Annotated in this window: 103 protein-coding genes, 11 pseudogenes, 4 riboswitches and 1 other annotated feature (1 of these 119 running past the window's edge); of the genes and pseudogenes, 87 read left to right on the top strand and 27 right to left on the bottom strand. The window is 41.8% G+C overall.

Annotated elements, in window-relative coordinates; genetic code table 11:
• The 15 genes and pseudogenes from ACYQ3Q_RS23280 to ACYQ3Q_RS23210 all read left to right on the top strand — a co-directional run.
• On the top strand, window positions 1–521 hold the 3' portion of the coding sequence (locus ACYQ3Q_RS23280; protein WP_459930837.1) for a class I SAM-dependent methyltransferase. Its footprint begins 307 nt before the window's first position; only the last 521 of its 828 coding nucleotides appear in the window; its start codon lies off the left edge, out of view; it ends in the stop codon at window positions 519–521.
• A gap of 62 nt (window positions 522–583) precedes the next feature.
• The gene (locus ACYQ3Q_RS23275; RefSeq protein WP_459930836.1) at window positions 584–2,176 is read left to right on the top strand and encodes an ABC transporter substrate-binding protein; all 1,593 of its coding nucleotides are present in this window, start codon (window positions 584–586) and stop codon (window positions 2,174–2,176) included.
• 3 nt (window positions 2,177–2,179) lie between these two features.
• Window positions 2,180–3,124 carry an ABC transporter permease gene (locus ACYQ3Q_RS23270; RefSeq protein ID WP_459930835.1) on the top strand — a complete coding sequence of 315 codons (945 nt, stop codon included), beginning with the start codon at window positions 2,180–2,182 and terminating at the stop codon, window positions 3,122–3,124.
• On the top strand, window positions 3,121–3,948 hold the full coding sequence (locus ACYQ3Q_RS23265) for an ABC transporter permease (protein WP_459930834.1): 828 nt from the start codon (window positions 3,121–3,123) through the stop codon (window positions 3,946–3,948). Before ACYQ3Q_RS23270 ends, ACYQ3Q_RS23265 begins: the two co-directional genes overlap by 4 nt.
• Window positions 3,942–4,886, top strand: a complete 945-nt coding sequence (locus ACYQ3Q_RS23260) for an ABC transporter ATP-binding protein (RefSeq protein WP_459930833.1) — start codon at window positions 3,942–3,944, stop codon at window positions 4,884–4,886. The genes ACYQ3Q_RS23265 and ACYQ3Q_RS23260 overlap by 7 nt, the downstream gene beginning before the upstream one ends.
• Entirely contained in the window at window positions 4,879–5,556 is a 678-nt protein-coding gene (locus ACYQ3Q_RS23255; protein ID WP_459930832.1) for an ABC transporter ATP-binding protein, read from the top strand. Before ACYQ3Q_RS23260 ends, ACYQ3Q_RS23255 begins: the two co-directional genes overlap by 8 nt.
• A gap of 618 nt (window positions 5,557–6,174) precedes the next feature.
• A complete protein-coding gene (locus ACYQ3Q_RS23250; protein WP_459930831.1) occupies window positions 6,175–6,927 on the top strand; it encodes a class I SAM-dependent methyltransferase in 753 nt (250 codons plus the stop codon).
• A 20-nt stretch (window positions 6,928–6,947) separates the two neighbouring features.
• Window positions 6,948–8,501, top strand: a complete 1,554-nt coding sequence (locus ACYQ3Q_RS23245) for an ABC transporter substrate-binding protein (protein WP_459930830.1) — start codon at window positions 6,948–6,950, stop codon at window positions 8,499–8,501.
• A 6-nt stretch (window positions 8,502–8,507) separates the two neighbouring features.
• Entirely contained in the window at window positions 8,508–9,458 is a 951-nt protein-coding gene (locus tag ACYQ3Q_RS23240; RefSeq protein ID WP_459930829.1) for an ABC transporter permease, read from the top strand.
• Window positions 9,459–10,334, top strand: coding sequence for a nickel transporter permease (gene nikC / locus ACYQ3Q_RS23235; protein ID WP_459930828.1), 876 nt, complete (start codon window positions 9,459–9,461; stop codon window positions 10,332–10,334). It abuts the gene before it with no gap.
• 26 nt (window positions 10,335–10,360) lie between these two features.
• On the top strand, window positions 10,361–11,329 hold the full coding sequence (locus ACYQ3Q_RS23230; protein WP_459930827.1) for an ABC transporter ATP-binding protein: 969 nt from the start codon (window positions 10,361–10,363) through the stop codon (window positions 11,327–11,329).
• Window positions 11,313–12,092: an ATP-binding cassette domain-containing protein gene (locus ACYQ3Q_RS23225; RefSeq protein ID WP_459930826.1), complete on the top strand. Its 780-nt coding sequence runs from the start codon at window positions 11,313–11,315 to the stop codon at window positions 12,090–12,092. Before ACYQ3Q_RS23230 ends, ACYQ3Q_RS23225 begins: the two co-directional genes overlap by 17 nt.
• A gap of 142 nt (window positions 12,093–12,234) precedes the next feature.
• Window positions 12,235–12,591 carry a hypothetical protein gene (locus tag ACYQ3Q_RS23220; protein WP_459930825.1) on the top strand — a complete coding sequence of 119 codons (357 nt, stop codon included), beginning with the start codon at window positions 12,235–12,237 and terminating at the stop codon, window positions 12,589–12,591.
• Window positions 12,510–13,349 (top strand): annotated as a pseudogene (locus ACYQ3Q_RS23215) (FecCD family ABC transporter permease); the annotation flags it as partial. The gene ACYQ3Q_RS23220 and the pseudogene ACYQ3Q_RS23215, both read left to right, overlap by 82 nt.
• Complete coding sequence (locus ACYQ3Q_RS23210; protein WP_459930824.1) at window positions 13,346–13,825, top strand: ABC transporter ATP-binding protein; 480 nt, start codon at window positions 13,346–13,348, stop codon at window positions 13,823–13,825. The pseudogene ACYQ3Q_RS23215 and the gene ACYQ3Q_RS23210, both read left to right, overlap by 4 nt.
• Window positions 13,826–13,932: 107 nt before the next feature.
• On the opposite strand, the gene ACYQ3Q_RS23205 is transcribed toward ACYQ3Q_RS23210, so the two are convergent.
• The 5 genes from ACYQ3Q_RS23205 to ACYQ3Q_RS23185 all read right to left on the bottom strand — a co-directional run bounded on the left by ACYQ3Q_RS23205 (window position 13,933) and on the right by ACYQ3Q_RS23185 (window position 17,484).
• Complete coding sequence (locus ACYQ3Q_RS23205) at window positions 13,933–15,078, bottom strand: aminotransferase class V-fold PLP-dependent enzyme (RefSeq protein ID WP_459930823.1); 1,146 nt, start codon at window positions 15,076–15,078, stop codon at window positions 13,933–13,935.
• Between the two features lie 58 nt (window positions 15,079–15,136).
• The gene (locus ACYQ3Q_RS23200) at window positions 15,137–15,376 is read right to left on the bottom strand and encodes a putative Se/S carrier protein (RefSeq protein ID WP_045575710.1); all 240 of its coding nucleotides are present in this window, start codon (window positions 15,374–15,376) and stop codon (window positions 15,137–15,139) included.
• A gap of 4 nt (window positions 15,377–15,380) precedes the next feature.
• Entirely contained in the window at window positions 15,381–15,605 is a 225-nt protein-coding gene (locus tag ACYQ3Q_RS23195; protein WP_348983067.1) for a sulfurtransferase TusA family protein, read from the bottom strand.
• Entirely contained in the window at window positions 15,583–16,671 is a 1,089-nt protein-coding gene (yedE, locus tag ACYQ3Q_RS23190) for a YedE family putative selenium transporter (RefSeq protein WP_459930822.1), read from the bottom strand. The genes ACYQ3Q_RS23195 and yedE overlap by 23 nt, the downstream gene beginning before the upstream one ends.
• A gap of 624 nt (window positions 16,672–17,295) precedes the next feature.
• Entirely contained in the window at window positions 17,296–17,484 is a 189-nt protein-coding gene (locus ACYQ3Q_RS23185) for a CooT family nickel-binding protein (RefSeq protein ID WP_459930821.1), read from the bottom strand.
• A 180-nt stretch (window positions 17,485–17,664) separates the two neighbouring features.
• Between ACYQ3Q_RS23185 and ACYQ3Q_RS23180 the strand changes: the two are divergent.
• From ACYQ3Q_RS23180 to ACYQ3Q_RS23150, 7 genes and pseudogenes are all read left to right on the top strand, one after another.
• Window positions 17,665–17,757: pseudogene (locus ACYQ3Q_RS23180) on the top strand (hypothetical protein); the annotation flags it as partial.
• Window positions 17,758–18,049: 292 nt separating this feature from the next.
• A riboswitch (cobalamin riboswitch) is annotated at window positions 18,050–18,236 on the top strand.
• A gap of 136 nt (window positions 18,237–18,372) precedes the next feature.
• A complete protein-coding gene (locus ACYQ3Q_RS23175) occupies window positions 18,373–20,460 on the top strand; it encodes a ribonucleoside triphosphate reductase (protein WP_459930820.1) in 2,088 nt (695 codons plus the stop codon).
• Complete coding sequence (locus tag ACYQ3Q_RS23170) at window positions 20,457–21,143, top strand: anaerobic ribonucleoside-triphosphate reductase activating protein (RefSeq protein ID WP_459930819.1); 687 nt, start codon at window positions 20,457–20,459, stop codon at window positions 21,141–21,143. The genes ACYQ3Q_RS23175 and ACYQ3Q_RS23170 overlap by 4 nt, the downstream gene beginning before the upstream one ends.
• 91 nt (window positions 21,144–21,234) lie before the next feature.
• Window positions 21,235–21,765: pseudogene (locus ACYQ3Q_RS23165) on the top strand (cob(I)yrinic acid a,c-diamide adenosyltransferase).
• 33 nt (window positions 21,766–21,798) lie between these two features.
• A riboswitch (cobalamin riboswitch) is annotated at window positions 21,799–21,982 on the top strand.
• Between the two features lie 330 nt (window positions 21,983–22,312).
• Window positions 22,313–23,098, top strand: coding sequence for an energy-coupling factor ABC transporter permease (locus tag ACYQ3Q_RS23160; RefSeq protein ID WP_242860285.1), 786 nt, complete (start codon window positions 22,313–22,315; stop codon window positions 23,096–23,098).
• A complete protein-coding gene (locus ACYQ3Q_RS23155; RefSeq protein WP_459930818.1) occupies window positions 23,095–23,400 on the top strand; it encodes an energy-coupling factor ABC transporter substrate-binding protein in 306 nt (101 codons plus the stop codon). The genes ACYQ3Q_RS23160 and ACYQ3Q_RS23155 overlap by 4 nt, the downstream gene beginning before the upstream one ends.
• Before the next feature lie 152 nt (window positions 23,401–23,552).
• Window positions 23,553–24,284, top strand: a complete 732-nt coding sequence (locus tag ACYQ3Q_RS23150) for a precorrin-6A/cobalt-precorrin-6A reductase (RefSeq protein WP_459930817.1) — start codon at window positions 23,553–23,555, stop codon at window positions 24,282–24,284.
• Between the two features lie 39 nt (window positions 24,285–24,323).
• Here ACYQ3Q_RS23150 and ACYQ3Q_RS23145 read toward each other — a convergent pair whose 3' ends face one another.
• Window positions 24,324–25,115: a lipid II flippase Amj family protein gene (locus tag ACYQ3Q_RS23145; RefSeq protein ID WP_459930816.1), complete on the bottom strand. Its 792-nt coding sequence runs from the start codon at window positions 25,113–25,115 to the stop codon at window positions 24,324–24,326.
• Between the two features lie 153 nt (window positions 25,116–25,268).
• Window positions 25,269–25,456, top strand: a riboswitch (cobalamin riboswitch).
• A 337-nt stretch (window positions 25,457–25,793) separates the two neighbouring features.
• Window positions 25,794–25,978: riboswitch (cobalamin riboswitch) on the top strand.
• Window positions 25,979–26,137: 159 nt separating this feature from the next.
• On the opposite strand from ACYQ3Q_RS23145, the gene ACYQ3Q_RS23140 reads away from it, so the two are divergent.
• The 7 genes from ACYQ3Q_RS23140 to ACYQ3Q_RS23110 all read left to right on the top strand — a co-directional run bounded on the left by ACYQ3Q_RS23140 (window position 26,138) and on the right by ACYQ3Q_RS23110 (window position 35,602).
• Window positions 26,138–30,442: a X2-like carbohydrate binding domain-containing protein gene (locus ACYQ3Q_RS23140; RefSeq protein ID WP_459930815.1), complete on the top strand. Its 4,305-nt coding sequence runs from the start codon at window positions 26,138–26,140 to the stop codon at window positions 30,440–30,442.
• Between the two features lie 267 nt (window positions 30,443–30,709).
• Complete coding sequence (locus ACYQ3Q_RS23135) at window positions 30,710–31,453, top strand: DUF4430 domain-containing protein (protein ID WP_459930814.1); 744 nt, start codon at window positions 30,710–30,712, stop codon at window positions 31,451–31,453.
• A gap of 16 nt (window positions 31,454–31,469) precedes the next feature.
• Window positions 31,470–32,348, top strand: a complete 879-nt coding sequence (locus ACYQ3Q_RS23130; RefSeq protein ID WP_459930813.1) for an energy-coupling factor transporter transmembrane component T — start codon at window positions 31,470–31,472, stop codon at window positions 32,346–32,348.
• Window positions 32,330–34,009 (top strand): ABC transporter ATP-binding protein, encoded by a 1,680-nt coding sequence (locus tag ACYQ3Q_RS23125; protein WP_459930812.1) that lies wholly within the window; start codon window positions 32,330–32,332, stop codon window positions 34,007–34,009. Before ACYQ3Q_RS23130 ends, ACYQ3Q_RS23125 begins: the two co-directional genes overlap by 19 nt.
• 26 nt (window positions 34,010–34,035) lie before the next feature.
• Window positions 34,036–34,692, top strand: a complete 657-nt coding sequence (locus ACYQ3Q_RS23120) for an ECF transporter S component (protein WP_459930811.1) — start codon at window positions 34,036–34,038, stop codon at window positions 34,690–34,692.
• 103 nt (window positions 34,693–34,795) lie between these two features.
• Complete coding sequence (locus tag ACYQ3Q_RS23115; protein WP_459930810.1) at window positions 34,796–34,963, top strand: hypothetical protein; 168 nt, start codon at window positions 34,796–34,798, stop codon at window positions 34,961–34,963.
• A gap of 51 nt (window positions 34,964–35,014) precedes the next feature.
• Window positions 35,015–35,602 carry a DNA-3-methyladenine glycosylase gene (locus ACYQ3Q_RS23110; RefSeq protein ID WP_459930809.1) on the top strand — a complete coding sequence of 196 codons (588 nt, stop codon included), beginning with the start codon at window positions 35,015–35,017 and terminating at the stop codon, window positions 35,600–35,602.
• Between the two features lie 357 nt (window positions 35,603–35,959).
• On the opposite strand, the gene ACYQ3Q_RS23105 is transcribed toward ACYQ3Q_RS23110, so the two are convergent.
• The gene (locus tag ACYQ3Q_RS23105) at window positions 35,960–36,607 is read right to left on the bottom strand and encodes an ATP-binding protein (protein ID WP_459930808.1); all 648 of its coding nucleotides are present in this window, start codon (window positions 36,605–36,607) and stop codon (window positions 35,960–35,962) included.
• Between the two features lie 81 nt (window positions 36,608–36,688).
• Entirely contained in the window at window positions 36,689–36,994 is a 306-nt protein-coding gene (locus ACYQ3Q_RS23100) for a hypothetical protein (protein WP_459930807.1), read from the bottom strand.
• A gap of 349 nt (window positions 36,995–37,343) precedes the next feature.
• On the opposite strand from ACYQ3Q_RS23100, the gene ACYQ3Q_RS23095 reads away from it, so the two are divergent.
• The gene (locus ACYQ3Q_RS23095) at window positions 37,344–37,502 is read left to right on the top strand and encodes a hypothetical protein (protein WP_459930806.1); all 159 of its coding nucleotides are present in this window, start codon (window positions 37,344–37,346) and stop codon (window positions 37,500–37,502) included.
• A 62-nt stretch (window positions 37,503–37,564) separates the two neighbouring features.
• Here ACYQ3Q_RS23095 and hepT read toward each other — a convergent pair whose 3' ends face one another.
• The 4 genes and pseudogenes from hepT to ACYQ3Q_RS23075 all read right to left on the bottom strand — a co-directional run bounded on the left by hepT (window position 37,565) and on the right by ACYQ3Q_RS23075 (window position 39,929).
• Window positions 37,565–37,996: a type VII toxin-antitoxin system HepT family RNase toxin gene (hepT, locus tag ACYQ3Q_RS23090; RefSeq protein WP_459930805.1), complete on the bottom strand. Its 432-nt coding sequence runs from the start codon at window positions 37,994–37,996 to the stop codon at window positions 37,565–37,567.
• A gap of 8 nt (window positions 37,997–38,004) precedes the next feature.
• Window positions 38,005–38,454, bottom strand: coding sequence for a type VII toxin-antitoxin system MntA family adenylyltransferase antitoxin (gene mntA / locus ACYQ3Q_RS23085; RefSeq protein WP_459930804.1), 450 nt, complete (start codon window positions 38,452–38,454; stop codon window positions 38,005–38,007).
• A 189-nt stretch (window positions 38,455–38,643) separates the two neighbouring features.
• A pseudogene (locus tag ACYQ3Q_RS23080) lies at window positions 38,644–39,633 on the bottom strand (APC family permease); the annotation flags it as partial.
• An 11-nt stretch (window positions 39,634–39,644) separates the two neighbouring features.
• The gene (locus tag ACYQ3Q_RS23075) at window positions 39,645–39,929 is read right to left on the bottom strand and encodes a sensor histidine kinase (RefSeq protein WP_459930803.1); all 285 of its coding nucleotides are present in this window, start codon (window positions 39,927–39,929) and stop codon (window positions 39,645–39,647) included.
• Here ACYQ3Q_RS23075 and ACYQ3Q_RS23070 point away from each other — a divergent pair.
• The 6 genes from ACYQ3Q_RS23070 to ACYQ3Q_RS23045 all read left to right on the top strand — a co-directional run bounded on the left by ACYQ3Q_RS23070 (window position 39,915) and on the right by ACYQ3Q_RS23045 (window position 44,571).
• The gene (locus ACYQ3Q_RS23070) at window positions 39,915–40,718 is read left to right on the top strand and encodes a Crp/Fnr family transcriptional regulator (protein ID WP_459930802.1); all 804 of its coding nucleotides are present in this window, start codon (window positions 39,915–39,917) and stop codon (window positions 40,716–40,718) included. The two genes, ACYQ3Q_RS23075 and ACYQ3Q_RS23070, sit on opposite strands and share 15 nt — an antisense overlap.
• Window positions 40,719–40,853: 135 nt before the next feature.
• Window positions 40,854–42,803 (top strand): anaerobic carbon-monoxide dehydrogenase catalytic subunit, encoded by a 1,950-nt coding sequence (gene cooS, locus ACYQ3Q_RS23065; protein ID WP_459930801.1) that lies wholly within the window; start codon window positions 40,854–40,856, stop codon window positions 42,801–42,803.
• A gap of 54 nt (window positions 42,804–42,857) precedes the next feature.
• A complete protein-coding gene (locus ACYQ3Q_RS23060; protein WP_459930800.1) occupies window positions 42,858–43,652 on the top strand; it encodes an ATP-binding protein in 795 nt (264 codons plus the stop codon).
• 136 nt (window positions 43,653–43,788) lie between these two features.
• Entirely contained in the window at window positions 43,789–43,995 is a 207-nt protein-coding gene (locus ACYQ3Q_RS23055) for a hypothetical protein (protein WP_459930799.1), read from the top strand.
• An 85-nt stretch (window positions 43,996–44,080) separates the two neighbouring features.
• Window positions 44,081–44,296, top strand: coding sequence for a hypothetical protein (locus ACYQ3Q_RS23050; protein WP_459930798.1), 216 nt, complete (start codon window positions 44,081–44,083; stop codon window positions 44,294–44,296).
• A gap of 2 nt (window positions 44,297–44,298) precedes the next feature.
• Window positions 44,299–44,571: a hypothetical protein gene (locus ACYQ3Q_RS23045; RefSeq protein ID WP_459930797.1), complete on the top strand. Its 273-nt coding sequence runs from the start codon at window positions 44,299–44,301 to the stop codon at window positions 44,569–44,571.
• Window positions 44,572–45,101: 530 nt separating this feature from the next.
• Here ACYQ3Q_RS23045 and ilvN read toward each other — a convergent pair.
• A complete protein-coding gene (ilvN, locus tag ACYQ3Q_RS23040; protein ID WP_459930857.1) occupies window positions 45,102–45,599 on the bottom strand; it encodes an acetolactate synthase small subunit in 498 nt (165 codons plus the stop codon).
• Between the two features lie 303 nt (window positions 45,600–45,902).
• Between ilvN and ACYQ3Q_RS23035 the strand changes: the two genes are divergently transcribed.
• A complete protein-coding gene (locus ACYQ3Q_RS23035) occupies window positions 45,903–47,147 on the top strand; it encodes an IS110 family RNA-guided transposase (RefSeq protein WP_459928991.1) in 1,245 nt (414 codons plus the stop codon).
• A gap of 104 nt (window positions 47,148–47,251) precedes the next feature.
• Here the strand turns inward: ACYQ3Q_RS23035 and ilvB are convergent, their stop codons facing one another.
• A complete protein-coding gene (ilvB, locus tag ACYQ3Q_RS23030; RefSeq protein WP_459930796.1) occupies window positions 47,252–48,979 on the bottom strand; it encodes a biosynthetic-type acetolactate synthase large subunit in 1,728 nt (575 codons plus the stop codon).
• Window positions 48,980–49,045: 66 nt separating this feature from the next.
• Window positions 49,046–49,331, bottom strand: a binding site (T-box leader).
• On the bottom strand, window positions 49,319–49,507 hold the full coding sequence (locus ACYQ3Q_RS23025; protein WP_459930795.1) for a hypothetical protein: 189 nt from the start codon (window positions 49,505–49,507) through the stop codon (window positions 49,319–49,321). (Overlaps the previous feature by 13 nt.)
• 314 nt (window positions 49,508–49,821) lie before the next feature.
• On the opposite strand from ACYQ3Q_RS23025, the gene ACYQ3Q_RS23020 reads away from it, so the two are divergent.
• Genes ACYQ3Q_RS23020 through ACYQ3Q_RS23005 form a run of 4 tightly spaced genes read left to right on the top strand, consistent with a single transcriptional unit; the run spans window position 49,822 to window position 57,653 of the window.
• A complete protein-coding gene (locus ACYQ3Q_RS23020; RefSeq protein WP_459930794.1) occupies window positions 49,822–50,922 on the top strand; it encodes a hypothetical protein in 1,101 nt (366 codons plus the stop codon).
• 20 nt (window positions 50,923–50,942) lie between these two features.
• A complete protein-coding gene (locus ACYQ3Q_RS23015; RefSeq protein ID WP_459930793.1) occupies window positions 50,943–52,553 on the top strand; it encodes a hypothetical protein in 1,611 nt (536 codons plus the stop codon).
• Window positions 52,550–53,257 carry a DUF6063 family protein gene (locus ACYQ3Q_RS23010; protein ID WP_459930792.1) on the top strand — a complete coding sequence of 236 codons (708 nt, stop codon included), beginning with the start codon at window positions 52,550–52,552 and terminating at the stop codon, window positions 53,255–53,257. The genes ACYQ3Q_RS23015 and ACYQ3Q_RS23010 overlap by 4 nt, the downstream gene beginning before the upstream one ends.
• Window positions 53,244–57,653 (top strand): coiled-coil domain-containing protein, encoded by a 4,410-nt coding sequence (locus ACYQ3Q_RS23005; protein ID WP_459930791.1) that lies wholly within the window; start codon window positions 53,244–53,246, stop codon window positions 57,651–57,653. Before ACYQ3Q_RS23010 ends, ACYQ3Q_RS23005 begins: the two co-directional genes overlap by 14 nt.
• Before the next feature lie 282 nt (window positions 57,654–57,935).
• On the opposite strand, the pseudogene ACYQ3Q_RS23000 reads toward ACYQ3Q_RS23005, so the two are convergent.
• Window positions 57,936–58,049 (bottom strand): annotated as a pseudogene (locus tag ACYQ3Q_RS23000) (glutaredoxin family protein); the annotation flags it as partial.
• Window positions 58,050–58,238: 189 nt separating this feature from the next.
• Between ACYQ3Q_RS23000 and ACYQ3Q_RS22995 the strand changes: the two are divergent.
• From ACYQ3Q_RS22995 to ACYQ3Q_RS22980, 4 genes and pseudogenes are all read left to right on the top strand, one after another.
• Entirely contained in the window at window positions 58,239–58,892 is a 654-nt protein-coding gene (locus ACYQ3Q_RS22995) for a DUF429 domain-containing protein (RefSeq protein ID WP_459930790.1), read from the top strand.
• Between the two features lie 70 nt (window positions 58,893–58,962).
• A complete protein-coding gene (locus ACYQ3Q_RS22990) occupies window positions 58,963–59,424 on the top strand; it encodes a nucleoside triphosphate pyrophosphohydrolase (RefSeq protein WP_459930789.1) in 462 nt (153 codons plus the stop codon).
• A 15-nt stretch (window positions 59,425–59,439) separates the two neighbouring features.
• A pseudogene (locus tag ACYQ3Q_RS22985) lies at window positions 59,440–61,208 on the top strand (DEAD/DEAH box helicase); the annotation flags it as partial.
• Window positions 61,209–61,534: 326 nt separating this feature from the next.
• Entirely contained in the window at window positions 61,535–61,822 is a 288-nt protein-coding gene (locus ACYQ3Q_RS22980; RefSeq protein WP_459930788.1) for a hypothetical protein, read from the top strand.
• Window positions 61,823–62,029: 207 nt separating this feature from the next.
• Here the strand turns inward: ACYQ3Q_RS22980 and ACYQ3Q_RS22975 are convergent, their stop codons facing one another.
• Both ACYQ3Q_RS22975 and ACYQ3Q_RS22970 read right to left on the bottom strand, forming a co-directional pair.
• On the bottom strand, window positions 62,030–62,905 hold the full coding sequence (locus tag ACYQ3Q_RS22975; protein WP_459927236.1) for an IS3 family transposase: 876 nt from the start codon (window positions 62,903–62,905) through the stop codon (window positions 62,030–62,032).
• Window positions 62,906–62,928: 23 nt separating this feature from the next.
• A complete protein-coding gene (locus ACYQ3Q_RS22970; protein ID WP_459927235.1) occupies window positions 62,929–63,216 on the bottom strand; it encodes a transposase in 288 nt (95 codons plus the stop codon).
• Window positions 63,217–63,454: 238 nt separating this feature from the next.
• On the opposite strand from ACYQ3Q_RS22970, the gene ACYQ3Q_RS22965 reads away from it, so the two are divergent.
• From ACYQ3Q_RS22965 to ACYQ3Q_RS22940, 6 genes are all read left to right on the top strand, one after another.
• Entirely contained in the window at window positions 63,455–66,238 is a 2,784-nt protein-coding gene (locus tag ACYQ3Q_RS22965) for a DNA-directed RNA polymerase subunit alpha C-terminal domain-containing protein (RefSeq protein ID WP_459930787.1), read from the top strand.
• 704 nt (window positions 66,239–66,942) lie between these two features.
• The gene (locus ACYQ3Q_RS22960; protein ID WP_459930786.1) at window positions 66,943–69,273 is read left to right on the top strand and encodes a phosphoadenosine phosphosulfate reductase domain-containing protein; all 2,331 of its coding nucleotides are present in this window, start codon (window positions 66,943–66,945) and stop codon (window positions 69,271–69,273) included.
• A gap of 12 nt (window positions 69,274–69,285) precedes the next feature.
• Window positions 69,286–73,497, top strand: coding sequence for a hypothetical protein (locus tag ACYQ3Q_RS22955; protein ID WP_459930785.1), 4,212 nt, complete (start codon window positions 69,286–69,288; stop codon window positions 73,495–73,497).
• Window positions 73,481–75,757: a BREX-4 system phosphatase PglZ gene (gene pglZ, locus ACYQ3Q_RS22950; protein WP_459930784.1), complete on the top strand. Its 2,277-nt coding sequence runs from the start codon at window positions 73,481–73,483 to the stop codon at window positions 75,755–75,757. Before ACYQ3Q_RS22955 ends, pglZ begins: the two co-directional genes overlap by 17 nt.
• A gap of 11 nt (window positions 75,758–75,768) precedes the next feature.
• A complete protein-coding gene (gene brxL / locus ACYQ3Q_RS22945) occupies window positions 75,769–77,232 on the top strand; it encodes a BREX system Lon protease-like protein BrxL (RefSeq protein ID WP_459930783.1) in 1,464 nt (487 codons plus the stop codon).
• Window positions 77,233–77,825: 593 nt separating this feature from the next.
• On the top strand, window positions 77,826–81,056 hold the full coding sequence (locus ACYQ3Q_RS22940; RefSeq protein ID WP_459930782.1) for a DEAD/DEAH box helicase: 3,231 nt from the start codon (window positions 77,826–77,828) through the stop codon (window positions 81,054–81,056).
• Window positions 81,057–81,336: 280 nt separating this feature from the next.
• Here the strand turns inward: ACYQ3Q_RS22940 and ACYQ3Q_RS22935 are convergent, their stop codons facing one another.
• Window positions 81,337–81,579, bottom strand: a complete 243-nt coding sequence (locus ACYQ3Q_RS22935) for a helix-turn-helix transcriptional regulator (RefSeq protein ID WP_459930781.1) — start codon at window positions 81,577–81,579, stop codon at window positions 81,337–81,339.
• Between the two features lie 135 nt (window positions 81,580–81,714).
• Between ACYQ3Q_RS22935 and ACYQ3Q_RS22930 the strand changes: the two genes are divergently transcribed.
• The 15 genes and pseudogenes from ACYQ3Q_RS22930 (at window position 81,715) to ACYQ3Q_RS22860 (ending at window position 92,639) form a co-directional block, all read left to right on the top strand.
• Window positions 81,715–81,885: a hypothetical protein gene (locus ACYQ3Q_RS22930; RefSeq protein ID WP_459930780.1), complete on the top strand. Its 171-nt coding sequence runs from the start codon at window positions 81,715–81,717 to the stop codon at window positions 81,883–81,885.
• Between the two features lie 88 nt (window positions 81,886–81,973).
• Window positions 81,974–82,084, top strand: coding sequence for a hypothetical protein (locus ACYQ3Q_RS22925; protein ID WP_459930779.1), 111 nt, complete (start codon window positions 81,974–81,976; stop codon window positions 82,082–82,084).
• Window positions 82,081–83,379 carry an AAA family ATPase gene (locus tag ACYQ3Q_RS22920; RefSeq protein WP_459930778.1) on the top strand — a complete coding sequence of 433 codons (1,299 nt, stop codon included), beginning with the start codon at window positions 82,081–82,083 and terminating at the stop codon, window positions 83,377–83,379. The genes ACYQ3Q_RS22925 and ACYQ3Q_RS22920 overlap by 4 nt, the downstream gene beginning before the upstream one ends.
• A complete protein-coding gene (locus ACYQ3Q_RS22915; RefSeq protein ID WP_459930777.1) occupies window positions 83,357–83,623 on the top strand; it encodes an McrC family protein in 267 nt (88 codons plus the stop codon). The genes ACYQ3Q_RS22920 and ACYQ3Q_RS22915 overlap by 23 nt, the downstream gene beginning before the upstream one ends.
• Before the next feature lie 12 nt (window positions 83,624–83,635).
• Window positions 83,636–83,842, top strand: a pseudogene (locus ACYQ3Q_RS22910) (hypothetical protein); the annotation flags it as partial.
• Window positions 83,843–83,868: 26 nt separating this feature from the next.
• Complete coding sequence (locus ACYQ3Q_RS22905) at window positions 83,869–84,024, top strand: hypothetical protein (protein WP_459930776.1); 156 nt, start codon at window positions 83,869–83,871, stop codon at window positions 84,022–84,024.
• Between the two features lie 643 nt (window positions 84,025–84,667).
• Complete coding sequence (locus tag ACYQ3Q_RS22900; protein ID WP_459930775.1) at window positions 84,668–86,320, top strand: FAD-dependent oxidoreductase; 1,653 nt, start codon at window positions 84,668–84,670, stop codon at window positions 86,318–86,320.
• Window positions 86,321–87,045: 725 nt separating this feature from the next.
• Window positions 87,046–87,579 (top strand): DUF6431 domain-containing protein, encoded by a 534-nt coding sequence (locus tag ACYQ3Q_RS22895; protein WP_459928140.1) that lies wholly within the window; start codon window positions 87,046–87,048, stop codon window positions 87,577–87,579.
• Between the two features lie 40 nt (window positions 87,580–87,619).
• Window positions 87,620–88,972, top strand: coding sequence for a DDE-type integrase/transposase/recombinase (locus tag ACYQ3Q_RS22890; protein ID WP_459928141.1), 1,353 nt, complete (start codon window positions 87,620–87,622; stop codon window positions 88,970–88,972).
• Window positions 88,965–89,765 (top strand): ExeA family protein, encoded by an 801-nt coding sequence (locus ACYQ3Q_RS22885; protein WP_459928142.1) that lies wholly within the window; start codon window positions 88,965–88,967, stop codon window positions 89,763–89,765. The genes ACYQ3Q_RS22890 and ACYQ3Q_RS22885 overlap by 8 nt, the downstream gene beginning before the upstream one ends.
• Entirely contained in the window at window positions 89,762–90,037 is a 276-nt protein-coding gene (locus tag ACYQ3Q_RS22880) for a hypothetical protein (RefSeq protein ID WP_459928143.1), read from the top strand. The genes ACYQ3Q_RS22885 and ACYQ3Q_RS22880 overlap by 4 nt, the downstream gene beginning before the upstream one ends.
• 110 nt (window positions 90,038–90,147) lie before the next feature.
• A complete protein-coding gene (locus tag ACYQ3Q_RS22875) occupies window positions 90,148–90,333 on the top strand; it encodes a hypothetical protein (protein WP_459928144.1) in 186 nt (61 codons plus the stop codon).
• Between the two features lie 292 nt (window positions 90,334–90,625).
• Window positions 90,626–91,750: pseudogene (locus ACYQ3Q_RS22870) on the top strand (radical SAM protein).
• 409 nt (window positions 91,751–92,159) lie between these two features.
• On the top strand, window positions 92,160–92,354 hold the full coding sequence (locus ACYQ3Q_RS22865) for a shikimate kinase (RefSeq protein WP_045577246.1): 195 nt from the start codon (window positions 92,160–92,162) through the stop codon (window positions 92,352–92,354).
• Between the two features lie 57 nt (window positions 92,355–92,411).
• Window positions 92,412–92,639 carry a hypothetical protein gene (locus tag ACYQ3Q_RS22860; RefSeq protein WP_156146617.1) on the top strand — a complete coding sequence of 76 codons (228 nt, stop codon included), beginning with the start codon at window positions 92,412–92,414 and terminating at the stop codon, window positions 92,637–92,639.
• A gap of 153 nt (window positions 92,640–92,792) precedes the next feature.
• Here ACYQ3Q_RS22860 and ACYQ3Q_RS22855 read toward each other — a convergent pair whose 3' ends face one another.
• Both ACYQ3Q_RS22855 and ACYQ3Q_RS22850 read right to left on the bottom strand, forming a co-directional pair.
• Complete coding sequence (locus ACYQ3Q_RS22855; protein ID WP_459930774.1) at window positions 92,793–93,143, bottom strand: hypothetical protein; 351 nt, start codon at window positions 93,141–93,143, stop codon at window positions 92,793–92,795.
• Between the two features lie 4 nt (window positions 93,144–93,147).
• A complete protein-coding gene (locus tag ACYQ3Q_RS22850; protein WP_045577244.1) occupies window positions 93,148–93,363 on the bottom strand; it encodes a hypothetical protein in 216 nt (71 codons plus the stop codon).
• Window positions 93,364–93,538: 175 nt separating this feature from the next.
• Here ACYQ3Q_RS22850 and ACYQ3Q_RS22845 point away from each other — a divergent pair, with 175 nt between their 5' ends.
• Window positions 93,539–93,751: a KTSC domain-containing protein gene (locus ACYQ3Q_RS22845; RefSeq protein ID WP_045577243.1), complete on the top strand. Its 213-nt coding sequence runs from the start codon at window positions 93,539–93,541 to the stop codon at window positions 93,749–93,751.
• On the opposite strand, the gene ACYQ3Q_RS22840 is transcribed toward ACYQ3Q_RS22845, so the two are convergent.
• Window positions 93,748–93,894, bottom strand: coding sequence for a BC1881 family protein (locus ACYQ3Q_RS22840; protein WP_156146618.1), 147 nt, complete (start codon window positions 93,892–93,894; stop codon window positions 93,748–93,750). The two genes, ACYQ3Q_RS22845 and ACYQ3Q_RS22840, sit on opposite strands and share 4 nt — an antisense overlap.
• 132 nt (window positions 93,895–94,026) lie before the next feature.
• On the opposite strand from ACYQ3Q_RS22840, the pseudogene ACYQ3Q_RS22835 reads away from it, so the two are divergent.
• From ACYQ3Q_RS22835 to ACYQ3Q_RS22760, 16 genes and pseudogenes are all read left to right on the top strand, one after another.
• A pseudogene (locus ACYQ3Q_RS22835) lies at window positions 94,027–94,454 on the top strand (DUF3102 domain-containing protein); the annotation flags it as partial.
• A 212-nt stretch (window positions 94,455–94,666) separates the two neighbouring features.
• Window positions 94,667–95,569, top strand: a complete 903-nt coding sequence (locus tag ACYQ3Q_RS22830; RefSeq protein WP_459930773.1) for a Druantia anti-phage system protein DruA — start codon at window positions 94,667–94,669, stop codon at window positions 95,567–95,569.
• Window positions 95,562–96,368: a transposase family protein gene (locus tag ACYQ3Q_RS22825; RefSeq protein ID WP_459930772.1), complete on the top strand. Its 807-nt coding sequence runs from the start codon at window positions 95,562–95,564 to the stop codon at window positions 96,366–96,368. Before ACYQ3Q_RS22830 ends, ACYQ3Q_RS22825 begins: the two co-directional genes overlap by 8 nt.
• A gap of 328 nt (window positions 96,369–96,696) precedes the next feature.
• Window positions 96,697–97,455, top strand: a complete 759-nt coding sequence (locus ACYQ3Q_RS22820) for a transposase (protein ID WP_459930771.1) — start codon at window positions 96,697–96,699, stop codon at window positions 97,453–97,455.
• A 198-nt stretch (window positions 97,456–97,653) separates the two neighbouring features.
• Complete coding sequence (locus ACYQ3Q_RS22815; RefSeq protein ID WP_459927235.1) at window positions 97,654–97,941, top strand: transposase; 288 nt, start codon at window positions 97,654–97,656, stop codon at window positions 97,939–97,941.
• A gap of 23 nt (window positions 97,942–97,964) precedes the next feature.
• Window positions 97,965–98,840: an IS3 family transposase gene (locus ACYQ3Q_RS22810; RefSeq protein ID WP_459927236.1), complete on the top strand. Its 876-nt coding sequence runs from the start codon at window positions 97,965–97,967 to the stop codon at window positions 98,838–98,840.
• Window positions 98,841–99,145: 305 nt separating this feature from the next.
• On the top strand, window positions 99,146–99,433 hold the full coding sequence (locus ACYQ3Q_RS22805; protein ID WP_459927235.1) for a transposase: 288 nt from the start codon (window positions 99,146–99,148) through the stop codon (window positions 99,431–99,433).
• A gap of 23 nt (window positions 99,434–99,456) precedes the next feature.
• Window positions 99,457–100,332 carry an IS3 family transposase gene (locus ACYQ3Q_RS22800; RefSeq protein ID WP_459927236.1) on the top strand — a complete coding sequence of 292 codons (876 nt, stop codon included), beginning with the start codon at window positions 99,457–99,459 and terminating at the stop codon, window positions 100,330–100,332.
• Window positions 100,333–100,672: 340 nt separating this feature from the next.
• Window positions 100,673–101,994 (top strand): annotated as a pseudogene (locus tag ACYQ3Q_RS22795) (DUF3427 domain-containing protein); the annotation flags it as partial.
• A gap of 201 nt (window positions 101,995–102,195) precedes the next feature.
• Entirely contained in the window at window positions 102,196–102,354 is a 159-nt protein-coding gene (locus tag ACYQ3Q_RS22790) for a hypothetical protein (protein ID WP_156146535.1), read from the top strand.
• A gap of 5 nt (window positions 102,355–102,359) precedes the next feature.
• The gene (locus ACYQ3Q_RS22785) at window positions 102,360–103,376 is read left to right on the top strand and encodes a virulence RhuM family protein (protein WP_459930770.1); all 1,017 of its coding nucleotides are present in this window, start codon (window positions 102,360–102,362) and stop codon (window positions 103,374–103,376) included.
• A 661-nt stretch (window positions 103,377–104,037) separates the two neighbouring features.
• Entirely contained in the window at window positions 104,038–104,289 is a 252-nt protein-coding gene (locus tag ACYQ3Q_RS22780; RefSeq protein WP_052693478.1) for a hypothetical protein, read from the top strand.
• A 24-nt stretch (window positions 104,290–104,313) separates the two neighbouring features.
• Window positions 104,314–104,994, top strand: a complete 681-nt coding sequence (gene yidC, locus ACYQ3Q_RS22775) for a membrane protein insertase YidC (RefSeq protein ID WP_459930769.1) — start codon at window positions 104,314–104,316, stop codon at window positions 104,992–104,994.
• A gap of 141 nt (window positions 104,995–105,135) precedes the next feature.
• Window positions 105,136–106,491: a hypothetical protein gene (locus ACYQ3Q_RS22770; RefSeq protein WP_459930768.1), complete on the top strand. Its 1,356-nt coding sequence runs from the start codon at window positions 105,136–105,138 to the stop codon at window positions 106,489–106,491.
• Window positions 106,492–106,654: 163 nt separating this feature from the next.
• On the top strand, window positions 106,655–107,524 hold the full coding sequence (locus tag ACYQ3Q_RS22765) for a DUF7713 domain-containing protein (RefSeq protein ID WP_459930767.1): 870 nt from the start codon (window positions 106,655–106,657) through the stop codon (window positions 107,522–107,524).
• A 539-nt stretch (window positions 107,525–108,063) separates the two neighbouring features.
• Window positions 108,064–109,059 (top strand): annotated as a pseudogene (locus tag ACYQ3Q_RS22760) (DEAD/DEAH box helicase family protein); the annotation flags it as partial.
• A gap of 257 nt (window positions 109,060–109,316) precedes the next feature.
• Here the strand turns inward: ACYQ3Q_RS22760 and ACYQ3Q_RS22755 are convergent.
• From ACYQ3Q_RS22755 to ACYQ3Q_RS22745, 3 genes are all read right to left on the bottom strand, one after another.
• Window positions 109,317–109,946, bottom strand: a complete 630-nt coding sequence (locus tag ACYQ3Q_RS22755; RefSeq protein WP_459930766.1) for a Fic/DOC family protein — start codon at window positions 109,944–109,946, stop codon at window positions 109,317–109,319.
• Window positions 109,936–110,133, bottom strand: a complete 198-nt coding sequence (locus tag ACYQ3Q_RS22750; protein ID WP_459930765.1) for an antitoxin VbhA family protein — start codon at window positions 110,131–110,133, stop codon at window positions 109,936–109,938. Before ACYQ3Q_RS22750 ends, ACYQ3Q_RS22755 begins: the two co-directional genes overlap by 11 nt.
• Before the next feature lie 211 nt (window positions 110,134–110,344).
• On the bottom strand, window positions 110,345–110,743 hold the full coding sequence (locus tag ACYQ3Q_RS22745; RefSeq protein ID WP_459930764.1) for a LytR/AlgR family response regulator transcription factor: 399 nt from the start codon (window positions 110,741–110,743) through the stop codon (window positions 110,345–110,347).
• A gap of 150 nt (window positions 110,744–110,893) precedes the next feature.
• On the opposite strand from ACYQ3Q_RS22745, the gene ACYQ3Q_RS22740 reads away from it, so the two are divergent.
• The 4 genes from ACYQ3Q_RS22740 to ACYQ3Q_RS22725 all read left to right on the top strand — a co-directional run bounded on the left by ACYQ3Q_RS22740 (window position 110,894) and on the right by ACYQ3Q_RS22725 (window position 113,316).
• Window positions 110,894–111,145 carry a helix-turn-helix domain-containing protein gene (locus tag ACYQ3Q_RS22740; RefSeq protein ID WP_459930763.1) on the top strand — a complete coding sequence of 84 codons (252 nt, stop codon included), beginning with the start codon at window positions 110,894–110,896 and terminating at the stop codon, window positions 111,143–111,145.
• 370 nt (window positions 111,146–111,515) lie between these two features.
• Window positions 111,516–111,896, top strand: coding sequence for a hypothetical protein (locus tag ACYQ3Q_RS22735; RefSeq protein WP_459930762.1), 381 nt, complete (start codon window positions 111,516–111,518; stop codon window positions 111,894–111,896).
• A complete protein-coding gene (locus ACYQ3Q_RS22730; protein WP_459930761.1) occupies window positions 111,835–112,197 on the top strand; it encodes a hypothetical protein in 363 nt (120 codons plus the stop codon). Before ACYQ3Q_RS22735 ends, ACYQ3Q_RS22730 begins: the two co-directional genes overlap by 62 nt.
• A gap of 198 nt (window positions 112,198–112,395) precedes the next feature.
• Window positions 112,396–113,316 carry a ParB/RepB/Spo0J family partition protein gene (locus ACYQ3Q_RS22725; protein WP_459930760.1) on the top strand — a complete coding sequence of 307 codons (921 nt, stop codon included), beginning with the start codon at window positions 112,396–112,398 and terminating at the stop codon, window positions 113,314–113,316.
• Window positions 113,317–113,481: 165 nt separating this feature from the next.
• Here the strand turns inward: ACYQ3Q_RS22725 and ACYQ3Q_RS22720 are convergent, their stop codons facing one another.
• Both ACYQ3Q_RS22720 and ACYQ3Q_RS22715 read right to left on the bottom strand, forming a co-directional pair.
• The gene (locus ACYQ3Q_RS22720; protein ID WP_459930759.1) at window positions 113,482–113,985 is read right to left on the bottom strand and encodes a hypothetical protein; all 504 of its coding nucleotides are present in this window, start codon (window positions 113,983–113,985) and stop codon (window positions 113,482–113,484) included.
• Window positions 113,986–113,988: 3 nt separating this feature from the next.
• Complete coding sequence (locus tag ACYQ3Q_RS22715) at window positions 113,989–115,137, bottom strand: ImmA/IrrE family metallo-endopeptidase (RefSeq protein WP_459930758.1); 1,149 nt, start codon at window positions 115,135–115,137, stop codon at window positions 113,989–113,991.
• Window positions 115,138–115,343 lie beyond the last annotated feature (206 nt).

Genomic DNA, 115,343 nt, shown 5'->3' with positions numbered 1-115,343 from the left:
TACTAGAATATGTACAAAGGATAGCGTCGGAGAAAAATGTGCAAAACATTACAACACTTTATGGCAAATGGGAGGATTGTACACCTCCGCAATGTGACGTGGTTTTTGCTTATAACTGTTTTTATCGAATGGCCGAAATTGAGCATTGCCTTGGCAAGATTAATGAAAGTGCTGACAGGCTTTGCATCATCGGAGTGAACGAAAGTCCGGAACAGCCGTATCTCCCCGATTTTGAACAGGAACTGCGGCTTCCCGTGCGCTACACACGGATGGATTGTCGAGACTTAGAAAAAGTACTTCACGGACTTGGAATTTGTGCTGAATGCATCAGTATTTCCAATGAGCGCGAATATGCTTATGACACCTTTCATGAGATACTGAATCGTGCGGTTTCTTACATTGCTGCGCGCTATGATGAAAAGGCGGTAATGGAGATTTTGCAGCGCTATTACCACTTTGAAAATGGAAAATACCGTTGTCGTCACAAATTTCGCTCGGAGTTGCTTTACTGGTACAAATAACTGCTTTCAAAGTTTTCAGTACACATAGTGAAGACTTTAGAAATATCAAGAGGAGGATATCTATGAACTTTTTTTTCAAAACCAACTTGAAACGGGTGTTGGCACTTTGCTTGTCCGTCCTAATGGCGTTATCCATTGCAGGCTGTAGCAAATCCAACCCTACGGGCACTGCAGCCGATTCGTCCAAGTCGCCTTCAGTTGTGGACAGGGACGCTGAAATTGTCCTTGGAGGTTACCGCAACCTTGCCCCCGGTGAAAAAGATGGTTACTATTGCAGCACCATTCTCTATGTCTGGGAACCGCTCGTCAAGCAGGACGACAAGGCATCCCCTGTGCCTGGTCTTGCCAAAAGCTGGGAAATGTCCAAGGATGGTAAGGAATGGACCTTCCATCTACGCAAGGGCGTCCAGTTTCACGACGGCGAAGGGTTCAATGCGGATGCGGTCGTCGCAAACTTTGACCGTATGAAGTTGGGCGTTAAGAAGTCCTCTTTCTACCCGCTGGATATCAATTCCAACTATCCTGGGTTGAAAGAATACTCCAAGGTGGACGATTATACCTTTAAACTCACCTTTAAGAATCCTTCACCCACTCAGATCTACAATATGGTGAACTTCGGGAGTGCCATGTACAGCCCTAAATGCTTTGATAAGGAAGGGAATTTTAACGGTATTGCCCAAGGTACTGGCCCTTTTAAAATTGTTGAGAACGTGAAGGACCAATATGTTCTGCTGGAGCGTAATGATAATTACTATGGCGAAAAGGCCAAAGCAAAATCCATTCGGGTTAAAGTCATTCCTGATGCGGATACTCGCTTTTCTGCCTTAAAATCCGGTGAGATTATGGGCGTACTAGATCTAAACGCAATTCCTGCTTCGCTCGCCGTAGAGCTTAAAAACGACTCTGACTTTGCATTGACGACGAATAAATCCACGATGATTCGTTTTCTGGGAGTTAATGGAACCAAGTTCCCGTTCAATGATCTGCGTATGCGTCAGGCTGTCAGCCTTGCTCTCAACCGCCAGTCCATCGTAACTGACCTATACTGCGGGTTTGGTTCTCCTACTACCAATATCCTTAATTATAGCACTCCATTTTATAAGGGAATTCCTGTAGAGGAGAATCTGGAAAAAGCCAAAGCGCTTGCCAAAGAGGTACTGGGTGATAAACGTTGTGAAATTGTCTATATGATAAACGGCAGCGAGTCTACCCAGAAAGCAGAGGCGGAGCTGATTGCAGCTTGGCTTTCGGATATCGGGCTGGATGTTAAGATTCAACCCTTGGAGTATGCTACCATGAAAGAGGAAATGAAATCAGGCAACTACAATCTTGCCCGTCTACAGCAGGGACTCTCCAACAGCGAGCCCTTCACCATCTTCAACCGCTTTATGCTTACCAGCGGTGACCAGAATAAGAATTACAGTCTCGGTTACAAAAACCCTGAGGTTGAGAAACTGATGAAAGAGGCGGCAGTCACTCTCGATATGGAAAAGCGCAAAGAAATCTATAATCAGCTCCAGCAGATTTCCGCCGCGGAGCTTCCGGTCATTCCTCTGTTTAACGATGTGACCTTGATGGCTTACAGTAGCAAACTGACTGGTTATGAGGCGAAATCTTACGGTTTGGAACTGCCGAATGTTGCCTGGGCTGAATAGGCAATGAGCAGGTATATCTTGCAAAAAATTGCATCGCTGGTTCCAGTTCTACTGGGTATTTCTCTGATTGCCTTTACGCTGGGGGTTATTTCCCCCGGCGATCCGGCGGAAATTGCGCTGAGTCAGGGCGGCATGTCCGAGGCGAGGCCGGAACAGATTGCCGTGATGCGGGAAGAGATGGGACTTAACGATCCGCTGCCCGTACAGTATATTCGCTGGGTAAAAAACGCACTGCACGGTGACCTCGGCAACTCATACGCCACTAGCGAACCAGTGAGTGAAGAGCTTGCTCGGCGCTTGCCGGTAACCCTAAAGCTGGCAGGATATGCCATGCTGCTAACCTGTGTAGGTGGAATCCTAATAGGCATGTTGTCTGCGGCATATAAAGACAGCCCGCTTGACCATTGCATCAAAGGACTAACCAATATAATGCTTTCCATTCCGGGTTTTTGGCTTGCCATTTTGATGGTGCTTCTGTTCGCTGAGTTCCTTGGCTGGCTACCCACCAGCGGTACAGGCGGAGCTAAATATATGTTAATGCCGGCAATAGTGCTTTCCTGCGCCACTACCGCAACAGCTGCGCGCCTGACGCGTTCTGCACTTCTGGGTGAATTTGGGAAACAATATTTTCTTGCCGCTAACGCCAAAGGAATCAGTAAATATCGTGTTATTGTGCGAAACGCCCTGCCAAACGCCATTGTGCCTGTCATTACGCTGTTGGGCAATTATTTTGGTGGAATCCTGGGCGGCTCGGTTGTTGTAGAAACTATCTTTGCGCTTCCAGGCGTGGGGAGCTATGCCATCGACGCTATATACATGCGTAATTATCCAGCCCTTCAAGGTTATGTTTTACTGACTGGATTCCTTTTTGTAGCTGTCACACTGGCGGTAGATTTAATCAGCTTGGTGCTGAATCCGAAAATCAGGCTGGGAGGGAGCAGCTATTGAAGAACAAGGGAAAAGCGCAAGGCATCATTGCCGTGCTGCTTCTGTCTGTGATCATCCTTTCCAGCGTCTTAGCACCGTTGATCGCGCCCTATTCGCCGAATACCACGGAGATGTCAGTACGTCTGGAGGGACCGTCCTTAGAACATCCTCTGGGAACCGACGCGCTGGGGCGGGATATGCTAAGCCGCGTTCTGTACGGGGGTAGAATTTCTATGCTGCTTGCGCTGATGGCGACGGTTCTCTCCATGTTCCTCGGTATGATCTTGGGAATGATTGCGGGTTACTATGGAGGTGCGGCGGACTGGTGCCTCACAGCACTTACCAATATTTTTCAGGGTTTGCCCGGAACCTGCCTGATGATCGCTATTGCAGGTGTGATGGGCCCGAGCATCCAGAGTCTTCTGCTGGCTTTGATACTCACCTCGTGGGCAGGATTTTCCCGAATTGTGCGCACCGAGGTATTGCGCTTGCGAGAGGAGCCCTATATAGAGGCAATGCGCTGTCTAGGAAGTAGTAATAGGCGTTTGATCTTTCGTCATATCCTTCCTAATATGATCAATAATACTATTATTCTTTTTACAATCCGGGTGGGACGCAGTGTGTTGTCTATCGCCTCGCTGAGCTTTTTAGGTTTAGGCGTTCAACCGCCCACACCTGACTGGAGTGTTATGATTAATGATGCGCGTCTTCATTACCGCAGTTCTCCTCATCTAATTCTTGTGCCGGGGCTGTGTATTTTTTTACTACTGCTTGCTATCAATATGCTGGGCGACGTTCTGCGCGATCATTTTGACATAAAAAATGAAGAGGTGCGCGAATGCTAGAAGCCAATTCCAATGACATTGTTATTCAGGATGCCACCGTACATTTTGCGGTTTCTTCTGGTTCGGTTAAAGCAGTTGACCATGTTTTCGCTACCTTTCGCAGTGGACAAATTACCGGACTCATCGGAGAGAGCGGCTGCGGAAAATCGGTCCTCGGACTTGCAGTCCTCGGCTTGCTGCCTTCCTATGCACTGGTGGGCGGCGACATCTTTTATTGCGGGATTAACATTGCAAAAGCTTCGCTCCGACAGCTGCGTACCCTGCGTGGAAAGAAAATCGGTCTAATCCCGCAGAATCCAAGCGATTCGCTCAATCCTGTGAGGCGGATTGGCGCTCAACTTGACGAAGCACTGATGATAGTAGATAAAAACGCAAAAAGCCGCAGGCTAAAGGCGGAAAGTCTGCTGCGCAGCTTCGGCTTTGATGATCCGGGGCGTATTTTGCGTTCCTATCCGTTTGAACTGAGCGGCGGTATGCAGCAACGCGTACTGTGTGCCATCGGTACTTCTTGTTCACCACGCTGGGTACTGGCGGATGAACCGACCAAGGGCCTTGACTGGGATCTCCGCGAGCAGGTCTATGAAACGCTTGTTTCGATGAAACTGCACGGCGTGGACGGAATGATTGTCATTACCCATGACCTTGTGTTGGCTGAAAAGCTGTGCGACTGTGTGGCAGTGATGTACAGCGGAGAAATTCTGGAAATGGGGCAGGATGTTCTGAAAACTCCGCTGCATCCCTATACGCAGGCGTTTCTTGCCTCACTTCCTCAAAATGGGATGAAGCCCATGTTAGGCATGCCCCCGGCACCCGGAGAAAGCTTTAATGGTTGCAAATTTGCGCCTCGCTGTATACATCGTACTGTGCGCTGTACGGTGGAAAAGCCAAATTCTTATGAACACGGCGGCAGGATTGTGAGGTGCTTTTTGTATGCTTGAAGCCCGCGAAATTTGTAAGACTTTTCGCAGGGGTTGGGGACGCAAGTCCTTTTTGGCACTCGACAATGTCAGCTTGCAAATTGATAGGGGGGAAACCCTTGGTCTGATAGGACCTAGCGGTTGTGGCAAAAGCACTTTAGCTCGTATTCTGTTACGGTTGATTCCAAGCGATGGCGGCGGAGTGGTCTACAAGGGTGAGAATATAACGCTGCTAAAAGGTAAAGCGTTGCTTCCCTTCCGCGGCGAGGTTCAACTTATTTCCCAGCGCCCGGAATCCTTTTTTAATCCAGTCATAAAACTAAGAGACAGCGTACTCGAACCGCTTAAAATCTTTCGCCTTTATGAAAAAGTATCCGCCCACGAAAAGCTCTCCCAGGTTCTTGAGCAGGTAAAGCTGAACGATTCCCTGTTAGAACGCTATCCACATCAGGTGAGCGGCGGCGAAATCCAGCGTCTCTCCATCTGTCGCGCGCTGATGTTACAACCGCGGGTACTTGTTCTGGATGAAGCTACCTCTATGTTGGATGTTTCGGTACAGGCACAAATCTTGCACATTTTGAAAGACCTGCAAAAAACGCGGCAACTTTCCTATCTTTTCATTTCTCACGATAGAGAGGTTGTGGACTGGATGTCCGATCGGGTGGTAGAGATGAGGCAGGGAAGAATTTGAAGAATAGAGAAGTTAAATTACTCCCATAACAGGAAGGTTCTGCTTTCATGTAAACGTGTATTCATGAATAATACATTTTTAACTATTGACTAACAAGGATGAAATATGATACATATACTATTAAGGGAAGTCATGAAGGCTTTTGTCGGAATTTTACTTAAGTGTTTTTATTTTTGGGATGGACCCAAAGAAGTTGCTCTAGAAGCGCTTTTTTGGGTTTTATTTTATTTAGGGGTAATATTTTGAGTATACTAGACTCCATATTTAACTTGTAGTGCGCATGAGGATGGCAACAGCGGGTGTTGCAGTTATTGGATTAAAAGCTTTTATAATTACATAAATTGTGTGGCCATGGAGGTCTTGACCTGACAGTAGTCTGGTCAGACTTTTCATGGCCTTTTTCATTATACCTTCTCATATCTATCTTACTTTGTCACCGATGTCTCACATGGGTGCCGTGGTGACACTTTTTTATTACGGTATTCGAAATCGAGTCTATATAGGCACGATTTTAACAGAGGGGTGATATTCAAAAATATAATGACTAAAAGGATCAGTCTATCTTTTGTCAGTCAATGCTCTTGCAAGAGCCCAAATAGCTAGGGAGGAGATGAAAAGTTGAGCAGGCAGGTGAACGAAGTTAAAGAGAAAATCCGACAGAGGTGGAACGACACAGCAGAGAAGTTTGACCAATGCCCGGGGCATGGTATCCATTCCGAACGAGAAAAAAAAGCATGGCAGAACATTTTGGTCAAGGCTGTGGGGGAAAAACAAATAAAAATACTGGATGTAGGCACTGGGACGGGGTTTATTGCTCTATTGCTGGCCGAATATGGGCATAGTGTGACCGGAGTAGATGTTGCTGAGGAAATGCTCGCGCATGCTAGAGAGAAAGCGGACCGTCAAAAGCTAGATGTAAAATTCCAATATGGCGATGCTGACGAACTTCCCTTTGAGAATAATGTATTTGATGCGGTGATAAACCGTCATGTGTTTTGGACAATGTCGGACCCTGAAAAAGCTGCTGCCGAATGGGCGAGGGTACTAAAGCCCGGTGGAAAGTTGGTGATCATTGATGGCGACTGGAATCATTTCAGTCCATGGAAAATGATCTGGAAAGTAGTGGCAAATATTACCGTGCGCTTAACTGAAGGTGCAAACTCCTCAAGTAAATCCCACGGGCTACGTGATTTTGAGAAGAACCTTCCCATGCGCGGTCAAAAACGCCCAGAGGCAGACTTAAGGATTCTAAGAGCACTAGGAATGAAAGAAGCAGAAACTGTGAGTTTTAAAGACCCTCGTGCTCATGGCCTGCTGGATAATCTGAAATATGGCTACTATCAGAGATTTGTTGTAACAACTGTTAAATGAACGAGGAGGAAAGAGAAAGTATGAAAAAAAGAAGTCTATCCATTGTACTTTGTATTCTAGTGGTGTTATTGACCCTGAGTACATCCGGCTGTGGGACTAAGGCGGTTAGTTCTGGAAATCAAACATTGGTGGTTGGCGAAATGTGGAAAATTAACAACATTGATCCTGCGACTAATGGCACATTAACCATGGAAAAAGCGTTGATTACAGAATCACTGGTGGGAACAAAACCAAATTTTGAGTTGGAACCTAATCTTGCTACAGAATGGAAGAGAATTGCCCCTAATACATGGAAGTTCACTTTGCGTAAAGAAGTTAAGTTTCATGATGGCACTCCTCTGAATGCGGAAGCAGTAAAGTGGTCGCTCATGAGAGCGATCACCATAAATCCTCAGATTCTAAGTTTCACCAAGATTAAAACAGTGGAAGCTGAGAATGATACGACCGTTGTAATTACAACGACAACCCCTAACAGTGACTTACCCGCTTCACTGCATTATGCAGGCACTTCTATTATTGCTTCAAGCTCAGTCGATAAAGATGGGAAGCTGATAAAACCCATTGGTACAGGATCGTTCAAGTTGGATCAATTTGACCCATCAACTGGGGACATGAAGATGTCCAAGAATACACAATATTGGGGGACTGTTTCCAAGCTGGACAAACTTGAAATTCGTGCGTTACCCGATCCTAATACGCGGGCGCTTGCTTTGGAAAAGGGTGAAATCGATTTTACCTGTGATCCGCCCTATAATGAACTGGAGAGGCTGGGAAAGGTGAATGGGCTCAAGGTGCAGCTGGATAAAACGGCTAGGACGTATATTATCGAAATGAATCTAAATGAAGCACCTTTTAACGATGTCAATGTAAGGAAAGCTATGAGTTATGCGGTCGATAGGGAAAGTATAGTGAAAAACGTACTTTTCGGATGCGGTGCTGCTGCCAAGGGGCCCTATATGCCTGGAATGGCTTGGACAAATGAGACTCTAAAAGGGTATCCTTATGATCCTGAAAAAGCCAAACAGCTTCTTACTGAAGCAGGTTGGAAAGATTCGGATGGAGACGGTATTGTCGATAAAAACGGAAAGCCGATGAAAATTACACTTATGACTTATCCTCAAAGGCCGGGACTTCCTCCGATGGCCGAAGCGGTGCAGGCCCAGTTTAAAAAAGTTGGTATTGATCTAAAAACTGAGATTATGGATAGTACAGCGATGACTGAAATTGCCTCCAAGGGAAAATGGGATATGAAAATGAGTGCCTTCGCAACAGCGATGATTCCTTCTCCATCCTATCATCTGAATATTTTATATCATTCAAAAAATAATAAAGTTATCGGTTATAACAATGCAGAGATTGATAAATTAATTGATCAATGTATGGTTGTGGATGATCAAAAAGAAAAATATGATCTATCCAAGCGGGTGCAGCAAATTCTGGAAGATGAAGAGCCCGTACTACCGATTGCCTATTATGGTGTCGCTACAGCAATGAAGAGCAAAGTTAATAATTTTGTCTTTAATCCCACAGCTCATGATTATATGCTGACGAATGAAGTTAATATCAAGGAGTAGAATAGAATGTGGAGATTCATTCTCAAACGTTTGGCGGCAACAATCCTTGTGGTTGTTGCTGCTTCCATTCTTACCTTTGGCATATTGCATTTGACGCCGGGTTCTACACCTGTGACTATATTGAAGTATGCTTTCATTGGTCTAGAAGAGATTCCAACCGATGCGGAAATCACTGAGATCACAGCACGGTATAAGCTGAGTGATCCCTTGTATAAACAGTATTATCGCTGGATAAAACAAGCAGTTCAAGGGAATTTGGGAGATTCCTACGTTTACAGAGTTCCGGTAGCAGAGCTCATCAGGCTGAGGTTCCCGGCGACAGCGTTGCTGGCAGCCTTGAGCGTTGCGCTCTCGCTCTTGATTGCTATTCCTCTTGGAATTCTTTGTGCAGTTAAGAGGAACTCTTTTTTTGACCACCTTGGCCGAATCAGTGCTCTTTTTGCCGTGTCTATGCCCAGTTTCTGGCTGGCCTATTTGCTGATTATTATTTTTTCCCTCGGTTTTGACCTGTTCCCGGTGGCCGGATTTAGGAGTGTATCCTCCCTGGTATTGCCCTGTGTGACACTTGCGGCAGGTATGGGGGCAGTGACCATGCGGATTATGCGCTCGAGCATGTTAGACGTGATGAGTCAGGATTATATCCTGACGGCTAGGGCCAAAGGCTTGTATGAAACGGGCGTAGTTTCCAAGCATGCCTTGAAAAATGCCTTTCTACCGGTGGTCACTGTGGTGGGGCTTCAATTTGGTCACATGCTGGGAGGATCGGTGATTGTAGAAACCGTCTTTGCCTGGCCGGGGATAGGAAAGCTGTTGATAGATTCCATCTTTGCCAAAGATATTCCTATGGTTCAAGGATGTATCTTGCTGATCGCCACGACCTACGCTCTCGTGAATTTACTAGTAGATCTATCCTATGCGTTGATGGACCCGAGGATACGCTATGGGAGGGAGAGTTAAATGGATACCACTATTGCTGTAGATAAAAGTTATAAAAAGGGTGTTGTTAGATTTGTGAAGCAAGACAAACTGCTGGTTTATAGTGCTGCAGTTGTCCTCATAATCATTTTGATTGCGTTAATGGCACCGCTGATCATGCCTCATGATCCTACCGCTGTAAGCTTGACTGAGAAGGTGAAACCACCGTCCTTCCAGTACCCTTGCGGTACAGATCCCTTAGGAAGGTGTGTGTTGAGCAGAATCATTCAAGGAACAAGAACCTCTTTGGTTGCTGCGGCGATCATTGTTGCCATCAGTGGAATAGGAGGAGTGCTACTCGGGCTTATATCCGGCTATAAGGGTGGCCTTGTGGATAGCTTAATTATGCGCCTTGTAGATGTTTTACTAGCCTTTCCCAGTATTATTTTGGCCATGGCCCTGGTCGTATCCATGGGTCCGGGATTGGGGAGCGTCATAATTGCACTGACATTGGTACACTGGACGGGATATGCCAGACTAGTGAGGGCGGAGGTATTGACCTTGAAACAGTCCGAGTTTGTCGAAGCTGCCAGGGCGATGGGCAACAGTTCCGTCAGAATACTCTTTAAGTACATTTTACCGAACGTCATTGCCCCTGTGATCGTCATGGCCTCGTTGGATATTGCCCAGATCGTGTTGTCTATGGCCAGCTTGAGTTTTCTGGGTCTGGGTGCCCAACCGCCGGACGCAGAATGGGGAGCAATGATTAACCAAGGTAGAGAGTTTATCAGGACCGCGCCGCATGTTACCCTGTTTCCGGGTCTAGCGCTCATGGTTACCATTTTAGCCTTCAGTTTACTAGGGGACAGCTTGAGGGATTATTTTGACCCTCGGCTGCGGGAAGGGTACATTGAATAGGTTTAAGCATAGAAGGGAGGGTTTCCATGGTAACTATGCAGGCGTCATCACCGTTACTTTCCATCCGCGCCCTTAGTACCTATTTTCAAGTGAAAGAGACTGTCGTTAAAGCAGTTGACGATGTCTCCCTTGATATCTATCCTCAGGAAGTTCTGGCGTTGATAGGAGAAACTGGCTGCGGAAAATCTGTCCTGGCCCTTTCCATTCTTCGCCTCTTACCAAAGAATTCTCAGAGCGAAGGAAGTATCCGCTACAAAGGGTTAGAAATCCTGGAAGCAAGTGAAGAGGAATTGCGAAAACTACGAGGGCAGGAAATCGGTATGATTCCCCAAAGTCAGGCGACCTCTCTTAATCCACTGCTCAAAGTTGGTTGGCAAGTCATGGAAGTCCTACAGCTTCACAAAAAAGTTGGAAAATTGGAAGCACAAGAGAGCGTAGTAAACCTGTTTAGCCGTTTGCAGCTCCCTGATCCGGCCAAAAGGATGAACTACTATCCTCATCAACTGAGTGGTGGGATGCGGCAGAGGGTGTTGGTGTCAATGGGGGTAGCTTGTAAGCCGAATCTTATCCTAGTGGACGAGCCTACGAAAGGCCTTGATGCGGTTTTAAGGAAGGAAGTCGTGAATCTGCTGGGGGAACAAGCCGCTGAGAATAGCTCCTCAATGATGCTGATCACCCACGATTTTTCGGTTGCCGCTGTACTGGCAGATCGGATTGCCGTGATGTATGCTGGAGAAATCGTGGAAATGGGTTCATCTTCCGGTATATTGAGAAAGCCCAGGCACCCTTACACTCAATCCCTCATCGATTCTTTGCCAGGAAGAGGCTTTAAGCCTATTTCTGGTTTCAGTCCCAGCCTTTCCTTGCTTCCCCCAGGATGCAGGTTTCAACCCAGATGCCGAGTGGCCTGTCCTAAATGTGCTTCGCTTCATCCGGAAATAACAGAAACTGGAGTAAACCATTATGTGAGGTGCTTTTATGCTGATCGAAGTTAAAGACCTTGTCAAAGAGTATAGTGTCGGAATCTTTAATAAAAGCGGGGTCAAGGCCGTCGACGAGGTCAACTTCTGCGTCCAACAGGGAGAAACGCTGGGGCTTGTGGGAGAAAGCGGGTGTGGAAAATCTACGGTAGCTAGGCTCCTGCTGATGCTTATCCAGCCGACATCCGGAAGTGTGCGCTTTGAAGGCCAGGAATTAACAGGAATGTCACAAGCAGCGCTCTTGAAATTCAGAAGAGAGATGCAGATTGTGTTCCAGCAGCCTCAGCAATCCTTACATCCTCGTATGAAAATAGCGGAATCTCTGGCAGAACCGCTGCAACTGTATAAGCTAGTAAAAAGCAAGGCAGAGGAAAAGGTAAGGGTAAGGCAATTGCTGGACGAGGTGGGTCTTTCAGAGGAACACTTGGAGCGTTACCCACACGAACTCAGCGGAGGACAGGCTCAGCGTGTCGCTATAGCCAGAGTGCTGACCCTTAAGCCTAAATTTATTGTCGCAGATGAACCCACTTCCATGCTGGATGTTTCCGTGCAGGCCCAGATCTTGAGCTTGATAAAAAAACTCCAGCAGGAGCATACAATAGGCATGCTTTTTATCTCCCATGATTTAGAGGTAGTTCAAGCGGTAAGCGACCGAGTTGCGGTGATGTATCAGGGAAAGCTGGTAGAAACAGGGAGCAAGCAACAGATTTTCATGGAACCACGGCATTCGTATACAAAATACCTTACCAGTACTATCTTAGGTATGCCAACAAAATAATAAGAGATGCTTAAAACTGATTGGAGCATATGGGGGAGTATTTCCGGAACTAATGATTTTGGTCTCCTAATGAGCCTGAAAAAATGTTAGGGCAACCCCAGCTGAGTCGGAGAAATTTTACTAGGTGCATGGAGAGATTTCCATGCACCTAGTAAAAGCTCCGCCAGAAGAGCATTTTGTCTGGCGAGAAATCACATATGACCTGCCCCATGGCCCTAAACTTAATCCATCGGTGCAATGTGCATTCTGCGGGGAGGGTGTAATGGAACAGCGTGCAAGTGTTCGTGATGGGCGCATCGCCTGTCCGGAGTGTGTGGAACAATACGACAAAGAGAAACTCATCAGCTGGGATCCGGATATCTTGTTCCTTGATGAAGGCGGGTATGCGTTAGTTACGGAGGACTATAAGAAAAACCCGGCAATGTACCGGGGCATTCTCAGATCATCATTTGGTCAATCCGCTTGCCCAGGGTGTTGGCAGCGATGGTCGCTGGGATAGGTTTGGCGGTGGCGGGTGCGGTCATGCAAAATATCCTTCGAAATCCCTTAGCATCTCCGAGTACCCTCGGTATTGCTCAAGGCGCAGCCTTTGGGGCGGCGTTAGCCATCATCGGCTGGGGAGCAGGTAGTACTCCAAGTACAGGCGGAGGAGCGTTGCTGATTAATAACCCATATATTGTCACTATTACAGCCTTCGTAGCGGCAATGCTTACGACCATGATCATTCTCTTTCTGGCTCAATATAAGGGGGTGTCACCGGAGTCTATGGTGTTAGCTGGGGTCGCTTTAGGATCTCTCTTTTCGGCAGCTACTATGCTTTTGCAGTATTTCACCAATGATGTTAATGTAGCTGCCGTCGTCTTTTGGACGTTCGGCGACATTGGGCGGGCATCTTGGAGTTACAATGCCCTGGACAGTGGGGCTGAAACGGCCAAGGGCCTAGGTGTCAACGTGGAAAGAACAAGACAGTGGGGGATGTTTTTTGCCTCTTTGATTACAGCCACCGTCGTTTCCTTCTTGGGAATCATCGCCTTCATTGGTCTAGTGGCTCCACACCTCGTGAAGCGCTTGATTGGTGGGGACAATCGCTTCCTTATTCCAGCTTCTGGGGTGATGGGTGCCTTGCTCCTTCTGGCTGCGGATACCCTGTCTAGGCGGATTATTGCGCCCGTGGTTTTGCCTGTTGGGGCAGTCACTTCCTTTCTCGGGGCCCCACTATTTCTCTATCTTCTGGTGAGGGGGTCTAAGTTACGATGATCTTATCAGTGAATGGGATCGAATTTAGATATGGTAGCCGAACAATATTAGAGAATGTAGGCTTTACTGTACTGAGGGGGGAATTCCTATCAATCCTCGGGAACAATGGCGCTGGAAAATCGACGCTGCTCAAGACCTTGAACAAGATTTTATTACCGAAAAAGGGAAGTATCTTATTGGAGGGGCAGGAAGTGTCTAAGCTTAGTCGCTTGGCAATAGCCCTTAAAATGGCGTATGTCGCGCAAAACTACGAGAGCAACCGTCAGACCGTCTTTGACGCTGTGCTCTTGGGTCGCAAACCCTACATCAAGTGGGAGGCGACAGCGTCGGATTTGGCGTTGGTGCAAGGAATATTAACAAAAACAGGTCTGGGGGAATTTGCTCTTCGCTACTTAGATGAACTGAGCGGAGGGGAACTGCAGAAAGTCGTCATTGCTAGGGCCTTGGCCCAGGAACCCGAGGTTCTGTTAAGATAGTAATTCAACCGGATTATTCAACTAAACCGAGTTCAGCATCTCTGGAAATAAAAAAAATAATCTGCATCAGGGCTCTTGCCTGGGGCAGATTATTTGTCGATAAAATACTAAAAGTTCTTTCTTAATGAATTAATCACACAGTCCACATCCTGAATTGAATTAAAATGACTGAAACTAAAGCGTATCGTTCCATGCGGAAACGTACCAAGCGTGTGATGGGCTGCTGGAGCACAATGAAGGCCGCAACGGGTCATGATCCCAAAGTCCTTAAATAATTGATAGCTAACTTCTGCATTATCGTGATTCAAAAAGTTAAGAGAAGCAATCCCTGTTCGGTCTTGTTTTTGGTCGGGGCCAATGAGCTGAATACCAGGAATAGTTTGCACATTTTGTATAAACCTGTGAACAAGATTAAGCTCTTTTTCTCTAATAGTAGTAATGCCTTCCGCGCTTAAGTATTTAAGTGAGGCATTAAGCCCGTAAATACCTGGCAAGTTTAATGTGCCCGCTTCAAAATGATCGGGCATATAATTTGGTTGAAGAACACTCTCTGATGCGCTCCCTGTTCCCCCTTCGATCAAGGGTTCAACCAGAGAGGCTAATTTATCGTTAAGGTAAAAGCCGCCTATTCCTTGGGGTCCTAAGAGACCTTTATGGCCTGTAAAAGCTAACGCATCGGCCTTTAGTCTAATAAAGTCTATGGTTAAGAAACCAGCTGTCTGTGCGCAATCAATGATAAAAAACAGATTATGCTCCTGGCATAGTTTGCCGACTTCTTCTAAAGGTAATATCGTTCCACTGACATTGGAAGCATGCGTCATAATAACCGCTTTTGTATTAGACCTAATATGGAGGCATAAGTCACTGGTGCGAAGTTCCCCTTTGGTATTACAGAGAACCGTTGATAGTTCAACCCCTTTTTCAGCCAATGAAGCTAGGGGACGCATAACTGCGTTATGTTCCATGGAAGAAACAATCACATGATCTCCCGGTTTCAATAACCCTTTGAGGATAACATTAAGACTTTCTGTAATATTTTTAGTAAAAATCACGTTTTCTGGTTTAGGAAAATTAAACAGGCTACACAGAAGTTCCCGTGTTTCATAGACAATGTTGGCAGCTTCAAATGATGCCGTGTAAAGCCCTCGGTTAATATTACAGCCACTATTGGTTAGAAATCCAGCTACGGCATCAGCCACACCAGGAGCCTTAGGGAAAGAAGTGGCTGCATTATCTAAGTATAATCCGTCCATGACACCATTCCTTTTATAAGAGCTTCGTCGCTTAACGAAGCTCTTACAATTATTGAGTTCACTCCTCAGCACGATAAACTAATTTGTACTGATTCCCTTCAACAGCATAAATCTTCTCGATTTCGTCAGAAATAATCGCGGAAAGATCGCTGGTAAAGTGAAATTTTACACCCATACCACAACTGGAAGTCAACTTGCGGGGTAAAGGGATTAATTCTCCTATATAGTTGGATTTTTTTATAAATTTTGCAAATTTTATAGCAGAAGAATTTGTGTAGAATAACACAATATAGTTCATAATACTATTTCTTCGCGGATATTTCAAAGGTATTAGTGTCGCCATCGAGTTCGACAGTATTAATAGTGTAGCCTGTTAAGTTCAAGTATCTTTCCACATTTAGTTTTGCTGTTTTGCTGTCAACTAGAACAGTTACTTCAGTCGAACATACTTCCAGCGCCTTCTTGGTCATAAGTACTGGTTGGGGACAGGACATTCCTCTTGTATCAATTTGCGCCAATCTTAACACCTCCTTGTACAGTTGCTTTCACATCTTTTTCTAGGTTGAAATAAGCAATTATAAGTAAGAGAGCAAAACCAATGAGTACCGCGATTTTTCCGTTAGGGGAAGGACCTTGAGCACTTGCGGCAAGGGAAAAGTTATGAGCAAAGGCAGCTCCAGCAGACATCCCTAAAACAGTTATGACAGAATCAACATTTCCTTCAGCGGCTAGAATAAGTTGTCTTAAGGGGCACCCTCCCAGAAGCACAGAACCCCATCCTGCGAGTGCCATGCCTAGAAAATTCCATAACCCATCAACATGTGCAACGGATTGGCCAGTAAAACCGAGTTTATAAAAACCAAAGTATAAATTTCCCAAGCTTGCAAAAACAATGATTGAGATAAATCCTAAAATTAAATAAGTATCTTTAAAAAGAATAGCATCTCGAATACCACCTACCATGCATAACCTTGTTCGTTGTACTAAGACCCCGACGATCAATCCTGCAGCAAGAGCAATCCACACTGGCGCATGCCCAGCTCCTGGACCTTTGGTACTAAAGAAGATAAAGGCAGGTGCTACAAGGAGAAGGACAAAAAGCCCGACATTAATCATTGGAAAAAGGTAACCTTCTAGTTTGGACAGTTTATAAGTTCTCTTAAGACTAAACCCACTTTTTAAGAAAACAATGCCAACGATAATCCCAGCTGCAAAACCAGCTAGGCCAAACAGGACATTAAGGTCACCGCCCCCAAGCCTTAAGACCATGCGGAGGGGACAACCTAAAAACATTAAAGCACCAATCATAACTACAAAACCAAGAATAAATCGAATGAAAGGGGATGAGCCTCCTCGAACATCAAACTCTTTTTTAGCAAATGTCATCAGAAAGGCTCCCAGGACAATCCCGATAATTTCCGGACGTATGTACTGAACAACGTCTGCGCGATGTAATCCCAAGGCTCCCGTTGTGTCCCGAATAAAGCACGCGATACAAATTCCCATGTTCACAGGATTACCAAAGCGAACTAGGATGACAGCAAGAATCCCAATGACTGCTCCCGTAAAAATAATGCCTTTTTTACTATCCATTTTACTTCCTCCTTTTTATAGAATCAGAGTTCGGAATATTAAAAGTTTAAATCTGTTTTATCCCTCCTTCTTATCATAACGCTATAGTAATACAGTGATATAATATTATTATAATGTTAATAATGCAACAACTATTCCAATTTATTTAAAATTTGAATATTAAGAAGCCCCAGGCTTTTCGCAGCATTGGTTTTCAGAAGATAGAAAGTAATACTCCTTGAAGGAAAATATTGTGCTGCTTTCAAGGAATAAAGTTAGCATCCTTTCCTCATACTACGATTAATGTAGAAAGGGTTGGCGAAATTTTATGAGTTGTTCAAGTATAAAACATCGCTATGAACAAATGAAGGGCCAGGGGGGTATTCACTTCATAGATGCTTTGACTCTTTATAGTGACCTCAAGGGGTCACTGGATGCCCATAATTTAGAAATAAAAGAGTTGCAAAAAAGTAATGATCAAACTAGCATTTAGCATTTACAAAACCATATTACAGAGGGGAACCAATTGTTATCAGAGTTCGAGACCATGACTCTGCACTAAACAATAGTAAACTGAAAAAGCAGTACATAACTATATAATACGAACCAACACCCTAGGCTACAAAAAGTTGCCTAGGGTGTTGGTTAAATCTTTTCTAAGATAATACGGTGGTTGAGAAGGGTCATGTCTTTTATTCTGGCTTTAATAAACATTTGTTTTCCAAAGATATCTACGAGTTTAAGACCATCTTCAAAGGGCTCGATGGTATCAACGGACTTCATGAGCATCACTTCGTTTTCTCCATCTTTGAGAAAAGCATTCGATTCACACATCACAGTTCGCTCCTTCTTTTATGAATTATAAAAGCCTATACCAGAACAAGTTCATAAGCAGTTGCCTAGGACAGGATCATTTTCTGTTAGGGTCAGACCCAATGATATCTTGACGGTCAGATCAGAATATCTTTAGGTCTGAAGTTGTTAGTATTCCGTAAGGATCCAAACTTTCCTTATGGATTATGAGTTGACATTTTCGCACGTAAGATGCAGGAAGATTTTGAAGGCGTTTTGGAACGTCGAATTCATTACTTTACAAACTATGGGAAGACAGCTGGCATGGGCTCATATGCCAATAATCACCTCCTTTGAAAAATGAAAAAGACCATGGAAATAATGACCAGACTTAATGCCAGGTCAAGACCTCCATGGTCTCTTTTTTCATAATGAATAGTTGCCTATGTTAATAGTATTCTACATAAAAGTGTTAATCCCTTCTGCGTTTTTTATTTTTTTATGAGTTTTTAATAGTTATCCCCATGGAAAACGTGTTTGCTCCTAAAGTCGTTATTAAACTTCATGGTTGACACATTAGGTTAATATACGATAACATGATAACAATTGAATATTGGAAAATAAAGGTGCAAGTACTAAGAGTACAGCTTAAAAGGGAAGCAGGTTAAAGGCCTGCACGGTCCCGCCACTGTAATGGGGAGATGTTTCATACTATTGGCCACTGGTACATACCGGGAAGGCGTGAAGCATTAATGAACCTAAGTCAGAAGACCTGCCTTTGTTAATGAACCAATGACTCTACGAGCGATAGGGGGGTTCCATAAGTAACTGTTGTATTCAGGGAAATACATAGCCTCTTGGCGCTCATCGTCAAGGGGCTTTTCTAATTGGAAAATTAGTAATTTGAAAAAATTGGAGGTTATTCAACCGATGTTAACAGGAATTATTAAACGTAATGGGAGAATTGAGGCTTTTAAGCAAGAGAAAATCATGAATGCAATTTTTAAAGCCGCTACAGCTTGTGGAGGATCGGACTATGAGCGTGCTGAGGAAATAGGCAGACAGGTTGTCGATGTCTTAAATAGAGATTATTGGGACAAGCAACCGGATGTAGAATCGATCCAAGATCTCGTCGAAAAAGTCCTCATAGAAAACGGACATGCCAAAACAGCCAAAGCATTCATACTTTATCGTCAGAAAAGGAAAAGCACCCGTGAGATGGATGCTCTTATTGGAGCGACCATTGGAATGTTTTCCGACTACTTAGGAGATAAGGACTGGCAAATTAGTGAGAATGCGAACACACAAAAAAGTGTTAATGGTTTAAACAATTACATACGAGAAGTCTTTACCAAAAAGTATTGGCTTTATGAAATCTATCCTCAGGAAGTTCGAGAGGCGCATGAAAGCGGAGACTGCCACATCCATGACCTGGGCTTTTTTGGACCCTATTGTGCAGGATGGGATTTGAGACAGCTCCTTCTTGACGGATTCGGAGGAGTACCTGGCAAGGTAGAAAGCGGCCCAGCCAAACATTTACGGTCTTTCCTTGGGCAAATCGTCAATTCTACCTTTACGACACAAGGAGAAACTGCCGGAGCACAGGCTTGGTCAAGTTTTGACACCTATTGTGCGCCGTTTATACGGAATGATCAATTGACCTTTACCCAAGTCAAACAGTGCTTGCAAGAATTTGTTTTTAACATCAATGTTCCCACGAGGGTCGGATTTCAGTGCCCCTTCTCCAACCTTACCTTTGATATAAAGGTACCTGCTACCTTGAGAGATGAGCAGGTCATGATTGGCGGAACCTATACTAAGGATAAATATGGAGATTTTCAGGACGAGCTGGATATGTTCAACTTAGCGTTCTGTGAAGTGATGCTGGAAGGAGATTCCAAGGGAAGAGTGTTTACGTTCCCAATTCCAACCCTTAACATTACCAAAGACTTTGATTGGGAGAGTCCTGTAGCGGATGCCTTTATGAGAATTACTTGTAAGTATGGAATTCCTTATTTCGCTAATTATGTCAACTCAGAGCTGTCTCCCGAAGATGCCGTATCCATGTGCTGCCGGTTAAGGCTTGATACCGGTGAACTTAGAAAAAGAGGTGGGGGTTTGTTCGGAAGCAATCCTCTCACAGGATCAATCGGTGTATTTACAATTAACCTGCCCAGATTAGCGTATCTATCCAAGACAAAACAGGAATTTATGGAACGTCTGAAACAAATGGCGGAAATCGGGCGCACGGCCTTGGAAATCAAGCGGAAAATTATTGAGCAGCAGTCAGAAAGGGGACTGTATCCCTATTCATGCTATTATTTGAGACATTCAAAGGAGCGGACTGGGCATTATTGGCACAATCATTTCAGTACGATCGGTATCGTCGGCATGAATGAGGCGTTACTGAATTTCATGGGAAAAGGAATTGAAACTGAAGAAGGGCGGGAGTTTTCGGTTAGTGTCATGAACTATTTGAGAGAGCTGCTGGTTAAATTTCAACATGAGACCGGAAACGTCTACAATTTAGAGGCGACGCCAGCAGAGGGAACATCATACCGTCTGGCTATGTTGGATACTAAAAGGTATGACTCAATTATTACTGCTGGTGATAAAGTCCCTTATTATTCAAACTCAACCCAACTTCCGGTAGGCTATACGGATGATATTTTTGAGGTTTTGGAGCTACAGGACGAATTGCAGTCTCTTTACACAGGGGGAACGGTTCAGCACCTTTATCTTGGAGAAGCGGTTGAGGATATTAAGGTTTGTAAGCAACTTATTCAAAAGATATTTACCAAACACAAAATCCCCTACATCTCCATCACCCCAACCTTCAGTATCTGCAAATCTCACGGATACATCAGCGGAGAACATTTCACTTGCCCTGAATGTGGTGCCGAAGCCGAAGTATGGTCCAGAGTGACAGGTTATCTTAGACCGGTCAAGAACTATAATCTTGGAAAGAAAGAAGAGTACGACCAGAGGAAAAAATTCGTAATGCCAGAGGTGGTATGATGAATATTGCCGGATTCGTGAAGACCTCCTTTGTGGATTATCCGGGTAAGATAGCGTCTGTGGTTTTTACTCAGGGCTGTAATTTAAGATGTGGTTATTGTCACAATTTCAGTCTTATAGATGAAAATGACACCTCAAACGGTATTCTGCCTGAAGAAATTTTTGAATGGCTTTCAAAAAGAAAAGGAATGATCGATGCAGTGGTTATAAGCGGCGGAGAGCCGACGTTGCAAAAGTATCTTCACGTTTTTATCGAAGAATTGAAAGCAATGAGTTTACTCGTAAAGCTTGACACAAACGGAACAAATTCAGGTATCTTGAGAGCGTTGATTGATGACCATCTGCTGGATTTTATCGCTATGGACTTAAAGGCTCCGCTCAACAAATATGAAAGAATTACAGGGACAAGCCAGTTGGAGTTATCGTCAATTCGAGAAAGTGTGGAAGTTATTAAAAATAGCGGACTTGTTCATGAGTTCAGGACAACACTTTGCCCTGAACTCGAAGCAGATGATATACCAAGCATTATGTTAGATTTCGAAATTGCTTCAAATTACGTGGTGCAGAGCTGCAGAAGCACGGATTTTAAAATAATATCCAGGAACAAGCCGGATTTGAAGAGATTGACTTGGTGGTCTGAAAAGAATTTGTCCTTCTCTTTTCGAGGATTTGAAGTCGGCTAAGTAATGATGTACTGGGTGATGTAGTGCCTTTGTCCTAACCGCCTCGGCGAGTGCCGTGAGGCAATAATTTTAAGCGGGAGGAGAAATAAGCATGCAACTAGGGCTTATCCATATTTATACTGGTGCAGGGAAAGGGAAGACGACAGCAGCAGTCGGATTGGGGATCAGGGCGTATGGACAGGGACTTAAGGTCCTCATGGTTCAATTTTTAAAAGGATGGACTACGGGAGAAATGAAGGTCATCGCCAGCTTAGGACCGTGCTTTCAACTCCTTTAATACAAAGAGAATGACAAATTCACTTGGGGAATGACAGATGAAGAAATGGGAGGAATAAAAGGAGAAATGCGAATTGGTCTGAACTATACTATTGAGGCCGTCATGAGCGGAGAATGGGATTTGATCATCATGGACGAGATTATGGCCGCTGTGAATGGCGGGTTTCTGCCTCTAGAGGAAGTAGTCGAGCTTGTTAAGACCAAGCCACTAAAATTGGAACTCGTTCTGACAGGGCGGGATGCCCCATCAAAGCTGATCGAGTTAGCTGATTATGTCTCGGAAATAACTGCCTGCAAACATCCCATGAAAAAGGGCATCATGGCGCGAGAGGGAATAGAGTATTGACCATGGATTGCTTTTGTGATACATTTAATTAACAAATTTAATAGATGAGCAAGCGATTTTTCTTAGCCGAGAAATCATAACAGGGAAGCCGGTTTAAATCCGGCGCGGTCCCGCCACTGTAAAGGGGAGTTTGTGCCACATCCACTGAGGAAACTTGGGAAGGAGGCACTAAACGAGGAACCTGAGCCAGGAGACCTGATTGCTCATATGCTTTACTCACGATGGATGGGTGGAGGGACTTGGTTAGTTAGGTCCTTCATATTTTGGAGGGCTTTTATATATTGTTAAGTGTACATAATAGGTTTCTCGAGGGAAACCGACCTGCAGGGTAAACGTCTTGTTCAAGCGGGATCTGCTTTCAAAAATGCGAATGCGACTTGAAAGTGGAGGAGAACGCGCCGTCCGAGACAACCGATACATTGCTGTCTTTATGATGAGTGATGTGAGGTTGTCTCTTTATTTTTTATAGGAGTGGAGGGAAAATGTAAGAGCGGAGTTTCAGTGAAGGCTAGGTTTGACAATAGATTGAAAGGGGTCGATGATTATTATGAATCAACGTATGATTAAGCGGATCAGTTTATTAATAGCCTACGTTTTGGCTATCTACATCGTCTTTCCCGATAATGCCTATGGTATGCATATTATGGAAGGTTTCTTGCCTTTCAACTGGGCTGCCTTTTGGTGGATCGCTATGATTCCTTTTGTTATTGCGGGGGTACGTTCCATTAAAAAAACGGTGACACTCTACCCTAATTTAAAGATGCTGCTCGGTATGGCAGGAGCCTTTGCTTTTGTTTTGTCTGCTCTGAAAATTCCGTCAGTAACTGGTAGTTGCTCTCACCCGACAGGCGTGGGTTTAGGTACCATTCTGTTTGGACCTGCGGCGATGACCGTTTTAGGAATGATTGTCTTGATATTCCAAGCACTTTTACTGGCTCATGGAGGAATAACGACCTTAGGCGCAAACACGTTTTCTATGGGGATCGTTGGCCCTTTTGTCTCTTACGGTATCTACAGAGGCTTAAAAAAGCTGGGCGCTCCCCAATGGCTCTCGATTTTCATGGCGGCAACGTTAGGGGATCTAATGACCTACGTTACAACCTCCATTCAGTTGGGGCTAGCTTTTCCCGCGGCATCAGGCGGAGTAATGGCTTCTGTACTCAAATTCATGAGCATTTTTGCGTTCACTCAGATTCCTTTAGCCATTAGTGAAGGTCTACTTACGGTAATGGTATTTAATATCCTCACTGCTTATAGTCAAAAAGAGTTGCAGGTTTTAACTGCCTTTACAGGCAAAGCGTTATCCTCCATTAAGCGGGGGGTGAAAGCATGAAACTCTTTACTAAAAACATTATAATCCTAGTATTTGTTGCTATATTGGCCTTTTTCCCACTTTATATAGCGCGTGATGCCGAATTCGCTGGTGCTGATGCTCAGGCATCCGATGCGATAAGTGAGTTCAACGCCGATTACACACCTTGGTTTGAGTCCTTTTGGGAACCTCCGAGCGGAGAAGTTGAATCGTTTTTGTTTGCCTTGCAGGCTGCGCTTGGAAGCGGATTCGTCTTTTATTACTTAGGTTATTCGAAGGGTAGACACAAAGCTGATCATCAATCTCTCCAGTCAAGAGATTGATCAGATGAACGCCAACGTAGTGATACCAATATCAATTTCAAACCCATAGGGCGGGTGGCCATTTCCGGCTTCCCCGCCCGAGTTTTATCCCATACACATTAGGATTTATAGAATTACACTTGTTTTTATAACGGCTTTGGAGGCTAACAAAAATGATCATGTTATTGGGAGAAACGGCGGCAGCGCGTGAAATCAGTGAGTGTCTTCAACATAGGGGGATTGAGTTTAAACGAATACTTACTTGGAAGGGCAAGGTATTTTTGCAGACTCCTTCCTTAATTCTTGATGCCAGCCATCCTTCCAGCAGTGTAAAGTTGGCCTCTTTACGCCAATGGTCTGAGCAACAGGGCATTCCTTATCTTAGGTTAGAAAGACCAGAGACTGTCATTCCAGACAGCTTATTAATATATCCAGTTTGTACGTGGGAGGAAGCTCTGCTTCAGTTAGAATTGCGAGCCGGTGCAATTCATGAAGCAAAAAAACGAATAGTAACGATTTTCGTGACGACGGGCAGCCACCAACTGGAAAGCATTGTGCAAAGCACCTTTGCTCGCTCTGCTCGTTTAGTTGTTAGGGTACTTCCAGAAGGGCGCTTAGTCCAAAAATGCCAAATGATGGGCATTTCGCCTAGGGATATCGTAGCTATGCAAGGGCAATTTTCTAAAGAGATCAACAAGGCGCTATTTAAATTCTATGGAGCAGATATTTTATTAACCAGAGATAGTGGGTCTGCCGGTGGGACAGATACGAAGATCTCAGCAGCCTTAGAATTGGGGATAGAGACAGTCCTCGTGAAAAGAACCAAGACGAATAATGGTTTAATTGTAAATAATGTCCAGGAATTACTGGATTGGGTGGATACGAATAGTACAAAATGTAGATGACATTAATCCGTCTGTATCAAGGCTTTCAGTCGCACACTATCACTTATAAATATTTGCAATGACATGGGCCACTGGGATAAGGAACAATTGTCCCATTAGGGTTCCTATTAGCTTGGCGCTCATCAACATAACGACAAGCGCTTTGACATCTTCATAGGGACGATTCCCCTTTAAAGCCTGATCAGTAATGATAGAAGATTTAGGGTCAACAAAGAGCATAAATATAATATTTGCTGCACTGTTAATTACTCCTGCCGAAGCTGAAGCCGCTAAGCGATGCTGAGCATCAACAAGTAAAGCAGCATAATAAGCTGACATCACCCCTATGGTGTAGATTCCGGTGACAAGAGAATTGAGAGCTATTAATTGAATAGGTATTCTCTTAAACGGCAGATTATTTACCATCTTTTTTGAAGGTAAAGTAACATTCTCAATAAATCTACGGATACTGCGAAATTTCAAAGCGTCCATTACAACAAATGGTACAGACCCAGACCGTTCAAGATTTTTTACAGCTCCGGAAAAAAAATTTAAAAAAGTGGGAGTTAATACTATGCCAAAAAAAGTTCCTACCGTCGCTACCCAAATGATCTTGCGTATGGCAGGAAGAGGGTCGATAGTTTGATTAATGGAACTATCCATCAAACCTCCAAACAAAGGAGCTTGCAATGTATGTGCTGTAAGAGAGATTAGATAGAATAAGTTAAAGAGGGTATTTGATAAGGCGAATTGCCGACTTTTAACAGAATTAAGCCGCACAGAGTAGGCAAACGTATCGATTATATGAATTATAAATGTTGAAACAAATAATTGGTAAATATTGAACTGCACCAACCCACCCCCATCCTTGATATGACTATGTCAGATAGGGGATAGAAATACCCAGTGAATACATCAGTTAGTTTGACAATCAGTGCTAATAATTGTAAATTTATGTACTGACAGGGTTTACAAGAATTTAGAATTAAGGTTATAATGAGGACAATTAAATATTAGGTAATGAGTGATTTTTTCTAAGGAAAAGAATTTAAAAGGGAAGTCAGTTAAAATCTGACGCGGTCTCGCCACTGTAATAGGGAGTTGCCTCACAAAGTGTCACTGGATTTTATCTGGGAAGACGTGGGGTAATGATGAACTAAAGCCAGGAAACCTGCTCATTGCGGATCAACACAGGAACCTACGGAAGATAGGGGAGGTGTCGTTTATGTCGGGAAGTCAGCGTATATTATCCGGCTAGCGGAGTCACTATATCCCTTTACAGGTATTCTGTAGAGGCTTTTTTTGTTTCCTTGAAGGAGGCCTGACTGGTGAGATATCGAGAGAAGAATCAGGAGATGGAAGAGCACAGGCAAGCGTTGCTTGATGCGCGAGGAGAAATCTTGGGGAAGTATAATTTGGAAAAAGAGAAGAGGATTCAGTGGCTTGTGAAGTTTATAGATATTGAAGACGAACTCGAAGAATTATCCCGACGGAAAACCAATGGACTAGCTCATAGGAGATTAAGTAAATTAATTTATGAAAAATTCAGGTATCGGAGCATGAGTGCTTCGGATAAAAAGGAAGCAGGTGCAATTCCTGCACGATCCCGCCGCTGTGATGGGGAAATGTTTCGTGAAGGCCACTGGCATAGTCTGGGAAGGCGCGAAACATTGATGATCCAGAGTCAGAAGACCTGCCTGTATTTTAGACACCAACTACTCTACGAGCGATAGGGGGAGGTGTTAAAAATGCTGGCATCAATAGATGATTATCAGTATTTTTAGCCTCTTGACCGATCGGTTGAGAGGCTTCTTAATTTCTAAAGCAACGAGGAGATATTTTAGCTATAGGCATGTAGAGGGGGATAAATAGAGATGAAAAGAGATTTTCGAAAATTATATTCATGGCTGTTGATAGTTGTAATGATGCTTTCCATGTTGGTTATGCAAATTCCTTTGGCTAAACCGGCTTATGCGGCATTAGATCAGAACAGCACTATAACGCCTGTGACAGCTGTTTTTGACAAGAATTCTGCTCATCAAACCGATGTGCAAATAACGACGACTCTTAACGGAAATAATTTAAACAGTATAACCAATGGTGGAACTCCGCTGACGGTAGGGAACGACTATACAGTAACGACCGGCAGCAGTATTACCATTGGTAAAGGATACTTGGCCCAACAGGCGATAGGAACAACAACACTGAATTTTATCTTCAGTGCCGGCAATCCTCAGGCTTTGCAGATAACTGTTTCTGACTCTACACCGGCTTATTCAACCAGTTTAACAAAAATACTTACCTATTATCAAAGCAATTCAAGTAAAGCCACTTCCTGGTGGGATACGGTAGGACTCTGGGGTGCCGAGGAAAGTATAGGAACTATTTGGGACAGCAGCAAAGAAACTAGTCTTGCCGGAAATATTCTGGGAACACTGGCCAAGGGAGAGGATCCGAGCAATACTCTAAACGGTAACCTCTTGTCAAAACTGAAGGCGACACAGAACAGCAGCACAGGTGCATTCCCAGGTTCCTTCGGTCTAACTTCAAGCGACCAAATCTGGGCTATGGTTGCTCTGGATGCTGCGAAAACACAGTATGATCAAGACAAAGCGGTATCAAATTTATTGACATATCAAAATTCGGACGGAGCTTTTTTTTACTCAACAGACTACAACACTAGTGATCCTGATCAAACAGGGATGGCCTTGCTGGCTCTGGCTAACCATCAAACGGTAGCTGGTGTTCAAACTGCAATCAATAACGCCAAAGCTTATTTGAAGAGTATACAGCAGGATACAGGTGGATTTGCTTCCTGGGGAACAGATAATCCCAACAGTGTAGCTACGGTAATTTCAGGGTTGGTGGCTGTCGGTGAAGATCCTTTATCGGATGGCTGGAAAAAGAACGGGAAAACCATGCTGGATGACCTGCTCAGTTTTCAGTTAGGCGACGGGTCGTTTTACTCTCCTTATAATCCAGGAAAAACCGATGCTATGGCAACTTATCAGTCCCTGATTGCATTGGGGGATCTATTTGCCCAAAAATCAGTCTGGCAGAGGCTGCAAGAAAGCAGTCCCCAGGGAAACAATAACAGTACCATAACGCCTGTGACGGCTGTTTTTGACAAAAATACTGCTAAGCAAGTCGATGTGCCAATAACAATGACGCTTAACGGACATACTTTAACCAGTATAACCAATGGTGGGACTGCGCTGACGGCAGGGAGCGATTATACGGTAGCGACCGACAGTAGTACTGTAACCATTGCTAAAGGCTACTTAGCCCAACAGGCAACAGGAACAACCACTCTGAATTTTCTCTTCAGTGTTGGTAATCCTCAGACTTTACAGATCACGGTTTCCGATTCTACGCAGTCAGGCAGCGGAACTTCTTCGCAGCCGACTGTCCAAAGTAGTATTACTTTGACCGTTGCCGGAAAGAACGGACAAAGTATTCTCTCGTCGACAACAGTGCCATTGGAAAATGGTGATACGGCTTATTCCGTTCTGATAAGGAAGCTCGGCCAGGCGGCTGTTACTGGGTCAGGTGCTTATGTCAGCGGGATTAATGGGATTAACGCAGGTACTGATGGTCCTTCCAGCGGTTGGATGTATTCAGTAAATGGTGCTTATCCGAGTGTAAGTGCAGCGGCAATTACTTTAACAAACGGTGACGTAGTGGTTTGGCGGTATACAACCAATATGGGCAAAGACATAGGTGCTACGGATAACAGCGGTGCAGGAACGGCTACCAGCGTTAGCCCAATTCCATCACAACCAGCGGTCACTAATCCGGTTGGCTCAACTGGATCAAACGGCCAAACTAATCAGGACGCATTGGCAGTCTTAACTAATGTCACGGCCCAGCAACAGGCCGGGGCTAGACTCCCAGACAACACTCCCACTGTAAGTCCGACAGCTACCGAGCAGGTGGTTCTGAAGGCAACAGACGGAATTCAGCTGACTGTGCCGCCAGGAGCGTTAAATAATCAGAGCACTCCGGTTAAATTTACCGTCGAGATAGGTAAGGTGACGACTCCACCTAAGGCCGACACAGGTGCCACAGTACTCAATCCTCTTAAATACCAGCGTCAGTTTGGCCTTGAAAGTTCCAAAGGTGCGGTCCAGGAAGAGCCTGTTCAGTTTAATGCGCCCGTTGAAATTAGTTTCCCGATCGCTGCAGGAGATCTTCCCACCGGGGTCACTACCCAACAACTGGCCATCTATTGGTGGAATACGGCCAAAAACGATTGGGTTAAATTGGGCGGCGTTTTTGACCCGATCACCAAGACCCTATCCGTGCCTACTTATCACTTTTCCACGTATGCTGTCATGGCAGATGTTTCGAGCGTACCTCAGCGCCTAGCCGGCCTCGACCGCTTCCAAACAGCCAATGTGGTAGCGACACAGGGCTGGAAAGCTGGAGCAGACAATGTGGTTTTGGTTAATGCCTATGCGTTTTCCGATGCCCTGGCTGCCGTTCCCTTAGCTTTTAAGCTTAATGCTCCCATCCTGTTAACGGAGGCAGACACTCTTACTCCGTCAACACTGGAAGAAATACAAAAAATGGCACCGAAAAAAATTACCTTAATCGGAGGGACAACTGTCATTTCCCAGGCTATCCAAGCTGAAATGGAAAAAGTCTACGGAGCGGACAATGTGTTGCGCTACGGTGGGCTGGACCGTTATAGCACGGCAGCTCTGCTTGCCACTGCCTTGGGTACAACAGGGAAGGCCATCATTGCTAATGGTGGTGAAAATAGTTATGCGGATGCTCTCGCTGTATCCAGTTATGCTGCCAACAAGGGAATCCCGATTCTCTTCACGGAACGAACGGTTCTCCCAGATCCCACAGTTCAAGCACTGACTGCGCAAAAAGTTAGTTCCACCATTGTGGTGGGAGGAAGTTACGTCATCCCGGAAACTATCACTCAGCGTTTACCGGGAGTGGTACGCTACGCTGGAAGTGATCGTTATGCGACTGCAACGGCCATAGCCCAGGGGTTAAGTCTTAATACGGACCGGGTTTATGTAGTGACAGGTCTAAATTTTGCCGATGCCTTAACCGCGGGGAATTTGGCTGCGCATTCTTTCTCACCGGTTATTATGGTTGATAATACCATACCAGAAGCCGCTTCAAGTTTCCTAACCGCCCACAAAGGAACAACCTCCGATCTGATCATTGTGGGAGGAACAGGGATTATCAGCGCAGATCAAGAAAACAAATTGCGTACGCTAGTTCCTAATTTAGTTCAGCCTCAGGAAGGAGCTACAACCCGCCAGCAGGTGAATGAAACTATCAGTGGTTTGGCAGTCTGGGAAAAGGCTTATATCCAAGCGGCCTTTACACAAGCTGTTTCAGGTGAAATTATTGATCCCACGGTCTATAATTGGCCCACTGTCGGACTGGGTCGGCTGGACCTCTACGACGGCTTGTCCTCTTATCTGGCGGAAAACGAGAAGTACATTGGCCAAGATTGGAACTCCGTCAAACGGAAAGTGACCAACCTGGCCAGAATATGCCTGGCAGTAGAAGCAGCCAAAGGAGATCCCCGCAATTTCGGTGGCAAGGACTTGATTGCTGAGATCGCCAATTATCCTGATATTGAAGCTCAGGGTATCAATGGGCCGATTTTTGCCCTGCTTGCTCTGAACAGCGGTGCTTATAATTTACCTTCGACTGCTCAATGGACGCCAGAAAAATTATTAAAAATCATTCTGAACAAGCAATTGCCTGATGGAGGATTTTCTCTGGACGGAACGGGTGATAGTGATCCGGATATTACGGCGATGGCTCTTCAGGCTTTAGCCCCTTACTATTCAGACAGCCATCCGGAAGTGCAGGCTGTGGTGAATAAGGCGTTAGCTTGTTTAAGCGCACTGCAGGATTCGGAGGGAGGATTTAAATCTGGGGGCACCGCCAGTAGTGAAAGCGTTAGTCAAACAATGATTGCTTTGTCGTCGCTAGGGATCAATATGGATACCAACTCAATGTTCATTAAAAATAGAAACACACTATTGAGTGCCTTGCTTCAATTTAGATCCGCGGACGGTGGTTTTAAACATCTATTAACGGGGAATTCGGATAACACTGCTTCCGAGCAAGCCCTGCTGGCCTTAGCCTCTTATGTTAGATTAAAGGATGGAAAGACGTCCTTATATGATTTTCGTCCCTAGAAAACTCTGGCGGTTTCGGCTTCTTTTGATAATACCGGAGAATAGAATCATGCTCATTTGAACGCTAGGAGCTTAGAAGAATGCATCAGTGACTCTGAATGTTATATCATTTGCTGGAAGCTAAACCTGCTGTGGTAGGGGTAACGATTTAGGACAGGAGTAATAGAGTGCGTAATATATGAGGGTCCGTTAACGATTAGATAAGCTATGATCATGATCCATATGGACCCTCATATATAAGAAGATGTGTGAGGGAAGGATTATAATTTGAAAAAGCTAGCATCGTTTCTTGCCATGTTTCTGTTAGTAGTGGCTCTTCTTTTAACGGGGTGTGGCGTAGATAAGCAAGCTGCATCAGGGTTGCCTAAGGACAGCGTGAATAAGGTATCAAGCAATACTTCTCTTGGGTCAGAAAACAAAAATGATTCATCAGGTAGCAGTAAATCCCAAGTTGAACAACCCATTAAAGCAGAGCTGCCTAAAACAATAGATAGCGCCCAAACTCAAGAAAATACCCCCAAAACCACTGTGGAACCCACGACGACTATTAAAGCTAATCCTTCTGCGCAAACGCCGACCATTCAAGTGCCGATTCCAATACAACCTGAAAATACAGACAAGCCAGCAGTAACTATTGTCATCAACTGTTCTACTGCAGCTGCTAAAGGTCTCGACAAGCAGGAAAACTTTAAAGATGTCGTTCCTGCTAATGGAGTTATTTTGCCTCCCACAAAAGTAGAGCTTAAAGAGGGAGAAACTGTGTTTGATGTATTGAAGATTGTTGTTCGCGAAAATAATATTCAGATGCAGTATGAAGGTTCCAATGGAACAGCTTATATTAAAGGGATTAATAATCTTTATGAGCTTGACGGCGGACCTTTAAGCGGATGGATGTATTGTGTCAACAAATTATATGCGAACTATGGGTGTAACCAAACTAAGCTTAAAAATGGGGACACCATTGAATGGAATTATACCTGTAATATGGGCAAAGATTTAGGACAGAAGTGATCGGGAGAGTGAAACATTGAACAGAGCATTCTCAGCGTTTCATCCAGCAGTAAGCTTTGTATTTTTTGCAGTAATGGTAGCATTTACGATGCTTTTTATGCACCCGGTTTTTTTGGGGGTAACCTTCATTTCAGCCCTTATTTTTTCTTTTATTTTGAATGGGGGAAGGGGCGTGAAGTTAAGTTTCTTAGTTTACCTCCCCATGTTCTTATTAATCGCAGTTAGCAATCCTTTATTTAATCATCGAGGAAGAACAACGTTGTTTTTCTTCATGGACAATCCCATTACCTTAGAAGCTATGCTGTATGGAATATGTTCAGCGTCGTCGTTGATCGCCATTCTGGCCTGGTTCTCTTGTTACAGTAAAGTCATTACATCGGATAAATTTTTATATTTGTTTGCCAAGCTGACTCCGGCGGTAGCCCTGCTGATTACAATGACCCTTCGCATGATTTCCAAGTTGAAATATCAACTGAAAACTATATCTAATGCTCAACATACAATAGGGTTGGATCAAAGGACAGGAAGTCTAAGCGAGAGAGTAAAAAAAGGAATGAGAGTCATATCCATACTGCTGAGCTGGTCAATGGAGGATGCGATTGAAACGGCAGATTCAATGAAGGCTAGAGGGTATGGACTAAAAAATAGAACGACATTTTCACTCTTCAAATTTGATAAGCGGGATGGCTTGGTATTAGGCTTGATTAGCGTACTAGCGGGCATATGCTTTGCGGGGTATTTTTCAGGATATGGGACAATGCAATTTTATCCGTCAATCAGGCCTTTGAATTTATCACCCCAGGCTATTGTCCTATATATAGTATTTGCTGTATTAGCGTTTTTACCGATTATTATCGAAGTAAGGGAGAGCTGCAAATGGCGTGCTTACAAATAGAAAACTTGAGCTTTTCCTATCCTAATACCCAGGAAAAAGCCCTGGAAAGTGTAACTTTAGAGATTAAGGAAGGCGAGCTTATTTTAGTATGTGGCGAGTCAGGCTGTGGTAAGAGCACCCTTTTGCGGCATATGAAGCGTGAGATCACACCGCATGGCAGTAAGACAGGGACGGTATATTATAGAGGGGTAGATATTGAGAAATTAGATCAAAGAAGGGCAGCCTCTGAAATTGGATTTGTGATGCAGAATCCCGAAACTCAGCTGGTGACAGATACCGTTTGGCATGAATTGGCGTTTGGTCTTGAAAATTTAGGGCTAAGTACGTCCGAAATTCGTCGTAAGGTGGCAGAAATGGCCAGCTTCTTTGGCATCGATGGCTGGTTTAGAAAATCCGTTGATGAATTGTCCGGCGGACAAAAACAACTCTTGAATTTAGCCTCGGTGATGGCCATGCAACCAAAGCTGTTAATCTTGGACGAACCAACGGCTCAGCTCGATCCCATTGCGGCTCAAGATTTTTTAGCAACGATCGCCAAAATAAATAGAGAATTAGCAGTTACCGTCATTTTAACAGAACATAGACTTGAAGAAGTATTCCTTATGGCCGATAGAATTGTAGTCATGGAAAAAGGAGTAATCGTTTGTTTTGATACACCAGAGCAAACAGCCAAACTATTAGCCAATAGTCATCATAAACAGACTATGTTTAAAGGATTGCCGTCTGCAATTCGGATTTATAGCGAGATAAGGTTGGGCAATCATTGTCCTTTAAGCGTGCGGGACGGGAGAAAATGGCTCGCTGAATATATGATTCCGGTTGAGAAAGTCTTTGATGATCAAGTGAATGATCGAGCTCAAAAGCAAAAGCAAAAGCCTGTCATAGCAGCTGAAGAAATATGGTTTAAGTATTCAAAGGCAGGGAATGACATTTTGCGGGGATTTTCGCTTAAGGCCTACTCGGGGGAAATACTCTGTGTGTTAGGTGGCAACGGAACCGGTAAAACGACAATGCTAGGCGTGATTTCAGGATTACTAAAACAGTATAGAGGAAAGGTTGTCATTAATGGTAAAAAAATAGAGGCTTTCCAAGCTAAAGAACTTTATCGAAACAATCTTGCTCTCTTACCTCAAAATCCAACGGCTTTATTTGTTTGCGATACCGTCTTAGGGGATCTGGAAGAGGCGGCAACGATGCTTAGACTGGATAAGGAGACTCTAAGCACTGAAATTGACAGGATTGCCATAGAATTGAGAATCACTAAATTTTTTGAACGGCATCCGTATGATTTAAGTGGTGGAGAGCAGCAAAAAGTGGCACTCGCCAAGTTATTACTATTAGATCCCAAAATAGTGTTATTAGATGAGCCGACAAAGGGGCTTGATGCAGAGTCTAAGGAAGAATTAGGTGAAATCTTGAAAAAGTTAGGTAGCCAAGATGTTGCGATAGTTATTGTAACTCATGATATCGAATTTGCGGCGGAGTATGCTGATCAATGTGCCATGATGTTTGACGGGGAGATTGTATCAGAAGGAAAAGCGAAGGAGTTTTTTGCAGGAAACAATTTTTATACGACCGCTGCCAACCGGATGGCCAGAGGAATATTCCCCAAGGCAGTGACTTGTGAGGACGTGATTGCACTATGCAAGATAAGCGTATAAGCAAATACATAAAAGTAGTAAAAATAATGTTAATCATTTTATTACCGTTATTGTTGGTGCTATCTACGTTAAGTGGGGATAAGAACTACGGTTTATTAAGTGTGATATTTATGATCGTAGCGATGGTTCCCTTTTTCTTAAGGTTTGAAAGACGTAGGCCGGAAGCCAGAGAATTGGTTGTTATTGCTGTCATGGCTGCGCTTGCGGCCTTAGGACGGGTTGCTTTTGCCCCAATTCCCAATTTTAAGCCGACATCAGCAATTATAATAATAACAGCTATGGCGTTCGGACCTGAGGCGGGATTTTTGACAGGTGCTACAGCTGCGGTAGCCTCGAATATATTTTTTGGACAAGGTCCATGGACCCCGTGGCAAATGTTCTGTTGGGGGATGATCGGTTTTGTCGCAGGAGTATTGAAAAATGCAGGTTTTTTCAAAGGAAAATTAAGCTTATCCACCTATGGACTATTATCAGGGTTTGCCTTTGGATGGGTCATGAATCTCTGGTTTATTATCGGATTTATCAATCCTATTACCTGGCAAGCTATAGTAGCAGCTTACATATCAAGTTTTTGGTTTGATTTTACTCATGCAGTATCAACCCTAATCTTTCTTTTTGTGTTGGCAAAACCTTGGCTAAAAAAGCTAGACCGGATAAAAACTAAATTTGGCTTGATGGAATGAGCATATGCTTAGGAAGCTGTGAGAGTGCTTCACTTGAGAAGTGTATTTCTAATTATAAAGCGTACATATGTGTAAATAACATAGTGGATGGGAGCGATATGTCATGATTACAGCCACTGTTCATAGTTTAGAAGGTGTTATATGCAGACTCGGGTTAGACCCACTCACAGTTAAACGCTTTATGGAAGAGTGGTTACAAACTGCACACGAGGTTTCTTTTAGCCCAAATGGTTCTTTTAAAGAACAACCCTATGAATATTATGGGAAGTAGCGGGCAAAAATGGTATATTGATGACTGTAATTAAATAGTGGGGTAACGACTATGGCATTTCAACCGATAAACTATTCTTTTTTCCAACAACCCACGATTAGTTTAGCTCGTGCTATGTTGGGGAAATTGCTTGTGAAGGAAACTGAGTTAGGTATAGCTTCGGGATGGATTGTAGAAACCGAAGCCTACATTGGACCAGAAGATCGTGCGGCCCATAGTTTCGAAAACCGAAGGACTATAAGGACTGAAGTAATGTTTGGACCACCCGGGTATATCTATACTTATGTTATGCATACCCATTGCCTTATTAATGTGGTGAGTGGGGAGATTGGGCACCCAGAGGCGGTATTAATTAGAGCTCTAGAACCATGTTGCGGAATTGACCTGATGTATCAACGTCGCGAAAAAGGGAAAAAGGAACTAGAGCTAACAAATGGACCAGGAAAATTAACGAAGTCCCTTGGTATAGTAAAGGAAGATTACGGGAGAGCGATGTTTGAGTATCCACTTTTTCTCGCAGAAGGAAAAGAAATTGAATCCATTGCGGTTGGTCCAAGAATAGGGATTAATAACAGTAGGGAAGCTATACACTATCCATGGCGTTTTTGGGTACAGGGTAATCGCTTTGTATCCAAATAATAGGTGTTAGCAACTGACTCTAATTAAGTGTCATATGAGGTGCCTTAACAAACCCGCGCAGCATTCGGAGAATTAAAAAGATGAGAGGCAATAAACCGCCTCTCATCATATCGTACATAATATTATTTGCAATTATTAAAAAGCATGCCGAATGTTACAACAAAATTCTCACGTACCCCTGGGGAGATCAGACATACGGGTGCAGAGTCAGAAACGCCAATCAAATTTCATAGGTAAGTGTAACCGAAAGCCGGTTCTCCTGAAGGAAAATCGGCTTTTCGTACGGGTGCGCTTTCTGTCAGCCATTGAAAAATCTTCGCTAGCCTTTACGATGGATGAACGAGAAGTTCAGTGGGCTTAGCATATCTCAAACTTAATATAGAAGGTAGTACCTGTTGGAGCAGAGTTAAAACTAATTATGGCCTTATGCCTAGCAACAATGCTATAACATGTTGCTAGACCTAAGCCAGTTCCATTATCTTTGGTCGTAAAAAAAGGAGTGCCAACTTTGCTAACGTCCCTGTCATTAATCCCATTACCTTGATCCTGGACAACTAAAACGACCCGATTATTCTCCATGTATGTTCTAATAATTAGTTTCCCGCCAGGAGTCATCGCCTCAAAGCCATTACGGACAAGGTTAAAGATGAGTTGCCGAATTTCCTTGTCGTCTAGTAACAGGTCTACGATCCTGCTTAATTCAAGTTCCACACTTATATCGGCAACCATAGCATCTGCTTGAATCAACGGATTCAGGCTTTCTAAAATTTGATTGAGGTTTTGCCTCTTTAGGTCGACAGGTTTGGTTTTGACAAGGGAAAGGAAATCTGTAATTATCGAATTTGCCCTATCCAGTTCACTAACCATAAGACTAAAATAGTTTGCATTGTGTTCGTATTCTTTTTTACCGCTCAGCAGCTGTAGGAATCCTTTTACTGTGGTCATCGGATTCCTGATTTCATGGGCGATGCCTGCAGCCATTTGACCAATCAGGTTTAATCTCACCAGACGGAATAACACTCGAGGCCGCTTTTAACCTTCATCGCTATGTGTAGGAGGTCTCCCGAACCGTCAAAAGCATAAGGGCTAGATAAAAGCACGATCAACACACATGGTAGAACCAATAATTTCAGTCATGGTTTGCAAGATATTATAGGTATCATCTTTGTTAATAATAGTTTCTGCAATACGATTTAAAGCACTGGCGAAAGAAAGTTGCTCTAGTAACTGACTGCGATCTTTCCTTAATGCCACTTCAGCCCGCTTTCGTTCAGTAATATCCTTCTGAAGTTGCTCGTTGGAAACTCTCAATTCATTAGTGCCTTCCAGAAGCAATTCTTCTAGATGAAACCGATATTTTCTTAATACTTCGTCTGTTTTCTCATCCCTCATAAAAATCACCGCCCTTGAAGATCACCTCACACCATAAAATTCTTTAGCAATATCCAAATATCCTTCATTTTTATTAATAAAATAGGAATATTATTGAAAAACTGACTGAGTTCTCCTGAATGATCGGCGACTATGTTAACATGATTGAAAATGGACGGCCGGGAACATTTTTGAGAAATTGCGATAGAGGTATCACGCTGGATTCGTTTCATCCAGACGAAGAGGGACGTATCGAAACTTTTCGACACGTCCCCGTTTTTATGTCTGTGTTTAGGATAAATTGATTAAGCCAAGTAACGTGTTGACAAACGAGGTCCTAAAACATGGGGGTGAGGAGGCGCTTTCCTATATGCTTTCGCAGTTTGAGCAGGGTAATGCGAACGGATTGCGTGGTCAACTTATGATGGGCCTTTGCAAAGAGCTTTTGGGGGAGAGAAATAATGTTAGCGATGAAGCATTATCTCCCAATGGTTGGTTCAGTCAGCTTGAATCATTTGAACGTGAATAATCAACACGGTGTGTGGCTTTTCCAGCACGATTCCTACAGATCTGTGTTTTGAATAATCTCTTCTAGAGATTATTCTCTGTTACATAGAGGGCAATTTGCTTGAGATACTGGTTAACGTCTTCGAGATTGTCATGAATAATATTATAGACTACCTCAGGAGATATATCCCAATAGACATGGACTAACCGGTTGCGAAATTTAGTAATTTCGATCATAGCAGGTTCTAAGTCCTCAGTTATTCGATGTTTTTCTAATTGTCGGAAAACATCGGCATAAGTTTTGGGAGCCTCGAATTGCTGATCCACTTGAAGCATGGAAATAAGACGATTCCCAACATTGATACAGGATTCGATACATAACTGCAGATAACGCTCAGTTGCACTTTGTAGTATAGAATTATTCATATAATCTTCGCGGGATGTTTGAGCGACTTCCTTCAATCGTCCGTGATACTTGGAGATTTGACGCATTTGGAAAGCAAGTTTTTCATCCATAAACTGTGTTACCTCCCTGAAAGAGTTTCAAGTAATGTATCGTTGCATTCATCGAGTAATGGTTTGAAATCCAGATAATACTTTACCGTTTGTTCCCAATAATCGATGTATTCTTCTCGGTTGTTAAGTAAAAGTATTTTCGATTGTTTTATTGCTCCATACTGTATGGTTAGAGGAGCGATGTTTAAGTTAATCACATCAATATCATCCGATTGAAGTAAGTCAGTTATTATTCCCATGACGTGGATATGGAGCTTGTTGAGTTCATTTAGACTAAGATTTTTATGATACAGAATAGCCAGATCAACATCGCTTAAGGGGGTTTCTTTGTTCGTAGCTAATGAGCCAAAGAGTAGCACAGCACTGATTTGTTGCTCTAAGCCTACTAATGACTGAGGTAAATCCTTCAGCCTTTCGCGAATGAACTTGAAATCGAAGGGTTTACTATCAAAAATCATATTAATCACCATCCCAAGATTATTATACCAGTAATTTCCTTTGCGTAACAGTTGTCCTTTGAAAATCATTTCCTATCATCGCTCTTGGAAGAGTTTATGAGAATAATGTTGATCACTAACAAACAAGGCTAGAGGGATCAGTAATCCTCTAGCCTTGTTGTTCGTATTAATGGGTAATTTATAAGCAGTTTATCTAAAAGCAGGTGGTTTTTCTTTAAAGAACTTAGTTTTATAGGCAGTGTACACGAAGCCTATGGCGAGCCAACTGAAGCCGACAACCTTGGCTTGGCTCTGTAGACTCATGCAGACATAGAAGATGATAATGAAGCCTATGACTGGCAGGAGGAGGTATTTGAACAAGGAGGCTAAATCTGTTTTCTTGCCTCTGATCACGTAGTGGATTACGACGGAAGCATGCAGGAACATGAAACCGGTTAGAGCTCCGAAGTTAACCATGGAGGTCAGGAGATCCATGCTAAGAAGTGCACCGATGGCAATCGCGATAAAGGCCACAAAGAGAGTGCTCATATAAGGAGTTTGGTATTTGGGATGAACCTTACTTAGGAAAGCGGGCATCATCTTGTCACGGGACATGCTGTAGAGCAGACGGGAGATTGCCGCCTGAGCCACGAGTCCATCCCCGATACCCCAAGCCACGGCCGTTCCCAGAGCGACCAGAATCCTGAGCCAGTTTCCTCCGGCGACTTGAGCGACTGAGTAGAAGGCAGTGTCAGGGTTTTGGAAGGTGGTGTGATCTGGCCAGAGCAATCCAGCCAAGTAAGTTTGGAGCACGAAGAGTCCGCCAACGAGAATTAAGGCCGTCACGGTGGCTCTACCCACGATCTTCTGGGGTTCTTTGGCTTCTTCTGACAGGGTACTGATCGCGTCAAAGCCCAGAAAACTTAAGACTGCCAGGGAGGTAGCCGCCATGACCATATCCATGTTGAAGCCTTCTGGTTTCCAAATGGGGTCCAGGGTGAAACCCTGCCCGGCCCCTTTTAAAACGGCCACAAAGGCCATCACCACAAAGGCAACCAGGACGAACAGTTCGAAAATCAGTAGTCCGATATTGGTTTTGGCGATAAGTTCAATCCCGCGAAAGTTTACTACGGTGTTAATAATGACAAAGAGGGCAATCCAGCCCCAAAAAGGCAAGATGGGCAGGATTTCCTGCAGAGCATAACCGGCGACTAGGGAGGAAGTAGAGTATCTCTGGCCTTGGAGTCAATTTCAATCACGGCTTGGAGTTTTTCCCCAAAACGAGTCTTTTGGATACAAAGATAGTTTTCCGTATGCTGCAACTCTTTTTCAAAGGTCACCAGCGGTTCTTTTTCCATATAGTTGTATCTTAGAAAAAGAGACAGATTTTCCACGGCTTTGACCGAGTCCTCTAGGCGTCCTAATCGTCCCAGACTGGTAATGGCATTTAACGTATTAAACAAAAAATGAGGCTGGATCTGTTGGTTGAGTTGCATGAATTGGCTTTGCTGCAAGTCATGAGGGTGAGCGTCGTTGACAATCCTTGTGCAATATCATATGCTCTAGCTGATAAAATAAAAGGTATGAAAAAGGGGATAACAATGAAACCTAAGCTGTCTCAAATTGACATTGATGAATTGCTTAAAATCCCCCTGCTTAAGGCATTGAGCGAACAACATATACTAACCCTCAATCAATCTGCCCATGAACGTTCATTTCGAAAAAAAGAATCTATTTTTTCCCCGGAGAAGCAAGCGGATTTTATTTTAATTCTCCTTAAAGGTAAAGTTAGAATATATCTCAGTTATCCAGACGGAAAAGAGTTTACGATCGCCTTCTTAGAACCTGGAGATGTCTATAGTAGCCATTCGGGCACTTTTGCCGAAGCAATGGAAGAAACGATTGTCTGGACCATCGACATTAAAGTCTTTCGCGGCTTTATGCTAAAAGATCCGGTGATTTTGATTAGCATGGTCAAAGTCTTAGGAGAAAGCTTGGGAAACACTCTTGGAATCATAGAAAACCTTGTTTTTCGCGATGTCGGTAAACGGTTAGCGAACTTTTTGATACAAGTGGCTAGGGAAAAAGGACAGCCTACTGAACAAGGTACCCTAGTGAACTTAGGTTTAACACTCGAAGAGATAGCTTCTGCAGTAGGAACATCCCGGCAAACTGCCTCTACATTCCTTAACCGTTGGCAAAAAGCAGATATCTTAACTCTAAACCGCAAATCGTTTGTCATTAGAGATATTCAAGCTTTGCAAGACAGTATGGAAGAAAACTAAAACTAAAGAATTGTATGTGAAATAAGAAAACCATCAGCATCCTGACGGTTTTCTTATTTTTTATCTTCTATAATCAGAATAGTTGAACTGTTGAGTTCGGTTATGAAAGCAATCATTTAATTTTAGGAGGAAATTATGATCAAAACCTTTTTAGCAACAGATCTGACAATTGATACCGGGGTACAGGAACTTCTCTTGAAAGCAAAGGATGAAGGGATAGAGACAGCCTTTGATCGAGCAAAGCAACAAGAACCTCACTGTAAGTTTGGCTTAGCTGGGGTTTGTTGCCGACGCTGCATGATGGGACCTTGCCGTGTAAGTTTTGGTGAAAAAGGGGTGAAACGAGGGGTCTGTGGTGCAACGGCTGATCAAATTGTTGCTCGCAACCTGCTGACACTGATCGTCGATGGTGCGACACCCCATGTCGAACATGCCCGTGAAGTGACACTCACTCTTTTAGAAGCTGCAGAAGGCATAGCGCCTTACGAAATTAAAGGGAAAGATAAGTTATGGAAAATCGCGCTTGACTTGGGCCTAACTCCTGAAGGCAAGAGTACAAACGAAGTGGCAAAGGAAGTTGCGTTAATAGCCTTGCAAGATTTTCAGAAACAGACTGGGGTAGCCACCTGGCTGGGTTTACGTGCCCATGCCAAGTCCGTTGAAACTTGGGAGAAATTAAATATTTTACCTCGCAATGCTCACTTGGAGATTGCCAATGCCATCAATAAGGCTGCCATGGGCTGTGACAGTGATCCACTCAACCTCCTCCTTGGAGTTATGACGATGGCTCTTGTTGAAGGGTATGACGGATTACACCTCTCAACCGATCTTTCGGACGTTCTTTTCGGCACCCCAAAGTTAGTCAAGGCCCAATATAATATGGGAGTCATAAAAGAGGATTATGTTAATATTGCGGTTCATGGACATATTCCAATGGTTTCAGAAAAAGTGGTGGAATGGAGCCGAAAACTAAACGGAGAGGCAAAATCTTTAGGAGCCCAAGGTATTAATGTCATCGGGATATGCTGCAGTGCCAATGAATTATTAATGAGGCAAGGGGTTTCCGTGGCAACCAACTTTGCTAGCCAAGAGTTGGCAATTGTGACAGGGGCTTTAGAAGCGATGGTTGTCGATGCCCAATGTATCATGCCAGGCTTGCAAAAAGTTGCCGAATGTTATCACACGGAATTAATTTCCACCCTGCCCAACATTAAAATTGAAGGATCTAGCCACGTTGAGTTTACTCCGGCTAAGGCTGATAAGATGGGCGAGGAAATTGTTCGCAAAGCATTAGGCCGTTATACAGAACGCGATATGGTTAAACTACAAATACCAAAAGGAACCGTTGAAGCTTATGCTGGCTTTTCCGTGGAACAAATCATTGAAGTACTTTCCAAGATCAATCAGGAAGATCCACTCCAACCCGTTATCCAAGCGCTCACAGATGGGGATATCTTAGGTGTGGTAGCTATTGTTGGGTGTACCAATCCGCGATTGAAACAAGACTGGGCGAATACAGAATTAGCAAAAGAACTTTTAAAGCATAATGTTTTAATTGTAGCAACTGGCTGCTCGGCACACTCTCTAGGCAAATTCGGTCTTCTGTCTCCGGAGGGCATTGAGTATTGCGGTCCGAAGCTCGCTAACGTGCTGAAAACAATCGGCGAGGCGAATGGACTCACGTCGTTGCCTCCGGCATGGCATATGGGAAGCTGCGTAGATAACTCCCGCATCGATGATTTACTGGTTGCCTTGGCCAATCGAGTAGGTGTAGGCGTTCGCGATTTACCGGTTGCTGGATCGAGCCCAGAACCTCATAGTCCGAAAGCTTTGTCAATTGGCACGTTCTTTATAGCCCAGGGCGTCGATGTTCATATCGGTCTCAACGCTCCCATTAGCGGTTCACCCTTTGTAGAGAATGCTTTGACAGGTGATAAAGGGGATTTTGCAGTAACAACGGATGAACTGTTCGGTGGCAAGTTGATTTATGAAGAAGACCCCATCAAAGCGGCTCATGTATTACTCCAACGAATTATTAAGAAACGAACGGCATTAGGGTTGCAAAGCCCCGAGCTGGAGTTCTAACCAACAGAATTTTGTTAGTTTTAAGTCATTAATAATGGGAAGGAAAACAACAAAATGAGCGTAACTAATAAGAGTATAAAAATCGCTGTTTCCGGTAAAGGCGGGGTGGGTAAAACCACCTTGGCCTCTCTTCTATGCCATTTATATGCCCAAGATGGGCAGCATGTCCTTGCGGTTGATGCTGACCCAGATGCAAATTTGGGGACTGCGCTAGGATTTCCTCCCAAGCTACTCGCAGAGCTCACTCCAATTTCTAAGGAAGCAAAGTTAATTAGGGAGCGCACCGGTGCAGAACCAGGCTCAATCGGGGCAATGTTTAGCATCAATCCTTACGTGGATGACATTCCAGACACTTATGTGGCTAAGCATAACGGAATTAAACTTTTGCGGATGGGTTCAGTAACCTTGGGCGGATCGGGCTGTGCCTGCCCTGAGAGCACTTTATTACGCAATTTGTTAGAGCATATGGTCTTAGAACGAGACGAAACCGTCATTGTGGACATGGAGGCTGGTTTGGAACATTTCGGGCGCGGAACGGCGGGTGGGGTGGATGCTTTTATCGTTGTCGTCGAACCAGGCAAACGGAGTTTTGAGACTGCTCATGCAGTCGTTAAACTTGCCAAAGACATTGGGGTTAACCAGGTATATGCCGTTATTAATAAAGTCCACCCCGGTCAGATGGAAGATATTCAAAGGGAAATGAACTTTATTCCGATCTTAGGATATCTACCCTATGACCCTATAGCAGTACAGGCTGATCTCACAGGTCAAAGCCTCTTTGACTTAAGTCCGAAATTCGTGGAGCTAGCCAAAGAAATTAAGACTCAAATCGAGACTTTATTGGTTTAATTTGTTGTAAAGCTGGGATGTTCGGGCATTCCAGCTTTTATTTATTTTCCACTACTATTAATTTTCATAATATATAGCTGAAGATGACGAAATAGGGGAATACTTTATTAACTCTGCGTTTCCGACGTCTGGTGAAATGGTTCGAATTGTTCACTTGATTGAGGAATCTGATCATGGTCTAACGATAAATGAGATACTTAAACTCGCAAATTTGAGTAAAGGGCGAATCGAAAGATGTATAAAGGTTTTAGAGATTGACGGAATTATAGCTAAAAACAAGAGTACCTATTTTAGAACGGTTAATCCCTGGAACCTAGATCTCGCGCGTTTTGTTAGTCCCTGATTTTGCACAGAGGCTTGCACGAAAGCTAGGAATACCTTTTCATCCAGTGTTAGTTAAAACTAGGGAAACCCCTGAGCAGAAAATCATGCAGAATAGGATACAACAGGCGTCCAATGTTCTCGGAGCGTTTTCTGTTCAAGGAGTGGTTATGGCTGACCCAGTTCTTCTCGTTGATGATATGATTGATTCACGTTGGACAATGACTATATGCGGAAATTTATTACGCCAGGCCGGGTGCGGTCCGGTAATTCCTTTTGCAATTGCTTCAACATCTGGAGGAGGTGATATTGAATTACAATAAGTTTGTCTGTTGACAGCCAAGCAATTCTGTTACTGGCTAGTAACGTTGGTTTACCTATAGAAAAGAATATGGATTTAAAACCTTTAAGCTCTTCAGAATGGAACGCAATGTCTGAGAAACTAAGTCATTCGACCTTGAAGTATCCAAGGAAGTTTTTTGAAGCTGATCCGAACGAGTGGGAAGAACAACTTGATTTAAATGAAGCTCAAGTCGAACGCATGCAAAGGTTACTAGCCCGCGGGGCAAACCTATCGAATAAAAGGCCCTATCGCTAAGAGAAGCGCCGAATTTTTCCTTCAAGCTCTCCACACCCAAAACAAAGAGGTGCCATTTCCGAGAAAGCGTTCTTTACGAAAAATCAACTTTCTAAATCAACCGAACGGTTGATTTTCTTTTTGCTTTGAAAGTACAATGATCTCAAAGGAGATGGTTGGGATGAAGTAAATCCTACTAGTCAAGAACCTTGAGAAAAGCTATAAGGGAAACAAAGTGATTCAAGTGTTGTAGAAATATAAGGGAAATGCAGAAAGTTCGGCGAAAAAGAAAGGTATAATAAACCTCAAAATGGCGGTTGGTATTTGGCCAGTAAAGAGAAGCACGAAGGAGTTTACAAAATGATTAATTTGCAATGATCGTGACAAGTTTCCAGTCAATGAAGGGCATGTTCTAATTATCCCGAAGAGGCATGTGGTCAGAACAGGCGGTGACAACTATTTCATGAATTCAGCACTTTAATGCAGGCACTTTCACAGATTGCTTGCCAAAATGGGCAGCAGATCTATAGCTGCTACTCTCTCAAATCTCCTTACCGCTCTGTCATACTTATAGATTCTATTGCAACACTTCCGCCTCTAACCACTTCAATGTTTTTGAAATCACTACTCAAGAGATTAATCAGATCGTTGTTCTTGCTTTCCGTTTGAACGCATTCCATCAATACACTTTCTTTATCGTAATCTATGATTGAAACACCAAAGACCTCAGCAATTCTGAACAATTCTTCCTTATCAACTTTAGAACATTTCCTTATTTTAACAAAGATCAATTCCTTCATATGAATCGGACTATTAGTAAAATCTATTACTTTGATAACTTCTACGCAACGATTTAATTGCTTCTTTATCTGTTCAAAAGTATCATCATCACTCTTTAATCGAATGGTCATTCTTGAAACGGTTTCATCCTCTGTCATTCCCACAGTCAAACTTTCTAAATTATATGCTTTTCCTGAAAACAGGCCTGAAATCTTCGCCAAAACACCTATATCATTTTCAACAAAAAGTGAAAGCCATCGTTTCTTCATGTTTATATCCATTCCTTTCGCTGCGCTCAAGGCACAAAACGTTATGAAACGTGTTGGCTTTGAGCGTTATTTTATTTATCCTATAAACGTAGGGATAGCAGTTAACTACAAACCACGGGGAGGTGAGTGGGCTACTCCAAACACGGAGTGACCGCATGTTTATATGTGTAGATTGCCTTTCCAAGCACAAATAAGTGTGACTTTGAGCACGCAGACTTATCTTTGTATAAACATTACTCGTTTATAGCTAGGCAATCAGTCAATGCTGTCTATCCCTTCAAATCTAGGAAGGGAGATTCTACTGTGGCTTTAAAAATTGTCCATCAAATTTGTTGTGGCATTGACGTCCACAAAACCTTTGTGGTTGCCTGTATTGCTACGACAAACAACAAGGGGGTTACTAGTTACAAACGCCATCGCTTTTCTACCTTTACAAAAGGCCTAAAAGAGCTGTCACAATGGCTTTGTGAAAACAACTGCAGCGAAGTTTGTATGGAGTCTACAGGAAAATACTGGATTCCAATCTTCAACATTCTTGAAGATTCTTGCAACATTACCCTCGCTCACCCGAAATACGTCAAAGCGATCCGCGGTAAAAAAACGGATAATAAAGATGCTCAGTGGATTGCCGACTTGTTCAAGCATGACCTTGTCGCAGGTAGCTTTATGCCACCACTTGCCATTAGACAGCTTAGAGACTTGATGCGCTATCGCGCTAAGCTGACCAACTTTATGTCCAGCGAAAAAAACAGACTTCAAAATTGCTTGACGGTATCCAACATTCAACTTGGCAATGTCCTTTCGGACACTTTTGGCAAGAGTTCTATGAAGATTATTGACAAGATCCTTGAGAACCCCCTGGATACCACGTTTGACTTAGAATCCCTTGTACATTGTTCTCTGTTTAAAAAACTTCCTGAACTTGAGCTTGCCGTTGATGGGTTTATCACACTCGAACAAGCGGGGAAACTTAAAATCATCAAGCGACACTATGAAGATCTCACTGAGCGCAAATCAGATCTTGAGGGAATTATCCTTTCTCTTTCCGTGCCCTACGCAGAAGAACTAAACTTGATCTTAACTGTTCCGTCCTTTAAAAACATCTTTTCTACCATTACTGTGGTTTCCGAAATAGGTGTCAATATGGACGTGTTCCCGACAGCTAAGCATTTATGCTCCTGGGCAGGGCTTACACCTACGAATAACGAAAGTGCCGGAAAGAAAAAGTCTGTTAGGATTTCAAAAGCTGGTTGTTACATCAAACCACTTTTAGTCCAATGCGCCACTGCTGTGGTAAAGAGTGAAAAGCATCCTGAAATCCGTAACCGCTACTTAAAACTCAAAAAGCGTCGTGGGCACAAACGAGCAATCATCGCAATTGCGCGCATGTTACTAACTGCGATTTATATGATTCTTAAAAAGAAAGAACCCTATAATGCTGACTTATACAAAAAATCCGATGTTCTTCCAGTAGACCGCGAAATCACGGTTGAACAAGCAATTTTGATCGCTAAAAATCAAGGATACCGAATAAAAACTACAGCCTGACTCAGTATATTAATTCAATTTTAAGTCATCTCTTGATGGCTTGTTTGCTATGCTCTCGAACTAATGTGCGTTATCCTACAAATGTTTCAGACTTTTTGCCCCCCTTAGTATTCTAAAATCATGTCATACAATGGTTTTCCACCTTGTACCATTGGCAGAACAAGTTCATCGTTGTCAATGATAAATTCAATGATAGTAGGACCTTTCGTGTTCTTTAATGCCTGTTCGAAGGCGGTCTCAATTTCCCCTTCTGTTGTTACACGTATACCTTCCGCTCCGTAACACTTAGCCAATGCAACAAAATCCGGCGAATATACAGGACATTTATCACTTGTACCACTACATCTTAAATCGCATTCTTTCCTGCGTCTTGTACATACACTTGAATAATGCTTTTCGTAAAAGAGTGTTTGAACTTGTCTTACCATTCCTAAAGAGCTGTTGTTAAATATGCAAATAATCAAAGGAAGCTCCTCTGCCACAGCAGTAGCCATCTCTTGAATGTTCATCTGTATTCCCCCGTCACCCGAAATGCAAATAACTATTTTATCTTCATTTCCTATTTTTGCACCTATCGCAGCAGGGAAACCATATCCCATTGTTCCCATACCACCTGAGGTTAACAGCTTCATATTCCTATTTAACTCTAAAAACTGAGTTGTCCACATTTGGTGTTGTCCTACGTCCGTTACTATGATTGCGTCTTTGAACGTTTCATTGATATGGTCAATAATCTTTTTTGCTGTAATCCCTTTATTATTCTTCATAGTAAGGGGATGTGATGCTTTCCAGGTTTCAAGCTGCTTCATCCATTCCGTTGTGTCATATTCTTTTACATATTTAAGCATTGCTTCAATAGCTTCTTTTGCGTCAGCTACAATGGGTATATCAACCCTTATATTCTTTGAGATGGAGGCTGTATCAATATCGATATGAACAATTTTAGCTTTGCGAGCAAATTCACTTATTTTACTCGTAACTCTATCACTAAATCTTGTTCCTATGGAAAATAGCACATCACATTCCGTAATTGCCATATTGGCCGCATAACTTCCATGCATGCCAATATTGCCGAGATAATATGAATGTTTAGTGTCAATACTTCCTTTTCCCATCATGGTTGTCGCTACAGGAATCTTTGTTAGTTCCACAAGCTTCGTAAGTTCATCGTGTGCTCCGGCTATATTTACCCCTCCACCAATAAGGAAAATAGGTTTTTTGGAAGCTTTTAATAAATCCACCGCCTTTTTAAGCTGTCCTATGTGTACTTTTGTACTTGGCTTGTACCCTCTGAGATTCACCTTTTCAGGATATTCATCACTTCCTAACTCAAGCATAATATCCTTAGGTAAATCAATTAATACCGGGCCAGGTTTCCCAGTTCTGGCAATATAGAAAGCTTCCTTGATTATTTTGCCTAAATTCTTTCTATCGTTAACAATGACTCCATATTTACAAATACTTCTAGTGATACCAACGATGTCAGCCTCTTGAAAGGCATCGTCTCCAATCAAGTTAGAGGTAACCTGCCCTGACAAGCAAACTAGCGGCACACAGTCATAGTAAGCAGTTGCTATTCCGGTTACCATGTTTGTTGCACCCGGACCACCTGTAACCAAGCATACACCTACTTTACCTGTAGAACGTGCATAACCATCTGCCTCATGAACCAGTGCCTGCTCATGTCGTGGCAATACAACCTTAATTGTATCCTGGTGATAGAGTTCGTCGAAAATATCCGTTACTAACCCTCCCGGATACCCAAATACTGTAGCTACTCCTTCTTCCCGTAAAGCTTTTACTAATAAACTGGTTCCTCTCACTTGTTTCATATTCATGTATACCTCCTTTAAATTTATAAAAAGCAAACAAAAAGCCCTAAGCTAAATTTTACTTTAGCTTAGGGCGAATCTACTTCCGTGTTACCACCTAAATTCAGAGGAAAGACCTCTGCACTCTATCAGTACGGAAAACAAATATGGTACTGAATAAATCAGCACGAATACTGTGATCGATACCGCTTTCCTTGTAACGGTGGAAAACTCCGTTGAAGTCTACTAAAGATTTCTCTCGTTCGGTTCACTGCTCAAAGGCTACTTCCATACTTCCTCCATGAAGATTCGCACCAACCATCTTCTCTCTTGAATATCGGGAGTATGTACTCCTCCTTATCATCGCATTTCAATCTGCTTTTGTTCTTTCAGTATATCAAGCAACTTATTTGATGTCAATATAAGGGTGATGCCCTTTTTAAAGAGCGAACGCCTGCAATCAATTTGCATCACAGTCTTCGATCCATTACGTTCAGAAATCTCGTTAGCCTTATTGCGCAAATCAGAGATGGGACGAATGTTTGGCATAGTCCTCGCTCCTCGTTCTCAATATTTCTGAACCTATTTTATCATAATTTTGAGTAAATATAAATTTATATATTACCAAAGATCTTCACATGTGCTTATTTTGCCTAACAGCCTAATACAGGAATGAAGAAGACCTTGAGCCCCAGTTATACTGTAGGGCTTTATTTTATTTACTTTGGCAGATAATTATATATAATCAAGGCAGACCCACATGGGCAGGATTTTGCAGGATAATCTCGAAGAAGTGAGAATTACTAAATCCAAATTGAGAATCAGATAATCTGTCAAACAGGATGCGTTAAGAAGGGATAGATATGGAACAAATCGAAAAACTCCTGAATCATGTCAGCAAAACAGTTACCGATCTGGAACTCCAGCAGATCCTCGGGGAGTCAGATTATCCTCGTTTTCAGGGTGAAGTGGAAAGATTGGTAGAGTCCGGAGTACTTGCTCCGGTAAAGGCTTCAAAAAAGAATGGACGACTGCCGCCTCTGTATAATAAATATAAAATTATTAAGCCCCAGGAGGATTATACCTCTTATCTTGAGTCCATTCGCCGGCTTAATCCTGAGCTTAGCATTGCGGGTTATTTGCAGAGGCCGGAGGTTTATAAAAAGCATCAGCAGATCGTTGAAGGAATCAGCAACTATCTGTGGTTTGCTCAGGGTTTGTTAGACAAACCCATGTCGCGCAAGGAGCGCTCCTTTTCCGTGTGGGGCAGGGAGAAGCTGTTGGATGAGCAGATATCCTTGGTTAAAGACGTGCTGAGGTTTAATAGTCTGGCGGAGGATTTCCTTAATTATTATGACACTCCGGAGCCATTTTTTGAATATCGACATGATCTCGGCCAGCTCACGACAGTGCTGGTTATTGAAAACAAGGATACCTGGTTTACCTTGCGGAAGCTAATGCAGGATACGGGAAAAAACTTCTTGGCAGGTACGGTTCTCCAGGTGCTTTTGTACGGGGAAGGGAATAAAATCACGAAGCCGGGAGCTTTAGAGGAATACAAGGCCGCCATGTTGGGCGGGGAAGGACAAGCTACACGCTTTCTTTACTTCGGGGATCTGGACTGGGAAGGTATTCGGCTATTTTTTCGTACCCGCGAAGCCAATCCGTCTCTGGAATTAAAACCCTTCGCTGCCCTCTATAGTCTTATGCTGGAACTTGCGGCAAAGCACGCAGAACGTCAAGCATTACCTAAATCACCCGATCAGCGTGGTGTGACCGGTTCGCTCTCTGAATTTTTAGCAGCTTTGGAACTTGCCCAGGGGGATAATCCCCTGAGCACGAGCACGAGCACGAGCATGAGCATGAGCTTAGCGGGTGGCTTTTTAAAGGACTTATTAGCTGAGGGCAAGTACATCCCTCAGGAGATTATCAATTATCAGGTGGCGGCGGATCTTCTCAAGTAGTAGGAACGGGGTTGAAACGAGTGGCGACGACAACATTTGAATTTTTGGAAGGCTTTGAAAAGAGGATGCAGCTGGTCGCTGCGATTGACTCCATTATCAACCGCACCAATCGCAAGATGGAGTTTGAGCGATTGTTTGAGCCTGGGCAGCTGGATAATATTATTCTTTCCGTCCTTGTCTTTATCATGGAAAGAACCTTAACTGAGGATGAAGAGTGTACTATGGACAGCCTCGCCCGCTTTGTCGCTCAGATCCTCCCTGAGTATTCCCTAGCCCTGTCCCCTGAGGTTGTGCGCAAACTGACGGAATACATCATCAAGGACATTCTGCAAAATGGAGGGGAAGCGCGCTACTATCCTGTCATGAACTACGGGAAGGGTATGGACCAACTCCGGATTCGACTCATTGATGATAAGCTCATCGACGATCAGCGGGGCTATGTGCTTAATTATCAGCTGACGGATCAGGGCTATGACCTTCTTTTCCGAACCAAAGAAGTCGAGGAGGAAATCAGTTTTACCATTGAAGAACTCAAGCTTCGTGAACTGATTAAGCGTAAAAACTACAGGAAGGCCATTGGGCAAAGCGCGAACCTGGTGCAGATGATCCGGCAAAAAAAGAATGATGTCCGGCAGTTCGTGCAAAAAGTTCGGGAAAACATTTATGAGGTAAACATCGAAGAGTTTGAACGGCTTGTAACCAGTACCTATACCCTGCTTGAAGAGGAATACAGCATGATGGGTGAGATTCGCTCCATGATTCTGCTTTCCGAGCAGCGCCTTAAGGAAGAGGAAGACCTACGGGGGGCCTTGGACGAGCAGATGATTAAAGCTCGCTCAGAGATCGGGATTATCCGTAGAAACATCAACCTAACCATCAGTGAGCAAAAGGAATTGATCATGGAACGTCTCAGCCTGTCGAGAATTTATAAGGAAACCATTGCGGATTCCTTTGCTCTGGCCAGAGCTCGCTATTATGACTTTGAGCAGGTCATCCTCAAGCCCTTGGAGCAATGCCCAGAGGAAAAGCTGCCCTCTCTCTGGCAGCTTCTTAATCCTTTACTTCGGCCTAACCCGGATCGGATTCTCAACGTACTCAGCTTGTTTGAGCGACAAGCACGCCTTAAGCAGGAAGACGAAGGCACCCCCAGTATCCTCCTGGAGGAGCTGGGAGAAGATATGGAACTGCGCAAAATCTCCAAAATCAATGATCGAAATCTGGAATTGTTAGGCAGTCTGTTGGAGTTTGCTGACCGCAAAAGGGAATCCTTTCGCTTGAGTGAATTGATGCAGGATCTTGAGACTAAGGCAGAAGTCTTTAAGGAATTAACGGAGGATGATCTGATTTTCAAAACCATGCTCAAGCTCTATGATCTCCAGGTGATTGATCTGAGTAGATGGAGGGAAGAGCAAGAGGAGGTAGTGGCCAATGCTACAGGCGAGCTGGATGTCAGCTATTGTTTGTACCGCCTGGAATATGTCCACCCGGACTTATTTGGAATTAAGAGAATCGAGATCAGCAAACCTGATGAAGAGGTATACGAACAGGAAATCCTAACTTATATCGGGCAAGAGAAGTTAAGCAGGCGTATCGCCATCAGTGATTTTTGGATTGAGGTGAGCTTCCAGTGAGTGAGATAAAAACAGCCCTGAAGATTTACCGCAAACTCCTGGAGAAGGGGCAACTGGATCGGGAAAGCGAGGGGGATCTGTTCCTGGAATTCCGCAATGTGGAGGTTAGGGCGATCTTGGCGGAATTTGAGGAGGAGCTGGAGTTTAAAGTCATTGAAGTAGCGGGAAGTCTCTATTTGCTTCCCCATAGCGGCAATGGGATCTTGGGCTATACAACCAAGGATTTGCGCGAAAGCGTTGCCACGGATGCTAAGCTTGTCGATGCCTACTTGCTGAGCTATATCTCCATGTTCATTTTGTACTTATTTTACGGCGGACGGAACCGAAATCCGAAACAGCGGGAATTCTTACGAATCAGCACGTTGATCGAGGAACTGGACAGGCGTTTTGAACTGGCCTTAAGTGATGGGGAAGAGGGGAAGGTCCTGGAGGAAAAATACGCCCTGAATTTTACCCGCATCGCTGAGCTGTGGGCCAGTAAGCAGGATTTTGAAGAGAGAGGCCGCAAAACAAAAACCGGTACGATTTTGAATACCTGCCGGCTCCTGGAGCGGGAAGCCTTGCTCAGAATCGTGGATGATGACCGTGAGCTGCGGCCCACCAGGAAGCTGGATGACCTGATGCTTAATTATTACCTGGATGATAGCCGGGTAGAAGAGATTAGAGAGTTCTTCGAAGGAGCGGTATCTCATGCCCAGAATTAATCGGATTCGGATCATTAACTTTTCCTACAACAATGACCTGCGGCATATTCAGGATGAAACCTTTAATTTCCACGGTGGGGAAAATGCCTTGCTCAGTTTAGCCAATGGCGGCGGTAAAAGTGTTTTGGTGCAGCTGATCTTTCAACCCATCGTGCCCGAAACAAAAATCCAGGGGCGCCGCATCAACGCCTTTTTCCGTAAAAAACGTTTACCTGCCTATGTCCTGATCGAATGGAAGCTGGACAGTGCCGGCGGTTATTTGCTGACAGGCCTGGGAATGGTTTCGGCTGAGGTATCAGGGATTGAGGATGAGAAAAACAGAGTGAAGTATTTTACCTTCACTTCTCAATATACGGGCTCCAACGCCTTCGATCTGGCTAATATTGAACTGGTTAAACAAACGGGTAATATTCTGGAGATTAAACCCTTCAAGGAAGCCAGGGAGATGATGCTGGAAAAGGAGAAGAAGGACCCCTATCTCTTTGGTTGTTTTTATGATGATGACGGGGAGCGCTACCGCAAACGCTTGGCTGAGTTTGGAATTGCTCAGGATGAGTGGAAAAATATTATCGCCAAAATCAATGACAGTGAAGGCGGTTTAGATGAGATCTTTCAGAAGTATAAAAACTCCAGCCAATTATTAAATGAATGGATCATCAAAACCATCGAGAAGGTGATTTATAAGGATCGTTCCGAGGCCCATCGGTTAGAAGAAATGTTGGAAGGATTAGTGCGGGAGGTCATTGAGAACGAGCGCTTTATCTTAGAAAAGCAAGTTCTCGATGAATTCTTAGTTGGATACGGAGAACAGGTCGGTGCCTTAGTTGAACTTCTCAACGGTCTGGAAGAGCAAAAACGCTTGGCAGGAAAACTGGCGGCTCTGAATCGTCATTTAAACACTGAAACAGACCAGCTCCAGGAAGACCAGGAGGGCAATCAACTTGAATTAGTTAATCTCAAACAGGAACAGCAGCGGATCGACTTGGAAGAACGCTCTCATGCTTACTGGTTGAGACACGAGGAGCATAACCAAGCTGCCCAGGAATTGGCTGAGGCGGAAAAAAGCAGTCTGGATAACGAGGAAAAGCTGGAGGCGGCTAAATTCTCTGCCAAAATCATGGAGGCAGCCGGTCTCGGCCAGGAGATAGGTTCAAAAAAGGCTGACCTTTCCGGGATCCAGGAAAGGCTGGAAGCTTCTCGTTCACAGCTGGGTACAGATCAGAGAATGCGCGATTTGGAATACTCTCTTAAACGGTTGGCTCAGGAAACGTTGCAGGATCTCGAGCTGGCTTTAGAGGGCTTAAGCGGGGAAAAGACGGAGTGGGACAAGAATTTGCTGCAGCTCAAGACGGAGGCCCATAATCTGGATCAGGAATTAAGAGGGTTTGTAGGCGAAAAAGGCGGTCTTCAGCAGCAGGTAAAACAGTATGAAGCCCAGGAACGGGACGTCCGAGGGAAGCTCAAGCTTAATCTGAACAGGAACCTGCTGGGGGAGTTAGCCCAGCAGGACATTGAGAAAGCTAGACTGGGGCTGCAAAAGAACCAAGTGGATTTGGCGAGCAAAGAAGTGCTTTTGGTTGAAGAAAAAGCTGAGAATGTTCGGAAACAGCAGGATAAGGAGCGGGAGAGCCAAGAACTGCGGGAAGCCAAAGCTGAGGAAGCCAATTCTTTAAGCCGTCTGAATGAAGAGATTGCCGCCTATGAGCAGCAGGAACAGGAAGTCCTGGGCATCCTCCATAAATTCGGCTTTGCCGCTGAACTCAGATTTGACCGGGAACGTCTGCACACCTTGTTTAATCAACGACTGAAAAACCTGGATCAGAGCTTGGAAGAAGCAGTCCGGATGCGGGACGAGTCCACGGAATCCCTTTCCTCCCTTAAACAGGGGAGACTGCATATTCCCGGAGAAGTCGTCTCCTTACTGGCTGCTAAGGATATTCAATATGATACGGGTGAAACCTATCTGCGCAATCTGCCCCCGGACATCCGCCAGAAGCTGCTGGGGGAAAATCCTGTTTTGCCTTATGCCCTAATCCTGGCCAAGGAGAGCATTGAACTCCTGGCTGAGGCTATGAATCGAATGACCCTGCGACGTGTTCTTCCTCTGATTGCTTATGAGGATTTGGGCAAGAGCATAATTTCTATGACAGAGAGAATGGTTCAGGCCGGTGAAGGCCTAACTTTAGTTTGTCTGTATGAAGGCAGGGTCTTTAATAATGAGAGCCTCGTTAAACTGGAAGAAGAACTGAAACGAAAGCAAACTGAGGCCTTCGAGCAGTATGCCCATTATTCAGAGGAGCGCAATGATACGATTGCCAAGCAAGCCATATGCGGGCGTTTTGTCTATCCGTCGGAGCATCTCTATCTGCTGGAAAAAAAGAAAACAGCCGCCGATAAGCAGCTCAAGGGGATTGCCGACAATGTGTCTCTCCTGGAACAGGAAAAAAAGAATCTTTGCAGAGCCCTGGAAAAACTGGAACAATCCCTCAAAGAAACAAGCGAGAATCGGCAAAGGGCAGAGGTTGCCCTTACCCTGTTTGAGTCTTGGCTGGAACGGGAAAAGGACTATCAGACCTGCCGAAAAAGGCTGGGAGAAGTTATTGAGGGGATTTCCAACGCCGATAGAAAAAAAGCGGAACAGACTTTGAACATCGAGAACCTTCAGGAAGAGCTCAAGAGAGTTGATTACGCAATCGATCGGAAAAAGAGGGAGACTCAAGAAATCCGGAAAAAGCTCACCCTCTATCAGCAGGCCCCGGTGGCGGAAATCGTCGAGGGGAGTCTCGAAGAACTGGAATCCAGGCTGCAAGGTCTAAAGGCGGCCTATACAGGAGAAATTGAGTTTCTGGAAAAACGCCAAAAGGACCTGCAGTTGGACTGTGCTAAAATGGAAAAAGAACTGGCCAGGTTGAGTTTGGCAGAAGAGGATTATCGGGGAGCAGCCTATGATGAGGGGAAAGCCGAGGAGATCAGTTCGGAAATGAATGAACTTGAAAAATCCAGAAAGCTTCTGCAAAGGGTTACCTTTCAAGCCGGTCAAAAAGCCAGCGCTGCAAAAATAGCCTGCGACATCGCTGCCGAAGAAGTGAAAAAGCTGGGAGCGGAATTTCCGCTTGGCCCCGAAGAGATTAAAGGAGATTTCCAGAGTCGGCGTCATAAGCTATCCGCCGAGTACACCCGCTTGGATCAGGAGCTCAAGCAAATAGCCTTAAAAATTAGCGCCTATAACAAGCTGATGGATCAAATTACCCCTGTTCTTAAGGGCGTGAAGGCTGAACCTGAAAAGGGCTTCCAGCCGGAAGCGGATCTTAAGGCCCAAACCAGCAGATTAGCGGAAAGCTTCCTTACTTTCCAATCAGCCAATCGGACCAAGGCCGATACCCTTAGAAATAATTACCGGGGGCTTAAAGCGGAATACCGGGAGAAAAATGCCAATATCAGTAATATCTTTAAGGGGCTGGACCTGCTTTGGGATAAGCCAGATATGGACTATGATGAGTATTTCTACCTTTATGAACGCATGGGTCAACATCAGGAAAAATTAGGGGAACTGATTAAGCTGCATGAAAGCCTGCTTTCCAATTTGGAACGCAACAAAAAGGATATGATTCAACAGAGTTTGCTCCAGGGTATGCGTTTTTACGAAGAAATTGAGTGGATATCGGATCATTCCAAGGTGCGCTTGCAAGGAAAAAACAGACCGGTGCAGATGCTCAAAATTGAGCTTTCCCTAGATTCCAGTGAGGCAGCCGGGGGGCGGATGAAGGAATACATCGAAGGGTGTATCCTCCAGGTGCGTGACGAAACCCGGCAGGAAAAGAGTGAGGCGGACCTTAAAAAAGTAATCGCCAAATTAATGTACAGCCGAGAACTCTTGAATGTCTATTTGGGACATTCCAATATCCCCGTTAAAGTCTTTAAGATCGATCTTAACATGCAAAATAGTGGCTTAAAGACCTGGGAAGACGCCATGCTGGAAAACTCAGGCGGCGAAAAGTTTGTCGTTTACTTCTCCGTCCTTTCAGCGTTGATGGCCTATACCCGGTCACGTACCCTGGAGGCAGCCGGTGCTGATGAAGACAAGGATTCCAGCGTATTAGTCATGGACAACCCCTTTGGTCCTATCTCCTCAGAACATCTCCTTAATCCACTCTTTGAAATTGCCAAAAAACACCGCACCCAGCTTATTTGCCTTTCTGATTTAAAACAAAACTCCATCATGAATCGTTTTAATTTAATCTACATGTTAAAAGTCAGGACCAGTGCCATCGGCAGCAATGAGTACTTGAAATTCGAAGAACTTGTGCGTGATCAAAGCGCAGTGCAAAATGATGAGAAACTGGAAAAAGCTATCTTCCGGGTTTCGGAGCATAAGCAGATAAGCTTGTTTGAATGATAACGTAAAAAGGTCAAGGGAATAGTGCTTGCTGTTACTCTGCCGGATATTAGAGCACGAGAAACCTCTCCCGAGCAGAATCCCGCGATATAGCAGTGTGCATGACAATTATATCTTTTCAGAGGACAGTCATTGTAGATTATAGAATGAAAGGATTAATAGGATGAAAGAGAAATTGGATAAAGCTGGGGACGTAAAATACTGGAGAGATCAGCAAGGAATTCATCATGTGCCTAAACGTGATTTGGAGGACTTAATTTATACCTTGTAAAACCTTTACTCTTAAATATTCTCTGGCGTAATAGTAAACTTATGCGAACACTTCGGGCAAGTCACCTGGAGTGTTCCTTTATTTATGGGTACCCGCGTCTTACCCTTGCATTTCTCGCATTCTTGTATTGTAAAAGACGTTAAACCCTTGCCAGTCTGTTTAAGCGCCAATCAGATTTAAAGACTGACAGGCGCGTTTTTATAGTTGTTGAAATATTTGGTGATTAGTGGGAGGAAAAGATGGGAAGCTCGGCGAAAAAGAAAGGTATGAGTCGGAATCAATGAAGAGATTCTGCCGCATTGGGGGGTTAATCAATGCATCATATTGGAATCGACTTAGCGTGGACCTATGCCAAAGAATCCGGGATTTGTGTTATCGATGACAATGGAATGATCGTCTACTGTGAATCCAAGGTGTTCAGCGACGATATGATTGCTGCAATCGTTGAAGAGTATGCCCTGGAGGGGGCAATCGTTGGGATTGATGCTCCCTTAATCGTGAGTAACGAAACAGGCTCTAGATCCTGTGACGGAGCTATTATGAGAGAAAAAATCCATGGCAGAAATCTGTCCGTTTTCAATTGCAGTAGAAGCTTTATGTTAAAACACTTTGGTGTTGTCAGAGGAGAAGAGGTTGTAAAAGCCATTAGAAATCGGATGCCAGCTTTTGCGCTCACATGTGACCCAACTAACAAAAAGCACGTCATTATCGAAACCTTTCCCACTGGAATAACCTTAGGCCTTTTTCCCGACGTATTTCCAATTAAATATAAAATCAAAAGTAAGGTTGAATTTGGAACAAGCAAAATGGAGATGGGGCGGATCATTAACCTTTTTAAGCGGTTGAGTGACTTCAATCCCCAAGTCTATAACGTTGAAGATTTTTTCAGTGATTCATTAGGCATTCAAGCTATGTCAAAGAAGGGGTATAAGAACCTTGAAGACAAGCTGGATGCCTTTTTATACTAATCAGAAAGCATAACTTCGTTGAATGCTTTCTGGAGCATAAGTGCAACTAAGACGGCCGCCTTCGCGAGGCTTGGCGCCAGCCAAGTTTTCTATATGTGCTTACGCCTCATATTGGCTCGCCAATCATAAGGGGAAGGTTTTCGGTGATGATCAGGATGGGTTTATTACCATACCTGTAATCGACGAGAATCAAGTTCATGTCGGTAGAACAAGCGGTGTAAAAGTTTACAATAAGCTTATTCGGGATAAAATCCCCCAGATCATAGAGCAAAGCGGAAAACAAGCCATTATAGAAAAGGTCTCCGGCAAAGAGTACCAAGACTTATTAAACGCTAAGTTGGGTGAAGAACTTCAGGAATATCTGGACAGCCAGAGTGTTGAAGAACTGGCAGATTTGGTCGAGGTTGTCTACGCGATCTTGGAGCATAAGGAGGTCTCTCGGCAGGAATTCGAGGATATCAGAAAGCAAAAAGTTCTGAAGAGAGGCGCTTTCCAGGATAAGCTACTGCTTAAAGAAGTTATCGACGATTGAGGGGTTGAATTCAAATTGACAGAAAAGATCAAGCAGAAGGGAAGCCTGGGTAGTGTCGCCGAAGATCTCTTTGTTGAGCTGTTTTGTGATACCTTTGGCCCGGATCAAGCGCAATATCTATTTCTTCAATATCCAGTCACCGATATTTATGGACATAGACGCTCTATCGACTTTGCTCTGGAAAGTGAAGATTTAAAAATAGCCGTAGAGATTGATGGTGAAACTTATCATAACCCCAATAAGGTTTCTTCTAATAAATATTATGATGACCTTACCAAGCAAAATAGCCTGATCTATCATAATTGGAAGGTTTACCGCTGGGTTTACAATCAGCTGAAGCACCATCCTGAGCAGGTCAAGGATGAGTTGAGGATTTTTGTCGGAGAAATACCATCCTTTAAAATGCTGGAGGATTATCTACCCAAGCAAAAGGGTAAGCTCATTGAACTGCGAGAGCATCAACAAGCTGCTTTAGCCAGTCTGGAGAGGATGCGTGATCAAGGGGAGAGTATCGCTCTGCTTTATCATGCCACAGGAACCGGAAAAACTGTGACCGCAGTCAGTGACGCTAAACGTCTGGGGAAAAGAACCCTGTTTCTGGCTCATACCAAAGAACTGATAACCCAGGCTAAAGGCACGTTTGAAGAACTCTGGGATAAGGCGGAGACAGGCCTCTATGTGGCTGAAGAGAAAGCTAAAGACGCTTACGTCGTTTGCAGCAGCATTCAGAGTGTTGCCAGAAATCTTGAACAGTTTAAACCGGATGATTTCGGCTATATCATTATCGATGAATGCCATCATGGAACGGCAGATACTTATAGGAAGGTTTTGAGCTATTTCAAACCTGAATTCACCCTAGGACTTACTGCGACTCCGGACAGAGCGGATGGGGAGAGCATCCTGGAAGATTTTAAGAACGTTGCCCATAAACTGGATTTGCAGCAAGCCGTTGAATTAGGGGAACTTGTTCCTATCCGGTGTATCCGAGTCAAGACCAATGTCGATCTTTCCACGGTGAGAATCAATGGGATTAAATATTTCGCTCAGGACTTAGAAAGCAAACTCTTTGTGCCTGAAAGAAATAAGCTCCTAGCAGAAACCTGAATTATGTAAAGGATAAGAAAACAGTGGTGTTCTGTGCTTCTGTACGCCACGCCAATCAGATATCAGGGTTATTTAAGCAGCAGGGAATCAATTGTGAGGCTGTTTCCGGTTCTATGAAGTCAACGGAAAGGTCGCGAATTTTAGATCTCTATGAAAATGGGGATATACAAGTCTTATGTGCCTGTGACCTTTTAAACGAGGGCTGGGACAGTCCCAAAACAGAAGTTTTGTTCATGGCCAGGCCGACGCTTTCCAAGACACTTTATGTTCAGCAACTGGGTAGAGGAATGCGCAAAAGTGCAGGTAAGGATTACCTAATGGTCTTTGATTTTATTGATAATGCTGGCTTGTTTAACATGCCCTATTCTTTGCACAAAATGTTTAACCTGAAGGAATATAGGGCGGGAGAGTACGTTGTTGCTTCCCAGAAACAGTTTGAGCTGGACAGAGATTTAATTGCTAGGGGAGAAAAACCATCTGTTTTTCTAGATTTCCCGGTGAATGTTGCGGATTATGAGCTGATAGATTTATTTAACTGGCAGGATGAAGTGAAAGGGATGATATCTCAGCTTGAGTTCGTAAGGATGGTCGATGTTCAAACGGAAACCATTGAACGATATCTACGTGAAGGAAAGATAGCACCAGATTTAGAGGTGCCATTCGGGGATAAACGGAGTTTTTTTGATCAGCCGTCGTACTTGTAGAATCTTTAATCGGCGCTTTTTCTTGTCATTTATTCTGGCACATCAGGGTTTTCGCTATCATAGTGCTGAGACATTTGCTCTCATGTTTAGTTTAGACAAAAAATATATCCTTTTTATACGCTAAGAGCCTTTGATGTTACTGTATTTAATCCGATTTTGAAAATCTACTTATCAAATCTGTTGAATAAAAAATTAAAGGTTAAGAGAGTTTAACATCGAACTATTATATTGGTATTGTCTTAGCACAAAAGTTAGCCATTTATAAACAGTGTCTATCAAGTGTAGAAAAGGGGAGGATCAGCATGGGGGAGAGGATCAGGGTAACAGAAGCTTTATCACAAGCTGATTATGCCTCCCTTCTTGAGTACTGTATTACTTGTAATTATCTATTTCTTGATGAGTTAACGCCATTAGATTTTGTTGCATATAAATCAAAATACGATGTTGATTCTTCTGTTGTGAAACAATTAAAGATGTATGTTCGAAATTACGTAAGCAAAACCTCTTCATTGTCCATAGATAGCGAGCTAAATATAAATATCACTGAGGCAGAAGTCTCTTGGAGTTGTCAAATTTGGTTTAGTCCCTAAACTCGTAATTTTAGTACCAATTTATGGTTATAATATAACTGGCTCTTATCTACAGGCAGGATAGTGAAATGCTGGAGAGCAACACGAGCGGCCGGTAGAGTTCTGCTAAGGATAGCCAGGGGATATATTTAATCACCCTGGTATCTTTATTTCTATCCTTAGGAGAACCAAAAAGCGATAAACTCAAGAGGCGAAGCCTCTTAACTGTTACACCGCTTGGGGTAAACGCTCTCGATAATACTGTGAACGCATTACTAGGGGCGGATAACCTCCGTTTGGAGTGTAAATTCGTTTCCGATTGTAATAGGTTTCTATAAATCTAAACACTATGCTTTTAATCTTTTCCATACTCATTGTTTCGGTTCTGAATTTATAGATGCTTTCTTTCTTTAATGTGGCAAAAAAGGACTCCATTCTGGCATTGTCATAACATTTACCAGTACTGCTCATACTCTGTTTCGCACCATGCTGGGCGAGTGCTTGACGGTAGATCCCGCTTGTGTATTGACTACCCCTGTCCGAATGAAAGACCATCCCATAGGCTTGATACCTCTTAACACCCGAGGTAAAGGCTTCGACACATAGCTCGGCTCTCATGTGATTTGCCATTTTAAATCCCACGATACTTCCATCGAAACAATCCAATACGGCGGCTAAATAAAGCTTTCCGTCAGCCGTTGGGATTTCTGTGACATCTCCAAGCCATTTTTGATTGGGTGATACTGCAGAAAAGTCTTGTTTGATGAGATTGGCACTGGCTTGAGCGGCTAGATCTGCTTTGGTTATTCCTCTACAGTGATGTTTCTTCTTGAGCATAAGATGGTTGATTTTACAGAGCTTAAGGATTACATAATAGCTACCGGTATAGCCTTGATAAAGTTTTAAATGGAGATAAATCCTGTATGCTCCATAGTCCGGGTTGTCCGCACGAATTTGAAGGATCTTAGCCAAAAGTTCTTCGTATTTGTAAGGCTTGGACTGCCTTTTTAACCACTTATAATATCCGGCTTCACTAACCAGTAATACTCTGCACATGGTTTTTATGCTGTGCTTGGTTTTCTCTTTAGTTTTGTGAAACCACATCCAATGAAAAAGCTCTCGTGCAGCTATTTCTTTTGGCTCTCTGCGAAAAAACCTAAGGCCCTTTTTAGAATATCATTGGCGGCTTCAAGGTCTTTAATCTTCTTTTCCATTGCTTTGGTTTCAGCTGTTTTTGGGTCAATACGTTTATGTCCGCTGCCAACAAAACTTACTTCTCCATACCGTTTTGATTGATTTTTCCATGAGTATAGCGTTGTTACTGGAATCCCCAGTTTCTCTGAGGCAGCCGTCGTCCCTAATTCGTAAGACAACTTGATGGCCTCTTGTTTGAAGTCTTTGTCGTATTCTCGCATCTGGATTTACCTTCTTTCGTTTTTCCTATTCTTACCAGAATTACGAGTTTTCTGACTTAACTAAAATGATACTACTCCATCTTCCTCGATTTATGAACGAATAAACCTTTACGATAACGAACTGACAAATGGTAATTTCAATCTCCTTAGTGGGGGCAAAAATGATAATTCCAAAACTATCGATGAAGGATACGAGGATTCAGATGTCAAAACTATAAAATCTGGGGCAGAATTTTCTGTGCATACAGTAGAGAAACCGATAATATCTTCACGAACAGATTTAGAGAGTAACTATCCTGCGTATGATCAAATGTCTTCGGACGATAGTATTTATTCTTTGAATCTTTCAGTTAGGTCTACAAATGCACTCATTAATGACGGCATTGGAACTATTTCGCAATTACTAAAAGTGGATCGGGATAAAATACCACTTATTAAAAATTTAGGCAAAAAAAGCACACGTGAAATCTATGCAATAATTGATGAATTGAAAAATAATGTCATAAATGCCTATTCAGATAATGAATATGAATACTGTAATGAAGGTATAACTACTTTTCTGTCAGCTGAATGTAGAAATATTGTTGAAACTATTTTAATGGGTGAAACTGATTGGATTATGTCTGAAAAGTTATCCTTGGAAGAGCAGGAAATAGTTAATAATCTTACGAAAGCAGTTGATACCATTGGGTGTGAAATTTCTTTAGAGGCATATAATAATCCGAGAAGTTTCAATTCACTTATTTTGTCCTTAGAAGAATATAATTCATTTTATGAAGAACAAAGAAAACTTCTTGAAGTTTATAAATCTATTCCTCACTACAGATTAAACTATCAGTTAAGCAATTATATTAAAGCTTTTGTATTATTTGAAGCTAATAAGGCAAAAAAAGCATTATCTCCATTTTTCAAGACACAGCTAAAAGTTTCAGATCTGAAAAATATATTCAGAGAAGTATGCAAAAAGCGAAATAGTAGGACTGCTATGTTTACATTACTAAAATTGTTGCATTCGGATTTAAAACAGATGTTGGCTTCTACGTTAGAGCAAATGACCTCGAAATATCAAAAACCGCTTTCTATCCTTTACAAGCGGTGCTTAGGATTAACGTTGGAGTCTATTGCAATTGAGATCAGCTTGACAAGAGAACGTGTTCGCCAAATCGAAAAGAAAGCAATTAACACCTTGGTAGCGAATTTATTGGAAATGGGTATTGATCCACTAATGTTTATATGTGCGGATCGAGATGGGAATACCGTTTTGACAATTCAAGAACTTACAAACTATATGGGTAATTCTACCGATGCGGATTTATTTGCTTACATAATGCAAAGGCGAGAAGTTAGCGATCAGGTTGCGTATGACTCAGATAGAGAATTCTTTTACTTGAAGGATATTGGATATCATGATATAGATATGAGAATGCATACTATTGTCGATCTCCCGAAAATTATTTTTGTCACTAAGGTAGATTCTATCCTTTCCGCTGCATCTGACAAGTCCGGAATTCCTTTTGAAATCCTGCAAGTGGAATTTAAACAAAGATACCAAAAAAGCTGCAAGATATATCATCGTGGAAGACTTACATTTTCTTCAATATATGAGCTAATCTTAAAAGATTATTACCCTGCTGGTATAAAACTGTATGACGATTTAGAGGCCAATCGTTTTATAGAAAAAGTAAGAGAAATATTTGGAGATATAAATTTGCCCGACAATTCTCGGGCTTTTAGTGCGCGTCTCGCAGATATATCTGTACTATGCGGACGTGGCATGTATATTCACCCTTCATACATTAAGATCTCGGATGATCTAGTACAAAAGATAGATTATTATATTACCAACAGCGAACGGACGACGTTCTCTTTTAATGAGTTATTTGAGACATTTAAAGAAGAACTGTTGCTTTCTTCAAATATTAGCAACCGATATTACCTACAAGGTGTATTGAACTATTATTTAAAAGGAAAATATTATTTTACTAAAAATTTAGTTTCCAAAGAAAAAGAAGCAGATTTTGGTGGTGAAATTGAGGCTTTTATAAGAGACAGAGGTGAAGTCCATAGAAAAGAAATCTTCTCAGAGTTTTTAGGGATCACTGATATAATGTTTTCTATGAAAGTGTACGGAATTAAGGAAATTATTTCTCTAGATAATGGAAATTATATGCATTCAGATATGCTTGATCTACAGAATGAGGACTATTCTATTAGAACGATAATCGAGCTTGAGGTCGAAAATCTACCAATATCCTCGCGTAAATTGTTAGGAAAATTGTGGGAAACGCATACTGAATTTCTTATGAGAAATGATATCTCGACTCACAGTAAATTATTTGGAATACTAAAGTACATGTTTGAAGGAGAATTCACTTTCTCAAGACCGTATATTGCGAAACTAGGCGCAGATGAAGTGACAAATTTATCGGTGATCAAGAAACATTTGCAGGATTATGAAAAACTAACCGTCTCTGAATTATTGGAGAAATGCGTTGAAAACCAATTGAAATATTTGACAGTACGTGGGTTAATTCAGCAATTGAATGATGAATTTTTGCGTACAGATAGTAACTTGCTTGAACGATTTGAAGTTATGGAAGAGACATTAAACGAAATTGGAAATATACTCTTGGAGGGTATTTTTGGAAAAGGATATATTGTCGCGTGCAATATCAATAATTATATATTTTATCCAAATATTGGTTTTTCGTGGAACGCATTCCTCTTGCGAAGTATTGTAGAAAAGTATTTCCCAGAGGTCATTCAAATTATTGATATCCCAACGACTAATCCTTATGAAATGAATGCAATTTTTGTTGATCCGGAATTGAATGTAGAAAACTATGAAGAGCTATTAAGGAGCGTATTAAGATCAGAACATAATAAAGAGCCGTTTATATCTATAGAGGATGCTTTGAACTGGCTACAAAGCGAAGGATTAATAATTGGCGATTTACCTAAGTGCCTGACTAATGGGAAAATTGTTCAGCTAGATGAGTATGGAGAAATTCTCATAAATTAGGTCGGTGTAATTATGCATATGCCTTATTGATATTAGACGAGGCTCAAATTGTTATGAAACCTATTTAAAAACACAGAGCTTTATCGAGATTTAGCAATTATATATTGAAGATTTAAGTTTTAACTTAAAAAAATTCCTTCTTTCCCAGAATTAAGATAGTCCTGATTTTCGTAATACGATAGGCATAACAACGATCTGAATCAATTACTCGATTAGATTCTAAGGTAAAAAAACTATCGATTGTATAAGTCTTCTAAATTGCAAGTTTCGTTTTTTAAAGAGGTAGGAGCTATTGGAAGTGTTGATGAGCGATGGTGAACCTTATTGACTGAAGACACTAGAAGCATATTTACTAACTAACGATTATATTAGTGGAAACCCGTTGATGATAATCTATCTACGGTTGGAAGCAAAGAACAAAATTATTGAACAAAATGAAAACTTCTCTTATCAATAGAAAATACATTATTTTGAGCAATATACCGTCAGGTTTTAGGAAATATTTATGGCATTCATGCAGCGGAATTGATAGTAGTTCATTACGCTATACCCGTAGGGCAATATAGATCCAGTATTAGGACTATATACACATATAGAATTCCACTATGTCCTACTTGCTATAAATTGGCGCACAACGAAGTGATATTATGGAAGAATCAGCACATATGGCAGCAATAAATACGATAAAATAAGGACGATGTGGTATGTATAACTACACCTGGGATGTAGATACAGGAGGATATTTGCTGGATACAAAAGTAACTGGTGTTATCAAAGAAGTACGTCCTGTATTCAAAGACGAATTAAAATTATTAGGATTTGACCAGCAGTTTGGTTGGAAGCTTCCGGATGTTGATACACCTTTAATGTGGGCAGAGGGAAGAAGATACATTTATCTTGGGAATTGTATCGGCGAAGCAGTTGGTGGGGGTCTTTATGAATTACCCACATTAAAAGGCTATGTAAATGACATTGAAATCAGACAAGTAGACGTTCAAGCTATGGTTGAGAAAAATAAGGTGCTGATGGCAGGGCTAGTTCAGAAGACTCTTCGGTTTATCTATGAAACGTATAAGACGTACTTTAGAAAAGTAGATCTATTCTATCTTGCATTTAGTGGTGGAAAAGACTCTATCGCAGTTCTAGATTTGGTTCAACGTGCGTTACCTCACGATGGTTTTATTGTCGTGTTTGGTGATACTTCCATGGAACTCACTGAAACTTATAAAGCAGTTGAACTAGCAAAAAACAAATGGGATACATTAAGTTGGCATGTAGCAAAAGCGGATTTTGATGCCACTGAATCTTGGAGGAAAATTGGACATCCAGCACGTAATTTGCGTTGGTGCTGTAGTGTTCACAAAACTGCTCCATCCATACTAAAGGTTAAAGAAATATTATCTTTTCAAACCAAAGGAAACGCTAATTTTAAAGTAATGGTTTTTGATGGAATACGAGCTGAGGAAAGCGATGCACGCGCTTCATATTCTATGGTTTCGGAGGGGAAAAAGCATGCCGTACAATTCAACTGTAGCCCAATCCTTGAATGGAATACCTCTGAATTGTTTCTTTATATGCTTGAAAATGAGTTGTTCATAAATCAATTATACAAAGTTGGAGCAACACGTGTAGGTTGTAAGCTTTGTCCGATGGCTTCTAACTGGTATGAATGTATATTAAATCATGTGTATCCTCAAGAGGTTTCCCCATTATTGGAAGTATTGTATGAAACGATAAAGAAAGATTTCAAATTAGAAAGCGAAAAAAATCGTTATTTCCAAGATGGAGGATGGAAATCAAGAATTGGTGGCAGGGAACTTGCAATTGGTGAAAATAAAATCACTGAAATCAATTCAGACGGAAGTAACAAGTTTGTTATAAGAAACGCAAATTATAATTGGAAAAAGTGGCTTCCAACAATTGGTGACTTAATTGAATATGGTAACGAAAGATATTCAATAGAATATAAGGATGTTAATTTGCAGTTCGAAGCTATCGAAGATGGAAAAACAACAACTTTGATATTAAAACCGTTATTGAAGACAAAATCCTCAATTAGATTTATGTATTTGTTAAAAAATGCTCTTAATAAAGCCGCTTACTGCGTAAATTGTAAAGCTTGTATGGTAGAATGTCAGTTTAATGCACTAAAAATTACTGATAATGATATATCTATCAAAAACTGCAAGCACTGTGAATCGTGCCTTGACTTACGAAAAGGTTGCGTAGTTGCAAAATCATTAGGTATTTCAGGGGGAGGAAATAATATGAGCATAAAAAACATAAGCAGATACCAAAATTTTGGCTTTAGACAGGAATGGTTAGAACTATATTTTGAATTAAGAGATGAATTCTGGATCAATGAACGAATGGGAAAATATATGCTCATCGGATTTAAAACCTGGCTAAAAGAGAGCGGCATAACAGAAAATAATGCTTTAACATCTTTTGGTGAAAAGCTGTCATTGATTGGAAGCAGTTCTTCTAATACATGGGCTTCGATATTTACTAACTTAGCATATGAGTCTCCAATTATTAATTGGTACGTTAAAAATACAGAATTTTTCAGAGCGTATCGATCTGATGACTTGGCTATTTTACTTGGGGATACATATTCCCCGACAACAAAAAGTAATGCGCTTTCTTCTCTCAAAGAAACGCTTAGATTTTCTCCAATCGGTTGGCTTCTAGGTCAAGGAGAATGCGAACTAAAAGGTAAGGCGGTTAAATCGATCACCCGTCATGGATGGTCTGACCCAGAACCCCTAGCCATCCTTTATAGCCTCTATAAGTTTGCGGAGAGATCTGATCATTTCTACAGCTTCACGGTATCGGACTTGTTTGATGAAGCAGAACGTGAAGGAATCAGCCCTGCTAAGCTTTATAATCTGGATCGGGATACTTGTAACCACATTATTGAAGGACTAGCTAGAGATTATAGTGACTTTATCAGGGTTAACTTTAACAAGGACATGATGGAAGATGTTTATTTGGTAAGCGAAAAGACATCACTTGATGTTGTTTCATTATATTAAGGGGGAACAGTTATGGCAAGGAAATACGATGAATTCATAAGTGTTGATGCTGATTTTATACCTGTTTTTAGTGAGCATAGCGACGCTCTATTCCCTAATAAATGGAAATCCTTCTACCCTCATGACAGTTTTAAATCCATAATAGCGCAGTTGATAGACACCTTGGAAAAAGGAATTGTTAATAAGGATTTGCCAATTTGGATGCATGGTGCTTATGGCACAGGAAAAACATTTGCTTCCTTTGTAATTAAACATTTATTAGAAGACCGCTTAAATGATGTAGAGACATACTTTTCATCAAACAACATGCAAGCACTGTTTGCCAGAATTGCTGGTGTACGCAATCGAGGTAATATCTTAGTTGTACATCGCAGTTCTTCGTCAAGTGTGGTTGGAGACAACAAGTTGTTTAACTGTATCATTGAGTCTATTAAAGGTGCATTAGCAAAAGGTGGGTATACGTATCGGGGCGGCAAGAGCCAGTACGACAATATTTTGAGTTCTTTAAAAGATCCGTCAGCCACTTTCAATTTTGCAAATGCATTTGAAAGACACAAGAGAAAATTTGAAGGGTATCAAGACGTTGAAAGTGTAGTACGCGACTTGGAGGACCTTGGAATTGTCGATAGTGTGGATCTTTTGGAGACTATTGTAGAAGTAGCTGAACTAGAGAATTATAACTGGTCTTCCTCTTATAATGATGTTATTAATTGGATTGAAGATGTAGTAAAGGGAAACAAGTTGTACGCCATTGTATTCATCTGGGATGAATTTACTGAATTTTTCAAGAACAATCAAAACAATATCACTGGACTTCAAGAAATTGCTCATGCAGCAGCACGCATTAATTTTTACTTTTTCCTGATCACACATAGCGCAACACAGATTATTAATGATCAAAATGCAAAGAAAATCATTGAGGCCAGGTTTAAAATTAGACCTATAGATATGGCTGAAACCACGGCCTTTAAGCTGATGGGGCAAGCTATCAAGCGCGACCTAGACTTGAGTATTGAATGGGACAAGGTGTCTAATGATTTGTGGGGTCGAGTGGAAAGGGTAACGAGAAACACCATTATTTACCATTCTAGGGATGCGAATGAAGCAGAGTTAAAAAGCCTTTTGCCAATGCATCCGTATGCCGCCTATTTACTGAAAATAATTTCGAAGGAGATTAGTTCTAATCAACGGACGATGTTCCAATTCCTTAGTGGTGATTATCAGGACGGCGATAAAGAAAAATGTAATTTTAGATGGTTTCTAAAAAATCATAATAGCGAAATTGGTGAATGGAATTATTTAACATCTGATTATATCTGGGATTATTTTTTTACAGATGATAATGTTGACTTGAATGTTTCATTCAAGTCGGCTATTGCTCAATATGATAACTTTGTCTCCCTTTGCGGAGGCAATGAATATAAGCAAAAAGTATTGAAGGTTGCTCTCTTGCTCTCAGCGATTCAGCAGAAGAGTGGAACAGGCCGTGCACAGGGACAGTCTGTGTTACTCCGCGCAACTATGAATAACATCTCTACTGCTTTTGTAGGGACTCCGGTCGAGACATTAGTTGCTAGTACAATGGCTGAATTTGTTTCCAAAGGCCTTTTTTCTACCATTCAGGAAGGAAACGACACCCTCTACATTCCTCCGGTCGGGAATATTGACCAAGAACGCTTTGATAAGATAAAGGAGGATGTCAAAAAGCAAATCACCTTTGAGAAAATATTGTCAGATGCTACTTATAATGTGACCGAACTGTTTAAGCCGGATGGTTTTTTGAATTATCGTTTCCAGACTTTTGTAATTACGCCGAATAACTACAAAGCTGCCTTAGATGAAGCAAAGAAAATCGGCCCATATCTTACCCCATCATTTTACATCTTTGCCCTAAATGATGTTGAACAATCGAAGTTCAAAACCATTATTGCTAAAATTCTAAACGATGCTGGCAGAAATGTGGTCTTAGTAGATTTCTCATCTACCCCATTTAACGATGTAGCGTATGAAAAGTTTTTAGTTTCAAAAACCGAGGAGCGTTACTATGGAGAAGATAGCAGTCAGGGAAAGCTGGCAAAGCAGAATTCAGCAAATGAGATTTCTGATTGGAAAAAGAAACTGAATGTTACACGTCTTGATATTTACCCCCAAACGAATGGGCAGCCTAATCAGGTACAAGGTGGAAGCAATTTACGTAAGAAACTAAAAGAGTTTAATGCATTATGGTTTGGTTGCGGTTTGGAAGAAATATCAACAAATGATAAGATATTCGCGCCTTCAGGGTTTAAAGAAACCGTGGCGCAGATGGCGATGAATCGTCTGGCTATTCCGCCCAACTATAGTTATTTGAATCAGATATCAACTAAACTTACAAATGAGAATATTTGGAATAACCCCGATTTTGTATCTTCGTTACCGAACCACACGGTTTCAAAAATGAAAAAATGCATAACCGATACTATCAAAATGTCATTACGCAAGAACAGTATGGTTGCAATTAAAGATATTTGGAATGCTTTGCAACAACCACCATTTGGGTTACTAAGTTGTACAGGCGCTGTTTTTCTACTTGGATTTTTACTTAAGGAATATGCCGATGGAACTTATTATAAGTTTGATGGAGCAAATACTGTTGCTCTTAATCATACCGATTTGAGCGATTTGATTTTCTCAGTTGTAAAGGGACAACCGAAAGCAAATGGTCAATTTATTGTAAAGCAGAAGCCAGAACATATTGAATTTTGTCGCATTACAGGCAATGTGTTTAAGATTGCAAAAGACAAACAGAATTCTATTCAAGACATTGTGAAAAATATTAACATCTTCTTGCGAAATAACGAGTATCCGCTTTGGACACTGGAACATTATATATCCAATGATTTGGATGAGGAAGAAATTACTGGTGAATTGCTTCATGCCATCCGGTTGTATTGTGAGCTTATCTCTCCCAAAAGGATGGCTGGTCGCGATATTACTCACGTTGCTGAAGATCTTTATGCACTGTACAAGCAAAATGCAGGAATAGATACCAAGCTAGAAACGCTTGTTCGTGTCGAGAATCTAAAGACCGGTATGGAATATTATATTGCTGTCTATAGACCAGAATTGATCCAGGTTATCAAACGTCTCGGTATACCAAGTCATGATTTGCTAACAGCATTAAATAAGAAGTTGAGTGCAGATTCCTCGTATCTTTGGGATGTTAGTGATACTAATCAGCAGATTGACAATCTTTTGGAAGATTATGTGTTAATTGATACTATAAACCTTGTTCTATCCGAGAAGCAGGTTTCTTTAGATAATGCATATAAAGCTGTTGAGAAAAAGTTAAATCTCATTAAGTTGCCAGATGCTCTACTATTGGAAGCACGCCCTGAATTAAAAGAAATCTTGAATAGTCTTAAATCCATTCGGAATAAATCAGTTACTAATAAGGCAGATGTAATTAAGCGGATTCTTTTGCAGACAGATGCGTTAAATGCTTTTTTTGCTAACCAGTTGGATGTATTTTATGATTCATTGAAGAATCATATCGTTGATATTTCTACTGATGAGAAGGACTATCTCTATAATCAAGTAGATGAAAAAGCATTCTTCAAATCTGCAGAAGAGTTTATTATGAGTATGAACAATAATCTTAAAGTCTTTCGTAAAAATAAAAAGATTAATCGGCTTTATGAGCTTTGGGAGAGCAAAGCAGGATGTACATCCCCAACGGCATGGTCTAAGCAGAATAGGATTCCCATACTGTGCTTGTTTGAAGGCTCATTTCAAACTGCTTCGAAAATATTCGAGCTTCTTAACCGTACAAGAAATGCTCAATCTGAAGTAGAATTAGACGATGCGATTGCATTTATTAGTGGAGATGCGCTAGAGGTCATAAATTATTCTAACCAGCACAATCAAATATTTCGAGCTTATTTCTGTGGTGAATATGCTTATATCATCGATGATATAAATGAACTTAAGGATGCATTTATTTTCGCTATTGGCGAAGATATCTATAGTTGGGTAAACAAGAGAAAAGCTACAGAAGAATGCGTCAAGAAGTTAGCAGAAAGAAAATATAAAAGCGTATATAAGCAAAAGGTGATAGAAAAGATTTCTAACCTATCCGCCAATGAGGCACAAAAGTTTTTAGTAGAGCTTATTGAGGATAAACCGCTCGTTGGCATTAATATCCTCAAAGGTCGAGGTGGTGAACAGTATGCAAATTTTCGATGACTTTCCTCTGTTCGTTGATTTTTTAAATAAGGATGCAAGAATAGCTGATTTCAACCCGGTACGCTTTATTAATGTGGAGACAATGAAGATGTGGGGTCGAGTAAAATCATTCCTGACTACCAATTCAAAAAAGTTTATAAGACTATCAGATTTTTGCCAAAATGAGGATATTGCTCCAAATATGAATTTATTGAGAAAAGAGATTCGCTTAACTAATGCTTCTACCTTGGTAACGCCACTTTCTGAGTACCTCCGCATCAATCGCCCTATCGCAAACAAGATGATTTACGATATTTTACATGCAAACTTTGAGAATAACCACGAAGGAAAATTAAGAGTTTATATTCTGCTCTATCGGATGAAAGATATTTTAAGCAATCTTGAACTAAGTCCTAATGAGACAAAAACTGTTTCGTATATCAACGAAAGTTCGGAAAACGATTACTCTCTTACGATTGTGCAAAAAAATTTTGATTTTTCGATTGACGGAAATGTAATTGATGGTTTTAAAAAATACTTGATCTATTGGGAACAAAACCCGGATAAGCCGATTATCCTTTGTACAATGAATGCTATAAACTATTCAGACATTGTTTTCTCAGATAATGTCATGGTTATTGTAAGTGCATATGATTTGCTTCGCCAGTATTTTGGAATGCCTAATACCTTAAATAAGGAATTAGGAACAGATGAACAGTGGAGTAAATTGGCTTCTGAATATAGCAAAGTGAAAAATCTGGATTTAACAATGTGTACATTGCTTTCAGCATCCAAGTACAACGATAATTTGTTTGAAAACTGGAATACGTATGATAGTCTTAAACAATGGTTGTTATGGATTTGGGCCAGATTACAAACAAAAATAGAGTATTTAAAAATTTCATCCAATAATTCCAAATCCGTACATGATTTTGAAAATATCATTTTTATTGGTATTGTAGAATTCCTGGATAAACCACGCTTTAGCGAGTTTTATGAGGAACGTAAGGTTTTATTAAATGCTATGAAATTGCCTGTTACAAATGCAAGGATGACTGCTTTTGATGAATTAGATCCTCTGAATCGTATGAGATGTTTGACAGACAGAACACTGGAAGAAAAGCAAGCTATAATAAAATGCTTTTCCGAAGTGTCTGATACTGAAGCAGCTGAACATATCCTGGAATCAGTTTATCCTCTGGCCTATTATTATCTTCAGAATATTGGATTTAACGATACTGATGTAGAAGAATACTTTAAGGCTTATCGCAGGTGTAAAATCACGAACAAAGGTAATGACAGTTTTATTAATATGGTAAATATGATAGCAAATGAACATGGGACAAAATTTTGGGGGCTACCGTCAAGAAATACGCTTGTCGAACAGCAATATGCCGATAATACAATCATTCTGTTCGTGGATGCTCTAGGAGCAGAATATGTTAGTGCGCTTAAAAGTGGTTTTGACGAAAATGTATATGATATTGATATACATTTTGGCCATAGCAACTTGCCTTCTACAACAGAACGAAACAATGATTTTTATAAAGGTAAAAATCATGCAACACCATACTATGATTTAGATAGCCTAAAGCATTCAAATTGTATATACCCACAAAGCGTCGTCCAAGAGCTAGACCATATTCTAGAGATACAGCATAAAATAAAGGAGTTATTAGCTGAGTATGATACGGTAATGATTGCTTCGGATCATGGTTCAAGCAGACTGGCAGTCTTATACCGCGGCGAATCATTCGACACGAATGAAACTGCTGAAAGATACAAGTATGGCAGATACTGTGTTGATTCTGAAGGAGACTACTCTGCATCGCAGGGATGTATACGATATGATACCGACGATAAAAGTTATTGGATATTTGCCAACTATAATCGTTTCAAACAAAAAGGAGCCCCTGTATGTGAAATTCACGGGGGTGCTTCACTAGAAGAAATGATTGTTCCTGTCTTTTGCGTTAGCAAGAAAGGAACCCAAAATCAGTTTGTTGTTTTGACCATATTAACATCAACCATAAAGATGTCCATCGATAAAAAAGTCATGGTTCGTTTTAAGGCAAATCAGAAACTGAGGAAAGTTGTTGCAGTCGTAGATAATAAGCGTATTAACTGTAGCTTTACGAATGGTACTTATACATTCGAACAGCATATTACTGACAACAAAACTGAATATTCTGCTAGAATCATTTCGGATAATCGGATTGTGGGAGAAATAGGCTATAAAGTAATTCATGGCATGCAAAAAAGTACTAAGTTTGATATATGATGGAGGTTTTCATGGTAAATCAAAATATAGAACAAAAACTAAAACAATACTTTGGAGAAATGTTAGTCTTTAAAAGTCCCGATAATGGTAAGTTTTTTTCTGCACTAAGCCTTCCGTCATTTATGCGTGACTGGCTAGTGATGCGTTTTGCTGGTGAAAGCGGCCAAGTGAATAAAGAAGAAATAGCAGCTTATGTAAGAAAAACTATTCCTAAAAAAGATCAATGGAAACAGCTACAATTTGAAATGTTGCGTAATTATCAATCTGTTAGATTCCTGGCAAAAATCAAAATAGACTTTGATACCTCTTCAAGAACGGCATACTTTAGTCTCCCAGACTTTGGAGTTCCAAAGGTAAAGGGTGAAGCTGTTGCTGATTGGGATGTTATTGAGCAGAACAAAGAATATTTGCTTGCTCCAAATGAGGTTTGGGGGATAGTTGAACTTTTTTGCGAAGAAACGGAAGAAAAACGCAATCAAAGCATTATTAAGCTAATAGATTTCACACCGTTTTGTCCCTATCAAATTGACATTGACTATTATTGTGAGGCCCGTAAACAGTTCACTATTGAAGAATGGATTGACATTTTGTTAAGCGCTATTGATTACAATCCAGAAGGCTATGTTAGTGTATCACAAAAGCTAACGATGTTAAGCCGCCTTCTTCCATTCGTCGAAAAGAGAGTGAATTTAATTGAACTGGCTCCAAAGGGAACAGGAAAATCCTATTTGTTTTCCCAGATTAGCAAATATGGCTGGCTTGTTAGTGGAGGTAGCATTTCCCGAGCAAAAATGTTTTATGATATGAATAAACGCACTATGGGACTTGCTTCACACTATGATTATGTCGCATTTGATGAAATCCAGAGTATAAAATTTACCGATAAGAGCGAAATGCAAGGTGCGCTTAAAGGCTATCTTGAGAGTGGCGAATATCGTGTTGGTGACTATAAAGGTAACGGTGATTCTGGATTGGTTCTTCTAGGCAATATTGATATTAGATTAATGAACACTAACACAAATATGTTTGTCAGCTTACCAGATATATTTCATGAGTCTGCATTAATAGATCGTTTCCATGGCTTTATCAAAGGTTGGGATATCCCAAGGATGAAGGAAAGCCTTAAGGTTAATGGATGGGCACTTAACGTGGAATACTTCAGTGAGATTATGCATATTTTGCGTGGCGAGCTAATCTTCCGAGCGATAGTAGATGAGCTCTTGGTGTTGCCCAAAAATGCAGATACTCGTGATACTGAAGCCATCAAACGAATTTGCTCTGCGTTTATGAAACTACTCTTTCCAAATGTCCGTAGAACTGAAGATGTAAACAAGGAAGAATTCAAAAAATACTGTTTAGATCCAGCTATGGAAATGCGCCGAGTTATTAAAACTCAATTAAGTATCATTGATTCCGAATTTCTAGGTAAAAATATTCCAGAAATTACAGTGGTGGGTAGTAATGATGAAAATTAATTGTACTTATTGCAATAGTGAGCTCTCTAAAGATGTGGAAGCTCTAAATAAAAAGCTATTGGGCTTAAAGACCAAAAAAAAGATGTGTTTGATATGTTTGGCTGATTTTATGGGTTGTTCGGAAGAAGATCTCTTAATAAAAATTGAAGAATTCAAGGAACAAGGATGCGCACTATTTGTATAGTGTCGGGAGGGTAAGTGACAATTTAAGTATTTAACTGTTAATGCGGCAAAAAGAAATTGGATATAGCTGTCTTCCAAGTTATGAAATGAGAAGAGGGGATTTGGAAGGTGGATTTGTCTACAGACCAACAAGATTGAATAAGGGACTGAAGTTAGATATATAGAATAAAAATAAAATCATAAAGCATGTTCTACATACTTGTCGATAAAACCTCTTAGCCAGGAAATATCCACAATTTTTGTTACCATATCTCATCATAGGCGAGATCCTACTTTGCAAACCGAATGAAACTTTTGGGAATTCCCATGCTGTTGCACTTGTTGAAGTTGAGTTTAATAGCCTTGACTTTGTCTCCATAGATTTTTTACCTGTAGAAAATCTTTAGCTAGTTGCGAGTTAGAGGTGGAGCATGTCAGAAATCATCTATGGCCTATACGAGCAAATCATTAACGGAATCATCAACGAAAACCTGAATAAAGTGGATCAACAACTTTTCATAAAAGATACTCAGCCCCTTGATTCGGCTGAGTCTTCTAAGATTCTGGCAGATTACCTAACTAAAATTCTACGCGAGATTTTTGATTATATCAAAGATGGGGATGCTGTCGTCAGAGATCGGGTGAGTTTATGTAATGGTATCTTGCAGTACATAGGAGAGTGTATTCAAAAAGGAAGCTTTAGTTTTAAAAAAGATGAGGAGACCTTTAAGCGAGTTGAGAGTTTCCTAATTACTCAAGATGCCCAGATCTTATTAGCCCTTGTGGACAAGAAAGCAAGCAGACCAAGAGCTTTACCCGCCTCTGAAAAGACTGTGAGACCAGAGACTTCTATCTCAGAGAACTCCCTCTTTACTGGGGCGGTCCATGAGCCGAGCATGATCTCAGAACTGAAAAAGGAAATCATAAGCAGCGACAGAATTGATTTTCTCGTTTCGTTTATCAAGTGGAGCGGCTTGCGGTTAATCATCAATGAGCTGACCCAGTTTACAATGGGTGGCGGTAAACTGCGGGTTATCACGACTTCCTATCTGGGAGCCACGGATTTTAAAGCAATCGAACAACTCAGTAAACTGACTAATACAGAAATCCATATTTCCTATGATACTGAACGGACTCGCCTTCACGCTAAAACCTATGTCTTTTGGAGAGATACAGGTTTCAGTACTGTTTATATCGGATCGTCGAATATCTCTGAGTCAGCCATGACGAGCGGTTTGGAATGGAATATTAAGCTATCCCAATATGACTCAGTGGATATTCTGGAGAAAATCCGGGCCACGTTTGAAGGGTATTGGAATAATCTTGAGTTTACGCCTTTTATTGCAGCCCTTGATTCCGAGCGCTTGAGAAAAGCCTTGAGGTCTGAGAGAAGAAGCAGTCAGGATGAAGCGAATGACTTAGCGTTTCACTTTGATCTTAAACCTTACTATTATCAGCAAGAAATTCTGGACAAATTGAAAGCTGAACGGGAAGTCCATCACTCGTTTAAAAACCTGGTCGTTGCGGCCACGGGTACTGGTAAGACAGTCATCGCCGCCTTTGATTACCGGGACTTTTGCAGGGCAAACCCAAATAGATCAAACAAACTACTCTTTGTTGCCCACCGAAAGGAAATATTAAGTCAGAGTTTATCTTGCTTTCGAGGGATACTCAAGGATCTCAACTTTGGCTCGATGATGGTTGGAGGCCTAAAGCCAGAGAACTTTGACCATTTATTTGTCTCCATCCAATCTTTTAACTCGAAGGATTTAACAGAGGTTACTTCGCCTGATTTCTATGATTATATTGTGATTGACGAATTTCATCATGCCGCTGCCCCATCCTACCAAGAACTTTTGGAGTATTATAAACCGAAGGTGTTACTCGGACTGACAGCAACTCCAGAGAGAGCGGACGGACGAAGCATCTATTCTTATTTCGAGGGCAGAGTTGCTGCCGAAATCCGGTTATGGGAAGCAATTGAACGAAAATTACTCAGTCCTTTTCATTATTTTGGCGTGACGGATAATGTTGACCTTCGCCAGGTTCAATGGGTTGCTGGAAATTATGATGAGAGGGAGCTAGAAAACCTCTATGTTTTTGAAAAAGCGATTGCCGAAAAACGTGTTGGGTATATCATCAATGCCATGGAGCGATATTGTCTTGATCCTTCCGAAATCATCGGAATTGGTTTTTGTTTAAGTAAAAAGCATGCTGAATTTATGGCCCAGGTTTTTAACAAAGCGGGGATTCCTTCAGAATTTCTAGTCGCGGAATCGGATAACGATGACAGAGATAGTGTAAAGCGGCGCCTGGTAACGAATGAAATCACCTTTGTTTTTGTGGTGGATATCTATAATGAAGGAATTGATATTCCTGAAGTGAATACGGTTCTTTTTCTGCGGCCAACGGAAAGCTTAACCGTCTTTTTGCAGCAGTTAGGTAGGGGGCTAAGACTCTGTGAGGGGAAAGAAGCCCTGACGGTCTTGGATTTTGTGGGACAAGCGCATCAGAGGTATTCTTTTGAAGACCGTTTTAAAGCCTTGTTATCAAAGACTCGAAAAACCATTGAGCAGGAAATTAAGACGGGTTTTGCCAATGTGCCTAGAGGCTGCTCAATCCAATTGGAAAAACAGGCTCAGGACTACATTTTGGAGAACATCCGAGATGCGGTTAATACTAAGCGCAATTTGATTGGTAAGCTTTATGATCTTATAGAAGTCAAACATGAGCTAAAAGTCAGGGAGTTTTTTGAGGGTTATCATGTAACACCACAAGATGTCTATAGCAAAAAGGTAACGGTTGTGGGGCTGGCGGCTCAGGCTGGTTTGCTCAAGGGATATCAGGTAGATACAGAGCGGGAACGATTGCTTGCCACAGCACTAGGAAGATTATCTTTAGTAAATTCCAGACGCTGGATTGGTTTTATGCAGAAGATCCTACCACTGATTCTTTTAGGTAAAGGTTCTTTATTGCATTCTTTGACTACGGTGGAACGGACAATGCTAACCATGGTCCACTATACCCTGTGGGGTAAGGGGCTTGGTGATCTGGGAAATAGGTTTGCTTCAATAGAAGAGGCGATTTATTGGGCCATTAATGATCTACGGCTTTACCAAGAACTGATGGATTTGCTGGACTATCAGTTCGGCAATATCGATTTCGTGGATAAGCCTTTGGTCGGATTTGAGGATGAATACCCACTCGACTTATATTGTGCTTATACATTTGATCAGATTTTAGTGGCTCTGGGAAAACATACGGAACAAAAGAGGAGCTCTTTCCGGGAAGGAGCTCTCTACCTAGCTGAGAAGAAGCTGGATGTCTTTTTCGTGACCTTGAACAAGTCGGAAAAGGACTATTCTCCGTCAACCATGTATCAGGATTATTCCATTAATGAAGAGCTATTTCATTGGCAGTCCCAAAGCCGGACGACGGTGGAATCCCTGACAGGGCAGAGGTATCTTAACCAGCCAGTCAATGGTGGAAAGGTATTGTTTTTTGTGAGGGAGTATAAGAAAGAGGGAGTGTTTGCTTCTCCCTTTACCTGTCTGGGCTTTGCCGATTTTCAAAGTCACTATGGTTCAGCGCCCATCAGTATTGTCTGGAAGATGAAGGAGCCGCTGCCGGGGTTTGTGATGAGGAAGACGGTAAAGATTTAAATTTCTGCTGTTAATACGCAGATCTATCCTCGCATTATTTCTAGCTCGGTCTTTGCCGTTCATGCTGATTCTAATGGTTTTGCTCTTAATTTAGTGAATATAAGCCTTGGAAGTGGCTGACTTCTTGATCGCTGTTAATAATATCAGGTTTCATAGGTTTCTATTGCCTCTTCAATGCTCGTATGACAAAGTCAGACTGCATGGTGTTACTTAATGCACACTATTTATGCCCCGAAATGAGATTTGAGTAGATTTCTCAAATGTTAGGATTATTGGAGATTCATGTGAGTTCTTGTTCTAAATTGCTAAAGACATCCGTATTAAAAAAGTCCGACAGAGAGATTTCTAAACCATCACACAACTTTTTAATGGTTACAATACCAGGGTTCAGGCTCTCATCATTTAGGATGCTTTTTATAGTCGATTGTGGTACAGCGGCACGATAGCTCAAAGCATTGGGCGTTATATTCCGTTCTTTGCATAGTTCAACAATTCTATTCGCTACTGCTTTTCTCGTATCCATGAATACACCTCCTAGTGAGTTATCACTAATAAAAGCATACAGAAGAAGAATAAGTTTTGTTAGTGATATAACACTAAGGTATATTATGTGTCATAATTAGTTATATAACACTAATTGCAGAGAGGTGTATTTTGCGTGCCAGATTATAAGGAAATGTATTTTCAACTTGCCGCCAAAGTGGCAAATGCTGTTGATATTCTTGTTGAAGCGCAGCAGCAAGGAGAATACGATTATTCTGAAGAAGAAAGCCCGGTTATTTTCCTTAAAAATTCTAGACCAGAAGAGAAGGGTAGTGATCAAGCATGATGATCATTTTTGAACAACCATAAATTAACTAGGACCTTTAAGCAATCAATACGACATAGAGAAACACTCGCTGTATTATTGGGCGGAAATGTACTCCAGGCAGATGCGTGAAGGGATGGCCTACAAGGAACTGGCGAGGGCGGTCACGATTAACATTAAAACGCTGGACACGCAACGTGGCAGTTTGCAAATGAAGTGAAAATAGGCGACGTCATTTTCGTCAAGAAAGGCATAAAGAAGATTATCGGCCGCGGCGTTGTTACGTCTGATTATATATTTGATGAATCGAGAGAAGAGTATCGCCATATTCATACCGTAAATTGGACAAATAAGGGCGAATGGGATCATGAAGGCCAAATCGTAATGAAAACCCTCACGAATATTACCCCGTACACTGACTACTATAAACGACTTGAGAATATGTTCGCTGCGTCAACAGATGATGTACTCATCTCTGACGACGAAGCTGTGTCTCAGTTTGATAATTACACTGCAGAGGACTTTTTGTCAGAGGTATTCATGACCGAGGAGCGTTATAATACCTTGAAAAATCTCCTTATAAAAAAGAAGAATATTATTCTGCAGGGCGCACCGGGCGTTGGCAAAACCTATGCAGCAGAGAGATTAGCCTATTCCATCATGGGTGAAAAGGATACCAGCAGAGTTATGGTTATTCAGTTCCACCAGAGCTATAGCTATGAAGATTTTATTATGGGATATCGCCCAACAGAAAGTGGTTTCTCTTTAACAAAGGGCCCGTTCTACGATTTTTGCAAAGAAGCTGAACCAGATGATCGAGAATATTTTTTCATCATCGATGAAATTAACCGAGGAAACCTCAGTAGGATTTTCGGAGAGTTATTAATGTTGATTGAGAATGATAAACGAGGCAAGGAAGTACGTCTGCTATATTCAGACGAGCAATTTTCTGTCCCGGAAAATGTCTATATTATCGGCATGATGAATACTGCGGATCGCAGTCTTGCAATGATTAACTATGCACTTCGCCGTCGCTTTGCCTTTTTTGAATTTGAACCGGCTTTCGGAAGTGCAGGTTTTAAACGCTATCAGGCGACAGTAGCGAATAAAAATTTAGATAGTTTGGTAGGAATTGTTGATGCGATGAACCGTGTCATATCGAGCGATGCATCACTTGGTAGTGGTTTCTGTGTTGGCCATAGCTATTTTTGTACTGGGGATGTTATTGATGATGCGTGGCTGTCAGATTTAGTGGAATACGAACTTATACCGCTGATAAAAGAATACTGGTTTGACGAGCCGTCGAAGGTGGAACACTGGTCTCAAAAATTACGGTGGTGCTATTACATGATTAGGATGAAAAATGTTTATTATATGCTGGCTTACGCATATCAAACACTGAATGAAGAGGGATTCAGCAGTGTTAAATCCGAGGACTTTGAAAACGTCCATGATTTAATGGCGGCGATTCTGATTCGTGAATGGGCAAACCATGCAAAGGAATACAAGGTATGACAGTACCACCATTATCACGGGCAATCTGTATGAAATATTCACTTATGTTAAAAACAAGGATTTCCATGGGAGCGGAAACGTAAGTGGTGTGCTTTTATATGCAAAGACCGATGAAGACATTACTCCCGATAACGACTACATGATGGGTGGTAATCAGATAAGTGTCAAAACACTCGATCTAGGTGCTGAATGGACTGAAATTAAGACGCAGCTCGAAGGTGTAGCCGCAATGATAGCAATTTAATGCTATGTTTGGCAGAGGTATCTTAACCAGCCTGTTAATGGTGGCAAGGTATTGTTTTTTGTGAGGGAGTACAAGAAAGCGGGAGCATTTGCTTCTCCCTTTACCTGTCTGGGCTTGTGTGATTTTCAAAGTCACTATGGTTCGGCGCCCATCAGTATTGTCTGGAAGATGAAGGAGCCGCTGCCGGGGTTTGTGATGAAGAAGACGGTAAAGGTTTGATTTTAACAAGTGAAGGTTTCCTTCATGTGGATGAGGTTGGGGAATTCAGAATTCGTAGTTATATAGAAAGTAATTATGTAAAATATAGTTATTTAAAGATACTTGAGGCAGCCAAAGAGTATGATAGAAATCCTGATGATATCCGTCTGAATTTGGAGTACCCAGATCAAATTGATTGGTGACTTATATTTCCGTTTCAACTATACGCATCGCTGTGAGGAACGGAGTCCTTGAAGTTTAACGTTTGGCTGAGAAACAAATCAGGCCGCCTCGTGTTATGAGGCGGCCTGAACCCTGTGAATAGTTCAGCTACAAGTTTCATCTTTTGTCTGGGAAATTTCGCTATAATAGTTGTGACAGGTTGTCGAGGGACGGTTAGCCACCCCCTTTTAGAAAGGGGGTGGTAGGATGATCTCAATGGTTGAGGCGATGTATCTCATCATTGCATTTGCGACACTCATTGTTATGATCATGAAGAAGAAATAACCGCCCCCGGCCAGGATGGCGGCTATTTCTTATAACCTCTAATTCGGGCTAACCGTTTGGTTAGACAACCTGCCGGACTGGCGTGCTTGCAACACGTCAGTCCTTTTCTAATATTATACTCAGAGATTGTAAAATATGCAACCAGCCCACATATAGGTAAGATTGGATGAAGATAACAAAAGGATGGACATTTAGATATTCGCAGATATAAAAAATGGAGGAGTAATTGAATTATAAAGAGAAGATAACATGCTTGTTGTGAATGCCAATTAATCATGTTACAATTTTCATAAACTTGTAAACTAAAGGATAATTCTATTTGCTAAAGGAGAAGTTGTGATGAGCAAAAAGGTACTCATTGTTGGTGGAGTCGCAGGGGGAGCCAGTGCTGCAGCACGCTTGCGCCGTTTGGATGAAGAGGCAGAAATCATTATCTTTGAGCGGGGAGAACATATTTCATACGCTAACTGCGGCTTACCGTATTATGTTAGTGGAGTTATTAATGAGCGGGAAGCTCTTTTGGTCTCAAAGCCAGAAGCTATGAGAAATCGCTTTCGTATTGATGTAAGAATCTTTAGTGAGGTTACCCGTATTTTTCCTGAGGAAAAAGCCGTCGAAGTCCAAGAACAGAGTGGCAAGGTTTATCGAGAATCCTATGATCAATTGATCCTTTCTCCCGGGGCGGCTCCGCTTCGTCCGCCGATTCCCGGGATCAATGACATCGCTGCTCTTGTTGTGCGTAATGTTACAGATATTGATCAGATTAAGAAATTTATCGATGAGCAGAAACCTCAAACAGCAGCAGTCGTCGGAGGAGGCTTTATCGGCCTGGAAATGGCCGAAAATCTCCATGCCAGAGGAGTAGATACAACGATTATTGAAATGAGCAATCAGGTCATGGCTCCTTTGGATTATGAAATGGCTGCAATTCTTCATGAGCACATTTTCAATAAAGGAATCAACCTCATTTTGGAAGATGGGGTAAAATCCTTTGCGAAAAAGGAAAATGGAGCTCTTATTACACTCCAAAGCGGCCAGGAAGTACAAGCTGATTTAACGATCTTGGCTATTGGTGTCAAACCGGAAATTAAATTAGCAAAGGAAGCCGGGCTAACCATCGGAGAGTTAGGCGGCATCAAAGTCAATGAACGGCTCCAGACTTCAGACCCTAATATTTACGCTGTTGGCGATGTCATTGAAGTAAAACACTTAGTAACAGGACAAGCTGCGCTCCTACCGCTTGCCGGGCCTGCCAATAAACAGGGCCGCATTGTGGCCGACATTATCGCCGGTCGGGACAAGAAATATGAGGGAACTCAAGGCACTGCTATTGCCAAGGTTTTTGATTTAGCTGCGGCGTTCACCGGAGCGAATGAAAAAATGCTTAAGAAATTAGGAATTCCTCATGAAGTCTTGTTTACTCACTCCAATTCCCACGCCGGGTATTATCCTGGAGCAACAAGATTATCCATAAAACTTGTCTTTGATAAAAATAATGGCCGAGTCCTGGGTGCCCAGGCTGTCGGAGCTCAGGGTGTCGATAAACGGATCGATGACATTGCCGGGGTAATCCGTAACCAAGGGACTATTTATGATTTGCAGGAACTCGAACTGGCCTACGCCCCGCCCTTTTCATCGGCTAAAGATCCTGTGAACATGGCCGGCTATGTGGCGGAAAACATCATTAATGGTGATGTTCGCATGATTCATTGGCAGGAACTTAGTAAACTTAAAGCGAAAGATATATGCATCATTGATGTTCGGGACGAAGAAGAACGAAGAGCTAAATTTATCCCCGGCTCGCTGCATATCCCTGTCAATGAGCTGCGCAGTAAATTATCGGAACTTCCGAAAGATAAGGAAATCGTAGTTTACTGCGAGATTGGGCTGCGAGGCTACGTTGCTTATCGAATCTTGGCTCAACACGGATTTACCAATGTTAGGAATTTATGCGGAGGTTGGGTTACTTATTATCCGGCTGTTTTTGGATAAGGTTTTCCCAATTTACCGGAAAAGAATCCCTAGAGGCCATTCGGCGTAAGAGATAAAGTATATCACAGAAGCCTCTTTGGAAGATGAAATTTGAGGTGGTAAAAGTCTGGCTACTAAAGGATGCTGCTGGTTAAATGATAATATTTAGGCGCCAATCAGGTATAAAACTGTATAATTGTAGATATCGATTACAACGCAAGAGAAGATTATGCTCTTAGGGCTTTAGTCAAAAAACTTAAACAGATTGTATAACATATTAATAGGTTATCTTTTATAAGTATGGGCAAAGATAGGACCAAAGGAGCTGGTTTTCTTTGCCCATGTATAATTTTCCGACAAAAAAACGAAAAATAAATATAAGGAAACAAGATGCAAGTAATATTTTTTTAAAAGGCTACTCGACTAATTAAGAACTATGCTCCAAAGAATGATTATTCATTAAAAGAGTTAAAGCGTAAGTTGAGAGATATCTGGAGGTTTTAGAGGTTTTGATCTTATGCCATCATAGTTTTAGGGAAAATTTATATCTCAGGTGTGTACGCTGAATTAAATAGTCCGAAAGCTGACGGTCTTGCCCGTCCCTAAGTTGACGAATATAATGACCATAACGTTATCCTTGAAGAAAGGAGAAAGACGCCTCTTTTTTGATGTGGTACTGCTACAACAGCATCACTAGAGACGTCCTCCCAATAACAACATGATCATTGTATCAAATTATTCGCTAGTTGAGAAGAAGTATAGGACTGGCGTTTTTTGTTAGGAGTGCGGAAAGCGTACCTTGCCCTTGTTGTGGGAAACTCTTAATCGTCATAGGCAGTCGTCATCGGGTATGGTTTCAAAGTTCTGGAGGAAGATCAATACTTATCATTCGCAGACTACGCTGTGAGTCATGTTTCAAGATTCACCATGAATTGCCGGACTTGCTTGTTCCTTACAAACGCTATGATGCGGAAAGTATTGAAGGTATTTTAAACGAACCACCACGCACCGACATTGCAGTGGATGAATCAACGATCTCACGTTGGAAACTCTGGTTTCTCACGTGGGTAGTCTACGCCCATGGCTGCTTACAGTCGATCTCAATTCGTTACAACCTTGCTGTGGAGAACTCGTCCGATCGACCACAGTCCGCACTCCTCCAACTTCTTGGACAGTTTGTCGGTACCGCAGACGGATGGATGAGTAGAACTGTCCAACCGATCGCAAATTCTCATCGTTGGAGACAGACCCGTTCTGCATTCATGTCCACCTTCATCTGAGATAGAATCATGCTAATCCCACGAAATGGAGGCGTTAGCAATGAAAGATCAGAAGAAAGCGGAAGAGATTGCAGCTGGGAGGGTACAACTTTTGTCACCGTTACTAGCAGACGGACTGGACCCAGCCAAGGCCCGTCAACTTAAAGTTGCCCTTTGTGCACAATCAGGTTTGTCAGAGCGTACACTGCGTCGGTATTTGGCGCAGTATCGAGAAGAAGGGTTCAGTGGACTTCTACCTAAAGGAAAAGGGGAAAAACAGACAGAGGCAATTCCTGCCCATCTCTTGGAACAAGCGATTCTATTGAGGCGTGAAGTTCCGAGTCGCAGTGTCAGCCAAATCATTCAAATCCTAGAATGGGAAGGAAAAGCACAACCCAAGCAGCTCAAACGAAGCACTTTACAAGAAAGGCTTATGGAACGCGGCTATAGCTCCCGGACCATGCGGATGTATACGAATGACGGAGCTGCGGCTCGAAGGTTCCAGAAACGACATCGCAATCAATTATGGCAATCCGACATAAAATATGGACCTTTTCTTCCGATCGGCCCGAACGGTACCCTCAAACAAGTGTATCTTGTTTTGTTTATTGACGATGCAACGCGTTACGTTCTTCACGGTGAGTTTTATCCAACGCTCGATCAGGCCATTGTGGAGGACTGCTTTCGAAAGTCTATCCAACAAAATGCGCTTCCTGAAGCCGTTTATTTTGACAATGGCAAGCAGTACCGCACTCGATGGATGGGTCGGACTTGCTCCAAACTAGGTATCCGATTGTTGTTTGCTAAACCCTATTCTCCAGAATCTAAGGGGAAGGTAGAACGCCTGAATCGTGTGGTTCAAAGTTTCCTCAATGAAGTCCTGCTCGAAAAACCGAAAACATTGGATCGACTTAACACCTGGTTTCAATTATGGCTTAGCGAATGCCACCAAAACAAGCCTCACACCGCACTGGGAGAGACGGCCAGTCCCGAAACTGCGTATCGGAGCGATCGCTCACCACTTCGATTCGTAGAACCTGAAATCTTAACGAATGCATTCCTCCATAGCGAAGAGCGCAAAGTGGACAAGTCCGGTTGCATTAGCTTTATGGGGAAAAAATATGAGGTAGGGCTACTCTTCATAGGAAGAAAGGTCCAACTCGTGTACGATCCCGCTGACATCACGGAATTAACCATCGAATACGAGGGTCATGCACCTTGGACGGTTCGTGAGCTAGTCATCAGGGAATGGTCTGGAAAACGTCCGGCGCTACCGGATCATATGCAACCAGAAAAAGCGGACGAATCGCGTTTACTTCGTGCAGCCGAGGAGCAGAATAAGCAACGAAACGAACGGCAAGCTCCTGCCGTCTCCTACCGAACAGTTCGGAAGGAGTTAGAAAAGCATGTATGAATCGTTCTACGGGCTGAGTCACACACCCTTCTCAAGGGATATTCCCACCGATAAATTGTACCTATCCAGCATACTGGAAGAAACGCTTGGTAGGCTCGAATATGCAGCAGAGCGTCAGTTGTTTGCCGTCATCACCGGCGACTGTGGGACAGGAAAAACGACGACGATTCGCCGGTTTGCGAAAACACTTGATCCAGCGAAGTACAGGATTTTATACTTGTCGGATTCAAAGTTAACACCTCGTCACTTTTACAAAGGAATGCTTGAGCAACTTGGATACGAGTCGAAGTTCTATCGTGGCGATGCCAAACGCCAACTGCATCGGGAGATTGAATTGATGCGCGGAATTCATCGATTGCAGGCAGTTGTCGTCGTGGACGAAGCGCATTTGCTGGATAAAGAGATGTTGGAGGAAGTTCGCTTTCTACTTAATATGAAGATGGATGCAGAGAGCCCCATGGCGCTCATTCTTGTCGGTCAGAACGAGCTATGGGATCGTCTACACCTGCAGGCTTACACCGCGATTCGTCAACGTATCGATTTGCAGTGCAAACTGTCGCACTATGATCGGGCCGAGGCAGAGGCCTATATGAAACGGCACTTGGTTTATGCGGGTGCAACCAGCGACATTTTTTCAGACCAAGCGATCGACGATATTTATCGTTACTCCAGCGGTGCCGCCAGACTCATTAACAAGTTATGCACCCATTGCCTCCTCTACGGTTCGCAGAACGGTCACAGGATTATTGATGACCGGATGGTAAAACGTGTGATTGAGGGGGAATTGTCATGAATCGACCCGGCTTGGAAGACTATTTCATTAAAACAGGGTTCTATGATCTCCTGCCGATGGCCTTGAAATTAGCGAGGACCCTGGGATATGACCATTTTGAGATGATTGAAGCGATCTGTAAAGTCCATGATAAGTTTAATCAGTATCCACCCACTAGAAATAGAATAGCTTGGTTTAGACTGGTTTTTGAAGAGAAGCTGAAAGAGTCTAGAGCAGACATTCTGGCCTTTAAGGCAACGACCGATCATCTTCGGGAAAAAGCGAGTACATAAGAACGGATAAAGTTGATCGCTCACTAATAGAACGATGGAAACCGATGTAGATTGGTGTTGCTCTGATGTATAAGTTGTCGTCCCTTGCATCAAAATGAGGAGGGAAAAAGGTGCCTAGACAGTCAATTGAACTACCTGATAAGGTGAAAAAAGGTCTTGATACTATGGCTACGGCTTTTGGGATGACGCAAAATGCGCTTATTAGTCTTGCTGTCGCCACGATGGTTGTAAAATATGAGGCTGAAGGAACAAGGATTTTCTTTGATTTGATCTCGCTACCAACAAAATCTAAATAGTCATTGATTACACATATACCCGATAACTGGCCAAGGCCATAATTGAAGACGCTGGTAACGCTGCGGTGAGACAGACAGACTGACTGACGGATATTCATTTACCTTATTGGTCAGCTTATCTGTCTACCGCCGGACAGCTTACGCCGTCAGGTTTTGGATGTTAAACGGCATCAGTAACACTCAGAGGCAGGTCATGTGGAGTGCGTATGTCTTTTGAAGAAGACTATGTGAAAAAGCATAGCAGGAAGATAGGAATCGAATCTTTAGTAGAATTAATTATAGGAGGACATGTATGAAAATTTCAAAGAAAGATGCGTTGTTTTGGTTTGAATTCTTTTCAATATTGCCAGAGGATGAGGAAGTTATGACAAAACAACAAGAAATCATTTACGCTACCTTTGCACAAATTGAGGCTGCGATCGATCATAGAAATGATATGTTAATGTCGGAAATTAGAGGCTTGAAAACTTTGGAGAATAGAACTTTTTTTGTGGGAAATGAAAGCAAATTCCCCAAAGGATGTCGTTCTTGTCTGTTGGGAACCGGTTTGAGTGCAATCAGGAAAACGAACAAATGTAACTTAGAGTGTAAGTTCTGCTATCATTATGGAGAACTGGATGATATTGCTCCGGTTGGCGAAGGCATGTGGGAAATAGGAGACACAAAATTTTATGAGAAGGACATTGATTTACTTCTTTCCATCCAACAGAAGCCCACGGGCATTTCCTACGTTTATTTAGAGCCATTCATGGAAATTGAAAAATACTATCCGGTTATAAAGAAATTCAGTGATGCAGGGATTCATCAACATCTCTATACAAATGGCACTTTAGCTACGGAAGAGACGTTGAAAGCTTTAGGTGAAGCCGGTCTTGACGAGTTGCGTTTCAACCTGGGTGCCTCAAATTGTTCGGACAAAGTGATTAAAATTATGCAATAGCGAAAAAATACATTAAAAATGTAAGGTATTGAAACGCCAATGACTCCTGAGTTCTTCGAAACTTTTTTCAAGAAGAAGCAAGCGATCTTAGAGACAAAACTCGATTTTATCAATTGTGCAGAATTGCACTTAAATGCCAATAACATAGACAATTATTACGGGGAAAACATGTATATTTCCAGACATGGCTATATATCTCCGATTTGGAGTAGGGAATTAACTCTGAAATTCATGAAAATAGCCGTTGAAGAAAGCTGGGATTTAGCAGTTCATGATTGCTCAAACTATACGAAATTTGCCAGAGGTTTGAATTTTAGTGGCAATGAGGGCAGGTGGGTCGGAGCCAGTAATTATACCTGTGCGTTTTTCAGGATACCCTACGAAGTATTTTTACCCATACTGCGTGATGACAATTTCAAATTTTTGTATGAAGAGGAATTACCTGCCGGCTATAAACCAGGAGAGCTGGTTTTTTAGTAAGACACCAAATGTTGTAAAAACAAGGTGCTGCACAATAGTTCTTCGTAAATTTAAATACTTATCGCGATTTCGAACGGAGTTGAGCATGAATATCTAAACCGATCGGCGCCTTTAAACGCGCAAGAGATTGAGGAGTGTACCCTCTCTCTTGTAAGTAGTTTACAATGGCGCTAATCTTTTTTGTATTCCCAGCATCCCGACATATGTTGTCCGAAAGTTGAGGATCTCCTTGAGACACTCCGTATCTGTCGGATGACTTCTGGTCGCAATGACGACATTTGAAGAAGCAATACGCAAGCAGGCTGGCAACGGTTTGACTTGACTGATGAAGAGATTGAACGGCGCTTAGACGAAGAGTAGGATCTAACAGATTAATAAAGAAAAACTAAGAAAGCGTGAATAGTAAATGCGATTATTTCTCAGGGGGGTAAGCTGTGTCGGAAAAACAACCATTGGCAAGCAGTTGGCACAGGAAATTGGGTTCAAATTTTTTGATCTAGATTATGAGGTAGAGATTTATTATGCCAAACCAATAGAATTCCTCCAAAAGGAATTCTTCACGATGGCTGCCTTTCGTCAAAAGGCTGCGCTGGTGTTATAGAAAATTATTGATAGTAACCAAGATAATTATATTGTCGCCTTACCGCCAAGTGGATTTATGGAAGTTTACTGGAAGAAGGTACAGATGGTTAATCCCGTTACGATCGTGCTTGCAGATCGGGCTAAGAACATTGTGCATCGGCTGGAGCTTTTTGATCAATATTCAAAACCACTGGCGAAAATGGACCTTACGGAGTCAGAAAAGACCCATTATTTGCGTGAGATTAGCTTGGATATTAAGTATTTTGGTCGGAGAGATCTGCGACACATGTCGGTAATCCAATAACGTTACCCGAAATATCCGTACCCACGCATTCTAATCCTGCTTCATTCGGAACGGTTTGTATGTGGATATGAATGTCTGTTTTGAATGTAGGTACTAAAGTAGAAAAAAAGGAAGGGAGAATGATAATAAGACCCCGATGCGGAGGTCTTATCTTTATAAGTATGGCTTAATTATTCTCTTTATCTCTGCCTTTGATATAGTCTCATGATCTTTCTTTGAATAAACAGTCAACAAATATATTTTAGATAAACTTTCTGAATATAGATAAATAAGTCTAAATCCATTAGTTTTCCCTACATTTACACTCGTATTTTTAGCTCTAGCTTTATAAACATGTTCACTTTGACTTAAATTTAACCCTTTAATTTCGTCACCAATCAAAATGTCATTGATTAAACATTTAAAAATATCATCATATAAATCATCTTCTATATGTCGATACTTCTTTTTTCGTATATAATCTCTAACATCCTGATCAAGTGTGTTAGTCGGGACAATATTCATTTAACTACAGTCTCCCGTTTTCTTTATCCTTCTTAATTTTTGAAAACCAATCTTGAAGAGAAGTTTCTGCCTTTTTCCCTTCTTTCATAAGTTTAACTTCATTTAAAGATTGTCTTAAAGATTCAGTAGGAGGACAGTGTCTATTACTTAATATTTCACTTTCTATTATACTCATTTTTTCTCCCTCCTCTTGAGGACTATCATTGTTTTTCTTGTCCATATCATATCACCTGCCAAACCCTGTTTCAATATTATATGTATAGTTTTACCAACTTAGAAGGAGATAGTCATATATTGTATTTTCCCAAACACCAAAATGTCACAATAAACCATCTTCTGTCGAATTTCTCAAACTCTGGCCAATATATAGTAGGATGGAGTGGGAGGTGAGAGAGATGAATCGAATACGTGTAAGTTCCAGCACAATTCATTCTGTTGGTTATGAACCAACCACACAACTCTTAGAAGTTGCTTTTCATACTGGATGGATTTATGAATATTATGGCGTTCCAAGTAATGTTCACCACAGTTTAATGAATGCAAGTTCTAAAGGGATTTATCACAAAGAAAATATTAAGTTCACATATCAATATAAGAGAATACACTAATCCGTGATTATTAATATCCTGGCCATACCTACAATAGTTTTGTCGCCAATAGTTATCTTTTCATAAGGATTCACAATTATTTCTTCAACACCTTCTCTATTTACCAGTTCATTTACTAGTTCAAATGTGTAATTTGTTTCCATAATAATTAACTCCTTTTTACTGTTCTTAAAGAACAGTATCTTTTTATATTGTTCACTGAACCATAAATATTTATTATCATTAACGCAGAGAAGCATCCAACTTTTCTTGCAAGTATTCCTCCCAAGACGGATATCACAGATCGCACGCCGCTTGTGATCGCGGCTGAAATAAACACGATCAGACACCTGGCCGGGAAATCCTCCTTACCGGCGCCATTGAAATCGGCCGGCGCATGAAGGAGGCTAAGGACCTGCTTCCCTATGGAGAATGGGGAAAGTGGTTGAAGGAATCGGTCAGTTACTCCCAGCGAACGGCAGACAGGTTAATGCAGCTCTGCGAAGAGTACGGGACGAAACTGATTGCCTCCCCCGACAGTGAAGGCAATCTAAATTCGTCACTGGTGACGAATTTGACCTACACCCAGGCGCTCATCCTTCTTGGGATCCCGGAAGAGGAGCGGGAGGAGTTTATCGCGGAGCATGATGTCGAGAGCATGAACAAATTGGAATTGCAGCAGGCTGTCAAGGACAGAGACCTGGCTATTCAGGGACCAGGGGACCAGTGCCTGACACCAACTTATCATGGGAAGCAATTGAACGGAAATTGCTCAGTCCCTTTCATTATTTTGGTGTGACCAGAGCTGAAGCATAACTTTACATCTCATATAAGGGCAGGGGTGTAAAGTTCTTTTATTTTACTTTTTCGCGAAATAGGGCTGGTCGCCACAAAACCGATCTGTTATGATAGTCTTGAATAGGTAGGTGACCACCAATGGACAAGACGATCATGGTCTACTCTGGCAGAAATTTCACATCTGAAGAGATAGAACTTATCCAATGGACCAGAAAAAAATATCCCCAACTATCAAGGACCGAATTAGCAAAAACCCTATGTGAGTTTTTAGGTTGGACTACCCCTGCTGGGAAAGCAAAAAGAGCTCAATGTACTTCGTTTTTAGAAACGTTGGAAGAAGCAGGGCTCATTAAGCTTCCCCCTATAGAGATTGCTAAACAACGAACTTTAAATTCAAAGATAACCGAATTTCAGATTGATACCACTCCAATCACCTGTGAATTAAAGGCACTAGAGCCGATTCATCTGGAAATTGCGAGAGCGGGTATGGATTTAAAGCGTTGGAGACATTATGTTAACGGGTATCATATGCTGGGTGACAAACAAGTCTTTGGTTCTCGCTTGGCCTACTTTATTAAATCAAGGGAGACAATCCTCGGTTGTCTTCAGTTTTCGGCATCCTCATGGGCTTTGAGCTTTCGGGACGAGTGGATTGGATGGAAGGTTCAGGATCGTAAGCTTCGACTCCATCTGATCGTGAATAACAGCCGATTTCTCATACTTCCCTGGGTTAACGTTAAAAACCTAGCCAGTAAAGTCTTATCGTTGGCGATCAAACAGCTTCAAGAAGACTGGCTGCGCGAATATTGTTATGCGCCCGTGCTTTTAGAAAGTTTTGTCGACACATCTCACTTTGCAGGCACATGCTATAAAGCCTCTAATTGGCTCTATCTTGGTGAAACCCAAGGTCGTGGTAGAGTGGATCGAAAAAGAGAGTATGCTTTATCTCGTAAAGCGATCTATATGTATCCCCTCCAAAAGGATTTTAAGGATTGTCTTAAAGGGCTTAAGCCCTGCAAAATGGTGAACCCAGATGACTAGATCGGAAAAACGACAAGAGAAACGAGCGCAAGAAGACAACCTTAAACGCAAAAAGTTTGAAGCCCAAGGATTTATGTTTTCAACACAGGCGTATCCAGAAAAACGGTCCATAGCCAATAGAAAGCGAGGCTACGGAACACCGGAAGACGAGAAATTAGACCGACAGAGCAGTGTCGAAGCTGCACTAAGGGTGTATCAAAGAACACTACCCATCCTCCTTAAACGATTAAGCAAAATCAACGATCCAAGACAGCCAAAGAAGCTAAAACACAGTTTGACGGTGCTCATGATCTATGGGATTCTGATGTTTGTCTACCAACAGTCTTCCTTAAGGAACGCGAATAAAGAAATGAGCACAGCCATATTTTTCGAGAATATGAAAACGATGTTTCCAGACTTTAAAACGATGCCCCATGCCGATACCTTAAGCAGGCTCTTGGAGAGAATTAAGGTGGAAGAAATCGAAGAAAGTATGCTAGAACTTTTTGAACAGCTGGTAAAAAAGAAGAAATTCAGGAATTATCTGATCAACAAGCGCTACGTCATAGCCATCGATGGGTCTCAAAAATTCATGAGAACCGAACCATGGACAGAAGAACCCCTGGTAAGGCATGTTGGCAAAGATAAACAGGCACACTATTATGTTTATGTGATCGAGGCCGTCGTCATTTTTGAGAACGGGATAACCTTACCTCTCATGAGTGAGTTTCTAAACAACGAGGAGTATCGAGAGCTAAGTACGAACAAGCAAGATTGTGAACGCAAAGCGTTTTACCGTTTTGTGAGTATTTCGGGGTGAAAGAGCCGCTTTAGCGGAAAAAGAGAGCCGCCTTCACGCTCAAACTGAGCCACCTTCACGGAACAGAGAGCCACCAAAAAAGTCGATTTTCTCTGGGGTTAAACTTGACATGGGGCCCCACGGGATGTGCTTCAGTGGGTCGAGGGGTGTGGCTAAAAGGAAGACTGTCTTTTGGGTAAGCCCCACCCCCTTGATTTAGGGTAGCACATCCCTACCCATGTCAAGTTTTAATTTCGGGTCTGTAACAACGGCTTGAAACTAGGGCGGCTCCCTTGAGCGTGAGTCTGGCTCTTTTATTCCGTGATAATGGCTCTATTTCGCCGACACAGTGGTTCTCTCGGAGCGAAATATTCATTTTGCTGAACGAATCAAGAAACGCTTTCCCAAACTCAAGATTTCCGTCACCATGGATGGGCTCTACGCATGCGGACCCGTCATAAAAACCTGTCGCGTATATGGTTGGGACTATATGCTTGTCTTCAAAGAAGGATCCATGAGAGATGCTTGGAGAGAAGCCATGGGTCTGATCAGGCTTACGCCTGAAAATATCCTAAAGCGCCATTGCGGAGGACGGAACCAGGTGTATCAGTGGATTAATGATGTTGAGTATACCTTTGGTAATAACGGCCGAGGTAAAGCACGACTCCATGTTGTGGTTTGTGAAGAAACCTGGGAAGAAACTAGTCGAACGACGGGCAAAACGACCTCCAACTCAACAAGATATGTTTGGATTTCGGGAAAAGAGATTAGTAAAACGAATGTAGAAACCAGGTGTCTTAAGATTGGTCGTTATCGCTGGAAAATCGAAAACAATTTTTTGGTTATGAAACATCAAGGATATCGATATGAACATTGTTTTTCCTACGACTGGAATGCCATGGTGGGCTTTCATTATCTTATGCAAATTGGCCGATTCATCAATGTATTGCTGGCTCATAGCGAACTTCTCGAGAAAAAAGTGACCGAACTAGGGATCACAGGCTTGTTAGCGTTTATTTTTAAAGCATGTACAGCAGATGTTCTGGATCTAAACCGAATAGCGACCATTGTTAACGACGGAAGTTACCATTGGAGATTAGCAAGTTAGAATCAGCCGATGTCTGAATGACAACTTCAAACAAAGAATGACCCTCTTAGGGTTTATTTGTCGTAGTGTGATTGTAACTTCAAGCTAGATCCGAATTCATAATGTGGTGTGCGACGAAGTGGAGTAGTATCATTTTAGTTAAGTCAGAAAACTCGTAATTCTGGTAAGAATAGGAAAAACGAAAGAAGGTAAATCCAGATGCGAGAATACGACAAAGACTTCAAACAAGAGGCCATCAAGTTGTCTTACGAATTAGGGACGACGGCTGCCTCAGAGAAACTGGGGATTCCAGTAACAACGCTATACTCATGGAAAAATCAATCAAAACGGTATGGAGAAGTAAGTTTTGTTGGCAGCGGACATAAACGTATTGACCCAAAAACAGCTGAAACCAAAGCAATGGAAAAGAAGATTAAAGACCTTGAAGCCGCCAATGATATTCTAAAAAGGGCCTTAGGTTTTTTCGCAGAGAGCCAAAAGAAATAGCTGCACGAGAGCTTTTTCATTGGATGTGGTTTCACAAAACTAAAGAGAAAACCAAGCACAGCATAAAAACCATGTGCAGAGTATTACTGGTTAGTGAAGCCGGATATTATAAGTGGTTAAAAAGGCAGTCCAAGCCTTACAAATACGAAGAACTTTTGGCTAAGATCCTTCAAATTCGTGCGGACAACCCGGACTATGGAGCATACAGGATTTATCTCCATTTAAAACTTTATCAAGGCTATACCGGTAGCTATTATGTAATCCTTAAGCTCTGTAAAATCAACCATCTTATGCTCAAGAAGAAACATCACTGTAGAGGAATAACCAAAGCAGATCTAGCCGCTCAAGCCAGTGCCAATCTCATCAAACAAGACTTTTCTGCAGTATCACCCAATCAAAAATGGCTTGGAGATGTCACAGAAATCCCAACGGCTGACGGAAAGCTTTATTTAGCCGCCGTATTGGATTGTTTCGATGGAAGTATCGTGGGATTTAAAATGGCAAATCACATGAGAGCCGAGCTATGTGTCGAAGCCTTTACCTCGGGTGTTAAGAGGTATCAAGCCTATGGGATGGTCTTTCATTCGGACAGGGGTAGTCAATACACAAGCGGGATCTACCGTCAAGCACTCGCCCAGCATGGTGCGAAACAGAGTATGAGCAGTACTGGTAAATGTTATGACAATGCCAGAATGGAGTCCTTTTTTGCCACATTAAAGAAAGAAAGCATCTATAAATTCAGAACCGAAACAATGAGTATGGAAAAGATTAAAAGCATAGTGTTTAGATTTATAGAAACCTATTACAATCGGAAACGAATTTACACTCCAAACGGAGGTTATCCGCCCCTAGTAATGCGTTCACAGTATTATCGAGAGCGTTTACCCCAAGCGGTGTAACAGTTAAGAGGCTTCGCCTCTTGAGTTTATCGCTTTTTGGTTCTCCTAAGGATAGAAATAAAGATACCAGGGTGATTAAATATATCCCCTGGCTATCCTTAGCAGAACTCTACCGGCCGCTCGTGTTGCTCTCCAGCATTTCACTATCCTGCCTGTAGATAAGAGCCAGTTATATTATAACCATAAATTGGTACTAAAATTACGAGTTTAGGGACTAAACCAAATTTGGAGTAGTATCATTTTAGTTAAGTCAGAAAACTCGTAATTCTGGTAAGAATAGGAAAAACGAAAGAAGGTAAATCCAGATGCGAGAATACGACAAAGACTTCAAACAAGAGGCCATCAAGTTGTCTTACGAATTAGGGACGACGGCTGCCTCAGAGAAACTGGGGATTCCAGTAACAACGCTATACTCATGGAAAAATCAATCAAAACGGTATGGAGAAGTAAGTTTTGTTGGCAGCGGACATAAACGTATTGACCCAAAAACAGCTGAAACCAAAGCAATGGAAAAGAAGATTAAAGACCTTGAAGCCGCCAATGATATTCTAAAAAGGGCCTTAGGTTTTTTCGCAGAGAGCCAAAAGAAATAGCTGCACGAGAGCTTTTTCATTGGATGTGGTTTCACAAAACTAAAGAGAAAACCAAGCACAGCATAAAAACCATGTGCAGAGTATTACTGGTTAGTGAAGCCGGATATTATAAGTGGTTAAAAAGGCAGTCCAAGCCTTACAAATACGAAGAACTTTTGGCTAAGATCCTTCAAATTCGTGCGGACAACCCGGACTATGGAGCATACAGGATTTATCTCCATTTAAAACTTTATCAAGGCTATACCGGTAGCTATTATGTAATCCTTAAGCTCTGTAAAATCAACCATCTTATGCTCAAGAAGAAACATCACTGTAGAGGAATAACCAAAGCAGATCTAGCCGCTCAAGCCAGTGCCAATCTCATCAAACAAGACTTTTCTGCAGTATCACCCAATCAAAAATGGCTTGGAGATGTCACAGAAATCCCAACGGCTGACGGAAAGCTTTATTTAGCCGCCGTATTGGATTGTTTCGATGGAAGTATCGTGGGATTTAAAATGGCAAATCACATGAGAGCCGAGCTATGTGTCGAAGCCTTTACCTCGGGTGTTAAGAGGTATCAAGCCTATGGGATGGTCTTTCATTCGGACAGGGGTAGTCAATACACAAGCGGGATCTACCGTCAAGCACTCGCCCAGCATGGTGCGAAACAGAGTATGAGCAGTACTGGTAAATGTTATGACAATGCCAGAATGGAGTCCTTTTTTGCCACATTAAAGAAAGAAAGCATCTATAAATTCAGAACCGAAACAATGAGTATGGAAAAGATTAAAAGCATAGTGTTTAGATTTATAGAAACCTATTACAATCGGAAACGAATTTACACTCCAAACGGAGGTTATCCGCCCCTAGTAATGCGTTCACAGTATTATCGAGAGCGTTTACCCCAAGCGGTGTAACAGTTAAGAGGCTTCGCCTCTTGAGTTTATCGCTTTTTGGTTCTCCTAAGGATAGAAATAAAGATACCAGGGTGATTAAATATATCCCCTGGCTATCCTTAGCAGAACTCTACCGGCCGCTCGTGTTGCTCTCCAGCATTTCACTATCCTGCCTGTAGATAAGAGCCAGTTATATTATAACCATAAATTGGTACTAAAATTACGAGTTTAGGGACTAAACCAAATTTGACAACTCCAAAGGCTTAGCTTTGGCTAATTGTAGATTATTGATTTGAGATTCGAAGAATGGAAGAAAGCTGAGTTTTATTTACTTATGAAATAAATCATGCTTCAGCTCTGTGGTGTGACAGATAATGTTGACCTTCGTCAGGTTCAATGGGTTGCTGGAAATTATGATGAGAGGGAGCTAGAAAACCTCTATGTTTTCGAAAAAGCGATTGCCGAAAAACGAGTTGGATATATCTTCAACGCCATGGAGCGATATTGTCTTGATCCTGTGGAGATCATCGGAATTGGTTTTTGTTTAAGTAAAAAGCATGCTGAATTTATGGCTCAGGTCTTTAACAAAGCGGGGATTCCTTCAGAATTTCTGATTGCGGAATCGGAAAACGACGTGAGGGATAGCGTAAAGCGGCGCCTGGTAATGAGGGAAATCACCTTTGTTTTTGTGGTCGATCTATATAATGAAGGAATCGATATTCCTGAAGTGAATACGGTTCTTTTTCTGCGGCCGACGGAAAGCTTAACCGTCTTTTTGCAGCAGTTAGGTAGGGGGCTAAGACTCTGTGAGGGGAAAGAAGCGCTGACAGTATTGGATTTTGTAAGACAAGCGCATCAGAAGTATTCCTTTGAAGACCGCTTTAAAGCGTTGTTATCTAGGACTCGAAAAACGATTGAGCAGGAAATAAAGATGGGTTTTGCCAATGTGGCTAGAGGCTGCTCAATCCAATTGGAAAAACAAGCCCAAGACTACATTTTGGAGAACATCCGAGATGCGGTTAATACTAAGCGAAATTTGATCAGCAAGCTTTATGATCTTCTAGAAATCAAACATGAGCTTAAGGTCAGGGAGTTTTTCGAGGGTTACCATGTAACACCACAAGATGTCCACGGCTTTACCAAGAACTGATGGATTTGCTGGACTATCAGTTCGATATCAATTTCGTGGATAAGCCTTTGGTCGGATTAGAGGATGAATACCCACTCGACTTATATTGTGCTTACACGTTTGATCAGATTTTGGTGGCTCTGGGAAAACATACGGAACAAAAGAGGAGCTCTTTCCGGGAAGGAGTTCTCTACCTAGCTGAGAAGAAGCTGGATGTCTTTTTCGTGACCTTGAACAAGTCCGAAAAGGACTATTCTCCGTCAACCATGTATCAGGATTATTCCATCAGTGAAGAGCTATTTCATTGGCAGTCTCAGAGTCGTACGACGGAGGAATCGCTGACAGGGCAGAGGTATCTTAACCAAGTAGCCAGTGATGGGAAGGTGTTGTTTTTTGTGAGAGAGTATAAGAAAGAGGGGGCTTTTGCATCTCCGTTTACTTGTATTGGATTTGCCGATTTTCAAAGCCACTATGGTTCAGCACCAATTAGTATTGTCTGGAAGATGAAGGAGCCGCTGCCGGGGTTTGTGATGAAGAAGACGGTAAAGGTTTAATTTTTTGGATTTCTTATACAGAATTAAGGGTTTTCGTTATTCTCCCCACTTTCATGAGAAGCTTCTATTTTGTCCTGAAAAAAAGTGGAGTGACTTAGTTATGGAATTTATTGGTGGAATATTTTGGTTCTTCTATTGTAACTATCCCCAATAAGGATTAGAATGTTAGTAGAACAAACGTTCTCGAAATGGGGGGATAAGGTGCAATCATTTGATGGACCATGGACCCTACTGAAATTAGACGTATCGGAGAAATATCTTATGCAAGCTATCAAGAAGCAAAACTTTATCCTTACGTTATATTGTGCATTCGCAGGAAGCGGAGATGTCGATGTCCCAGTATTGGTTAAAGGAGAATGAAATTTATGAGTGAAGATAAAAAATCATTTAAAATAAGAAACAGTACTGCAGAATTTTTAATGTTTACAGCAGATTCAGGTTCCGATTCAATTGAAGTTATGGTTGCAGATGAAAATGTATGGCTAACGCAGGATATGATTGCAACACTCTATGATAAGGGACGTTCTACTGTTACTGAACATCTAAAAAATATTTTCGCTGATGGTGAGTTAGAGGAAAATTCAGTATGTCGGAAATCCCGACGAACTGGTACTGATGGAAAAGAATATAATACAAAATTTTATAATTTAGAAGCTGTTATTGCTGTTGGATTTAGAACTAATTCGGAAAGAGCTATTGTGTTTAGAAGTTGGGCAAGTTCTATTTTGAAAGAGTTTTCTATCCGAGGGTACGTTTTAGATAAAGACAGGTTGAAAAATGGAACTTTTCTGAATCAAGAATTCTTTGACCACTTGCTTGAAGAGATAAGAGAAATCAGAGCTAGTGAAAGGAAATTTTATCAGAAAATTACCGACATTTACGCTACTGCAATGGATTATTCCGTGGAAGCGATAACAACAATATCATTTTTTAAAACTGTTCAAAACAAGCTGCACTTTGCCATTCATGGAAAAACTGCAGCAGAATTAATCGTTGATAGAGCCAAGGCTGAAATAGAACATATGGGGCTAACTACATGGAAAAATGCACCGCAGGGGAAAATCATTAAAAGTGATGTATCTATTGCTAAAAACTACCTTACATTAGATGAAATTGATGGTCTGAATCGAATTGTCTCAATGTATTTGGACTATGCTGAAAACCAAGCCAAGCGTAGAATTCCAATGACGATGGAGGATTGGGCAAATCGACTAAATGCTTTTTTGCAGTTTAACGAATATGAACTACTAAATAATGCGGGCAAGGTTACAGCTGAAATAGCTAAATCATTCGCTGAAAGTGAGTTTGAAAAATACCGCATTGTGCAGGATAGATTGTTTCAGTCTGATTTTGATAAGTTTGCTAAAGGGTTGTTAGAATAACCCAAAATGGCCTAGCCTACCGTGCACTTCGGTAGGCTATTTGTCTGGGCATCGGTGCCTGACAGTGCGGATGTGCCAGGTCGTAAAATGTAGTGGATGTGGAATCCCATCGGGTAAGGTAGACCAACCCGTAGTTAGCCTTGGAGGAAGTGGGGTAACTCACTTCTTTAAAACAGTTTAGCTTTCATCCTCATACACGTTGTTTCATCCCTGCGCCGAGTAGTTTTAAGGGAACTTTAGTTACTACTTCGGTACTTGTCCTTGCGGACAGCTGCATGCTATGGTCGCCGTAGGGTTTCCCCATCCGGGTAAGCAGCGGGATGATAGGGTTGGGTTTTATCCCTTGACACTTTTTCTACCGCTTGCTAAAGCGGACACTCTGGATCGATGCAGATTGGGCGGCTTTGCAAAAGCGACTTATGGCCGTATCCCAAATGAGAGGCTTATCTCCTCTATTTGGCAATTGTTAGCCCAGTGGGTATCTGATTGACAGGAAGCGCATGGGAAACAACCGGATACTTATAATTCAATTGGGGTACCGGGCTCAACCGGTATCTCCTAGCGCAAAATTACGTATTAAATAGACGTATTAATTAACTTGTGAACGTTTGATAGTGAGTATATAATTATCTAAATTAAAGTTGTTTTTGGAGGTGAGCCAGTGCCGATAGATAATCATGTTTGGTTATTACTACTTTTCAACGTTATAATCGTACTGGCTTTATCTTGGCTAGGTTTTACCTTCGTTAAACGTGGCGCCCATTGTTTTAAAGCATCAGAGAGCAAGAACATTGGTATTTCACGACTTATCTCAAATGGGTTGACTATTTTAGCAAATAAGTATTTGATTGTTCGAAGAATGATTAAGATTGATACTGATGATGATCCGCCACATCTTCTCCTTAGTTTATAGTCATAAAAACTAAGGAGGAAAAACATGAGTATTTTTAGTTCTTCATTTACTATCTTATTGACAAAATTTATTGGTTTGACAGGGGATTGGTTTATCGCTGTGATTCTAGTAACCTTGGTGATAAGGTTATGTCTCCTTCCTTTATCCGCAAAACAACATAAAGATCAATTCACAACGTCTAATCTTAATCAGGTCAAGTCTTTTTTAACCACTAAATTCAAGAATCAGACGGAAAAGATTGATAAAGAATTATTGAAGATCGCCTCTAAATATAAGGTGAACACTTTCCTATCTGCGTTGTTGCTCGTAGTTCAAGCCCCGATCCTATTTTCTCTGTACGCTTCGATAATTAATTTAAGTACTTCAGTGGGAAGCATGTTGGTCCCTTGGGTATTAAGTGTTCATGCTCCCGATTCATTACACGTTCTTCCTATCTTGGCGGGTGTCTTCCAAGCATTAGGTGGTTTTACAGCAGAAGTTAAATCGTTTCTAATGTTTTTTGTACCAGTAGCGATTGGACTAGTATTTCTTTGGAAAGCTCCTGCTGTCCTTAGTGTTTACTGGATGACTAACTCAGCACTCAGGTTCCTTGAATATAAGATATTTTCTTTAAAGGCTGTTCGCAATAGGTTTTTAAAGGTACCTACTACAGAAGAAATGATGAGAAGTATTTCTAACCAAGTTGTCCAAGCGAAACTATCCTAATCATTCGGCTCTCATCGAAAACGGTGGGGGCCTTTTCTACGGAATTTCTGATATAACTGAAGAGGAAAAAAAGAGGTGCTTTGTGTTATTACTGGAGTTACATAATGAATCGCATTTTAATCGTAGAGGATGGAACAAAAAATGAGTGAGTTTTCGATTAAAGACGGGCTAGAGGGTTTGAATTCAAATGAACTCATAAAGTTAATCATGAATCTCATACAAAGAGAAGGACAGGCAAGATTGCATGTGCTGGAATGGCTTGAACAAAATTGCAATACAAATAAGAAAGCTTCAAATTCAAACAAAAGTAAATCTCCCAAAATTCATAATGAGCTGTTATTCGAATATTGGAACAATGCTCAGAGCATAATTTCTGAATTTAATTGCTACGGAGGAGGACCTGAGGAGGAAGAAGAGGAGGTTTATGAATGGTTAGAGAAGATTTCTGACTTGATAAAGGAAGATAAGATTACACCTGAAGCAAAGCACCGATTTATGGATGCAGCTTTTGTTGAATATGATACAGGTAATTCCGGTTTTGACGACGGTCTGATGGATCTGTTTTTTGAATTGTGCAAAGAAAAAGATGAATGGGAATTTCTTGTGCAAAAGCTTAATAGTAGGAAGTCCGATTGGAGAAAGACGCTTGTCATGCGGATTTACAGGGATCAGCTAAAGGATGATTCCAGATACTTGGAGGAGAGACTTAAAAACCTTCAATATGGGATGGATTATTGGGATTTAGTCCAATACTATATCGGCAAACGAAATAAGAAATTGGCGCTTGAAATAGCGCAAAAGGGTATCGAGCATGGAGAAGGAAGACTAACCGAGCTTTATGATTATCTTATTGACCATTATTCGAAGCAACAGGATAAAGACCATCTTGAATCAATTGCTGAAATTGCAATGCAAAGAAAAAATGATGAAAGCTATGTTTTGGAAAGACTATTTACATTTTATAAAAATGGTGACTATGAAAAGGCGAAAGAGAAGCTGATTCTAGTATATAAAACGACCCATAACAAAAGGTATTTTGAAGAATATAAGAGAATGAAAAATTATCTATCTGAATCTGATTGGGAAAAAATAGAACCAGAGATTGTTAATGAGGCCCAAAACAATAACATGCATGACTATTTAAGTATTTGTCTTCAAAAGGGAATGAAGGACATTGTTATTAAAACTATAATATCCCCGCCAGTGAACCAATGGGGATGTGCCAGTTTTTCTGATTTCGACATATTCGCACAAAAACTTGAAAAAGAATATCCAAAAGAAATTCTGGAGTACTACTACAAAAAAGCATATCGTAGAATTCCAAATGGAGATAGAAAAACATACAAAGAAGCTGTAAAATATCTTGGGAAAGTTAAAGCAATCTATTTAAAGCATTTAAAGGACAAGGATGGCTGGACACATATGCTCAGTAAACTGCTTATGGAGTTTAAGAAAAGACCGGCATTTATTGATGAGGTTAGGAAGAGTAAGTTATAAGAGAATGTGTTCGAATGGGCAAACCTTGAAATCTTAAAACTGTCCAATAAAGATCTCAGCTGAAATGGAAATATCTCATGAATATTATAAAAAAAATCAGTCACTGGCAGGGTACAAGCACTTGACCAATTAAGAAACTTAGTATCCAAAAGGAGTTGCAATCATGAAATGTGAAAAATGCAAATTGAATGAAGCTAATATTCATGTGGAAAATGTCGGCGATTTCTGTTTGAACTGTAATAATGAAATAATGGCAGATTTTCTTGGAGTTAACAAGATGGATGATTTTTTCAAGATTATCTCAACCCTCGATGTTGACGGAATGATACATCGATTTGAGATTTCTAATATGATTATGCCTGGATTTTCTGTATGGAAAGCAGAAGAATTGGAGGGCGATTATCAGTTCGAGATACTCGTTAAGCCTGAAGAGAATCAAGCTGTGGCAATCGAACATTTGCATCAGAAAATATTGACCGGAATAGGATATAAAACGCTTGCACGTAAGCCGGATAGGTATTTTATTGATAATGCAATTCACATCAACAAGGAGCAATATAGCCTTAATAGCATTGGAACATGCCGGATTCAACATGCTGAAGAAGAAAATCAAGTTTATCTGGTTATAGATGGCAAGAATATTCCTTTACCTGATTTTGGACGAACCCTGACAGCCTTTGAGGGCTTTAATATGGAGTTTCAGATAAGGGATCTGTCCGAGGAAGTCCTTGGAAAAGACATGGTACTAAGAAAGGTAAGTATCAATCCACAAGTTATTATAGAGCATTTTGAAAAGACTTTGGGTTGGTTTTTGCAAGGCGATTTTTTAAGTTACAGACATGCAAGTGCTTGTACGGAAGCCTTGTTTGAGAGGATCGAGGAATTGGAGTTACTCTGCAAGTATGGTAATCAAGAAGAGGCTGTTGAAGTCGGAGAAAGAATGAAACAGCGACTCACATCGGTTGAACATGATTCGGATGACTTCCCGGATTATCTTTTGAAGATGATTGACGAAGTGATTGGAACGGCTTAAAGAATCAAGAATGACATACTCCTATTTACGGGTGAAAATTTGCTCTACAAAACATTATGTATCGGTTTAATCAAGCCGATGCCTTTTTCTTATTGTACTGAGGTCGAGAATGTCTGAATGACATAATAATGTCCAGACCGAATGTTATGATTTTAATTAGGTAGGCAACTTAATAGCAATTTACATAGAACCCCTCCAATAAGCTTCAAAATAACTCAAGAATATTGTAAAAAGAACAGTTTTTGGCAGGGATTAGTAGAAAAATGCAGAATTTAGGTAATGGAAAACCGCGGCCCAGTTGCTGAACATAAAGTGTCAACCTTCACATCATTCAGGCTTTGATCGGGTCGGAAAAGGCCTTTGAAGTTCATCTTCAGGGGTCTTCTTTTCCTCCCAAGTGACCTGGTACTTCCCGCAATTTGTCGAACCCATTAAGGGGTTGGTTGTTATGTGTGGCTTAAAGTTGATCAATAATGCAGTACAATGGATCTGTCCCGCTGTGTATTAACCATCCCGATTAATCTTGAATGCATTGAATAAGAAACACCGGTTTCAGTACCGTATATATAGGATCGTCGAACATCTCTGAGTCAGCTATGACGAGCGGATTGGAATGGAATATTAAGCTATCCCAATATGACTCAGGGGATATTCTGGAGAAAATCCGGGCTACCTTTGAAGGATATTGGAATAATCTTGAGTTTACACTCTTTATTACAGCTCTTGATTTCGAGCGTTTGAGAAAGGCTTTGAAGTCCGAGCGAAGAAGGAGTCAGGATAAGCAAATGACTTAGCTTTTCACTTTGATCTTAAACCCTTACTATTATCAGCAAGAAATTCTGGACAAATTGAAGCTGAACGGGAAGCGCATCGCTCGTTTAAAAACCTGGTCGTTGCGGCCACGGGGAAGGGTAAGACAGTCATCGCGGCCTTTGATTACCGGGTTTGCAGGGTAAACAATAGACCAAACAAACTGCTTTTTGTCGCTCACCGAAAGGAAATATTAAGTCAAAGCTTGTCTTGCTTCCGAGGGATACTCAAGGATCTCAACTTTGGCTCGATGATGGTTGGAGGCTAAAAGCCGGATAGCTTTGACTATTTATTTGACTCCATCCAATCTTTTAACTCGAAGGATTTGACTGAGGTTACTTCGCCTGATTTCTATGATTATATTGGGATTGACGAGTTCCATCACGCTGCAGCCCCATCCTACCAAGAACTTTTAGAGTATTATAAACCGAAAGTGTTACTTGGACTGACGGCAACTCCAGAGAGAGCGGACGGACAAAGCATCTATACATATTTCGAGGGCAGAGTTGCTGCCAAAATCCGTTTATGGGAAGTCATTGAGGCGGAAATTGCTCAGCCCTTTTCATTATTTTGGTGTGACAGATAATGTTGACCTTAGTCAGGTTCAATGGGTTGCTGGAAAATACGATGAGGGGGAGATAGAAAATCACAATGTATTCGAAAAAGCCATTGCCCAAAAACGAGTTGGTTATGTAATCAACACCATGGGGCGATATTGTCTTGAGAAGTAGGATAGAAGTGGAAGACACTAAGGAATAAAAGAAGCTGATAAGAAAACTTGCTTTACATTTCATACGCGTGACTTTACGAATAACATGATCCCCCAAACCAGCATTTCATTAAGACTAAGGATAGCCTTCCCAATTTTATGGCGATTACTGGTTCTAAATGCACCTCAGCAGAATTCCATATAATTTCCATCAAACCGGCTTCTACCAATAAAACGCACCTAGCCCTAGGTGCGTTTTATTGCTTTTTGCAGTTACTTGTTTTCTATGGATTGAAAGATGCAACTTATTAATGGTTCAATACTTTTATTAACCGCAGTAATCATCGCCTCTAACAAGACTTCACTTGTAATCAAGGACCAATTAATAATATAACCTCTTTCAAAAGCCAACTGCCGTATAAATTCCCTGATACTTCTGCCATTTCCTTCTCTGAATGGATGAATCATATTGAGTTCTGACATATAGTAGGCAGCCCTCTTGGAAAATTCTTCAGCACTCAAGTCTCGTAAATGGTTTTCCTTATTTAGTTTACGAAATAAGGATTGTAAGTTTTCCCCAATAAATGGACTATCACAAAAAGGGGTACTTCCCTTTGCGATAAACTCCCTCCTCAGCTTTCCTGCAAAAGGATAAACATCCTGAAAAATATATTTATGAATCCGTATTAAATGGGTAATACCAAATTTACCTTTTACAGTCTGCGCATTTTCAAGTTCATATTGCCGAATCATTGTAATATCTGCTTCGTACTCAGCCAGAGCTTTTGCATCACGGATGTTTTCCTTGTTAATTAATATATCCGTTCCTTTATAACAATAGATTGACTGCCGATTTTCTAAAGGGTCATAGGTTGAAAAGCCACTACCCATTTCATCGTCCAAATTTAGCAGAGTGCTTTTCCTTTATCCTCGCAACTGCTTCTCTGCTGGTAATTTTATCTTCAAGGTACAGTTTGCCGAGTGCCTGAGCATGTAAACTTGGTTGTAATCCTTCCATCGCCATTGAAGCCCCAACACTGGAAATTACTCTTTTATAATTCCTTACACCTTTTATAACACTCGTTTTCAAAGCGATTCACCTCTTAAGATTATTATACGCAAATCCATGATAAAAGACAATTTATTAACCTACGTTCAGCTCGAAATTAACGGTGCAAGTAATCGACTTGCCAACCAGTGGCAAGTCAATTTACGGGGTTAGGCTTATCTTGTGGTCTTTATCGCGACGTGATAGACAGAACCGCGTTGCACCTTAATGCTTACATATACACGAAAGACTCTTAGCAGCTGTAACTATTGCTGGCTTTCCAAGCTAATACCTTATTCAATATGGACTTAACATCTTCTTTTTGGACAGGCTTGGACAGTATCTGAAGTGGAGAAGCGGTCATAAAAGCATTTGGCTCATCGGAAGCCGTTGCAAAAACAATATGACAAGCAGTATTGTCGCGCCGAATATATAAAGCCGTTTCCAGTCCGGTCATTTCTTTCATATAGTTATCAAGGAAGAAAAGATCAAAAAATTCCTTATCCTCGTTGAATTTTTCAATAAGTGTTTCTCCGCTATCAAATTGATAAAGATTGAACCTGACGTCATTTTCAGTTTCATATTCTTGAATCAGTATCATCAGATACTTACGCAGGATGAGCTTGTCGTCACATATGCCAATGTTTAACAATGTAATTCTCCTTCCTCAACTATTTCTCTGACAATAGTGAATTAAATATTGTAGTATAACTACAATATTATACCCCCATACTGCGTATTCTTGCAATTCCATTTTAGGTAGAATTAGATAAAATATTGTTGTATCTAATGGAGGAATCATATGCCCCCTATCAGCAGCAAGTCATATACCAAGGAAGAGAATCAATTTTTGAAGAATATAGGCTTTAAAATTCAATTTCTTCGGAAGCAGCGAGGCCTCAGTCAGAGTGAGCTTGCCGAAAAATCGGAATTGAGTTATGCCACCATTAGCCATCTTGAAAGCACATCTGTCTATGGTTTATCTGTTATTGCCATTTACAGAATCGCCAAAGCCCTTGACGTTGATCCGAGCCAACTTCTAATGTTTAAGTAGTTATTAAGTTTAACGCTTTCATTTGCTATTATTAGATTGAATTATTAATTGAACTCGGCATCTGACCGTTACGAAGCTCTACGAAATATAGGGAGCAAGATTTAGTGTAATCTTACTCCCTTAAAAGCATATGCCTCGCGCCTTTCGGCGCGAGGCATATGCTTGCTTATGGTTGTCGTTACTGAGAGGGAAGGCTTCCCTGCGGTCAACCTTCCCCAGGGGTACGCCCCCAACACAGTGCCAACACACAATGGGAAACTATTCTGAAAATTATAAGAGCCTTGAAAGGAGTACTTGGTAACATGTTAGTGAGCTCTTCTATAGCTTTGACCCCGAGGATTTGGGCCAACAGCCTGGAGATTTAGGTGAGGTGATCACAAAGATCGCTCTAGGTTCCCCGGCAATTTCGGCTTTGCGCTCTTTTGGCCGGGTTTGGTCGCTGGCAGAGATCACGGATACCCTAGAAATCCTGTCAGCTTCTGCCCTTATCGCCACAGGTTTCCGGAACCTCTATAATTTACCAGATTCGATCAGTCTGATTCGGAGCTTACACCGTCGGGAGCGTCGGGAAGTGTACTGGAAAGCAGTTTTAGACTATGGAATTGAAGGCAACATACAAGCTCTGATGGATGAGTACTTTCATATTCTTTATGAATCGTTAGGACTAAACGGTAAAGGCCCTTTGGGAGTTGGAAAGCAACGGAAACGGAACCTACTCCGATCCCTGGGCGGTAATATTTGCCCAAGCTAAAGCTGATCGTAGCCCAGACGCCAATGATTTAGTACCTTATTGGATTTATGAAGAGAACGATGAGCACGAAGAAAGCGAAGGGTATAAGATCGAACGACATATCCTGTCGCTGCCTTTAAGTCGTGAAGCAAGTTATAAAAATGATTTAAAGCGAACACTTGTAGCCTATCGGATGGTTTTTGGCCAGCCTCGGCAAGAAGATCTCTTAAGGTTCCTGACAACTCACTTTCAAGATGATGAAGAGTTAAAGGAGTTTCTCAATTATAGGATTGATTTAAGGCCAAGAGTGATTGGGGTTTAATTTGACGTGTAAACTAGAATTTGCTTGGCATAAGGTTTCAATTGTATCATGAAGACTCAGCACTAAAAGTGTCATAATTTTCCTTATGGCTAGGACGCGAAACGAAAAGTTTTAGGAGTAAAGAGATTGGACGATTAGAGAATAGGACAATTTATTTCTCACATAACCTTTCCTTAGGAGGATTGGGGGTGTGTTACTATGCCCGGGCATATTAATTGGATTAGGTTGTCCCAAATATTTCTGGACCCCTTATTTGGATGTGAAGAGGATACGCGATTAACAGCCGATATTAGAAAGAATAAATTGGACAATCCATTAATCGTCGAGGGGCCAATCAACGATCACTATATTCTTGTAGACGGCTATAAGAGGTATATAAGTCTGGTTCACCTGGGATGGGAAAGTGTCCAATGTACTATCGAACCAGTTTCGGATCGTGCCTACCGTATCGCAAAGCGGTTACGTCGGGACTACAATAAGCAAAAAATGCGTAGTTCAGAACGGATCCGTTACGTCCATTGGTTGTTAGGTCTGCAGTGGGATATCAACACGATTAGCAAGGAAACTGGCATTGCCAGGGCAGTTGTTCGTAAATACGAAAAGATTCGTGATATACCCCAGGAGTATAAGGACATTATTAAGTCCTTAAAGCTTGGCCACGAAGCACTTTTAGCTTTGGATAGAATGCAAAGCCGTGTTCCCAGTAGAACTTTTTATCAGATAGTCGATGTGCTCAAGCGGAATAGTTCAGAAATCTTTGGTTATCATGTTGGGGCGATTGAATATTTAACGAAGGTCGCCGAATTTAGTAGGCTACCAGAAACAGCCGTCAAGCGTGCGGTTCGCAAAACCATCATTAATAATACCTTTAGGCAGAAAGAAGCAAAAAAGATAGTTGATATTGAGGCTGTAGTGTCTGGAATTACGCAGGATGACTCATTAATTGAGCAATGCATGGATTTTATTATTAAAGAGGCTAGCGAATTAGCCAATATTGTTTCACCTAACCTAATGAAAAACGCCACTCCACTGCAACGGAAACAGATTGTGGCAGTATTTGAGAAGTGTCTGGAAAAAGCAAGATCAAATACCAACTGGTGGGATTGGTCACGTCGTTAATTGCATCAATGATCTCTTTTTCTTTTGGTGCAGCAATCCTCCAGTAATTTAAATAAAAAATTTCAAGCTTTGATTTTAATTAAGTGTATATCAAAAGATATGGACAAATTCGTCCATGTCTTTTGACTTTTCAAGCACATTTGGAAACATGGGATTTGGTTAACATCAACCAAATCCCAGTCTCAATAAGGACTTTTCAACAATGCTGGCTGTGATGTATTTCGGATTAATCTTATTAATATCTAGTATGATATCTCTAGCATGTGTGGCAGGGAGTCCGCCAGATTCTACTAACATACAAATTAGTTCAATCCCCCAAATTAGCGTTACGCCTTCAGATTCACACATTTGCCTTAATGGTTTATCATTAGTCACACAAGTCCAACCAAAACTTTTGGCAAGAATTAAACATAAGTTATCTTGAAATGATAATGATCCTTTTTTCTCTGCCGCTAACATAACCTGGTCTAGTTCAGGTTCAACAAGTATAATTCCCAGTTCAGCACAATCACTATCGCTAATTTCGCTAATTTCATCTAAAACAGGTGTTGCTAAATATACTTGCCCAACGTTAGTAGAAATCAATTTAATAATTGTTCTGTCACATTTTAAGAAATCAATAAGAACATTAGCATCTAATATCAAAAATTGACTCTTTGTAATTACCATTCATTATACCCACGAAGAAACTATTTCTCGCATGGCTTCAAGATCAAGTCTGAGGATCTCAGCTCCACGGCTCATGGTAATTTCATCCCTTTCAATTGCTTTGCGGACTAATCTAGATAAACGATCTTCTACAAAGTGAGACGATGATAGGGAGTCAGGTTCAAGGGAACGCAATACTTCTGGAGTTTGTTGGAATTTGTCTGGGGACAAAGCTTCAGGTTCGTCAGTAATACTTAGGGTTTTGCCAGTTTTTAATTTATAGGCATGCTGAAATTTTCCCCATATAGATTTTCCTAAACTTTCAGAAAGGCGATACAGGACTGTCTTGTAACTAACTTGAAATATCCTCTTTACTTTGAGAACACGATTAATAAAAGGCAAGCCATAAGCGTCCGCCCATTCTGATTCAAAAGCAGCATTGGGCATCAAGAAATGGGACGCAAAAACATTAGCCTCTTCTTCCTGATCAGGTTCTTCTGCGCTTAATCCCACATCATAAGCGTCAAAATGTAGAAGTAAATGCCCGAGCTCGTGGGCAGCGCTGAAAATCCATCGCTCAACAGAAATCCGTTCCCAAACGTTAACGATAATAGCAGGTCCCCCATCTTCTTCTGAAACGGATAAGCCAAAGAAGCCATCGGATGCAAGACTTATGGGGTATACTTTTATCCCACTTGAATCAAGTAAACCGGTGATATCGCGGATAGGTTCACTGATTTTGAGTCCAAACAATTCTCTAGCCTGCTCAGCTGCGTATTTAGCTCGATCAGTTCTTTCGCCAATTGAACATAATTTTTTGGCTAGGTCATGAAATAGATAATCTTCACGATCATCTAATAAGTCTTCGAGATAATTATAATCGTCAAGCCATTGTGCTACTTCATTCAATATATTGTCCCGACTATTCATTCTCTTCAACGCTCGAAATCGTACCTTATTTAAGGTTCGAATCGGGACGAACAAATCTTGGAGTTTTACGCCAACGCCAAAAGCGATATTTTGTAAGGTCGATACTTTTGGGGTTGAGATGCCATTTTCGATATTCCGATAGGCAACTCTAGAAATTCCAGCAGAATCGGCAACTTGCGCTTGACTAAAACCTTTGGCTTCACGAATTCGGCGGAGGTTCACGCCAATATTTTTTTGATCCATTTACACCACCCTTTTACTCTATTATATACAAAAAAACAATATTTGAATACATGATAACTAAACTTGTCAAAGAAATATTTGTGTTGTATAATGATTTTGCAAAACTGACTTCGGAACGAACTGTTTCGTCAGAACTGACTGGCTGCTTTAACATTATCTTTTACCAGAGCGCTAAGGACGCGGTGTTCAAGGATCTAAGCGCAGAA

The organism is Desulfosporosinus burensis, assembly GCF_054657535.1.
This window is presented reverse-complemented; position numbering and strand designations above follow the sequence as displayed.

Excerpts from the sequence above, each read along its gene's own strand:
- ACYQ3Q_RS23275 (WP_459930836.1), top strand. The coding sequence starts at position 584 with ATGAACTTTTTTTTCAAAACCAACTTGAAACGGGTGTTGGCACTTTGC.
- ACYQ3Q_RS23270 (WP_459930835.1), top strand. The coding sequence starts at position 2,180 with ATGAGCAGGTATATCTTGCAAAAAATTGCATCGCTGGTTCCAGTTCTA.
- ACYQ3Q_RS23260 (WP_459930833.1), top strand. The coding sequence starts at position 3,942 with ATGCTAGAAGCCAATTCCAATGACATTGTTATTCAGGATGCCACCGTA.
- ACYQ3Q_RS23255 (WP_459930832.1), top strand. The coding sequence starts at position 4,879 with ATGCTTGAAGCCCGCGAAATTTGTAAGACTTTTCGCAGGGGTTGGGGA.
- ACYQ3Q_RS23245 (WP_459930830.1), top strand. The coding sequence starts at position 6,948 with ATGAAAAAAAGAAGTCTATCCATTGTACTTTGTATTCTAGTGGTGTTA.
- ACYQ3Q_RS23240 (WP_459930829.1), top strand. The coding sequence starts at position 8,508 with ATGTGGAGATTCATTCTCAAACGTTTGGCGGCAACAATCCTTGTGGTT.
- nikC (WP_459930828.1), top strand. The coding sequence starts at position 9,459 with ATGGATACCACTATTGCTGTAGATAAAAGTTATAAAAAGGGTGTTGTT.
- ACYQ3Q_RS23230 (WP_459930827.1), top strand. The coding sequence starts at position 10,361 with ATGGTAACTATGCAGGCGTCATCACCGTTACTTTCCATCCGCGCCCTT.
- ACYQ3Q_RS23225 (WP_459930826.1), top strand. The coding sequence starts at position 11,313 with ATGCTGATCGAAGTTAAAGACCTTGTCAAAGAGTATAGTGTCGGAATC.
- ACYQ3Q_RS23220 (WP_459930825.1), top strand. The coding sequence starts at position 12,235 with ATGCACCTAGTAAAAGCTCCGCCAGAAGAGCATTTTGTCTGGCGAGAA.
- ACYQ3Q_RS23210 (WP_459930824.1), top strand. The coding sequence starts at position 13,346 with ATGATCTTATCAGTGAATGGGATCGAATTTAGATATGGTAGCCGAACA.
- ACYQ3Q_RS23205 (WP_459930823.1), bottom strand. The coding sequence starts at position 15,078 with ATGGACGGATTATACTTAGATAATGCAGCCACTTCTTTCCCTAAGGCT.
- ACYQ3Q_RS23200 (WP_045575710.1), bottom strand. The coding sequence starts at position 15,376 with ATGAACTATATTGTGTTATTCTACACAAATTCTTCTGCTATAAAATTT.
- yedE (WP_459930822.1), bottom strand. The coding sequence starts at position 16,671 with ATGGATAGTAAAAAAGGCATTATTTTTACGGGAGCAGTCATTGGGATT.
- ACYQ3Q_RS23185 (WP_459930821.1), bottom strand. The coding sequence starts at position 17,484 with ATGTGTGAATCGAATGCTTTTCTCAAAGATGGAGAAAACGAAGTGATG.
- ACYQ3Q_RS23175 (WP_459930820.1), top strand. The coding sequence starts at position 18,373 with ATGTTAACAGGAATTATTAAACGTAATGGGAGAATTGAGGCTTTTAAG.
- ACYQ3Q_RS23170 (WP_459930819.1), top strand. The coding sequence starts at position 20,457 with ATGATGAATATTGCCGGATTCGTGAAGACCTCCTTTGTGGATTATCCG.
- ACYQ3Q_RS23160 (WP_242860285.1), top strand. The coding sequence starts at position 22,313 with ATGAATCAACGTATGATTAAGCGGATCAGTTTATTAATAGCCTACGTT.
- ACYQ3Q_RS23155 (WP_459930818.1), top strand. The coding sequence starts at position 23,095 with ATGAAACTCTTTACTAAAAACATTATAATCCTAGTATTTGTTGCTATA.
- ACYQ3Q_RS23150 (WP_459930817.1), top strand. The coding sequence starts at position 23,553 with ATGATCATGTTATTGGGAGAAACGGCGGCAGCGCGTGAAATCAGTGAG.
- ACYQ3Q_RS23140 (WP_459930815.1), top strand. The coding sequence starts at position 26,138 with ATGAAAAGAGATTTTCGAAAATTATATTCATGGCTGTTGATAGTTGTA.
- ACYQ3Q_RS23125 (WP_459930812.1), top strand. The coding sequence starts at position 32,330 with ATGGCGTGCTTACAAATAGAAAACTTGAGCTTTTCCTATCCTAATACC.
- ACYQ3Q_RS23120 (WP_459930811.1), top strand. The coding sequence starts at position 34,036 with ATGTTAATCATTTTATTACCGTTATTGTTGGTGCTATCTACGTTAAGT.
- ACYQ3Q_RS23115 (WP_459930810.1), top strand. The coding sequence starts at position 34,796 with ATGATTACAGCCACTGTTCATAGTTTAGAAGGTGTTATATGCAGACTC.
- ACYQ3Q_RS23110 (WP_459930809.1), top strand. The coding sequence starts at position 35,015 with ATGGCATTTCAACCGATAAACTATTCTTTTTTCCAACAACCCACGATT.
- ACYQ3Q_RS23100 (WP_459930807.1), bottom strand. The coding sequence starts at position 36,994 with ATGAGGGATGAGAAAACAGACGAAGTATTAAGAAAATATCGGTTTCAT.
- ACYQ3Q_RS23095 (WP_459930806.1), top strand. The coding sequence starts at position 37,344 with ATGCTTTCGCAGTTTGAGCAGGGTAATGCGAACGGATTGCGTGGTCAA.
- hepT (WP_459930805.1), bottom strand. The coding sequence starts at position 37,996 with ATGGATGAAAAACTTGCTTTCCAAATGCGTCAAATCTCCAAGTATCAC.
- mntA (WP_459930804.1), bottom strand. The coding sequence starts at position 38,454 with ATGATTTTTGATAGTAAACCCTTCGATTTCAAGTTCATTCGCGAAAGG.
- ACYQ3Q_RS23075 (WP_459930803.1), bottom strand. The coding sequence starts at position 39,929 with ATGCAACTCAACCAACAGATCCAGCCTCATTTTTTGTTTAATACGTTA.
- cooS (WP_459930801.1), top strand. The coding sequence starts at position 40,854 with ATGATCAAAACCTTTTTAGCAACAGATCTGACAATTGATACCGGGGTA.
- ACYQ3Q_RS23060 (WP_459930800.1), top strand. The coding sequence starts at position 42,858 with ATGAGCGTAACTAATAAGAGTATAAAAATCGCTGTTTCCGGTAAAGGC.
- ACYQ3Q_RS23055 (WP_459930799.1), top strand. The coding sequence starts at position 43,789 with ATGGTTCGAATTGTTCACTTGATTGAGGAATCTGATCATGGTCTAACG.
- ACYQ3Q_RS23050 (WP_459930798.1), top strand. The coding sequence starts at position 44,081 with ATGCAGAATAGGATACAACAGGCGTCCAATGTTCTCGGAGCGTTTTCT.
- ilvN (WP_459930857.1), bottom strand. The coding sequence starts at position 45,599 with ATGAAGAAACGATGGCTTTCACTTTTTGTTGAAAATGATATAGGTGTT.
- ilvB (WP_459930796.1), bottom strand. The coding sequence starts at position 48,979 with ATGAAACAAGTGAGAGGAACCAGTTTATTAGTAAAAGCTTTACGGGAA.
- ACYQ3Q_RS23025 (WP_459930795.1), bottom strand. The coding sequence starts at position 49,507 with ATGCCAAACATTCGTCCCATCTCTGATTTGCGCAATAAGGCTAACGAG.
- ACYQ3Q_RS23020 (WP_459930794.1), top strand. The coding sequence starts at position 49,822 with ATGGAACAAATCGAAAAACTCCTGAATCATGTCAGCAAAACAGTTACC.
- ACYQ3Q_RS23005 (WP_459930791.1), top strand. The coding sequence starts at position 53,244 with ATGCCCAGAATTAATCGGATTCGGATCATTAACTTTTCCTACAACAAT.
- ACYQ3Q_RS22995 (WP_459930790.1), top strand. The coding sequence starts at position 58,239 with ATGCATCATATTGGAATCGACTTAGCGTGGACCTATGCCAAAGAATCC.
- ACYQ3Q_RS22980 (WP_459930788.1), top strand. The coding sequence starts at position 61,535 with ATGGGGGAGAGGATCAGGGTAACAGAAGCTTTATCACAAGCTGATTAT.
- ACYQ3Q_RS22975 (WP_459927236.1), bottom strand. The coding sequence starts at position 62,905 with ATGTGGTTTCACAAAACTAAAGAGAAAACCAAGCACAGCATAAAAACC.
- ACYQ3Q_RS22970 (WP_459927235.1), bottom strand. The coding sequence starts at position 63,216 with ATGCGAGAATACGACAAAGACTTCAAACAAGAGGCCATCAAGTTGTCT.
- ACYQ3Q_RS22960 (WP_459930786.1), top strand. The coding sequence starts at position 66,943 with ATGTATAACTACACCTGGGATGTAGATACAGGAGGATATTTGCTGGAT.
- ACYQ3Q_RS22955 (WP_459930785.1), top strand. The coding sequence starts at position 69,286 with ATGGCAAGGAAATACGATGAATTCATAAGTGTTGATGCTGATTTTATA.
- pglZ (WP_459930784.1), top strand. The coding sequence starts at position 73,481 with ATGCAAATTTTCGATGACTTTCCTCTGTTCGTTGATTTTTTAAATAAG.
- brxL (WP_459930783.1), top strand. The coding sequence starts at position 75,769 with ATGGTAAATCAAAATATAGAACAAAAACTAAAACAATACTTTGGAGAA.
- ACYQ3Q_RS22940 (WP_459930782.1), top strand. The coding sequence starts at position 77,826 with ATGTCAGAAATCATCTATGGCCTATACGAGCAAATCATTAACGGAATC.
- ACYQ3Q_RS22935 (WP_459930781.1), bottom strand. The coding sequence starts at position 81,579 with ATGGATACGAGAAAAGCAGTAGCGAATAGAATTGTTGAACTATGCAAA.
- ACYQ3Q_RS22925 (WP_459930779.1), top strand. The coding sequence starts at position 81,974 with ATGTACTCCAGGCAGATGCGTGAAGGGATGGCCTACAAGGAACTGGCG.
- ACYQ3Q_RS22915 (WP_459930777.1), top strand. The coding sequence starts at position 83,357 with ATGCAAAGGAATACAAGGTATGACAGTACCACCATTATCACGGGCAAT.
- ACYQ3Q_RS22900 (WP_459930775.1), top strand. The coding sequence starts at position 84,668 with ATGAGCAAAAAGGTACTCATTGTTGGTGGAGTCGCAGGGGGAGCCAGT.
- ACYQ3Q_RS22890 (WP_459928141.1), top strand. The coding sequence starts at position 87,620 with ATGAAAGATCAGAAGAAAGCGGAAGAGATTGCAGCTGGGAGGGTACAA.
- ACYQ3Q_RS22885 (WP_459928142.1), top strand. The coding sequence starts at position 88,965 with ATGTATGAATCGTTCTACGGGCTGAGTCACACACCCTTCTCAAGGGAT.
- ACYQ3Q_RS22880 (WP_459928143.1), top strand. The coding sequence starts at position 89,762 with ATGAATCGACCCGGCTTGGAAGACTATTTCATTAAAACAGGGTTCTAT.
- ACYQ3Q_RS22865 (WP_045577246.1), top strand. The coding sequence starts at position 92,160 with ATGCGATTATTTCTCAGGGGGGTAAGCTGTGTCGGAAAAACAACCATT.
- ACYQ3Q_RS22860 (WP_156146617.1), top strand. The coding sequence starts at position 92,412 with ATGGAAGTTTACTGGAAGAAGGTACAGATGGTTAATCCCGTTACGATC.
- ACYQ3Q_RS22855 (WP_459930774.1), bottom strand. The coding sequence starts at position 93,143 with ATGAATATTGTCCCGACTAACACACTTGATCAGGATGTTAGAGATTAT.
- ACYQ3Q_RS22850 (WP_045577244.1), bottom strand. The coding sequence starts at position 93,363 with ATGGACAAGAAAAACAATGATAGTCCTCAAGAGGAGGGAGAAAAAATG.
- ACYQ3Q_RS22845 (WP_045577243.1), top strand. The coding sequence starts at position 93,539 with ATGAATCGAATACGTGTAAGTTCCAGCACAATTCATTCTGTTGGTTAT.
- ACYQ3Q_RS22840 (WP_156146618.1), bottom strand. The coding sequence starts at position 93,894 with ATGGAAACAAATTACACATTTGAACTAGTAAATGAACTGGTAAATAGA.
- ACYQ3Q_RS22830 (WP_459930773.1), top strand. The coding sequence starts at position 94,667 with ATGGACAAGACGATCATGGTCTACTCTGGCAGAAATTTCACATCTGAA.
- ACYQ3Q_RS22825 (WP_459930772.1), top strand. The coding sequence starts at position 95,562 with ATGACTAGATCGGAAAAACGACAAGAGAAACGAGCGCAAGAAGACAAC.
- ACYQ3Q_RS22815 (WP_459927235.1), top strand. The coding sequence starts at position 97,654 with ATGCGAGAATACGACAAAGACTTCAAACAAGAGGCCATCAAGTTGTCT.
- ACYQ3Q_RS22810 (WP_459927236.1), top strand. The coding sequence starts at position 97,965 with ATGTGGTTTCACAAAACTAAAGAGAAAACCAAGCACAGCATAAAAACC.
- ACYQ3Q_RS22805 (WP_459927235.1), top strand. The coding sequence starts at position 99,146 with ATGCGAGAATACGACAAAGACTTCAAACAAGAGGCCATCAAGTTGTCT.
- ACYQ3Q_RS22800 (WP_459927236.1), top strand. The coding sequence starts at position 99,457 with ATGTGGTTTCACAAAACTAAAGAGAAAACCAAGCACAGCATAAAAACC.
- ACYQ3Q_RS22785 (WP_459930770.1), top strand. The coding sequence starts at position 102,360 with ATGAGTGAAGATAAAAAATCATTTAAAATAAGAAACAGTACTGCAGAA.
- yidC (WP_459930769.1), top strand. The coding sequence starts at position 104,314 with ATGAGTATTTTTAGTTCTTCATTTACTATCTTATTGACAAAATTTATT.
- ACYQ3Q_RS22770 (WP_459930768.1), top strand. The coding sequence starts at position 105,136 with ATGAGTGAGTTTTCGATTAAAGACGGGCTAGAGGGTTTGAATTCAAAT.
- ACYQ3Q_RS22765 (WP_459930767.1), top strand. The coding sequence starts at position 106,655 with ATGAAATGTGAAAAATGCAAATTGAATGAAGCTAATATTCATGTGGAA.
- ACYQ3Q_RS22740 (WP_459930763.1), top strand. The coding sequence starts at position 110,894 with ATGCCCCCTATCAGCAGCAAGTCATATACCAAGGAAGAGAATCAATTT.
- ACYQ3Q_RS22725 (WP_459930760.1), top strand. The coding sequence starts at position 112,396 with ATGCCCGGGCATATTAATTGGATTAGGTTGTCCCAAATATTTCTGGAC.
- ACYQ3Q_RS22720 (WP_459930759.1), bottom strand. The coding sequence starts at position 113,985 with ATGGTAATTACAAAGAGTCAATTTTTGATATTAGATGCTAATGTTCTT.
- ACYQ3Q_RS22715 (WP_459930758.1), bottom strand. The coding sequence starts at position 115,137 with ATGGATCAAAAAAATATTGGCGTGAACCTCCGCCGAATTCGTGAAGCC.